Here is a 115,343-nt window from a genome sequence, read left to right on the forward strand (position 1 = left end):
CTCCACAAGGGCCGATCCCTCAAAAGAAGGAGAGGATACAAATACGACTTCCGGTGTTTTCTGATTTTGAAGCTTTTCTTCAAACCCTTTTTCCACCCGGATATATCCCGTTATTTCCTGATTGTCGAACTTCTCGATAACCGACTTGGCATCTGCCATTTTGAAACTGAAGGCGTCGGTCGTTTTCATTTCATTGATCAATGCCTGTGACAGGCCGGTTTGGTCCCCATCGATCACTGAAATTTCCGGTTTGTAGTCCCCATCACCGGTTAATACTCCACCAAAAATGAATGTGAATAAGAGGGGCATTCCAAACAGAAGCAGGAAGGTTTGTCGCTTTTGAAAGATTCGTTTGATTTCAAAGCGCGCGATGGTTATGATTTTTCTCATGCTATTTCTCTCCTTATCTATGCTTTAATTTCAGTGAGCCAATCCCCAGTGCAACGATTCCGCTCAGTACGAGTACCGCGACGGGCAAGGTAAGTGTATCCCATGACGTTCCATTCATGATGTCGAGTAAGCTATTGAGCGCCCATTTATTCGGGGCGATGATTGAAAATTGCTGTAAAGCGTTGGGAAACGAAGCCTGTGGAATCATTGAACCGCCGAGGAGTGCGAGTATCTGCACGCCGATCCCTCCAATGGAATCTGCCGTTTTTTCTTCCGTTATAAAACCTGCGATCATCATCGCAAGTCCCGAAACGGAGATGGAGTATGCTACTCCGATTAGAATGAGCTGCCATCCATTGCTGCCCCAGTCCACTCCGAATAGATAGTGGGTGGCGATGACAAACACTGTGAACTGTAGGATGGTAAACGTGAGTGTGCTCAGGAACTTTCCTGCTATGATAGACGAATGACGGACCGGACTGGTCATAAGCCTCGCCAGTGTATAGGTATTCCGTTCCTGGATGATCGTTTTTGCACCGATTGTGGTGTTGAATAGAATGAACATGGCACCCATGGCGGCAGCGTAGTATTGCATGCCAGAAAGGGGCTCTTTTCCATCTTTTTCAGAGACGATTCCGCTTGCATCTGATTCTGCAATCGTTGAAAGTTCTTCTGAAAGATCATTCATCGCACTTGAGAGATCAATATTCTGGTTGGAAACTGGTACAGTCGATGTCAATTCTTCTGCCACTGTTTTAGAAACTGCCGATACTGTTGTCACCCGATTGGTGAAGGATTCGGTGACGGAGGAAAGAATGGAGGACTGAATTTCTTTTCCAGGATATTTTAACAATCTTACTTGCTTGGTTTCCCCCTCCAACATTCCCTCTCCCCATCCGTCAGGGAAAACGATACCGGCATCTACCTTTCCATTCTCCAGTGCCGATCGTAAGTCTGCTTCTGTATCAAATTCCTGTAGGGTGATGCTTTCCTTCAATTCCTTTCCCTGAAGAGTCTCGTTAAGGAACTGACTTGTCAGTTCATCTTCTGAAGTCACGACGACTCCCGCAGTCAGTTCTGGAAGAGAGCTGCTTTCACCGAACGTCCCACTTAAGGCTGAACCTAGGATGGCCGTCAAGACAATCGGCATGAACAAGAGCGTTATAAAGGACTTTCGATCCTTGAGTCTAATCTTCAAATCTTTCCATGCAATGGTGAACATGCTCATCTCTTTCTCCTCCTAATCCCGTAAAGTTCGTCCTGTCAGCTGCAGGAAAAGCGTCTCAAGATTCGCTTCATTGATTTCAACGGATTCTATTTTTAAGCCTAAATGAACGGCAGACGTGATGATGGAACCTATGACTTCCTGGGGATTCGGAGCGAAGACTTCTATAATGCCCTCTTCTTGTTGAAAAATTATTTGCGTATTTTCCCCGAACTTCTTCAACGCGAGCATCGCCTCATCCGATAAGCTTTCGACTTTCATTTGGATAAAGCTGCTTCCCGCAAGTCGGCTGCACAGTTCCGTCTTCGTCCCAAGGGCGATCACTTCTCCGTGGTCAATAATGCCGACCCGGTTACAAAGGAACTCGACTTCCTCCATGTAATGACTTGTATAGATGATGGTCATGCCTTTTTCATTCAGGGCTTTGACTGTTTCAAGGATATGATTCCGTGACTGGGGATCGATCCCCACCGTCGGTTCATCCATAATCAGCAGTTCCGGTTCATGCATCAATGCCGCTCCGATGTTGATTCTTCGTTTCATTCCGCCGGAGAAGGTTTCAATGCGGTCTTTCCCCCGGTCCTTCAGTCCGACGATCTCGAGTACTTCCTCTACCCGTTTCTTTGCCTCGGTACCGGTCAGTCCGTACATCTTTCCCCAGAACAATAGGTTATCTCTTGCTGACATTGTTGGATAAAGGGCGATTTCCTGAGGAACCACCCCTATTTTCTTTTTGATGAGTAATGGGAATTGTTTCACCGATTGACTCCCCACCAGCACTTCTCCGTGGTCATAGGACACGAGACCGCAAATCATCGAGATTGTCGTGGATTTTCCCGCTCCATTCGGTCCGAGCAGGCCGAACGACTCACCCTTTTCAATCGTAAAGGAAACATTCTTCACGACCTCTTTTTTTCCATAGCTTTTCTTCAATTCTTTCACTTCTAACATGTATCTCCACACCCTTCTTCATCACTTGGTATATCTAAAGTATAGCGGGAAGCCCTCGTTTCCAAATCCCTCCAGCGATAGAAATTAGCATAAAAAAAAATACAGCTGCGTTAGCTGTATTTCATAGGGGAAGTATGCCAAAAGTCATGTTTTAATAATGCGTGATGTGATAGCGGACGGCAAAAATCGCTGCCTGGGTCCGGTCCCTCAATTGGAGCTTGCTGATCAGATTGGATACATGATTCTTCACCGTGCCTTCGGAAATGTACAGTTCCCCAGCAATCTCTTTGTTGTTCAATCCGAGGCCGAGCTTATTCAGAACCTCCAGTTCCCGCTCCGTCAATTCCTTCACGATTTCAGGGACTGTGCCGGTTTGATCTGATGATTGATTCTTTCTCATTTCCCTCACGATATCGGCCGTCAGTTCTTTCGGAAGGACCATACCACCTGATTGAACCGTCATAATCGCCTGCACGATGGCGTCGGTCGGCATATCCTTCAATAAATATCCGCTCGCCCCTTCTTCTAGTGCTTCAAAGATCAATGCACTGTCATTAAAGGTCGTCAGCATCAGCACCTTGATATCCGGATAAGCAGATGTGATGAGCTTCGTTCCTTCCACTCCGCTCGCAACAGGCATGCGGATATCCATCAGCACCATATCCGGACGTAACTGACCTGCTTTCTCAAACGCTTCCTGCCCATTGGATGCAACCCCTGCCACTTCAATTTCCTGCCTGAGATCGAGAATCGTTGCAAGTCCGTCCCTCATTAATTCTTGATCATCGACTATTAATATTTTGACCATCTATGATCCCCCCATTTGCCATTTCATCTCTTGTAGCGGAACACTTGCTTTCACAAAGAATCCTTCTTTCGTGCTTTCAAACACGGTCGTCCCTCCATGTTCATGGATTCTGTCCCTCATATGTTTCAAGCCGAAACCGGGATTGATTTCACCTGTACCTTTACCGTCATCCTGGATCGTGATTTCTACCCTCGAATCGGAGACATCCAATCGGACGCTGCATATCTTCGCCTGACCATGACGCACTGCATTGGTAATCGACTCCTGTATGACCCGGGTCAGATCCAGTTGGATGGAAATCGGAATGTGTGCGACATCCCCTTTTACAGAGAAAGTGGACGCGAGCCCTGTCATCACCTGATAATCCTCCAGCAGCTTTCGCACCGTCGTGACGAAGGATTGTGGCTGATCATGGTCTTTCAGGGTCCTGACAGAGAGGCGGATTTCCTGGAGGGTCTCCCTCGCCAGGTCTTCACAGAGCTGGATCTTTTGTTTGCTCGTTTCCGGACGGGAATCCATGAGCTCTTTCGCGACCTGAAGCTGAACGAGGAGAGCCGTCATCTTATGACCCACCGTATCATGAATTTCCCCTGAAATCCGGTTGCGTTCTCGGACCTGGGTCAATTCCTCCACTTGCCGGGAGTAATGATGTAACTGCTCATGAGCCGAGGTTAACGCTGTATGGGTGTCCTGCAGCTCCCCGTACTGAGTTTCGATTTTCGCCCGGGCACGGAGCAATTTATGGATGAGCCGTCCGACGACCGCTTCAAATACAATAAAACTGAAATTAATCGTATTTTCCATGATAGAAATCGTTCCTGTAGCCCCATATATATAGTACATGCTTCCTCCCCATATGATGAAAAAGGCAATGGAGAATCCCCACAGAACCCTTTTGTCTTCCGCCACCAGGAAAAGGGTGACCGCATTCACGCCAAATAGAATCAAGTACAGCGCCGAGTCTGGATAAAAAAACACAAATCCAGTTATCAGAATGAAGTCCAGTGCAAGAGGAAGGGGATAATATGTATTTTCACGCGTTGATGTCAGTAATAAATGATTCAGGATGAACCCTATTCCGGCTATAGTCACAAAGATGAGTTGGGCGGTTGTGTGTGTACCGACAGAAGAATAATAGATGTAGCTGATCATCATGAACATAACCAGGCGGAGACTGCTTAAGAAAGTTAATTTCACGGAATCACCTCTAGCGTGTGGATTTTTCTTCATGCCTGATGTTTGTAAGTAGAAGATATTCCCATTATAATCGTTATTTGATGATTTGGTAAGGTGGGAAAGAACAACCTGGACCCGCCTACACAATGTAACGTTTTACCTTTTTGCCTTGGGGTAAATAAAGTGTATCTCACATTCAAAGGAGTGCAAGATAAATGGGTCAATACGTTGAAGTAGAGCCACACGTTAAATTATATATTGAAGATATCGGAAAAGGGCAGCCGATCGTGTTTATCCATGGATGGCCACTGAATCATAAAATGTTTGAATATCAAATGAACGAATTGCCTCAAAAAGGCTACCGCTTTATTGGAGTGGACTTAAGAGGGCACGGACAATCAGACAAACCTGTTCATGGATATGATTATACTACTCTTGCAAAGGATATCCACGCAGTCGTCAAAGAACTGAATTTGGAAAGCTTCTTTCTTGCAGGCTTCTCAATGGGTGGATCGATTGCGATCCGTTACGCAACGAAATTTGCTACCGACAGCTTAAAACAATTAATCTTAATGGGACCAGCTGCACCGATTTTCACCCAAAGGGACGATTTCCCATATGGAACAAAAAAAGAAGAAGTCGATGTGCTCATTAGAGCCATTGAAAATGACCGACCGGCTACATTAGCTAACTTCGGCAATAACGCCTTCTACTCTGACGTTTCTGATGAACTTTCAGCATGGTTTGATGGACTAGGCCTCGAAGCCTCTGCCCACGCAACCATCGCTTGTGCGAAATCCTTAAGGGATGAAGACCTGCGAAATGAACTGAATGACATTGGGGTCCCAACCCTTCTCATGCACGGCAAACATGATCAGATTTGTGAATTTGACTTCTCTGTAGAACTCCAGAAACACATAAAGAATTCTTCATTGGTTCCATTCGAAGAGAGCGGACACAGACTGGTTTATGATGAGAAAGAAAAGTGTAATGAAGAATTATTGAAGTTGATTAACTGACATATTTTTATGTTCACCAAGTGAGGTATTGCTGTAGCATCTTTCGAAGGTGCTGCAAGGTTCTCATTACGAAAAGTCATGTGATTGCGTGATTCCATCTCTATTTTTCCAAAGCAATAAAACGTATCCTTCTATTCTGGATACGCTTTGCCATCATATCTTCTTTCTTTCAAAAGTGCCTCTAATGCGGACCGTTTTAAACCCTAATCTCTCATACAACCTTATGGCTCCTGGATTGTTTTGATTGACGTGCATGTCAATTTTGCAGCAACTCCCTTCCCCCGCCACTCTGGTAAGGGGAAGAGATTTCCGTTTGGGGGATTTCGGTTAAAGGGTGTTCCATCACATACTCTTGGAAAACGAGCTCGAACCCCTTTTTTCGATAGTCTTGTATGATTTCCTCTGTTATGTTTTCACATTTCATACTCGTAACGTGATTCATTTATTTTGACCTCCCATTCAACTATAGCCGTCATTTTTTTGAGATATGTTGATGTGCATGCACTGTTACGATCATTGTTGTGCCCTTACCCATTACACTTTGAACCTGAATCTCTCCTTCATGCAAATCGATGATCTTTTTCACAATGGATAAGCCAAGGCCGCTTCCACCTGCATTACGATTTCTGGACTGATCCCCTTTATAAAAACGTTCAAATATATGCATCCTGGTATCGTCATCCATTCCGATCCCGGAGTCCTTTATCGTGATAATCAGCTCATTTTCAAAGGTTTTCGTAGCTCGGAAACTGATGGTACCTGCTTCTGGAGTGAACTTTATACTGTTATGGATGAGATTCGTCCATACCTGATCCATCAATTCAAGGTCGGCAAAGATGGTTATCTTTTCAAGGGAAATATCCATATGGATTTCTTTCTCTGCCCATTGTGGTTCATTAGCAAGAATAATGCGCCGAAGCTGATGGTCCAAGCGATAGTCCGTACGCTCAAAACTAAAGTGATCCGACTCCAGGGAGGTGAGTTTCAAGAGATTGTCACTCAATTTGGATAGCCTCACACTTTCCATCTCAATAATATGGAGATACCGCTCCCTCTCTTCAAGGCTTAAGTCATCATTCTTTAAAGCATGTGCAAAACCGCTGATCGAGGTAAGGGGAGACTGAATTTCATGGGAGACGTTTGATATAAATTCCTGCCGCATCCCCTCCATCTCTCCCAGCTTTTCTGCCATGTGCGTGATACTGTCAATGATCTTGTAATAAGGATGATCGCCCCGGTCGTTAAATTGATTCCGGTAATAAGACAGGTCAATGTTAAAATTCCCTTCTGCCATCATCTTCATGGCATGAATCATCGGCAGAATAAATTTATCCTGCCGTTCCTTCACCCACTTGATGTGTGTAATAACGTATATACAACACCCGAATAGGAAGAAACCCAGTATGGAGTTGATGAGTAGTCTTGCAAACTCATGAGGGCGGTAATGAATCGTGTCATAAACGGTTTCGGTGAGCCAGTAGGAGCAAGACCACATCACGATTAAAGACGCCGAAACGGCTAACATTCCGAGTATTCGTTTCAAGTATTCAGGCAGCTTCATCCCGAAACCTCCAACCGGTATCCAAGGCCGCGAATCGTGGTAATTTTAAATGGGCACTGAACCTGTACAAATCTCTGACGAAGACGTTTGATGTGTACGTCAACGGTCCGTTCATCCCCCTCATAATCGAATCCCCAGATATCTTCAATCAATTGCTCTCTTGAAAATGTTTTTCCCTGATTGAGGGCTAGTTTAAATAATAGTTCAAACTCTTTTAAAGGTAACGTGATATCTTGCTCAATCGTAAACACTTTATAGGATTCACGATCAATCACCATACCCCCTATTTCAATCCGGTTAGCAATTGATATCTGTGATCGTTTGAGGAGGGCTTTTACCCGGGCTATCAATTCGGCGGGGGCAAAAGGTTTGACCATATAATCATCTGTCCCGAGATCAAACCCTCTTACTTTCTGAGACGTTTCCCCTTTTGCTGTTAACATCAGGATGGGCAGTGTCTCAGAGTAATAGGTTCTGACCTCTTTGCAGAATGTCCAACCGTCCATATTCGGCATCATAATATCCAGGATAATTAAATCCACTTTTGTTGAATCCAGTATAGCAAGCGCAGCCTCTCCATCGGCTGCCTCTTCAATGGCTATTCCTTCCCTAGAAAGAATAACCCGAAGTAGTTCGCGGATATGGGAGTCGTCATCCACTAGTAATATTTTCGCCAAATGTCTCATTCCTTTTATAAATATCTTTAACGAAGCCCATTCTATGCTAGTTTAGATACTCACATCTTACTATATTTCTGCCTTACCTTCACGTCCGTTTCATATAGGCTTTTACCGTAATAGGAGCAAACACAACGACAATCAACGCAGCACCAAGGAGAGAAATGGTCAGGTCCCACCCAAATGTGCCCTCGTTTGTAAGACCCCTGACAGCTGTGACGAGATGGGAAATCGGGTTCAATTTGACAAACCATTGCAACCAGTTCGGAAGCGTCTCGGCAGGCACAAATGCATTCGAGAGAAATGTGAGTGGAAATAATACAATCATGGAAATCCCTTGAACACTCGATGCGGTTCTCGAGATGACTCCAAAGAAGGCAAAGATCCAACTGACAGCCCAGGAACAAACAATGACCAACAGTCCTGCCAAGATCACAAAGCCAAGACCTGCTTCAGGTCGATAGCCCATGATAAAGCCCATGGTAAATGTCAGGACCGTTGCAATCGTATACCGGATCGTATCGGCCAGCAGTGCCCCGGCGAGCGGAGCGATTCGGGCAATGGGAAGTGACTTAAATCGGTCGAAAACCCCTTTATCCATATCCTCCCTCAATTGAACCCCTGTGACAATGGAAGTTGTGATGACCGTTTGTACCAGAATACCTGGAATAATGACTGGCAAATAGCTTTGCACATCACCAGAGATCGCGCCGCCAAACATATACGTAAACATTAAGGTGAAAATGATGGGCTGCAGCGTCACATCAAACAATTGCTCAGGTGTTCGCCGTATCTTTAATAACCCTCTAAAAGCCATCGTTAATGAATTTTTCACGGTTTGAGTCAAGGTTGCTCGGTTGCTCAATCTAGACTGGGATGGTTGGGTAACAGCAGCTTCTTTCATCCTAATGCCTCCTTTTTATTTCCCCATTGATTGCTTGCCACAGCTTTATTCTCGGTATCGGTAATGGTCAGGAATACTTCGTCAAGAGATGGTTTTTGCACACTCATCTCAGCAAGCTCGATTCCAGAGTCTCTGAAGGCAATCAACAGGTCCGTTACAAGATTGATATTACCCAAAGGCGCTGTAATTTTGCCTCCTTCTGTTGAAACAGCAGACCGGACATTCAGGATCCGTTCAACTAATAGGCGTGCCTCTTGAATATGTGGTGCATGCTGTATGTTTACATGTAGCGATGAAGTACCGATCGAACCTTTCAATTCATCAACCGTCCCTTCTGCCACCACTTTCCCGTAATCAATTACGGCAATTCGGTCTGCCAGTTCATCGGCTTCTTGGAGATACTGAGTGGTCAACAATACGGTGGACCCGGATTTCACAAGCTTTCGAATCGTGTCCCACATCTGGTTTCGCGTACGCGGATCGAGTCCGGTTGTCGGTTCATCCAGAAAGATGAGTGGTGGGCGGGAAATCAAGCTCGCCGCAAGATCCAGACGGCGTCGCATACCGCCGGAGAAATGCTTCAATGGACGTTTCGCCGCTTCCGTTAAACCGAACTCTTCAAGTAAATCCGCTGACTTACGCTTTGCCTCACTTCTGCTCAACCCTAATAATCGAGAAAAGATCATCAAATTTTCTGTCGCACTCAGCGTTTCATCAACGGACGCATACTGACCGGTCACTCCAATCAATTGCCGTACAATATGAGCCTCCTTCACGACATCATGCCCGAAAATGCGGGCTGTTCCTGCGTCTGCTTTAAGAAGCGTCGCAATCAACCGAATCGTGGTCGTCTTTCCAGCACCATTCGGACCAAGGACTCCGTAAATCGTCCCCGGCTTCACATAAAGATCCACCCCATCAACCGCCCGATTATCACCAAAGGATTTCACCAGACCCTTGGCTTCTAATGCCCACTCACTATTTCCTATACCATTTTTCATTGATATCCCCCTATTCATTTGAGCCCCTGTCTTCAATTGGATACATTGTTGTTAATTTTAATCGAAGAGATCCAGTTCGAAAGGGACGTGTAAGTCTCTAATCGAAAGTATATATACTTTTTATGAACTGAATATGAACAGGGCATTTGGTCTGGAAGTATGGTGTTTTCTACAAAAATGGAGCCTGCAGGAATATCTTCCTGCAGGCTCACGGTTACAATCTACATACAGTAGGCATGGCAGCCGCCTGTATAATAATCCCTTATGATTCACAATAAAAAAACAAGCAAGATGGATATCCTGCTTGTACTGACAATAACTCATTTGTAGTCTTACCTACTCTTCATACTGTTCGTTTTCAACCGTTCCATACTGACCATTATCCGTATCGATGACACCGCTCGTATACGAATCCATAATCTGCTGACTTACCTGCTGATTCGCATTCTCATCATACGTGAACTGCTCTTTCGGATCCTTCTTCTTCATGACCTTTCCCCCCTAAAAATAATTTATCTATTCCCTTCTATTGTTCGAAATTCAGCTACAGATATAAGTGGGAAAATATAGTATGATAAGAGTAAGGAGGGGAAAACAATGAGTTTAAAATATCACAACATATTAGTAGCTGTTGATGGATCAAGAGAAGCAGAATGGGCCTTCAAAAAAGCAATTGCCATCGCAAAACGGAACGATGCCATCCTTTCATTGATTCATGTCATCGATACTCGTTCCTTTGCGGCAATCGAATCCTATGACCGCACCGTAGGAGAAAGAGCGATCAAGTATGCTGAAGAATTGTTAAACGAGTACAAAGCAGAAGCTGCAGAAGCTGGGTTAACCAAAGTCAAAACCTATGTCGAGTACGGTTCCCCGAAAGTCATCATCCCTAGAGAAGCAACCAAGAACGTCAAAGCAGACCTCGTCATATGCGGCGCAACCGGACTCAACGCTGTCGAACGCTTCCTAATCGGAAGTGTCTCCGAGCATATCACCAGAGCTGCTCATTGTGATGTACTGGTTGTTAGAACAGAAGAAGTAGACGAGTAATTTTCATTAATAACAAAAGAGCGGTTGAAGGTAGTATCAATCTACCTTCAACCGCTCTTTCTTTTTTCTCTTTTATTTAAAGTTTATGAAAGTAATACCCCATAAGTTGATTGAAGCGGAAGGTGCTCGACTCACGCCCCGCGGAAAGCGAGTACCTGCAGCGGAAATCAATCAGCACTCGCTAATCACAACAGAGTTTAAAGGCTCACTCTTCTACTAAACAGATTGAGCAGCAAATGCCCCCAATTGAGACTTACCCTTCTCAATCTGCACCTTCACCTGCGTGAAACCAGTACCATCATATGACTTTCTTCTCTCAACAGCCGAATAAGGAGTCAGAATCGAATAAATATCCTCCTCAATCAACGAAGAAAACTCACCATACTCATCCAAAGAAACATCCTTCAAATAGCAGCCTTTTTCAATACAATAAAGCACAAGCTTTCCTACGATCTCATGGGCTTGTCTAAACGGAATCCCTTTCGTCGCCAAATAATCCGCAAGCTCCGTCGCATTGGAAAAATCGTTTCCTACTGCTGTTTCCATCTGTTCCTTGTTCACCTTCATCGTGGAAATCATCCCTGTGAAGATTTTAAGCGAACCAACCACCGTTTTCACCGTATCAAACATGCCTTCCTTGTCTTCCTGCATGTCCTTGTTATAAGCAAGTGGCAATCCTTTTAAAACGGTAAGAAGGGAAATGAGATTCCCATTCACTCTTCCGGTCTTCCCTCTGACAAGCTCCGCCATATCCGGGTTCTTCTTCTGCGGCATGATGCTGCTTCCAGTCGTAAAGCTGTCATCAAGCTCAATGAAGCGAAATTCTTCCGTGGACCATAGAATCATCTCTTCTGCCAAACGGGAAAGATGCGTCATCATGATCGAGCTGTTACTCAAGAATTCCAGGATGAAATCACGGTCACTCACAGCATCAAGACTGTTTTCATAACATGATTCGAAGCCAAGGAGCTCAGCAGAATATTCCCGGTCGATCGGGAATGTCGTACCTGCCAGTGCTCCGGCACCCAATGGTGAAATGTCAATTCTCTTTAGGGAGTCAACAAGTCGCTCCTTATCCCGATTAACCATCCAGAAATAACACATCAGATGATGAGCGAAGGAAATTGGTTGCGCACGTTGAAGGTGAGTATACCCTGGAATAATCGTTTCAACATTTTCTTCTGCCTGTGTGATGATAGCCTCCTGAAGATCTTCAACCAGTGTTACGATCTCTTTCACTCGTCTCTTTAGAAACAGATGCATGTCGGTTGCTATCTGGTCGTTACGGCTTCTTCCAGTATGGAGTTTCCCTCCGACTTCACCGATTAAATCAATTAGCTGCTTCTCCAAATTCAAATGAATGTCTTCGTACTCAACGGAAAACAGAAGTTCATTCTTTTCAGCCTTCCCGTACAGTACTTGAAGGCCTTCAAGGATTTGATCCCCTTCGCTTACCGTCAGAACCCCGCATTTTTTTAACATTTTTACATGAGCGATGCTGCCCTCAATGTCTTCTAGAACGAGTTCTTGGTCGAATGAGATGGATGCGTTGAATTCATCCACCCATTCCTCCGGCTTCTTGGTGAAACGTCCTCCCCAGAGCTTGCTCATAGTGTCACTTTGTCTTTCTTTTCAGCGTTGACCATAGCTGAAACCTTTGTCGGCAGACCCCATAATTGAATAAATCCAACGGCAGCATCGTGATCGAATTCATCGGCTTTCGTGTAGGTTGCCAGTTTCTCATCATATAAGGAGTTAGGCGATTTTCTTCCTTCCACAATCGCATGCCCCTTGAATAATTTCACACGTGCGACACCATTCACATACACCTGCGTTTGATCAAGGAATGCTTTTAATGCTTTATTTAATGGTGAGAACCATAAGCCTTCATAAATCAATTCGGTCATTTTTTTCTCAATCACTGGCTTAAAATGCGCGAGTTCTTTTACCAGTGTCAGGTCTTCCAGTTCTTTATGTGCTTTTAACAGCGTAACGGCAGCCGGGCATTCGTACACCTCACGTGACTTAATTCCAACAAGACGGTTTTCCACGTGGTCGATACGTCCGACTCCATGCTTACCAGCAACGACATTCAGTTTAGCAATGATTTCATCCAGCGGGTATGCCACGTGATTCAATTCAACGGGCACACCTTTTGAGAAGGTAATTTCAACGACTTCAGCTTCGTCCGGTGACTCTTCGATGCTCGACGTTAAATCATAAGCATCCTCTGGTGGAGCTGTCCAAGGATTTTCAAGCACGCCACATTCATTACTTCTTCCCCAAAGATTCTGGTCGATGCTGTACGGGGAATCGAGCTTAATCGGAATCGGAATACCCTTGTCCTTCGCATACTCAATCTCTTCCTCACGAGACCATTTCCATTCACGAACCGGCGCGATCACCTCTAATGAAGGATTCAGTGCTGCGATGGATACTTCGAATCTCACTTGGTCATTTCCTTTTCCCGTACAACCATGTGCCACCGCTGTTGCATTTTCCTGCTCCGCGATCTCGACAAGTTTCTTTGCAATCAAAGGTCTTGATAGAGCTGATACTAGTGGATATTTCCCTTCGTACAGAGCGTGACTTTGCAAGGCAAGAAGTGCATAATCATTTGCAAATTCTTCTTTTGCATCTATGACGTAGCTTTTTGTAGCCCCCACTGTCAGTGCCTTTTCTTGAACGAAATCTAGGTCCTTACCCTCTCCCACATCCAGGCAACATGCAATGACTTCATACCCTTTTTCCTTTAACCATTGAACTGCGACCGACGTATCTAATCCACCTGAGTAGGCTAATACCACTTTTTTATTCATCCGTATCTCCTCCAGTTGATTTTATATAAAATGAATATTTATTCTTTAAGATGAATTTATATTAGCAGTTAATAAGGAATACATCAATACTTATTCATAAATTTGTATAAATATTTTATCTGACGTTTTGGAGATTGGCTTTGCACTAGGCTTGTCGAACAATTTAATGTAGGATAAAAGGAGAACAAACAGAAGGAGCATTCATCGTGAAAACCACCGAATTTTTCTCATATAATTCAAGACTCGGAATTCATCTTCCCCGGTTCTCGAAAGATTGGCCGTCTTATTCTTCTGGGGAGCAAGAAATCGTGCTTCTGGAATGGGAACGGGTCAGAGGGACGATTCCTGATCGAATCCAGGAAATCGAAATGGAGATCGAGCGCCTCCAAGGGGAGTTGGCTCAGGAAGAGAGCTTCGAGAAGTCCTGCATGATTAATGGAGAGATATCCGAAAGGGCATCTGAGATCAATGATTTATGGCTCTGGTATCGAACCAATCCGGAGAAAACAGAAAGGGGAATGATGTGAGCACATCATTCCCCTTTCTATTTTAGTCGTTTTTCTTTTCACGCAAATAGCGATACTGATAGTACTTTTCCGCAAAATCAGTGATTTTTCTAGAAAGCTGATAATTCGATCCCGCCCCGATGGCGATGCTGACAAGAGGAAGACCGGACCACTTTTTCCCCTTGAACATGGTGATGGCCATTGCTTTGAGTGCCTGCTTCATGGAGCCTTCCAGCCACGTGTAGTCTGTCAGCTGCTCTGACCCATCATAGAAGTAATTGGAATCCTTCTTGTTTAAATCCTCCATCAGGTCTTCCCAGGCAAGGGCACGTAGCCTTGACGGTAAGGTTGCTGCATGGAACACCTTCAGTGACGTCATCATTTCGAATGGTGTCTGCACATCAAATCCATACGTGATGGCAATGAGCTGCACCGAACGAAGATTGATGACGAGCATGGCAGGAAGATCCGACCCTAATGCCACCATACCCCCGGTACCCGTCACCCCTCCTTGAAACAGAGAGTAGATCCGGTGACGTCCCGCATGCTGTTCCGCTATGTAATGAAGCTGATCAATCGTTAAATAATGAAGATCTTCGACCGTTTGAATGTCTTGATTAAAGGCTCGTGCCGTGACGAGGATTCGCTCCCGGGCATCATTTTGCATCTGTGAACCTTGAATCAGAGAGTGCATGTGAAACAACCAGCCATCCAGCCGCTGAAAAAATTGGTCCTGCACATCTTCAGGAATCGCTCCAAATGCATAATCCAGCCATTTTACATATGTATGTTCCAAATCGTTCGCTTCATAATCATACAACTCTAGTTTCCACGCCTTGATCGACTGCCATACCTGATTATCTCGTTCTGACCAGTTCACTTCTCTCCAACTCCTAACATTCCTTCAATTACGTATAGTATATCATATATGATGATCGGAATTCTTTGGTTAGGGGGGAAGTCTTTGGAATAGTCAATAAACTTAGTGGTGATTGAGGGGCATAACAGTTGAAAGTTGGGAGGAAGAATTTGATTGCACTATAAAAAAACGAATGCTCCCCATTGTTGGTGAACTTTTATACGGTGAATCTCCCTGATTCTAGCTGCCTTTCTACCAAAATAGTGGATTTCAACAATCAAAACGTGCTGTATGAGACTCGATCACCTAAATTTGCTGCCCCCATACCTATAGCGGGCAGTATCAAAGGAAATATATGAGCAGGTTTTCACAATATATGATCCACTTTTCTACACTTATGAGCCGGGATTTTCATATATGATCCGGAATTCTGATATATGAGCGAGCTTTCAATTTTATGAGCTCTTTGTCGAAAAATCTCTGTTGAAGAGAGGAACAAAAAAAACAGGATCACCACATAGGCAATCCCATTTTATCTATTAAATATTTCCCTGCTCTACTACATCACGAGCAATCATCACTTCTTCATTCGTCGGTATGACCATAACTTTTACCGGTGAATGAGGATAGTTTACGAATGCTTCTTTCCCGCGTACTTTATTACGTGCCGGATCCCAGTATACGCCCATGAATTCCAATCCTTGAAGGACTCTTTCACGAATAAGCGTACTGTTCTCACCGATACCTGCTGTAAACACAATCGCATCCACACCGTACATACGAGATGCATAAGAACCGATATATTTATGAATACGGTTGGCGAACACTTCAAGAGCCAGTTCCGCACGCTCATTTCCTTCTGAAGCCTGTTGCTCAATATCACGAAGGTCACTTGAGAACCCGGATACACCAAGCATACCTGATTTCTTGTTCAGGATATTTAATACTTCATCAGCCGTTGATCCTGTTTTCTCCATGATGAACGGGATAAGGGCCGGGTCAATATTACCTGAACGAGTTCCCATAGCAACACCAGCAAGTGGCGTGAAGCCCATTGATGTATCGATTGATTTACCGCCTTCGATTGCTGCGATACTAGCACCATTTCCTAAGTGACAAGAAATCAAGCGGACTTGCTCTTTCGGACGGCCAAGCATTTCAGCTGCACGCTCAGATACATACTTATGAGAAGTACCGTGGAAACCATATTTACGGATTCCGTAGTCTTTATAATAATCATAAGGAAGGCTGTATAAGAATGAGCTTTCCGGCATGGATTGGTGGAAAGCTGTATCAAAGACAGCAACCGCAGGTACATTTGGCAATACGTTATGGAATGCTTTGATCCCCGTTAAGTTTGCCGGGTTGTGAAGTGGGGCTAAATCCGAAAGTTCTTCGATTTTCGCCACTACTTCGTCTGTAATTAGAACGGATTCATTGAACACTTCTCCACCGTGTACGACACGATGTCCAATGCCATCGATTTCATCAAGTGACTTGATGATGCCATAGCCTGTCAGCTTTTCAAGCAGCATTTTAACCGCTACTTCATGGTTTGGGATATCCGTTACTTCTTCACGTTTTTCATCGTTCACTGTTATATTAAATACCGCATCGTTCAATCCGATACGTTCAATAAGACCTTTTGTAATAACTGTTTCTTCCGGCATATCAAATAGCTGAAACTTTAACGAAGAGCTTCCAGCATTAATTGCAATCACTTTTTTTGCCAAGTTATATCGCTCCTTTTGTTTTCGATCTATAGACTCTTATTTATTCTGTTCATTGAATCATATTTTATCTCTCAATTCCCCATTAAATCACTGACTCCCCTCCATTTCAAGAAAAAGCTTGAAATGACATCGTTTTCATGTTAAATTAAATGTTTTCGCAAAAATTAGAATTCGAAAAGCGGAGACGGCTTGGTCAGGCCCGACAAGCATAAGATGAGAATGTTTGGAACAACCAGCGCGAAATTCGTCGATTCTTGCGGAACGGTCGATATATTGAAAATAAGGTTGATAAAATGGAAAAGCGGTTGATATCTATTTTTAACGGTCGATATTCTTGGATAACGGTTGATAAATCGAAATAACGGTCGATATCCAACACATTTCACCCATACCCCGAAGCGAACGTCGATAAAACCCCAATAAAAAACAAGACCGCCCACAGGCGGTCTTGCATCATCACTTATTTATTCTGCTCGAGCCATTGATCGATTTTTGACAAGATGTCATGAAGCGCTCTTTGGTTTGATAAGCTTGGAAGCTCTGCAAGCAGGACTTCTTTCGGTGGCTTGATTCCTTCTTTTTTCTTCTGAAGAATCAGGATGCTCTTCGCTGAGTTTTTATTTTTGAATAATGAAAGAGGCAGTTGCAGGAATCCTTGGATGTCTGCTTTGTCTTTCAGATATCCTTGTAATTGTGAGCTGAATGGAGATTCGAACAGTCCATTCGGCACGATGAAGAAGAGATATCCTCCGTCTTTCGTGTGCTTCATGCTTTGCTCAATGAACAAGTGATGAGCATACGAATGACCTTCTTCTGCTTTTAATTCATAATCCTGTGCCCTTACATCGTTCGGATAATAGCCGATTGGCAGATCACATAGGACGAGGTCGACAGGATCGATGAACAGCGGCTCGAGTGAATCCTGGTTGAAAAGCTGTAACGGATGCTTCTGAAGGTCTGCTCCCACATACGCGAGCTTGATCAACACTTCATCGATTTCAACCCCGATGGATTGTGTCTCTTTGCCTGGTATTTGATTCAACACGGTCGTGAGGAGATTCCCGGTACCAATCGCAGGATCAAGGATCGTGAGCTTGTCCATGTCCCCAGTGAATTTATTTACCAGGTAGCTGATAAATAAACCAAGTGAGTCCGGTGTCATTTGATGGTTTGGCTGTACGTTTTCCTTCATTCCTTTTAATATAGCGAATTGAAAGGCTTTTCGGATATGCTCATTCTCAAGTTGAGACGTACTCACTTCATCGTACTGTTTGTTCAGGCGTTTCTTGGTCAGTTCACTTACTTCCTCTTGCAGGACGTCTCCCTGAAAAAGGTTTTCCCCCGTTTCAGCAACGGCTTCTAAATAACTACAGGCTAATTCCTCTTGAAGCAGGGTAGCCGTTTCGTCGATTATTCCAAATAATGATTCGACTGGCGAATTAATCATCGGCACTCATTCCTTTATCACAATTTCATTCATCTATTTTACCTCTGTCCCTTGCATTTGTAAAAAAAACAATGCTGACCTACCGAAAAGCAGGTCAGCATTCTAAATGTTTTTATAAATGTGAGACAGAATTATTTAGCGTTCTTCACTGCTTCAACGGCAGCATCATAATCCGGGTGATCCGTTGCTTCACTTACATATTCCACATATGTCACTTCATCGTTGCTGTCGATTACGAATACAGCACGTGCAAGCAGACGAAGTTCCTGGATGTGTACGCCATATGCTTCACCGAACGCTAGATCGCGGTGATCTGATAATGTTTGAACATTTTCAATTCCGTTAGCTCCACACCAGCGCTTTTGAGCGAATGGAAGATCCATTGAAATCGTCAATACTTCTACGTTATCAAACTTGGTTGCTTCTTCATTGAATTTTCTTGTTTGTGCATCACAAACTCCTGTATCGATGGAAGGAACGACACTCACCAAACGCACCTTGCCTTTGGAATCATTCAGTGTGACTTCCGATAAATCATTAGCTAATACGGTGAAGTTAGGAGCTTTATCCCCTACCTTTACTTCATTACCTAATAGAGTGACAGGGTTGTTCTTAAACGTAATATTTGCCATTATTTGTTCCTCCTCTTTATTGATATGTACATGTTCATAGTACAGAAAAACGATGGGGTAAAGCAAATCATAGGGGTTCGTTTCAAAAAAAAGATAGAGGCTGGGACAAAACCCTCCTCAGAAATGAAAAAGCCGGTGAAATTTTACGACAAGTAAAATTTCACCGGCTTTGATTATTTTTAAATTAAAATAAGGACCTCTTCTGATAAAATAAAGTTACCAGACAAAATCTCATCAGAAAGAAGGGTCCTTATGTTTAAAAATTATACCATGAATCAAATCGTTTTGCCTTTAGATTTAGAAGTGAAATTGCAAAAAAATGATATTGCCTTCCATGTCCATCATTTAGTTGAAAGTATCCCCCATGAAGTGTTCGAACCATTTCTTCGAAATGAAGGGTGTCCCGCCTATCATCCTCGCATGATGATTAAGATTATCTTATGTGCCTATACACAATCTGTCTTTTCAGGACGCAAAATTGAAGCACTCTTAAAAGACAGTATCCGTATGATGTGGCTAGCACAAGGATATGAACCTAGTTATCGAACCATTAACCGATTCCGTGTTCAACCAGAAGTGAAAGAAGTCATTCGCGAATGTTTCGTCCAATTCCGTTGCCAATTGGTTGATGAAAAACTGATTGATCAAGAAGCGATTTTTATTGATGGTACAAAGATTGAAGCGAACGCGAATAAATTCACTTTTGTTTGGAAAAAGTCTATTGAGAAATATCATGCAAGTTTAATTGAAAAATCAAATGAATTATACACTGAGCTGCTTAAGAGTGAAATCATACCTGAAATTGAACGTGAAACGTCTGAACAATTATCTGTGGAAGAACTCGCTCAATTGGTGCAAAAAGTAGACGAAGTCGTAACCGAATATGATAAACAAATTGAAGCCACCTCAGACATTTCAGAACGAAAAGCTTTAAGAAGTGAGCGCAAACATCCAAAACAAGTCCGTAAAAAACTGATTGATTTTCTCTTGCGCAAACAGAAATACCAACAAGACTTAGAGACCTTTGGAACACGTAATAGTTATTCTAAAACAGATACCGATGCGACGTTCATGCGAATGAAAGATGATTATATGAAGAACGGACAATTGAAAGCTGGATATAATGTACAAATCGCAACGGAAGGTCAATACACCTTAGCCTATAGTTTGTTTTCAAACCCAACATATACCCGTACCTTAATTCCATTTCTAGATAAAATTGAGCAAGATTATTTCGATTTGCCAAAACACATCGTCGCAGATGCGGGTTATGGAAGTGAACAAAATTATAACGACATCCTTTCAAATAGAAAACGAGAAGCACTTATTACGTATAACCTGTATCGAAAGGAACAAAAGAAAAAATATAAACAAAATTTATTTAACCCTGACAACTGGGAGTATGAAGAAGAAACGGATACCTATACATGCCCTAATCAAAAACCTCTTGGATTTCAGCATTATTCTACTCGCCATGACCGTACAGGCTTTGAACGGAAGTTCAAGATCTATGAGTGCGAAGACTGTTTTGGGTGCCCTTTTCGTTCATCCTGTACGAAAGCAAAAGAAGGCAATAATCGAAAACTGATGGTGAATGAAAAGTGGGAGCAGCAAAAAGAATATGTAAGATCGAAGCTTTCAGATGAGAAAACGGGAGCCATCTATCGAAAACGTAAAATCGATGTGGAGCCAGTTTTTGGATTCTTGAAGGCTAATTTGCGTTTCACTCGATTTTCCGTACGAGGAAAATCGAAGGTCGAAAATGAAATGGGCATCGCATTATTGGCAGTGAACTTGAGAAAATGCACTGCCAATAGCTAAGGTATAGAAGAATTTACTCGGTAAAATAGAAAAAGATGAATTTGAGCAAGCTCAAATTCATCTTTTTCAATTAGAAGCTAGTTATGTCCCAGCCTCCATCTTTTCTTACAGATCAAGTTTTTGACCATGGTCACCGTGATTATGGTTGTCCTGTTTATGATCATCTTTTTTCATCATGCCCTGAATCTTTTCGATGGCACCCGGTGCTAAATCTAGCAAGCGATCGATCAGGTGAGTACTTTCATCTAAATGAAGCATCTTGATTCCTCTGGAACTCACAATCAAGAATGCGATAGGGGTTATGGAAACACCGCCTCCGCTACCTCCACCAAACGGTTGTTGCTTCTGGGTCGATTGGCCGCTTCCACCACTACCGCCATCTCCGCCTTTTCCGCTATCATCCTTACTTTTCCCATCGATGATAAATTCACTTCCACCTGCAGCAAACCCAAATCCTACTTTGGATACTGTCAGGATCACACTTCCATCGGGTGTTTCAACGGGATCACCGATAATCGTATTCACATCGATCATTTCTTTTAAATTTTCCATCGCCGTGGTCATTAGACCTTCAATCGGATGTTCCGACATGTAAAGACCTCCTAGTTATACTGAATGTTTTTCTCCAGAAAGTGTGGAAAGGGGCTTCGTCTTGAACTTGGCCATACCGCCTCTCCAGTACCGAAGTATCTTGAAACCTACTAGGATAGCATTCCCTATCCGAAACTGGATAATACATGAAAATTGTGTTTGAACCACAGCATGCTGAAATGTCGGAGTCACCTCTATGAAAGGCATGGATTGAAGTCGCAAATAACCACTCAGGATACCGATGATGCTCCCTTTCATGCCCCAGATCATTCCGGTTAATGTCCCTGTAGAAGCTGCATCCCCAGTTCCAAACAGCGTCTTCCACTGAACTTGATCCAGTTTGACTTTTTTGAGAAAGCCTCTGATGATCCGGTGCATGGATTGTACGTGAATGACGATTTCTTTCGTATCATTTAAACTCGCAATGAAATCGTGAGGAGTGATTTTCTTTTTAGAAGCCTTTTCCTTGGAAGGATTGCTTTCATTCCCGGTTTTCTTTTCTTCCTCAAGGACCACATTCGGGCCATCATCATCGAGCTTCACTAACGGAATGTCGATGGTGTACTTGATCAACCCAAACCAGGCTCTCAGCTTCACCTTGAAATGATCATTGTCATTTCCATGGTATAAGGAGATGGTAACTGTTAGCTTCGTAATAATGAGAATGAATAATAGTAATAGTATAAGTGCCATAACAATGATTAACGCCCAAATCCACCAGCTCATAATTTCACACCCTTCAACCTCTTATTATGGCCTTCCTGGGGGAAAATAAACTCGGGTTGAACGATTTTGTGAGTTGACAGGGAGAAATAGTGTTGAAAAGAAGGGGGATTTTCGTGCCTGACGGGTTTATGCGTCGGTTTTAAGATTTATGCATCACTTTTGGATTTTTTGCGTCATTTTTTAAATTTATGCGTCAGTTTTCAACTTTTTGCGTCACTTTATACGATTTATGCGTCACCATCTCTATTCCAAAAAAAAAACAAACCCGCCTCAACAGGTTTGCTTATCTCTTACAACGCCGGAGTAAACTCCAACTTCTTCTTTTCTTGAACAACGGTCGTGTCCGCAAACAGATCGTGGATCCCTTGCTTTTTATTCGTAAAGGCTACGACCACGTAGAGTATAAAGATCGTAGTCGAGATGAAGCGGCCAACCAGTTCTCTGAAGAGGATAGTCCCCCATGACGGCTTCATTCCCTTTAAATCGATAACTCGAATGCCGAATACCATTTTTCCGATCGTCTGGCTGAAGTATTTCGTCATTAAGACAAAATAGCCGTAGAAAACGATGCTAGTCAGGATGGAAATCGGGGCGAAAATGGACCCATCCGACAATGAAATATCCAACAGTTTAAAGACAGGATTAACGATTAATCGTGTGATACTGCCGATGACGACTAAATCCAGTAGATATGCCCAAAATCTTATCCAAAATCCGGCTAAGTAATATCCATCGTGATGGATGGTTCTTGTTCGATCCGGAGAAGGCGAATGGACTTCGATATGCTCCCGGGTTTCATCATGTTGTACAGATCGATCTTGTGTGTCAGTCACTTCATTCACCTTCCTTATTCAGAGTATAGATACATTAATCGCGGAGAATTCGTGTGAGATAGCAGCTTCATTAAAGCGGCAGTCTCCATATCTTGACCCATCATTTTCTTTGCACCCATACTGAAGAATTCAGAGAACGGATCACCTGCTGTGTATTCAAATACTTGCGCACCTTTTAATTTATAATCTTTTTTCATTGCGGCAATGGTATCTTCAACATAGCCGAATTCATCAATCAGATTGACTTCCTTCGCCTGGATGCCATCATAGACTCTTCCATCAGCAATTTTCTTGACATCAGCTTCAGACATATTCCGTCCTTTGGCAATAACATCAACGAAGCCTTCATAGGAATTGTCGATCATCGATTGAATGATGTTTCTTTCTTCTTCCGTCATCTTACGGGTTGGACTCATGATGTCTTTATACGGTCCACTTTTAATCGTGACGAAATCGACTCCGTATTTCTTTGCCAATTCTGAGTAGTTGATGCCATGCATGATGACACCGAGTGATCCTGTCAACGTTTCTTTACTGGCAAAGATCTTCGTCGCAGGTGCCGATATGTAATATCCTCCGGAAGCCGCAGTTCCACCCATTGAAACGTAAATCGGCTTTTTCGTTTTATCCATGATTTCCACAAGCTTCGAATGGATTTGAGCACTTTCCACTACGCCGCCGCCTGGTGAATTCACTTTCAAAATGATCCCTTTGACCGATTTGTCTTTCTCAACCGCATCAAGCTTATCCATAAAGAGCTCATGGTTGTACCCCGGACTTTCAAAAAAGGAGCTCGCTCCGCCTGTATCCTGGATGACACCTTCAACCTCTAAGACAGCAATCCGTTTCTGAGCGCTTCCTTCATCAATCACTTCTTCTGAAAAAGGATTATCTGTTCCGCCAATCATGTCTTCAAATGCTTGATTAAAATCACCTGTCACAGCGCTTGTCGCAAAATTGACGAGAATTGAAACTAAGAATAATCCCACTGCAATTACTAATGCAGTCCATCTTTTTGCATTCATTTGTATATTCCTCCCTTGTTTACCCTATCTTATGTAAGGATATGAATATCATTCTCACGGAAAAACATGATAGAATATTCACTAAGTTAGATTCTAGCAAAATTTCATGTAAATGGGAAAAATTATCTTATTTTTTTATTTCAGGGAGGTACATACGATGAACAACCGCCGAAATATTTATTTCTATGCTCTACACCAAGATGGGATCCAGGCAAAGCTCGATCACTTATACGAACTTGCCAAGCGTTATCAATTCAACATTGTTGATTCTCCTGAGACCGCCAATATCATTGTCAGCATCGGAGGAGATGGCACGTTTCTTCAAGCCGTCCGTCAAACCGGATTCAGACAAGACTGCTTATATGCAGGTGTTTCAACAGGTGGTACGTTAAGTATGTATTGTGACTTCCATATCGACGACACGTCCAAGATGATCGAAGCCATGACAACGGAGCAAATCGAGGTCCGCAAATATCCGACCATCGAAATCACCGTCGACAATCAAACGTCCTTCCATTGCCTGAATGAATTCAGCATCCGCTCAGGCATTATCAAAACCTTCGTCATGGATGTCTTTATCGATGATAATCATTTCGAAACGTTCAGAGGGGATGGCATGATCTTCGCAACCCCGACTGGAAGTACCGCTTATAATAAATCGGTCAACGGAGCCGTCGTCGACCCGATGCTTCCTTGTATCCAGGTGAGTGAGATGGCTTCCTTGAATAATAACCGCTATCGTACCCTCGGGTCCTCCTTCATTCTGAGTGACAAACGCCGATTGGTGCTGAAGATCGTTCAGGACGGAAATGATTATCCGGCGATGGGAATGGACAATGAAGCACTAAGTATCCAACACGTCGAGAAAATCGAAGCGAAACTGAGTGATAAGGTCATCAAGACAGTTAAATTAAAAGATAATTCGTTCTGGGAAAAAGTGAAGCGTTCGTTCTTGTAAGTATTGAATGGGTCTATTTCTTGAATCATCCTCTATTGTGCCAAAACCAGGCTAGATTGGGCCACTTTTGACCATAATTGTGCCACTTTCAGGAAAAATCGGGCCACTTTTGACCATAATTGGGCCGCTTTCGCACTTTATTGGGCCAACTTGTGAACAAGCGCAAGATCCATACCAATTGTCTATAACAGAAAAACGCTCCAGGAATCCCTGGAGCGTTTTGTTATTCATCATGCCGACAATCTGGCTTCTCTTTTTCGCTTTCTTGCATATTGCACCCGTGATGCAGTAAAGATCGTCAATGCCACCCAGATGAACATGAACGAGATGAGGTGGGTGAATGAGAAAGCTTCGTGATAGACCCATATCCCGAGTATTAAGGTGATGGTCGGGGCAATGTATTGCAGGAATCCGACCATGTATAACGGGATCATCTGCGCACCCCTTGAGAAAAACAATAGCGGAATGGCTGTTACTGCTCCTGCTCCCATAAGCAAGAGATCCGTCCCGACCGAAACATGGAAAAGAGAAAGGGTTCCCTCTTTGAACATGTAGCCCAGGTAGATGAGGGATAATGGCGCGATCGTCATCGTTTCAAGTGTAAGCCCGATGGATGATTCCACCTTGATCATTTTTTTCGCTAATCCGTATAAGCCAAAGGAAAAGGCGAGGCCGATGGCAATCCAGGGGAATTCGCCATAGGAAATCGTTAATATCAGAACCCCGACCGCCGCTAACCCAAAGGAAACAATTTGAGCTTTCGATAGGCTTTCCTTCAGTATGAAAACGCCTAATAGCACGCTGACGAGTGGATTAATATAGTAGCCAAGACTTGCTTCCACCATTTGATTCGTATTCACGGCCCAAATATAAATAAACCAGTTCGTACTGATTAACAAAGACGCAAGTAATAATGCAAATAACTGCTTCTTTTTGGTGAGAGATGTTTTCAAATAAGTATAAAAGTCCTTCCACCGTTTGCTGACGAACAAAAAAAGTAACATAAACCAAAAGGACCAAAAAATCCGGTTGGCAAGAATTTCATCTGCCGACACATGATTTAACCATTTCCAATAGATCGGGAGAATCCCCCAAAGAAAATAAGAAAAGGCTGTGTACAGGATTCCAGCTTGATCGGTTTGTTTCATCAAAACACCCCCAAAACTATTTCTATTCCCGAAATAACTTCATTATATCGGGGAACTGTTTTGGGGGCAATGATTATTTGTTTTTCTTTTTAATCGGGTTGTTGCTGTCCGCTCCAATCATGGGTCATTCTATGCAGATTCATTTTTTTTATAAACGATGGTCTCGTCTACAATCGTCATATCTACCACTTTGTTTAACAATTGATCGGCTGCCTCTTTGAAGGGATCTATCTCTAAAACGGTGAAGTCTGCACTGTAGCCTTCACGTATTTGCCCTCTGTTATTCTCATGATGGCAGGCAAATGCGCTTCCTTTGGTAAACAAAGAGATCGCTTCATACATAGTCAGCTTCTCTTCCGGTCGATACGCTGTTTTATTTGGATCCAGTGGGTTGGTCCGTGTAACGGCCGCATGGATGCCCCATAATGGGTTGATCGGCTCAATCGGGGCATCCGATCCGCCTGCACATGGGATCCCTTCTTCAAGAAGTGTTTTCCATGCATAGTTGTACTTCATGTTTTCATTTCCTAATCTCTCAAGCACCCACGGGAAATCAGACGCCACAAAGCGCGGTTGAATATCAAGAATGAGAGGCAGTCCTTTTATTCTCTCAATCAGCTCTTTTCGCAGAATTTGAGCATGAATGAGACGGTCACGTCGTCCATGGGGAGAAGGCTCTTTCGTGATGGCATCCAGGACATTTTCGAAAGCCTGATCCCCGATCGTATGAACGGCAATCGGTAATTCATACTTCCTTGCCTTCTTCACAAGTTCCTGAAGCCGTTTACTTGTGTGGATGCTGACTCCCTTTGTACTTGGATCATCGGCATACGGGTAGCTTAGCAGGGCTGTCCTTCCACCCAAGGCGCCATCAGCAAAGATTTTCATGGCACCAAATTCAATGAATTCATTTCCGCTCAAGAAATGATGACCATCTTCCTTCCAATCTTCAATCACTTCATGGTGGACGAGAAGGTGAGCTCTGAATTTCTTCTTGTCTTCGTTAATCGTTTTTCGGAAAGCATCATACGTTTTCTTGAAGTTCCCATAATAGCTCAAATCCTCCGTATGACCACCGACCAGACCGTGCTCCCAGCAGCTTTCAATCCCTTTTGTCAGGGCTTCTACCAGATACTCGGATGAAATTCCAGGTAATGCATCAATCATGAGATCCTGCGCCTTATCCTTCAGTAAACCATTCAGCTCACCCTGATCCCCTCTCTCAATTAATCCACCTGCAGGGTTCGGGGTGCTTTCATCGATGTCTGCATGAGTTAAAGCGAGTGAATTGACGACCATGGCATGACGGCAAATACGTTTCAGAAGAACAGGATGATTCGGTACTACATTGTCGATTTCCTGCTTCGTTATAACCTCTGCATCACTCCACAGGTTTTCATTCCAGCCTTCTCCAATGACCCATTGACCTTCCTCGAGTCCTCCCGCTTTTTCACTGATCGCTTTTAACACTTCCTGCTTTGTATTCATAGAGGAAAGATCCAGCCTCATTAACGTTTCCCCGTGGCCAATCAAATGCATGTGACTATCAACAAAACCAGGAAACATCACTTTTTGCTGAAGATCCACCACCGATTCAATCGTCCATTGATCCGTCTTTTCCAATTCCTCGGATGAGCCTAATCCCTTGATGACCCCATTCTCCGTGAAGACTGCTTCAACATGATGACCTTCGTTTTGCATTGTGTAGATGATTCCGTTTTTCCATAAAGTACCCATGATGTCTATCCTTTCTTCATAAAAAGTCTGTTTTTCAAATGTACCATATTATAGAAAGATTCTGAAAGAGAAAGGTGCAGGATACACCATAAAAAAAATAGAGAGCCTTTAAGGCTCCCTATCCCGGATCAGTTTTTAATTGAGCTCAATTCTTTTTGTCTTAATTCAATTCTTCTGATCTTGCCGGAAGTGGTTTTCGGCAATTCATGAACGAATTCAATCTTACGTGGATATTTGTAAGGTGCTGTCAGGTCTTTCACATGTTGCTGAAGGGCAGGAATCAAGTCTGGATCCTGTTGATCTACGTCTTCCCGTAACACGACGAAGGCCTTCACGATCAGTCCTCTCACTTCATCCGGACTGCCGACAACAGCACATTCCTGAACGGAAGGATGTTTCACAAGGGCATCTTCGACTTCGAATGGTCCAATCGTATAGCCGGAGCTGATGATAATATCATCACCGCGTCCTTCAAACCAGAAGTAACCATCTTCATCCTTCTTCGCTTTATCTCCCGTAATGTAATAATCTCCTCTAAATTGCATGGCAGTCCGTTCAGGATCTTTATAATAACTTTTGAATAAGGCAGGCGTTTCAACATGAACCGCGATGTCTCCCACTTCCCCGACCTCACATGGATATCCTTCCTCATTGATGATATCGACTCTGTTTCCTGGAGTCGGTTTCCCCATTGAACCTGGCTTCAGTTCCATGCCCTTCATTATTCCTACAAGGAGGGTATTTTCCGTTTGCCCGTAACCATCACGGACTTCGATTCCGAAGTGTCTCTTGAAAGCATCGATGACTTCTCTGTTCAAAGGCTCACCAGCCGAAACGGCACTATGTAATTGACCCAGTTTATAAGACCCCAGATTATCGACCTTTGCCATCAATCTGTATTCTGTCGGTGTACAGCAAAGAACGTTCACCCCATGATCTTCAAGCATTTGAAGATATGTATTCGGATCGAATTTCCCTTGATACACAAGACCTGTAGCTCCAGATCCCAATACCGATAAGAACGGACTCCAAATCCATTTTTGCCAGCCTGGACCTGCCGTTGCCCATACTGTGTCACCTTCTTCAATGCATAACCACTCACGGGCAGCTGTTTTCAAATGTGCGTATGCCCAGCCGTGGGTATGAACGACCCCTTTGGGATTCCCAGTAGTACCTGACGTATACGAAAGAAACGCCATATCGTCTCTCTTTGTTTCAGCGAAAGCCAGTTCTTCAGATGCTGTTTTCATCTCTTCTTCGAGAGCAATCCATCCATCCTGCTTTTCTCCGACTACGAATTTTTCGAGATTCTCCATTCCCCTTACCTCTTCAAATTGTTCAACGAATGGAGAGTAGGCGATGATTCCTTTTACATCTCCATGGTCAATTCTGTATTCAAGGTCCTTAGGACGCAGCATTTCAGAACTTGGAATAACAACGAGTCCAGACTTTAGAGCCGCAAGATACACAGCATAGGCTTCGATTAATCGAGGAACCATGACAAGCATGACGTCCCCTTTTTCAAGGCCTCTGCTAGAGAAAACGTTTCCAATTTTATTTACATCTTTCAATAATTGTGAGTATGTAATTTCTTCCTTCAATCCCTCTTCATTTTCCCACTTGATCGCAAGCTTCTGTTCATCACTTGCAAACCTCTCTACCTCTTCCACCAAATTGTACATCTCCGGCGCGATTAGTTCTTCCCTCTTCATTATGACTCCCCCTTGTTTGTCGATTCTTTTCTATTATACAAAATAATTCAAATTTTTTAAATTATTCGATAGTAAAAAGGGGGATTTTATTTTAGAAAAGATGTTTTCTATAGCTCTCAACTGTAAAAAAACACAAGAAAAAGGAGCGAGGAAACTCGCTCCTTTGTAGCCATTGTATTTAATTATTTTGAATATCCGCCACCGATTTGTTGTTCAGCCATTTGGACTAAACGTTTAGTGATTTCACCACCTACAGAACCGTTAGCACGTGCTGTTGCATCTGCACCAAGTTGAACTCCGAATTCTGAAGCGATTTCGTATTTCATTTGGTCGATTGCTTGTTGAGCTCCTGGAGCTACTAATTGATTTGAACTTGTGTTTGCCATGTGTTTTCACCTCCTTGTGAGTATAGATTGTGTAAAAACACATGGCTTCATACAAAAAAAATCGTTGGTAAATAATCCTATTTTTTTAAAGCAGTCCGTCGAAGTTATTCTCTTCATCAGAGCCTGTTGATCCATCAATCGTAATGGTTTCCGTTTCATTCACTGCCTCATTCAACAGGACATCGAAATCAACAAAGCTTTCATAGTATTCCACTTTCTCTCTTTTAGGTCTCGTTTTAGGTGCTGGTGGTGTGAAGATTGTACAGCAATCCTCATACGGGAGAATGGAAATATCATGAGTGTCGATCTTCTGGGCAATATCAATAATCTCAAGCTTGTCCATGGCGATAAGTGGTCTTAATACAGGCGTATTCGTGACAGCGTTGATCGCCTGCATGCTTTCAAGGGTCTGACTTGCCACTTGTCCTAGACTTTCTCCTGTCACCAGCGCCAATCCCTCATTCTTTTCACGGATCGCATCTGCTATACGGAGCATCATTCGTCTTGTTGAAGTCATCGTATAGTTTTCAGGGACCTGATCTTGGATCGTCTGCTGGACCTTTGTAAACGGTACGATATGCACTTTCACTTTCCCGCTGAAGGCAGAAAGCTTCTTCGAAAGATCAATAACCTTTTGCTTTGCACGTTCACTCGTAAATGGTGGGCTATGGAAATGGATCGCTTCGATTTCCACTCCTCTCTTCATGGTGAGATAACCGGCAACCGGACTATCGATCCCGCCTGATAGCATCAGCATCGCTTTTCCACTCGCACCTACAGGCATACCCGTGGAACCTTGATAAATTTCAGAAGAGAGATATACTCCTTCTTTTCTAACTTCTACATTCAGGTTAATATCCGGCTTCTTCACATCCACTTTTAACCCGTCCATGTTTTGAAGGATGTATGATCCTACCTCGTAATTCAATTCATTTGTATCCATTGAAAACTTTTTATCCGCTCTTCGTGCAGATACCTTAAAGGTTTTCCCCGGTGTAAAACTCTTTTCGACGAGAGACAATCCCGCCTTGCAGATTTCTTCAATATTCTGAGCCACTTTCACGACGGGACTGAACGATTGGATACCGAAGATTTTCTCCAATCTTGGAATGATGTCTTCCCCGTTTTCTTCGCCTAATTGGATATGGAGGCGGTCACGGCTTGCTGAAACGGTAATCGTCGGAAAATCTTTTAACGCTTCCAATATATTTTCTCTTAACTTGGCCGTGAACATCTTGCGGTTTCTTCCTTTAGTCGATATTTCACCGTATCTTACTAGTATGCGATTATATTTCATCGTGATCTCCTCATTGTGTGTTGTAATAAATCTATTTCACTTTTCAATACCTGTATAAATTGCCTGCACTCTTCCATTGTATTATGGAAAGACAAGCTTATTCGAATCGAACTATTGGCCAGGTCCTCAGAAACACCCATAGAAAGAAGAGTTCGGCTTGGCTTATTTTGTTTAGAAGAACAAGCGCTGGTTGTCGACACAAACACCTCTCGGCGGTCTAATGCATGGACAAGCACTTCTCCTTTAAAGTTCTGTATGGAGAAGTTAAGGATATGCGGAGCCTGATGAACAGGTGGTGTATGAACCGTAACCCCTTCAATTCTTTCCAACTCTCTCCTTAGAAATTGCTGGTTTTCTTCCATTATAGCCAACTTCTGTCCACTTTCTGCCAGATGCATTCTCATTGCTTTCGCAAATGATACGATTCCACCAGTGTTTTCCGTGCCGCTTCTAAGATTTCCTTCTTGCTCCCCGCCTGAAAGAATAGGCGAAAGTTCAAGTCCGTCCCTCACAAACAACATTCCCGTTCCTTTTATGCCATGAATTTTATGAGCAGATATGCTGCATAAATCGATAAGCTTTTCGTCGAGAATAAGAGGGACCTTCCCAATAGCCTGAACCGCATCCACATGGAAAAGAATTCTCGGATAGTCTTTCAGGATCAGTCCCATCTCCCTAATGGGTTGGATGCTCCCTATCTCGTTGTTAACCTGCATGACTGACACAAGGATGGTATCGTCCTGAATGGCAGCTTTCAGATCTTGTGGTCTTACCCTGCCTTGATCATCCGCATCTAGATACGTGACGGAATATCCGAGAGTCTCTAATTGTTTAACGGCGTTGATGACAGAAGGATGCTCAATATTCGTCGTAATCATATGTTTCCCTCTGTGACCATATTGCAAGGCAGTTCCTTTTATCGCGAGATTATTTGATTCTGTTCCACCAGAGGTAAAGAATACCTCTTTCTTCTTTATACCTAATAAGGAGGCTACTTGCTCCCTGGATTGTTGAATCAACTTCTCGACCTGCCCACCAAATGAATGGATGGAAGATGGATTGGCATAGTAGCTTTCATTTACTTTAAGAAATGTATCCAGTACTTCCTTGTAAGGCTTAGTAGTTGCACTATTATCTAAATAGATCAAGATCTACACCTTCTTTTCATGACCTTTAGGAATCCTATTACCTATTTATTCAATCATTAATCTTACCATAAATCTTTCCTTTCCCAAATGATATTCATGTAAGTCGAAGAATTAATTATTGTAGAAACACAATTTTAAATGTTTTTTATAAGGCTGTTTTCGTAACCTTTGTTGCTATTGAAGGTAGCGAGTGCTATTTGATTTCCGCTGCAGGTGCTCGCTTTCCGCGGGGCGTGAGTTGAGCCTCCTCGGGCTTTGCCCTGCGGGGTCTCAACTTTCCCGCTATTCCCGTCGGAGTCGAGCACCTTCCGCTACAATCAACTTACTAAGTATGAGGACTAACCTACTGCCATACACGTCTAAAAAACATCATTTTATCAACCTATACAGTGGTCAATTTTACCTGGAATAGTAAGATACTAGTTCATTCGTTTTTTTCACTAGTAAGCTCTGTCACGATATCTCATTTAGATGGTGAGGGGAACGGCGTAGACTCCTGCGGAAAAACGGGCGTGCCGAGACCCCGGAAGCGTGAGCTGAGGAGGCTTGGCCGTTCGTCCGCCGGAAAGCGAAGCCGTTCCCCTCACCATCTATCGCACTCACTCATAGACAGAGCCTTGGCAGCTCTATTCTAGAAAACAACAATCTTTTATAAAAACTTTCATTTTCCAAAATTAATCATTGAAAAATGACAGAATTTTTGCGAGAATCTATAAGGAAATAGTAACCAAAGTTATTTAAATATACTAAATTGTTAGACTATTTAGTATTTCGACATTTTTCAACAATCTTATGATAAGATGATTTCTGCTTATGATAACGATTACAAACGGAGGGGTATCTATGAATGAGAAAGCGCTATCATTCAGCCAAATCTTAACGATAGGATTAATGCTTTTTGCTCTATTCCTTGGAGCAGGAAATATGATTTTCCCGCCATTCTTAGGACAGCAGGCTGGGGAACATGTATGGATGGGTATCATTGGCTTCCTTATTACCGGGGTTGGTCTTCCCTTATTAGGTGTTATCGCCATTGCTAAATCTGGCGGTGACCTTCAAACACTTGCGAGCCGTGTTCATCCATTGTTTGGACTCATATTTACGATTGTCATGTACTTGGCGATCGGTCCTTTCTTCGGAATTCCGAGAACTGGAACAGTCGCTTATGAAATCGGGGTCATCCCTTTTTTGCCGGAAGAATCGGCTAAATATGGAACTCCCCTACTCATTTATACCATCATCTTCTTTGGGATCACCGCATGGCTTGCGATGAACCCTTCAAAGCTCGTGGATAGAATCGGAAAGGTCTTAACACCTTCCCTCATTCTGATCCTGACAATCTTGGTGGTTAAAAGTATTGTAAGTCCTATGGGGGATTTCGGAGCCCCGAACCCTGCATATCAGGATGGCCCCTTATTTAAGGGATTCATTGATGGCTATCTAACTATGGATACCATCGCTGCATTAGTGTTCGGAATCGTCGTCATCAACTCCATTAAAGATCGCGGCATCACAAGTAAATCAAGTCTGACCCGCATCACGATTATTGCAGGATTTATCGCGGCTATCGGCCTTGCACTTGTCTATCTATCTCTAAGCTACATCGGTGCGAGCAGTACGGATTCCATCGGTGAACAAGCAAACGGCGGTGCGATACTGTCCGCTGCAGCGAGTCATTTATTCGGCTCATTAGGAACGATCATCTTGGGACTTGCGATTACATTTGCATGTATTACGACTTCAGTTGGACTCGTTTCTGCATGCTCACAGTATTTCGCAAAAATTCTTCCTGTGTCCTATCCGAAGCTTGTCATCATCATGTCTCTATTCAGTATGGTCATCGCGAATATTGGATTGACCCAGCTGATCGCTGTCTCTTTACCAGTGCTGATCTTCATCTATCCACTGGCAATCGTTTTGATTCTTCTATCTTTCATGCACAACGGATTTAATGGTTACTCTCTCGTTTATGTGGGAGCACTCATTCCGACCGGTGTGATTAGTTTAATCGATGGAATTAAAACTGCCGGAGTTGATGTAACAGCCATTACTCAATCACTTGAATTCCTTCCATTCTATACACAAGGAATTGGCTGGTTGATCCCAGCAATGATTGGAGCCATCGTCGGATTCGTCATTGCGGCATTTGCAGGACAAACCAAGAAAATAATTGAAGCGAACTAGAACGTGAAAAAGGACTGATTTAGAATGTATCTTCTAAATCAGTCCTTTTTTTGATTATAAGTCAGACAAGCAAACCCTCGACTTTACCGTTCTTCTAGATTCATCGTTTTCTCGATTTTCTTCAGTGCGCCTGGTTCTACCTTCTCGATGGTAGTCGCGGCTTCTTCTAGCGCTCTACGATAATCATATTGTCGGAAAGCTTCTTCAGCCGATTGGAGACCATCACGAACCGTATTATATTTACTTCGATAGCGATTACCATACTGGATAATCTTCTCTGATAATAGGACGTTCTCGATCAGATCTCCCGTTTTCGTATAGAAATGGTCGACCGTATCTTCTGCACCAAGTAGCGTCTCTTGGATGAACTTCATGTTTAAAGGCTTTTCAGTCAAGCTTGCGTTTACTTGCTCAATCTTTCGATGAACTTCATCGAGAAGATCTTTGTAATCAGCAGGCAGTCCCGGGACATTGCTCTTCGAAAGCATGCGGCTCGCTTCAGCAACCTTTTTCTTGAGTTCATGAATCTTTTCCCGGGTAGCTATTTCATCTTTACGCAGATTCTGTAAGTGAATTGAGAACTCACTCTGCTCCCGGTTCAATTCTTCCAGCCCATTCCGGATTTCCTTGAGCTCGTCACTCAAATTGGAATAAGCTGTTGCATTCGTTTCTTCTTTATTCATGACCATTTCATGACGCTTTGAAAGCTGAATGATTTTCTTTTCGATTTCGCTTGGTGTACTAAGGTCTTCATCAACAAGATGGTACCCCTGTTTCACGATACTTATCTCCGATTGAATGTCTTCATTCTCTTCCTTAGCCTTTATCAATCCTTCAGTCGTTTGGTCTCTATACTGTTGAACGAAATGCTTAGCATGCACTTCTTTTTCCAGTAAGTCGTAAAGGCTCTCTACCTTCACTTTGATTTCCTGTATTCCTTCTTCTACTTCCACTACCTGAAGCTCTTCAATATTCTTATTGAATTGAAGTAAGGTTTCCTTTAAAGATTCAACCTCTTTATCCACTTCAATATGTTCAAGTATATAACCCTGTTCCTTCATTTCGCCATAGCCAGATTCGAGCTCTGACAACTGGGAAGGCAAAAGATTTTCACAATCGGTTATCAGCTTCGGTACCGTCTCCATTTTGTAAGAAACATCTTTCATTTCCTGTGCCAGGCTAAGTACGATCTCTCTTGCATCCAGATAGTTCCCCTGCTCAGTTAATTCGTTAAATTGATTGATTTGTTCAGCGAGCTTGTCCAGAATATTTTCGATTTGCTTAGCGGTTTGACCATATGTATGACGATAAGCGAGCAATTGTTTCTTATTGTTACGATACTCTTCCTGAAGAGCAAGGATTTCTTCACGATTCTTCTCTTCACTACCAACTAACTCATTCAGTTCTTTAAGAATCTTGTCGATCTTTTCTTCAATTCCGGAAAGAATCTGATCGATTTTGGATAGGATTTCCTTCGTTTTTTTGTAACGAAACTTATCTGTGTATTCTTCTGCATCGAATAGTAGTTCTTCAACATCAGGAAGCTGCACAGCAACAATCTCATCCCATCCCTGTCTCCAGCCGTCAAACAATTCCTCTGTCTGACCCGTCATATTCAATTGCTTTACTCGGGAGAGCTCATCAGAAACCGGTTTGTTCATAATATCTATTTTCCAAGCTTCATAACGATCAATTTCAGTGTAATATTTTTTTCTAGAGATAAATCCGATTAGGAATATGATTAAGATAAGTATTATTCCAGCGATGACGTATTGCATCTTAAGCCCCCTGTTCAACTATTCAGTAGACATCTATATGAATGTAAATATTTCATTAATAAATTCTCATTGCTATAATGATACCATGTTAACGACAATTTTTGACTATTAATTTCTAATTTTTCATTGATAAAAAGGCAATTTCAGCAAATTCAAGGGAAAATAGACAATTTTATTGGGTTTAGTGCCGAATGTACTTGTTTATCAGTACCGTTTCTATCGAGTGGGTAGTAGTTGATTTCTGTTCCAGGTGCCCGCTTTCCGTGGGGCTGGCGGTTAGCCTCCGGGGTCTCACCTGTCCAGCTTTTCCCGCAGAAGCCCTGCCCCCTCCACTCCAATCAACTTATAAATTATCAATTTTTATTTTATCTCTGTTCATTTTACTTTTATAAGAGTAGATTATTATCAAACTACAAGGAAGTGAAAATTCATGGTGAAGGTTGACGGACATATTCATACACCTTTTTGCCCACATGGAAGTACAGATCCCTTTGAACTGTATATAGAAAGAGCGATTTCCTTAGGCTATAGTGCCATAACATTTACAGAACACGCACCGCTCCCCCGAGGTTTTGTCGATACAACACCTGATCAGGATAGCGGCATGGACCCAAAGTATCTTCCAGATTACTTGGATATGCTTGAAACCCTTAAGGAAACCTATAAGGGTAAAATGATTATCCGCACTGGATTAGAGATCGATTACATTGAAGGGTTTGAAAAAGAAACGATTGAATTTCTCTCCACATATGGACATCGACTCGATGATAGTATCCTTTCGGTTCATTTTTTACAATTTCAAGAGAAATGGGATTGCCTTGATTTCAGCCCTGATGTGTTTCGATCGATGATTGATTATTATGGATCTGTTGATGGAATCTATCAACGGTATTATGAAACGGTCCTTCAATCGATTCGAGCAGACTTAGGAGTTTATAAACCGAAGAGAATCGGTCACATGACCCTCGTGAAGAAATTCCAGCAGTTGTATCCTGCTTCCCATATGTTCAATGAGGAGATCTCGACCATCTTACATGAAGTCGCTGGGAGGAACCTCGAGCTGGACTATAACGGGGCAGGCTTTGTTAAACCTTATTGCGGAGATTCTTATCCACCAAGGGAAGTCATTAAACAAGCCCACTCTTTAGGCATTCATACCGTTTATGGTTCAGATGCCCATACCGCTAACGGTTTAAATCAGGGAAGGGCGGATATGGACGTTTAAAAGATTAGGCTGTTTTTCGTAAACTTTGTTGCTTTTCAATAAGCGAGTGGTGGTTGATTTCCGCTGCAGGTGCTCGCTTTCCGCGGGGCGTGAGTTGAGCCTCCTCGGGCTTGCCCTGCGGGGTCTCAACTTTCCCGCTATTCCCGCAGGAGTCAAGCACCTGCAGCGTAGATCAACTTTCTAAGCATGAGGACGAATCAACTACCATACACGACTAGTAACATCATTTTTCAACGTGTGTAGTGGTCAATTTTAGCTAGAATAGTTAGATACTATTTCATTCGTTTTTTTTCACTAGTAAGCTCTGTCACGACATCTCATTTAGATGGTGAGGGGAACGGCGGAGACTCCTGCGGAAAAACGGGCGTGCCGAGACCCCGTTCGGCTAAGCTGAGGAGGCTTGGCCGTTCGTCCGCCGGAAAGCGAAGCCGTTCACCTCACCATCTATCGCACACACTCATTGACAGAGCCTTGGCAGCTCCTATGTTAGAAAACAACAATCTTTGTGAAAAGAACCAAAGATAAAGAACTCTGCTCATATCGAGCAAGAGTTCTTTATCTTTTTCTAGCAGCATCACAGCCAACTCTATCTTCAAATAATAAGTTCTGTCTTCATGACCTCTTTTGCTTCTGAAACGAGAAGCAGATCAATCCATTGGTCGATGTTTTTATAGTATTGATCAATAAAATAATATTCCTGTGGAAACATTTGCCACACTTCCCTTAACTGCTGACTATTCAGAAATGGCATGGTCATCATGGACTTCAGCTGTATGACCAAAAAGCTGACAGGCTGCTTCTTAAAAGCATGATCCTTCATCCCTTGTTCAAATAGCCGCTTCATATAATGCCTTTCTTTCATTAAATAGGAGGAAATGATTTCACGGACAACCTGTGAATCGATGGAAACCTCTCTCCAAATGAAGCGTGACAGTTGATGGTTGTCACTTTGAAATTTCAATATTTTGTAAACAGCCCGCTTCAAGCATAAATCAGCACTGACATAATTCAGTGCTTCGTTCTCTTCTTGAAGAAAGCGTAAGTACTGTTCAAAGAAATGAGTGAAGCAAGCTTCTAATACCCCTTGCTTCCCCTTAAAATAATAGGATATCGTGGCCGGATTCACTTTCGCTCTTTTCGCTATATCCCTGACGGATGTCCCATCAAAACCATGGTCATAAAACAGATACACCGCTGCTTGAAAAATGGCTTCTTTCGTCGGAATGGAAGTATTTGATTTTTTCATATTTCCCCTTCTTTCAAGTATAATAGGCGTATGAAAAAAACAGTAACGAAGATCAATTGATTTATTCGGATAAAACCTAAATCTTGAAGGTAATGAAGAAGTATGCTAAAAATGGTTCAATAGACATTTCTATTATAGTTTGTTTACAAGAATAATTCGTGTTTCCATGTTGATTTCCTTTAAGTAATTCTCGACAGAATCTGTTGTGTAAAAAGAATTGGAGAGCAAATGGACATGAAATAACGCATATTATGTAGAATTGGGGGAGATATTGATGTTTCAAGTAGAAAAATATCAAGGTACAAAGGAACAGGGCTTTAGCCTTGTCACAAAGCAATTAAACGCTTTATTAGAAGGTGAGCCAAATCAAATTGCGAATTTGAGCAATGCTTCCGCCCTACTAGGTCAATTTATGGATCGCATCAATTGGGTAGGCTTTTATTTATACGAAGAAGAAAGCAACCAGCTCGTCTTGGGACCGTTCCAGGGACTGCCTGCATGTGTAAGGATCCCACTGGGAAGAGGGGTTTGTGGCACTGCTGCCAGTGAACAAAAAACGGTTATGATCGATGATGTCCATCAATTCCCTGGACACATCGCATGCGATGCAGCCTCTCAGTCCGAAATTGTCATCCCTCTTGTAAAAGAAGGAAAGCTGATTGGAGTACTCGATATCGACAGCCCGGAAAAAGCGAGATTTGACAAAGATGATCAGAAATATTTGGAAGTTTATGTAAATGAGCTTTTAAAGCACCTTTAATCTTTGAACCAATGACTGGGCCTGCCGGGGAGATTTATATCCGGCACGGTCTTTTTTATGGTGGTAATTTCGGCCAGACACCCGGTGTGATGATTGTTAGGGTAGCACCCGTCTTGCAAAAAAAATCCTCAGATATATTCCTCCTTAATAGCCACCATTTCACATTCAGCTGAATAGCCTATGAGTATAGGATACTATGAAATCCTTCGTTTCATTTTCTAAAGAACAAATACTCTTGATATATTGAAAGACGGAAACCGAAATGGGTACGTATGGACTTGAGTTGGAAGTTGTCAGAACCCTAGACTGATGAAACGTTAACGTTTTTTCATCGTGTTTAAGGGGAAGAGAATGGAAGAGAGATTATTGCAAAATAAGATGAATTTAAACTGATGATGATATTTCCCATATACATTTCAGTTGAGAGGGGATGTAATATGAGCAACAAGATGAAAGACTTACCATATTTATTATTTTTTCTTGTGATGCCAGCATTAGGGTTGATATATAAACTATTAAATACAAATTCTCGTGAAGCGGTCATCCTTTCTACAGATATCGATGGATTAATTCCATTCATACCGGTATTCATTGTGCCATATATCCTTTGGTATGCTTTTATTTTAGGATACCTGTTTTATTTTTGGTATAAAGATATCCCCATTTTTCTTAAAACCCTGAGCATCATTGCCATTGGGGAGTTGGTTTGCTTCGTTATTTACTTTTACTTTCAGACAACCGTACCTCGTCCCACTCTTGAGGGGGATGGACTGTTTGTCAATCTTGTTCGAATGATCTATAGCCATGATCAGCCGTATAATGCGTTTCCAAGCATCCATGTTTTAACGACATTTGCCATCATGCTTGGCAATATCAACATTAAGGATAAACATTCATTTCACTCCATTTTTGTCCCGATCATGGGTTCACTGATCATCATTTCAACTCTGTTTATAAAACAACATTTTATTCTCGATATGGTAAGCTCGATTTTTTTAACCGTGTTCATTTATGGCATTATTTTTGAGCTTTATGGATTCGGTGAAAAGAAGTCAAAGCAAACATATATAGAAGAATGATATAAAAAAACAGGAAGGACCCGCTAATAATATCGGGTTCCTTCCTGTTTTTTATGCCTTATCCAGCGCCTGCAATAGATCATTCCAGATATCTTCCGGTGCTTCCAATCCGACAGAAAGTCTTAATAGTGTGTCACTAATCCCCATGCTCTTTCTCGAATCCTCAGGCACGACGGCGTGAGTCATGGTGGCAGGATGCTGGATCAGCGTTTCAGCATCTCCTAGACTGACGGCAATTTTGATCATTGATAGATCATCCATCAGCTTCTGGGCTTCTTCTTTCGACCCTTTGATCGTAAATGAAATCATGCCACCCGGTTTTTTCATCTGTTTCTTCATCACCTCATGTTGAGGATGATTCGAATGTCCCGGGTAAATGACGGTTTCGACGACAGGATGTTCGGCTAGAAGATCGGCAATCTTCTCTGCACTTTCGCAATGACGGTCCATTCTCACCGCCAGCGTTTTTAATCCTCGTAATAATAACCAGGCATCAAATGGGGAAATGATTCCCCCAATATCTTTTTGGGTTGTCATCCGGATTTCTGCCATCTTTTCCTGTGACCCGACGACAAGACCCGCTACCACATCACCATGTCCTCCGATATACTTCGTTGCGCTATGGATGACAATATCGCACCCTAGCTCCAATGGACGTTGTAAATACGGAGAACAGAATGTATTATCCACCACAACCGGTATTCCTTTTTCCTTAGCGACCTTCACAACCAGCTGTAAATCAATTAATTGCATGGTTGGATTTATTGGTGTTTCCACGTAAATACAAGTGGTGTTCTCAGTGATTTTCTCTCGGATCTCTTCTTCTGTACTCATGGAAGAAAAATCATGCCCAATCGCAAACTTCTCTTCAAGGAGCTGCAGCAAACCAAATGTACATCCATAAACCCCTTGTGAGCAGAGAATATGATCCCCCGATTTCGTTAACGATAATAATACTGCAGAAACCGCTGCCATACCGGAACCGAAAGCAAGGGCAGCCTCGCCCCCCTCTAAGGATGCCATCCTGTCTTCGAGAATCGATACGGTCGGATTTCCCAGTCTTGAATATATATATCCTTCTTCTTCACCTGCGAATCGATTTTCCCCTTGTTTCGCATTGGCGAAAGTGTAAGTAGAAGTTTGGTATAACGGGGGTGCTAAACTATCAAAATGCTGAGACGATTGATACCCCTCATGAATGACCCTTGTTTCAAAACGCTTCTCTTCTTTCATCTAGTATTCCTCCCAGTATGCCCTTTAAGTCTAATTAACTACTAATCTAGAATATGATAATCACAAAGAAAAAGAAAGCGGTTACACTAAAGTGATAAAGGGAAACCGCTTGGTAGTCCACCGTTATCTCTCATAAAAAACAGGAAGGACTTAATTGGCCCCTTCCTGTTTCTCTTCACAGACTTATTCTATATTCTCTCCGTCACAGTCTTTCGCAACTTGATTTTTCCCATTATTTTTCGCATGATAGAGTGCTTCATCTGCTTTTTTTACTAGTTCCTTCACGGATTTTGGACACTTGTCATCGCTCACTCTCCACGTCGATAAACCACATGACAGCGTGACGGTTGGATTTGTTTTCACAGGAATCTCTTCAATGATGCGTTCAGCGATCCTCATGCCGTCTTCAAGAGCAAGAGAAGGTAAGTAGACTGCCAATTCTTCTCCTCCCCACCTTGCCACAAACCCATGATGGCTGACGATTCCTTTAATCAGATTTGAAACAGCGATAATAACCTCATCACCAATCTGATGGCCGTAGTTATCATTAATCAATTTAAAGTCATCAATATCAATCAGCAGCAATGAACCTGAATCATCCTTATTCATGGAAGATTCCATTTCGTCATCCAAATAATTTCGTGCGAATAGTTTAGTCATATGATCGGTAATGACCATATGCTCCAGTTTTTCACGGAGGGTTGCATTGGTGATCGCTAAGGTTGAATGATGAATGAATGACTGTAAGAGTTTATACATATCGAATGAAAACATATATGGTTCCTTATGAAGTACAATACAAAATCCAATCAGGGCTTCATTTTGAACCATCGGTACAGCCATGATTGAAGGAAAGACCGCTCCCTCGTCAAACCTGTCGCTCACATCGCCCAGGAAGATGGCATCCTTTTCCTTCTCGATCCGCCGCTTTACATAGGAGATATACCCTTTCCCAACTTTATCAAAAAAGACGGACGAGCTTTCTTCCAAGATGCTATATTCTCCCTTATGAAGGAGAACAAACCCAATGGCGGATGCTTGAAAGGAACGCTCGATTTGCTTCTTTAGAAACATCACCGTTTCCGATAATCGCAAATTCAAATTTAATTGATGGGAAGTTTCATTGATTAGCTGGAGGTCGGTAATAAGCCTCCTGGATTGTTCATACAACTTGGCATTTTCCAGGGCACTTCCTCCCGTATAGGCAAGCAGACGAATGAACTCAATCTTCTGATCCGTAAAGGTCGAATGGGACATGGATTTCACTTCGAGCACACCGTAGATCCCTTGCTTTCCCTTCAAGGGTGCATACAGGACATTCTGTTCTCCCACTTCGATACTTCCGTTGACAAACGCCTGCATGGCAGACTCGTTGGCGTGATCAAAGTCAAAGCTTTTAATAGGAAGTGTTCCAAAATCGTATCGATCATTCGACAATAACAAGTGAAACTCATCAATAGGAAATACCCGCTTCAACGTCTCGATGATCTGGACGAGAAGTGTATGAACATCTCTTGTAGAATGGAAAATCTCCGTGACTTTAAATAATTCCCGGTATCGTCTCTCATCTTCAAGTATCGTTTGGATTCCGCCTATATGCTGTAAAAATTGATTGCTCGCTTCCCTGAAAGAATGGAACCAGCTCTCATCGGCTATCCCTTGTCCATCCTCCCATTCCACTACAAGAATCGCTAAAGGACTTCCATCTTGATTCGTAAAGTGAAACTTAATCGATCCTTGATCATCCTTCTCCATCGTGATGGGATCAAGGAGGTATTCCTGGCTCGATTCTGCAAGAGTGAGAGGTGCATCCACATTCTGGCGGGGATGATATAAGAAATATGCAGAATCGCTATATAAATATAAAAATGCCCTCTCGATTTCAAGACAATCTTTAATAACCGCCAGCCACTTCTGTAATTGGACCGGATGATCCGTCTCAGCTGACATTTCTTCATATATTAAATCGAATAGCTTGGATTTGTATTCGTGCAATGAATGTTGAATAACGTACATTTTTCTCACCCACACCTAAAAGGTTTGTGAAACTATTTACCTCACCGACTCTGAATCAGCACTACATCATCCTGTAAAACAACCAGCCATAATGAGTGATCCTCGTATAGAGAATGACATTCAACTAGTTTTCTTTTTGATTGGATCAGTTCAGTTGAATCGGTTCGTCTTGTTTTCCGTTGAATAGGAGGATCAATCGTGAATCCTTCTGAATGTGAAAGGAATAAAAGGGGGAATATAAGAACCCTCCTAAAGTCAAAAGAACGCACAATTCGATCAAAACGAAGCGAAGGGACTTGTCTCCCCTTAATTTTTCCAAATTATTCACCTAATTAACATATTTTCCAATTTAATTATATCACAATTAATGACTTTTGGACTATTTTGTTTACTTCATGAGAGAAGAAATTGAACTAAAACTTCTCAACTTTAATAGATTCTCTGATCAGAAAGGTAATCCTTCTATTCAATATCCGAAGTATTGTCCATCAATTCAGTTCGAACACATTTATGATATGTGTGAAACTCAAAATATGCCCTTGACTTCTATACTCTCCCGTCATATAATATTCTTTGTGTAAAATAATGCAGCTTCAGTGAAATCCTTTATGATCGTATTTTGTTCCTCTACTACTTGAGGTGTATCTTGTAACCCTCTGCTGCTAGGGCGAAGGTACATGAAAACAAAATGCACATAATTGTTATTCACAGGTGTTTTTATTTTACAACAAAATAAAAACAATAAAGGAGGAGTCATTCATGGCTCGATATACTGGCCCAAGCTGGAAATTATCTCGTCGTCTTGGAATCTCTCTAAGCGGAACGGGTAAAGAATTAGAAAAGCGTCCTTACGCTCCTGGACAACATGGTCCTAACCAACGTAAAAAAATCTCTGAATATGGTTTACAACTTCAAGAGAAGCAAAAACTTCGTCACATGTACGGAGTAACTGAGCGTCAATTCCGTAACCTATTTGACCAAGCTGGCAAATTACAAGGTAAACACGGTGAAAACTTCATGGCGCTACTTGAGTGCCGCCTGGATAACGTTGTTTATCGTTTAGGTTTAGCTCGTACTCGTCGTCAAGCACGTCAACTTGTTAACCACGGTCACGTTACAGTGAACGGATCTCGTGTAGATATCCCTTCATTCCGCGTACTACCTGGTCAAACAATCTCAGTTCGTGAAAAATCAAACAACCTTGACATCATCAAAGAAGCGATGGAAGTGAACAGCTTTGTTCCTGAATTCCTAACTTTCGATGCTGACAAATTAGAAGGTACATTCACACGCGTTCCTGAACGTTCTGAATTACCAGCTGAAATTAACGAAGCTCTTATCGTTGAGTTCTACTCTCGTTAATCTTTGTAAGAGAAACACTGTCCATTTTATGGGCAGTGTTTTTTTATGTATTTTTGCCCGTACTGAAGCGATTTTGCCTGATATATAGTTTCTTTGAAAGGATTTTCTGTCCAATGATGGATTGGGTCTTGGCTTGGGAGCAGTCACTCTAATGGTTTTACTAGTATATGAGCAGGTTTTCTACATTTATGAGCAGGTTCTCGAAAATATGAGCCGGAATATTATTTTATGAGCCGAATTCCAGAAATATAAGCCAAAATGAAAATTTTATCAAAATATCTTTATTCCCCTTCCTATTCGTCTCCCTGTATACCGATTTCGTCCTACCCTTACAATCCTACAAAAAAAAAAGCACGGTACCAGTTCCACAAAAAGAGAAACGGGTACCGCACTACTTCTATTATACGTACTGAATTCTAAAGTATTTCTTCTTACCGCGACGAATAATCGTGAATTGTCCATCAATCATGTCCTTCTCGTCAATGACATGTTGAAGATCCGTTACACGTTCCCCATTAATGTATATGGCACCATTTCCGACATCTTCCCGGGCCTGACGTTTAGATGGCGAGATTTTCGCATTGACAATCAGGTCGACTAATCCGATCGCATCTCCTTTAGGTTGTTCAAAGGATGGGACATCTTTAAATCCTTCTAAAATTTCAGAAGCGGATAACGTCTTGATTTCACCGCTGAATAAGGCTTGTGAAATGCGGATCGCTTGATCAAGCGCTTCTTCACCGTGAATGAGTTTCGTCATTTCTTCTGCTAATGTCTTTTGCGCTTTACGAAGATGAGGTTCAGTTTCAACCGATTGAGAATTAGCCTCGATCTCTTCATGAGAAAGGAATGTAAAGTATTTTAAGTATTTAACAACATCGGCATCAGCGGCGTTGATCCAGAACTGATAGAATTCGTAAGGTGACGTTTTCTTCGGATCCAGCCAAACAGCTCCACTTTCTGTTTTCCCAAATTTAGTTCCGTCCGCTTTTGTTACTAGTGGAATCGTAAACCCGAAAGCCTTCGTTTCTTCTTCATGGGTACGTCTGATCAGTTCAAGTCCTGTCGTGATATTCCCCCACTGATCACTTCCACCGATTTGAAGTTTACAATTGTAGTTGTCATACAAATGATTGAAATCCAGTGCCTGAAGGATCGTATACGTAAATTCAGTAAATGAAATGCCTGATTCAAGTCGTGTTGCGATTGTATCTTTCGCAAGCATGTAGTTCACCCCTACGTGCTTACCGAAGTCACGAAGGAAGGTGACGACATCCATTGCACCGATCCAGTCATAGTTATTCACCATCACTGCACCGTTGTTACCTTCGAAATCAAAGATGCTTTCCAACTGAGTTTTGATACAGGCTACATTATCCTGAATCGCTTCAATCGTTTGCAATTTACGTTCTTCATTTTTACCACTTGGGTCTCCGATCAAACCGGTTGCCCCTCCAACTAACACAAGGGGACGGTGTCCTTCGTTCTGGAAACGTCTTAACGTTAGAAATGGAAGCAGATGTCCGATATGCATACTGTCCGCTGTGGGGTCGATCCCACAGTAAATCGAAATGCTCTCTTTATTCAATACGTCCTTCAAGCCTTCCGCATCCGTTTGCTGATACGTGATTCCACGCCATTCCAAGTCTTTTAGTAAATCCATCTTTTTTTCCTCCTCTTTGGTAAAACGTGCAATGGTGAATACCTTAAAAGACAACAAAAAAGTCCCTGCAAATATGCAGGGACGCTCTTCGCGCGGTACCACCCAAATTAAGGAATAACATCCTTCACTCTTTGAAGATAACGGCTTCCACCGTTTGCTGCTACTAAAGGTTCACAGCAAAAGCTCCAGGATGTAATTCATCTGCCATTTGTGTCAGTTTTCAGCAACCACTGACTCTCTTGTAAACAGGGAAGGCAGACTACTCGTTCCTCTCATTGCGATCACACATTTATTTATTAAAGTAATTAAATCCGACAGAATTAGCGGATTATCATTCATTTCACTATATAAGGGTTTTACCATATTCCAAAATAATAGTCAACTAAACTCCATATAAAACTTCCTTTTGTTTGACTTTTTACGACAGCCTTCTTGTAAATATGCTATAATGGGAATGTTCTGGGGGGAATGATATATGAAGGAAAAATGGACAAAATTACTCGAAAAACTAGATCCTGCAATCAGGTTCTTTTCCAATACTAGATTTCAAAAACGAGCAAGAATTACATATGGTGTATTTTGGAACCTGTCTTTGATCCTGGTCGTAATATTCGTATTGGGATTTGCATTTGCAGGAGGAGTAGGAGCGGGATATTTCGCTTCTCTCGTTAAGGAAGAACCAATTCGTCCTTATGACCAAATGAAAAAGGACATATACAACTACGAAGAAACCTCACGTCTTTACTTCTCCGATGATGTTTATCTCGGAAAACTTCGAACAGACCTTGAACGGGAAGAAGTGAAGCTTGAAGATATCTCGAAAGATCTGCGGAATGCAGTTATTGCCACGGAAGATGAATACTTCAACGAACATAACGGCGTCGTGCCGAAAGCCATCATGCGTGCCGTACTTCAGGAATTTACGAATTCATCAACACAATCAGGTGGAAGTACACTCACTCAACAACTGATTAAAAATCAGATCCTTACGAATGAAGTTTCATTTGAGAGAAAAGCAAAGGAAATTCTCCTAGCCCTTCGCTTAGAACGTTTTTTTGATAAGGATGAAATATTGGAAGCCTATCTTAATGTCGCGACCTTAGGACGAAATTCATCAGGTCAGAACATTGCAGGTGTTCAATCTGCTGCACGGGGCATATTCGGGGTAGATGCCAAAGACCTGTCCTTACCTCAATCCGCTTTCATTGCAGGACTTCCGCAAGCTCCCTTCTCATACACACCTTTCAAGAACAATGGTGAAGTGAAGGAGAACCTGGAAGCGGGGATGAGCCGTAAAAATACGGTCCTCTACCGGATGCACCGGGAAGGATATATAACGAAGAAGCAATATGACGATGCCGTCGCTTATGACATTTCAAAGGATTTTGTCAAACCTAAGCCATCACCTCAGGAACAATATCCATGGCTGACTGCTGAACTTGAAAGCAGAGCAGTGGATATCCTTAAGAATGTACTGGCTAAGAAAGATGGATACTCAGAACAGGATCTAAAAAATAATGATGAGCTTGAAGACAAGTATCGAACTCTGGCTGACCGTAATGTTCGCCAAAGCGGCTACGAAATTCACTCTACCATTAATAAAAAGATTTATGATCAAATGCAAAAGACCAAAGATGCCTATGAAATGTACGGTCCTACGAAAACAAATACGGTAACGGACCCGGATACAGGTGAAGAAGTTGAAGTTCCGCAGCCTGTCCAGGTAGGTGCCATCATGATCGAAAATAAAACAGGTCGCATCATCAGCTTCATCGGCGGCCGTGATTTCAAAACTGAACAGATTAACCATGCCACTCAGTCACTAAGGTCAAACGGTTCGACCATGAAGCCATTGCTTGCATATGCGCCTGCACTGGAATACGGCTATATTTCACCAGGATCACCTATTCCTGATGTCGCTGTGAACATCAATGGTTGGACACCGGAAAACTATTCGTTACGTGAACGTGGGCTATTCCCTGCAAGATTTGCCCTTGCAGAGTCATTGAACATTCCTGCTGTTCGAACATATGCGAATATCTATAACAAGAATCCATTTAAAGAGTTTCTGTTGAAAATGGGCTTCACCTCCCTTTCAAGCAGATATGACAATAACCTGTCCCTTACACTTGGAGCAACGACGACGGGTGTGACAGTTGAAGAAAATGTCAATGCTTACACTACCTTTGCAAATGGAGGTAAGTTCATCGATGCTTTCATGATCGATAAGATTGTTGAAAAGGATGGAACCGTCGTCTATGAGCATAAAGTAGATCCAGTGGATGTATTCAGTCCGCAAACGGCATACTTAACGATCGATATGATGAGGGATACCCTCGATCATTCGTTAGGGACTGGACGCTACGCGAAGACCTTCTTGAATTTCAGTTCGGACTGGGCCGGAAAATCCGGAACGAGTCAGGACTATAAAGATCACTGGTTTGTTGCAACTAATCCGAGCATAACATTCGGAACATGGTTCGGTTACGACACCCCTTCTTCATTGAATACTGCTGCATCCCGTGCTCAGTATGGACATTATGGATTACGTAACATCCGTTTATGGTCTTATCTACTGAATGACACGAGAGATCTGGCGCCGGAATTGATCGACCCTGATGCACAATTCCAACAGCCCGAAGGAATTGTAAGAAGATCCTTCTGTTCCATATCCGGATTGCTTCCATCAGAAGCCTGCAGTCAGGCCGGCTTAGTGAAGAGCGATTTATTCAACGCGAAATATGTCCCAACCAAAACGGACGACAGCTTACTGATGAGCCGGTACGTAATGGTTAACGGCAAGAAATATTTAGCTTTACCTAATACACCGCAAGAATTTTCACAACCGGGTGTCATCTTAAATCCCGATTTTGTGAAAAATATCTTCGGTGCAGTTCCTGGAAATCCAGACAAACTCATTCCAGAAGGCGATGAACGATTTAAAAATGTTCTCATCGCAGAAAACAAGATTTCCGATGACGGAGCTGCTCCTGGAACCGTCAATGCTAGCGGAAATGGCAACAAGATCACTTGGACACCTTCTGCAAGCAGTGATGTAGTCGGCTACCGCGTGTACAAAACGTCAGGAGGCAAAGTCGGTAGCGTGAAGTCAGGCGCAAATTATACAGTATCGGTCGGAAATGGCGATTTCTACGTGGTTGCAGTTGATGTAGCCGGTAAAGAGTCTGCCCGTTCCAATACTGTGCAAATTGGAAAGCCTGAACCGAAACCGGAACCACCAAAGCCAAAACCTGAAAAACCAGAACCAAAACCACCAGGGGATAAACCGACTGATCCTCCACCAAAGCCAGACAAACCAGAACCGCCACCACCTGCAGACAATGGTGGTGGTGACGGCGGCGGTGACGGAGGAACTGAACCACCTACTGAACCGGATCCACCTGCTGAGCAGAACTAAATAGTGATTTTGAACGAGGGAGAGTGTTTACTTTCCCTCGTTTTTTATTTGTGGATGTGGTTATGTGATAGTGATTGGGGCGAACGGGTACGGATTTGCGGGCGGAGTGATTACATACCGATTCTGGGATTTATCTGCCAAATTTTTGATTTATCTGCCATAAATTTAGTTTATCTTCCCTTTTTTATTTTTATCTGCCATTCTACCTAAATCGACAATTTTCGCCACAACCATTCAACCCACACAACAACACCACACCCCTCCCTCAAACGAAAAAAAAACCCCCGCCAAGCGGAGGTTCTTCCATCTATTAATCTTCCATTGTGCTTAAGTCACCTGTCGGCAAGTCTAACTCCCACGCCTTCAGTACCCGTCGCATGATTTTTCCACTGCGGGTTTTTGGCAGCTTGTCGCGGAATTCGATTTCCCTAGGGGCAGCATGGGCAGCCAGCCCTTTTTTCACGAATTGGCGAATTTCTTCCTTAAGTTCATCTGTTACTTCGTATCCATCACGAAGGGAGATGAACGCTTTGATGATTTCACCACGAACAGGATCTGGCTTCCCGATCACTCCTGCCTCTGCAACGGCAGGGTGCTCTACAAGCTTACTCTCCACTTCGAAAGGTCCTACCCTTTCTCCTGATGTCATGATGACATCATCGATACGCCCCTGGAACCAGAAGTATCCATCTTCATCCATGTAGGCAGAGTCTCCGGATACATACCAATCACCCGGCATAAAGTATGAATCATACTTCTCGGGGTTATTCCAGATTTGGTTCATCATCGATGGCCAGCCTTTTTTAATGGCTAAGTTCCCCATTCGGTACGGCGGCACTTCATTCCCTTGATCATCGACGATCGCTGCCTGCACTCCAGGGAAAGGTTTCCCCATGGAGCCTGGTTTAATTTCCAAGCTTGGATAGTTACAGATTAATTGTCCACCAGTCTCGGTCATCCACCATGTATCATGGATGCGGAGGTTAAATACCTTCATTCCCCATCGTACGACTTCCGGATTCAACGGTTCACCTACGCTTAGTATATGGCGCAGTGAGCTTAAGTCAAACCGTTTCACTACTTCGTCTCCGGCACCCATTAACATCCTGAACGCCGTTGGTGCACTATACCAAACCGTTACACCGTAGTCTTCAATCGTTTTGTACCAGTTTTCCGGTTTAAAGCGTCCCCCCACAATGACATTGGAGGCACCTGTCAGCCACGGACCGAAGATTCCATAGGAAGTCCCTGTCACCCAGCCTGGATCCGCTGTACACCAATATACATCCTCTTCCTGGAGGTCGAGTACCCACTTAGACGTTTGATAATGTTGAATCATCGCATTATGGACGTGTAGTACCCCTTTAGGCTTTCCAGTCGAGCCTGAAGTATAATGAAGAATCAACCCATCATTTCGGTCCACCCATTCGACAGCCAGCTTATCACTTGCTTCCGCAAATTTAGACATAAAGTCCACATGTACATCGTCTTCTTGAATCTCTTCTCCTATTAAGAACACATGCTTTAGATTTGGAAGTTCACTGACTGGAACTCTCTTCAACAATTCTGGAGTCGTGATCAGCACCTTTGCTTCACTATCCTCTAACCGGTCACGAACCGCTCCCTCCATGAATGCTTCAAATAAAGGACCCACGATGGCTCCAAGCTTAATCGCGCCTAAGACGGAGAAATATAATTCCGGTGATCTTGGCATGAAGATAAACACACGGTCACCTTTTTCCACATCTCCAAAACGCTTTAATACATTTCCTGCTTTGTTCGACATCTTCTTCATATCAGAGTACGTATATTTTTCATCACGTTCTGCATCTCGGTAATAAAGAGCGACTTTATTTTTCCTGAAAGATACTGCGTGTCGATCAATCGCTTCGTGTGCCAGATTGACGCGACCTGTTTCCGCCCATGAAAATTCTTTTTCAGCATCCTTCCAATCGAATGACGCATAGGTCTTTTCATAGCTTTCAAGATTATAGTTTCCCTTGGTTACTGGTAACGCTTCCACTTTCATATACCGCATCCCCCTTATGTAAGAAATTACAATCTTATTATAGTATAAATTAAATATTTTCTCAATTTTTTAAAAAATCTGCCATAATGTCCGCTCTAGTGATTTTGCCTCAAACCCCTCAAGAATGCTACTCCCCATCGATATTTCAAAATAATATTCACCTCCTAAACGTCTGAAAATTTCGTGAAAGCGCTCTACATTTTTCGATTTCATGTATAATGGACTAGAGGAATATCTTTAGGTGGTGTCCAGATGAAATTGAAAAAAACCTATAATGCAACAGAATTAAAAACAGCAAAAGGCAACATCATTATTGAAGGTCCCATTTCGGCAGAGGAACTAGCGCGCCATGATTTTCATGAGGATTTGGTTGCTTTCAGACCTCCTGCCCAGCAGCATAAAGCGCTGGTTGAAATCGCTCGTTTACCAGAAGGACGTATCCTGATTGCTAGAGACAATCATACAATTGTCGGATACGTTACATACTTATATCCCGATCCTCTCGAACGGTGGTCCAAAGGGAAAATGGAGAATCTCATCGAGCTTGGGGCAATCGAGGTCATTCCTAAATTCCGCGGGGCGGCAGTCGGGAAAAATCTATTAAAAGTATCCATGATGGATGATCATATGGAAGACTTCATTGTCATTACGACCGAATATTATTGGCACTGGGATCTAAAGGGAACCGGGCTGAACGTATGGGAATATCGGAAAGTGATGGAGAAAATGATGAACGCCGGCGGGTTAGAATATTATGCTACGGATGACCCTGAAATCAGTTCCCATCCAGCCAATTGTTTAATGGCAAGAATAGGGAAACGAGTGGATGCAGATTCCATTCAACGATTCGATCAACTTCGATTTATGAATCGTTTCATGTATTAACGGATTTCTGACAGTTTTCTAAAGGGGTGGAGAACATGATTGTGGAAGAGATAATGAAAACGAAAATCGAAACACTGAAAGCAGACGATTCAATTGAATCAGCGATAAAGCTAATGAGGGAAAAAAAGATCAAGCATATACCGATTACCAATGATGAGATGGAGGTTGTTGGCATCGTGAGTGACCGGGATGTGAAGGACGGTACGCCTTCGATTTTCCATGAGGGGACAAATCCTTCCGAGTTACAAAATCCTCTGAAATTCATTATGAAGACGGAAGTGATTACCGGTCATCCACTTGATTTCGTTGAAGAAGTCGCAGCTCTCTTTTACGAGCATCATATCAGCTGCCTTCCAATCCTGAAGGAAAAGAAGCTGGTTGGCATCATCACGGAAACAGACCTTTTGTATACACTCATTCAATTAACCGGAGCACACCAGCCCGGTTCACAGATTGAAGTGAAAGTTCCCCATAAGGCAGGAATCCTCTATGAGGTAGCAGGAATCATTAGACGGAATAACTCGAATATCCAAAGTGTCCTCGTCTATCCCGATAAAAAGGATGAAATGTATAAAATCCTCGTTTTCCGTGTCAGGACGATGAACCCGATGAATGTTATCGATGACCTGAAGAAAGAAGGATATGACGTGTTATGGCCAAACATGCCAGGAATTTCATCATGACCAAAGACGCGGTCTTTATTTATTCAGACGAACTGCTAGGGTACCGGTTCTCTGATGACCATCCCTTCAATCAAACACGAATCACCCTGACGATGGACTTACTGAAAGAAGTGAATGCTCTGCAATCGGATGTAATCGTTCCACCTCGGATGGCTACAGACGAAGAGCTGTTTCTAAATCATGACCCTGCCTATGTAAACGCTGTCAAGCAAGCGAGTGTCGGCCAACTCGCTCCAGATCGGGCTGAAGGGTTTGGAATCGGGACCGAAGATACCCCTATGTTTCAAGGGATGCATGACGCCAGCGCTTATTTAGTAGGTGGTACGTTAACGGCTGTGGACTACGTTATGACGGGAAAGGCGAAGCATGCCCTCCATTTGGGAGGTGGATTACATCACGGATTCAAAGGAAAAGCATCGGGCTTCTGTATATACAATGATAGTTCAGTCGCCATTCGCTATTTACAGGAAAAGTATAATGCAAGGGTTCTTTATGTAGACACAGATGCCCATCACGGAGATGGGGTCCAGTGGTCCTTTTACGATGATCCCACTGTTTGTACCCTGTCCATTCATGAAACGGGAAGATATCTATTCCCTGGAACAGGTAATATCAATGAGCGCGGCCACGGGAAGGGCTATGGCTACTCATTTAATATCCCTCTTGATGCCTTTACAGAAGATGAATCCTGGCTCGAGGCGTATGAAACTTCCTTCAGGGAGGTCATTGAGTTCTTCAAGCCAGATGTCATTCTGACTCAAAATGGGGCGGATGCTCACTATTACGATCCACTTACCCACCTTTCTGCCACCATGAATATCTATCAGGAAATCCCCCGCATCGCTCACGAACTGGCTCATGAGTATTGCGATGGAAGATGGATTGCCGTTGGAGGTGGCGGATATGACATATGGAGAGTTGTCCCAAGGGCTTGGAGCATGATTTGGATGCAGATGACAGGACAGGGCCACCTCGCCTCCATTTTCCCAGCAAATTGGACGAACCGTTGGCAGAGCAAAGCGGGTATCACCCTGCCAACAGAATGGATGGATGCACCGGACATCTACAAGCCTATTCCGAGAAAAGGGGAAATCACGGAAAAGAACAAGCAAACCGTTGAGAAAGCCCTTTATTCCATACGTCAGCAATTGAGACAAAAGCCGTCAAGCTAATGCAAGACTTACAAATTTACAGTAGAAAAGAAAGAATGATAGAATGAGTGAGTGACAAGCCCATGGCATCTACATGTCATGGGCTTGTCACTTACTTTTTGATTAAATTTACCTTTCAATTTGTTTACATAGCTTTCTATTAAAGGAAAATGTGCTAAACTCCTCCATAATCTTCTAAGAAAAAGGATGTGTGAGGCAATGAAGAAATATTTGCCGATTTTTATAACTGTATTACTTATACTTGGAGCCTGTGCAGACAAGACTTTGACAAATGAAAAAGAAGCAACGTCTTCAGATCAGGACAAATCAACAACGGAAACGAAACAAGAAAAGGACAAGGAAACAGAAAGCAAAGAACAGCGTAAACAGCCTTATAAACCGCTCGAACCATCTGAAGATGCCGTATCACTAAAGGAAACCTTGACTAAAGAAGATCAGCCTGATAAAGATGGTCAGGACGGGGAACCTCAACGGACGGTACCTCTGGGTGAGACGCTGGCAAACGGGATGGACGACCCTTCCGATGGGCCATTAAAGGATCATCGTCTGGTGACCTACTATGGTACGCCCGTGTCTGAACATATGGGGATTCTTGGAAAGCTTGAACCTGAGGAGTACATAAAGAAGTTGAAAGAGCAAACACAGGTCTATTCCGACCTTGACCCGGAAAGGCCCGCGGTACCTACAATTGAATTGATTACGACCATGGCTCAGAATGCGCCTGGCAAGGATGGAGATTATGTGCGGATGACGGCTGAGGAGAATATTGAAACGTATGTGGAGCTTGCGGAGAAGCATGACGCCCTAGTATTGCTTGATATTCAACTCGGAACGGATACGGTCATGAACCAGGTGCAAATGATTGAAAAATGGCTGAAACACCCGAATGTTAACTTGGCAATCGATACGGAATTCCACGTAGCAGAAGGTGAAAAGCCAGGAGAAGATCTCGGGCAAGTGGATGGCAGGGACATTCAGGAGGCAGTCGAGTATCTATCAGAGCTTACGGAAAAAAATAACCTCCCGGATAAATTGGTGCTTGTTCACCAATTCACCGGCCCCGTACTGACGCATAAAGATGCGATTGAACCGACTGACAACGTTGAAGTCGCCATAAACTTTGACGGCTGGGGAGCAGCTGCGGACAAGCAGGCACTGTACCGGAAGTATATACGGGATGAACCGCATCAATATGGTGCCTTCAAAATCTTCTATGATAAAGATGAGCCAGTCATGAAACCGGAAGACGTGTTGAAAATGGACCCGAGTCCTGCCGTCATCAACTATCAATGATATGAAAGACCCTCAGGCGGTTGTCTGGAGGGTCTTTCTTATGTAAAAAGATAAAACCACAGAATTCAACATGCAATTATTGTCCAGGTTCCCACATTCATAGGAGAACCCCGCGCGCACAAAAAAAGCAAGGACCCTTTCAATCAAGAAGTCCTTGCTTTTTATTGTTCTTCATACGCAGGATCCGTTATAATCACTTCAACCCGCCTGTTTCTTTGAAGATTTTCCCCCGTGTCATTCGGGGCAATGGGGCGTGTGTCTCCATATCCGACGGCAATGAACCGCTTCGGATCTAAGTTCTCGGTTTTTATCAAGTACCGAATAACACTGCTTGCCCTCGCAGAGGAGAGCTCCCAGTTGGACGGAAACTGATATGTATTGATCGGACGATTGTCTGTATGTCCTTCTACCTTCACAAAGTTCGGGATCCTAGATAGTAGGTCACCTACTTTATTCAAAAACGGATAGGCGTCCTGTAGGACTGTTGCTTCTCCAGATGCAAAAAGCGCCTGTTCCTGAAGTACGAGAACGACACCCCGTTCGGTTCTCGTTGCCACGACCACTTCATTTAATTTATTTTCATTCAAATAGCTCTGTATATCTGCTAATAACTGGCTTAAATTCTGATTCTTCCCTTGAGGACTTGCATCATTCGTTTCCAATTCGGGTTCCGCGGACGGATTCTCAAGCGGAATCACAGATGGATAAAATTCAAGGATTTGCCGTTGCTGAAAGGAATCTGCAATGGTTCTGAATTTCACGATATCGATTTGAGACATAGAGAATAATAGGATAAAGAATACGAGAATCAGTGTGATAAGATCAGAAAATGTAACCATCCATTTAGGAGCACCTGAAGGTTGAGATTCTTTTCTTGGTCTACGCTTCATCTAGGGTTGCCCCCTCTTGCTCCTTAACCGAATACATCTGTAATTCCTCATTGGATAAGAAAACCCTTAGCTTCTCTTCTAATATCCTCGGATTTTGACCCGATTGCACCCCCACAACACCTTCGATCACGATTTGTTTCATAAACACTTCTTTCTCTGTTTTCATCGCAAGTTTGGATGCCATTGGCAAGAATACAAGATTTGCAAGCAAGACCCCATAAAGGGTCGTTAATAACGCAATGGCCATATTAGGACCTAATGATGCGGGATCATTTAAGTTTTTCAACATCAGAACAAGACCGATCAGGGTCCCGATCATCCCCCATGCAGGTGCATACTCCCCTGCCTTGTCCAATAAGCTCTTATTTTTACGGTGTCGCTCTTCTAAAGCGATGATTTCAGCATTCATAATATCGACAATCACGTCTTGCTCAATTCCGTCCACAGCCAGAAAGACGCCTTTTCGGATAAATGGATCCTCGACTGCTTCCACTTCTGCCTCGAGTGAGAGAAGGCCTTCACGCCTTGCTTTTTCTGATAAGGTGACAAATGTCCGGATTAGACCGTGAAGATCATATTCTTCATCACGAAAGGATTCTTTCATCACTTTACCCAACTGCTTTAATTCTTTGATAGAGAAGCTGACCAACATGGCCCCAAATAATCCTCCGATTACGACGAAGATCGATGGTAAATCGATGAAGGAACTGAAGCCCGTGATGCCAGCATTCGTAATAATAGCGAAGGATACGAATAGAACCCCTACTAAAACCCCAATTGGTGTAAGAACATCAAGCTTTTTCATTTTGACTCTCCCTACAAAAATAAGTTCTGTTTGTCTTTATCTTTAGTATCGACAAATTCCTTACTTTGTTGAGTTCCTGTGTTCCAATCTATGCGGAAGAACAACAGTGGATTCTTCAACCGTTTCTTTGTTCATATATTTCGTCAATAATCTCATGGCCACTGCTCCGATATCATATAAAGGCTGAACAACAGAAGTCAGCTGAGGTCTAACCATCAATGCCAGTCTTGTGTTGTCGAAGCTGATGACTTCAACATCATCAGGGATGGATACATTTTGGTCCTGAGCACCATGAACGACACCAAGGGCCGTTTCATCGTTTCCAACAAATATAGCTGTCGGTTTGTCATCAAGCTCAGTAAACTTCTGCCATGCTTCCAGTCCTGAATCATATGTGTAGTCGCCTTCAATGACTAAATCGTCACTATATTCCACACCTGCTTTAGCAAGCGCTTCTCGATATCCTTCAAGTTTAAACTTCATATTAATCGTATCGTGGAACGGACCACTTACAAAACCTATGCGCTTATGCCCTTTTTCCAGTAGCTCGGAAACCGCATCAAATGAAGCCGCCTTGTAATCGATGTTAACAGAAGGAACTTTATTCGTTTCTTCCACAGCACCGGCAAGTACGATTGGGACAGGAGAACGTTCAAACTCCTGGACATGCTCTTCGGAAATATGGCCACCAAGGAACAGGATTCCATCCACTTGTTTCCCAAGCATTGTATTCAGAAGATGAAGCTCTTTCTCAGCATTTTGATCCGAGTTGCTAAGAATGATATTGTATTTATACATTGTGGCGATATCTTCAATTCCTCGTGCCAGCTCCGCATAGAAGATATTTGAGATATCAGGGATGATAACCCCTACCGTCGTTGTTTTCTTACTAGCCAATCCTCTGGCTACAGCATTAGGACGATACCCAAGACGTTCAATGACCTCAAGTACCTTCTTTCTTGTTGCTGGCTTCACATTCGGGTTACCGTTGACTACACGGGAGACTGTTGCCATGGAAACATTGGCTTCTCTGGCTACATCATATATTGTTATGTTCATTGCTTACACTCCTTTACTCTTCTACTCATTTATCTTATTTTACACCAAATTAACCTAAAGAAAAAAGCGATTACAATAGTTTGTTAAAAAATGCACATATTTATGTTCTACTCAGTGTTTTTTCAATGTATATAGGTTATTTATCTGCAATTACGTAGATAATCATACGATAGTCTTTATTTTCGTGCAATGACAGGGTATTCATATCAACAAAAAGATTATTATAGCACACAATGACGTGGTTGATGGGAAAGAATACGGGATGGGTGTGGAACATTTATGGAAAGAGGACTGGCGGAGGAGACGTTTCGCCGTTATTTTTGAAATTCCGCCGATAAAATCAGGATATCGCCGTTATAATTGAATTTTCGCCGTTAAATCCAGAATTTCGCCGTTATAATGGTTTTCCCGCAATTATCCCCGATAGTTGCACTCAGTTCTCCTACCCGGGCGGTTGCATCTTTTCTTAGAAATACTCCTTCATTTGACCCAAAAAAAGCTGAATCCTCATTATAAGGATTCAGCCCTTCTCTTATATCATACCATTACACTTCAATCGTTCTGCCTTTTAATACTTCCTTGTAGAAATGATCAAATTGATCTAAATCCATTTGCTGAGCGGAATCGGATAAGGCAACGGCTGGATCAGGATGAACCTCGGCCATTACTCCATCTGCCCCGATGGCTAATGCTGCTTTTGCAGCTGGAAGCAGTAGATCTCTACGTCCTGTAGAGTGTGTAACATCCACGAATACCGGTAGATGCGTCTCTTGCTTAAGGATAGGGACAGCTGAAATGTCCAATGTGTTTCTTGTCGCTTTTTCGTACGTACGAATTCCTCGTTCACAAAGGATGATGTCTCCATTCCCTTGCGAAATGATGTATTCGGCAGCATTGATGAACTCATCAATCGTTGCAGCTAAGCCACGTTTAAGTAAAACGGGTTTCTTCACTGCTCCTGCTGCTTTTAATAGTTCAAAGTTTTGCATATTTCTTGCACCGATTTGGATGACATCAATGTATTCCACTGCATGTTCGATGTCGGCAGGATTCACGATTTCACTCACGACGGCTAAATCATATTCATCCGCCACTTTTTTAAGAATCTTTAATCCTTCAATTCCTAAGCCTTGGAAGTCATAAGGTGACGTTCTTGGTTTGAATGCTCCGCCACGAAGTAACTTAAGTCCTTTCGCTTTAACAGCTTTCGCCACTTCCGCTACTTGCTCATATGATTCAACGGCACATGGGCCGAAGATGAAATGAGGTTTACCGTCTCCGATTGAATCTCCGTTAATATTTACAATCGTATCATCCGGCTTCTTTTTACGGGAAACGAGTAATGCTTTACGGTGATCGTCTTTTTGTAACTCCAAGCCTGCTTTAAAGATCTCTTTAAAAATATGTTCAATGGTTGAGTGTTCAAATGGACCATTGTTATTTTCTTTAATTAGATCGAGCATTCCTCTTTCGCGAACAGGATCATAGCGGTATACCCCTTGAGTTTCCTTGACACGCCCGATTTCTTGAACTAGTTTAGCACGTTCATTAATGGTGTCTAATAGTTTTAAGTTCATTTCGTCTACTTGTTTTCGTAATTGATCGAGCTCTTGATTACTCACGATACAGCACCCTTTCTTTTTTTCCTGTTCATACGTAAAAACTGTTATAGTTTTAAGAAAGTATGATACATTTTTGATATTGAAACTCATTATAATAGAACATATCTAAAATGTCACGAAAAACTTCTTTATTAGTTAAACGCTTTTAAGCGCTAAAGTATTTTGTATAGTATGAGAATAGGCTAAAGTGGGTGTACAGTAATTGAAAAATAATCATAAAATCTTTGCATTAGACATCGGAACTCGGTCGGTCGTTGGAATTATTTTAGAAGAAATAGACGGAACATTTCAAGTTTCAGACATTTTAATAGAAGAGCATAAGAAGAGAGCCATGTTAGATGGCCAAATCCATGATGTACCTGCTGTATCCCAGGTGATATCCTCCATTAAAGGACAATTGGAAAGAAGACATGGTCCCCTTCACAAGGTATGTGTCGCCGCTGCAGGGAGAGCCCTTAAGACCGAAACGTCCCTTTCTACGGTAAATATCAAAGGGAAACCCCTTCTTCAGAAAAACGATATCCTCCATTTAGAGTTAAGTGCTGTACAGCAGGCTCAAGCGCTTGCCGCAGAACAGGAGAATGACACGAAGAGTTATCATTATTACTGCGTCGGCTATTCTGTTCTCTATTATCGCTTGGATGGGGAAGAGATTGGGAGTCTGATCGATCAGCAGGGGGACGAAGCAAGTGTCGAGATCATCGCCACCTTTCTTCCAAGGGTCGTGGTGGAATCTTTGATTGCGGCTCTGACTCGTGCTGACCTTGAAATGGAGGCCCTTACTCTGGAACCTATCGCTGCCATCAACGTGTTGATTCCTGAGTCCATGAGACGCCTCAATGTAGCTCTCGTCGACATCGGGGCAGGGACCTCAGACATTGCCATCACCAATAAGGGGACTGTCATTGCCTACGGGATGGTCCCAACAGCAGGGGACGAGATAACAGAAGCCATCAGCAACGAATTATTACTAGACTTTCCATTAGCAGAACAAGCCAAGAGGGAACTTCAGACAGAAGGAGATATTACGGTTACCGATATCCTTGGATTTGAAACGATTATCCCTTCACATGAAGTGATTGAGAAAGTCATGCCAGCTGTCTCTCGGCTATCCGGCGAAATTTCAAAAGAGATTCTTCGCTTAAACAACGGAAAGCCTCCCCAAGCTGTCATGCTCGTAGGGGGTGGTAGTTTGACCCCTGAACTGCCTGGACAATTGGCCTCATCCTTACACCTTCCTCCTAATCGGGTGGCTGTAAGAGGCGTAGAGGCGATTCAGAATATCACCATATCCGATGAGATAACCAAGGGACCAGAGCTTGTTACACCGATCGGCATTGCAATCGCAGCGAAACAGACACCTGTCCAATACATCACGTCCTATGTTAACGGGCAGCCGGTCCGATTATTCGAAGTTAAGGATTTAACCGTTGGGGATTGCATCCTGGCTGCAGGATTAAAGGTAAGTAAATGGCATGGCATACCAGGGGTCGGATTGTTTGTTTCTGTCAATGGCCAGGACATTTCCTTACCCGGAGGCCATGGTCAGCCACCAATCATAGAAAAGAATGGATATCAGGCCGCACTGGACGAAGTGATTAAGAATAACGATCACATATCGGTACTGAAAGGAAATGACGGCGGTCCACCACAAGTAATAATCGGGGACTTAGTAGACAGCTCCTCTTCTAAGGAGATTGTGGTAGACGGAAAAACCTATACACTAACTCCACACGTCTACCGAAACAATATGCGAGTATCGTTGGATGAGATCATTCAAGATCGTGATTCCATTCGGATCGAATTCGTCGATACACTCCTGGACGGGTTAACCTATCTAGGATACGATAACTGGATTGAGAATACGAAGCCATACCGTATCTCCATCAATGGCAAGGATACCTTCTTTCCAAGCTTTAGTGGAAAGCTATTCCTAAACGGAGTAGAGGCGAAACTTTCTTCTAAGATTCAACAGGGTGATGCTGTTTCATTCAAATCGGCTCATACTCCAACCATAAATGAGATACTCATCAAGAAACAGCTCGTTCCTGGATCCAGCATTCATATCACGTTTAACGGCAAGGAGATCGAGCTGAAAAAAGACAGCACTCGGATCCTTCGAAATGGGATAAGACTCGAAATGGATGATCCCGTATTTCCAGGTGATTCTATTGAAATGGAAGAACAGCCGATGAGCGGGTTTATTTTTCAAGACTTATTTAACGCCGTGGAAATCAGCATGCCTTCCCATTCGAATGGTCATTTCGTTCTTTTGAAAAATGGCGTTGAAACGACCTTTTATGAAGAAGTCCAACAGGGAGATACTCTGGAAATCGTCTGGCCTCAGTCTTCTCACTAATTGATAGATGAGTAGGTAAAGGTGAAGAAGTATGAAGCTAACGATTCTTTAGAAAGGTAGATAGCTTCTTCTAGTTATTCGATGTGAATGAAAATTTCCATTTTATTACATGAAACAATAAAAGATGCCTGTGATTCCGAATGAGTCACAGGCATCTTTTTCATATTAATCATGATTCGCAACCAGCTGTTTGGCGATTGCCCTAGTTGGTTACATTATGATCCCACTTGACCTGGTATAGTGCTCGAACGGTCCGTAGGGTGAATGTTTTGCTCGTCTGATGAAGTAGAGCTTGTTGAAGGCTGTGACTGGGTTGAGCCATTCGTCACTTCTTCTCCGGCTTCGCGCACTTTCCCACCAATATCCTTCAATTCTTCTGCTGCTTCTTTCGTGGATGCAATCATATCAGAAGAGTCTTCCTTCACTTGATTCACTTGGCCCACTACATCATCATTTACTTTTTCATAAAGACTCTGTGCATCGTTTATGGCATCCTTTAATACGGTAGATGCCGTTTTAAGGCGATCCTGCCAGTCGTTCACAACACCAGATGGGTTCTCTTTCACTTTTGCAACCATTCCCATCGTAGAATCCTTCATGTCCGATGTTCTCGATGTTACATTTGTTCTCGTTGTTTTATCGAGCATTGCGAGGGCACCGCCTACGACTGCTCCCACCACCATGCCTTTAAGTAACTTTCCGTTCTTCCCTTCGTTAGTGGTATTTCTAGTTTGAGTTTTATAAGGTACAGGCTGTGTCATAAATCGTTCCTCCTACTATCCATTTAATGAATTTTTATTCTTATAGAATAGGTTCCCTGTTAGAGAGAAAATAAACGCATGGGAGGAAATTACCAATTTTTATAGAATTTTTTTGAAGCCATAAAAAAAGAACTCTGCTGGAACAGAGTTCGATTATCCTACAATTTATTTAATGCATTCTCCGTTATGTTCCAATGTGAAGCATTCCAGCCTGGTTTACCTTCAATAAATAAGAAGGCTTGTGGCGATTCATGTTTGATGCCGTATTTCTCGCCAATATGTTTGGATAGCTCCCTTGATTCTTGAACCGCTAAATAATAGCCATCCTCCTCACTCTTGTTTAAGAATGACTGATACTCATTAAATGCGTTAGAACTTACAGGACATGTGAGACTGTGCTTCATGAAGAAGAAGCGAGAATTCGTTTCGGAAAGCTGTTCAAATTCTTGAACGGTATCGATCTTTTGCATGTATTTCTTACACCCTTTCATTCGATGTTCTTTATAAGCGTATGAGAGACAATGTCTCGTAACTGGGTCCACTAAAAAAACGGTGAAGTCATCATATCACTTCACCGCCTTCGGAATCAATTATTATTGTTTGTATGTTTTTTCAGTTTCATCAAATGCCTTTTTTGTATCTTCGAGCTTTTGATTCACATCTTCTGTTTCTTCGATGGAAGTTGTGTCCCCTACAGAAACAGCTTGCAGCTCATCATTCGTATCTTCAAGCTCGTTAGTGTTAGAACGGTATGTTTTCAGCTTGCCAACCACATTGTTGGATTGCTCTTGGACAGATTTTGTAAGGGCAGAAGATTTTTCTTTCGCCACAGCTGCCAATTCATTGCTCTTTTCTACAGCTGAGTCTTTCCACTGACCTGTCTTTTCCTTAATAACGACAGCCTGTTCGTTAATATCATGACGAAGGTCCTTACCTGATTTAGGAGCGAGTAGAAGTGCTGATGCTGCTCCTACGATTCCTCCGATCAATGTTCCGATCATGAAATCCTTTGAGTTAATGTTGTTGCTGTCGTTTGCCTGGTTCTGGTTCTGGTTTTGGTTCTGATTGTACTGTTGAGTCATGTTAAAATTCCCCTCTCTAATTGTTATAAGATCTTGCTCTTTTAACTAATTTTTCTCGAGATCGAACTTCTTTAGGTGTATGGTTTTGAACAGCTACATCAGCAACATCAGGTTGAGTTGGCTGTTTTTCCTGTTTTTGTTTCCATTTGTCCTTTAACTCAATAAAGGCATTTCCCCACTGAACCACCTGGGAGATCTTCCCTTGGTTGCGTTCCAGTTCAGTTGAAATGGATGTACTTACCTTTTTCACTGAGTTATTAAGGTTTTGAATGGAACTACCCACATCTCTTACTGCATAAACAACAGTGTTCAGATCCTCAGACTTCTTCTGGATATCCTCAGCTAATAGATTTGTTTTATGTAGTAATTCTGTAGACTCTTTTGTTACTCCTTGCAGTTGACTCTCAAGGCCGGTTAATGTAGTTGAAACACTGTCTAACGTAGAGCCAAGAGATTTCAAGGTCTTCATCACACTTAAGACTAAAATAAAAAATGCAACTGCTATGACAGCTACGCTTAGATAAAGAATGATTTCCATATGCTACACCTCCATGTCATGTATAGAAATTCTTTACCCTTATGATTAACAAATAAACATTATACTAGTATTTCTTCCTTTCTAAACTATTCTCCTGCATGAAAAATAAATATTTTTCATGTTTTATCATTTCTCATTTTCTATCTCTCATCCATTTATGTTTTAGGGTACAATAAAATAGAACAACTAAAAGGGGGAAATTCAAATGAAAGATCCACGTATTGAAAAATTGGCGAAGAATTTAATTCAGTATTCTGTGCAATTACAGCCGGGGGAAAAAGTTCTAATCGAAAACTTCGGGCTGCAGCGGGAACTAGTGACAGCACTCGTTAAAGAAGCCTATGCAGCTGGCGGATATCCTTTCGTGTCCATTAAAGATCACGCCGTCGACCGTGCATTATTGATGGGGGCGCAGGATGAACAATACAATATGATCGCAGGCTTCGAGGCGAATGTCATGGAGCAGATGGATGCATATATCGGTTTACGCTCAGGTGATAATATTAGTGAGCAATCGGATGTACCAGATGACAAGATGAAGATCCACGGAAATACGATTGGTAAAAAAGTACATAGAGAAATACGCGTTCCTAAGAAAAAGTGGGTCGTGCTACGCTATCCTACTTCATCGATGGCACAGCTTGCCAATATGAGTACAGAAGGATTCGAAGACTTCTACTTCAATGTTTGCAACCTGGACTACAGTAAAATGGACAAAGCAATGGACAACCTGGTTGACCTCATGAACAACACAGATAAAGTCCGCTTGGTCGGTGAAGGGACGGACCTTTCCTTCTCCATCAAGGACATCCCTGCAGTGAAATGTGCTGGACGCTTAAACATTCCTGATGGCGAAGTGTATAGTGCACCTGTGAAGGATTCGGTAAATGGAATCATTTCTTACAATACACCGTCTCCATATAATGGATTTACATTTGAAAACGTGAAATTGACGTTCAAAGAAGGAAAAATCGTTGAAGCAACGGCCAATGATACCGATCGAATCAATAAGATCTTCGATACGGATGAAGGAGCAAGATACGTAGGGGAATTCGCAATTGGCGTGAACCCATACATTCAGCATCCGATGCAGGACATCCTCTTTGACGAGAAGATCGACGGCAGCTTCCACTTTACACCGGGTGAATGCTATGAAGAGGCGTATAACGGAAACCACTCGAACATTCACTGGGACATGGTGATGATCCAGCGCCCAGAGTATGGCGGCGGAGAAATCTATTTCGATGATGTACTGATTCGAAAAGACGGAAGATTTGTGGTTGAAGAGCTTGACGTGCTGAATCCTGAGAATCTGAAATAAATGTGTTGGAGCCACTGTCATGAGTTATGGCGGTGGTTTTTATGTGTATGAGTGGAGAATGTATGGTGGGTGCTTGTTGAACTTTCTCTGTTATGGCCGCTGAAATTTGACGATTATTTACCTGTATTTTTGACTGTTGAAATTATACGTTTATTCTCCTGTTGAATTATTTGCTTATTTTACCTGTTAAATTCCAACTCTTATTCTCCTGTTAAATCATCCCTCTATTTCACCTGCTGAATTCACCCCTTTTTTCAACAGGCAAACTACCACATAGAATATCCGAATGCCCGACCTGCTACCAATCTCAAAACATGAAAAAAACCGGCTCCCATCGGAACCGGTTTCTCACATTAATTCTCTTCTTTCACTTGTAGCTCCAAAGTATGTTCATACGCTTGTTGGAACTTTTGGACATCCCCTGCTCCCATGAAAATCAGCACGGCGTTTTCATGTTTGAGTAAGGTTGATGTATCTTGTTCATCTATAATTTCGCATCCTTCTATCTTACTTTGAAGATCGTGGATCGAAAGTTTGCCATGGTTTTCTCTTGCGGAACCGAAGATTTCACATAGGTACACTTTGTCTGAGAGACTTAAGGTTTCTGCAAACTCCGATAGGAAGGTTTGCGTTCGTGTAAATGTGTGTGGCTGGAAGACAGCGATGATCTCTTTTTCAGGATATTTCTGTCTTGCCGAGTCGACGGTTGCCCTGATTTCAGTCGGATGATGAGCGTAGTCATCGATAAGAATTTGAGTACCCACTTCTTTTTCAGAGAAACGGCGCTTGACACCTTTAAACGTGCTTAATCGTTCTTGAACGATGGCGGTATCGAGCTCTTCATAGTGACAAATGGCAATGACTGACAAGGCATTCATGATGTTGTGATCACCAAACGTTGGAATTTTGAATGCAGCATAAAATTCATTACGGACAAACACATCGAATGATGTACCAGTTCTGTCCCGTGATACGTTTCTCGCCTGGAAATCATTCTCCTCAGCGAAGCCATAAAATACTACCGGTACTTGAGCCTGGATCTTTTGTAACTGCTCATCATCCCCGCACGCAATGATTCCCTTTTTCACCTGCATGGCCATTTCCTGGAACGCAGAAAAGACGTCATCCACATTGGCAAAGTAATCTGGATGATCGAAATCAATGTTCGTCATGATGGCATAGTCTGGGAAATAAGACAGGAAGTGACGGCGATATTCACACGCTTCGAAAACAAAGTACTGTGCATCTCTTTCACCTTTACCGGTTCCATCCCCGATCAAGAAAGAAGTTGGCTTTGCGCCACTGATGACATGTGCCAATAAACCGGTTGTGGACGTTTTACCATGTGCTCCGGTTACGCCTACACTAGTGAATTCCTGCATGAAGTCACCAAGAAATGTATGGTATCTGGTAACGGGTAATCCCAATTCAACTGCGGCTTGGATTTCTTCATGTGTATCAGGAAATGCATTACCCGCGATTACATGCATATCCCCTTCAATGTTTTCTTTCTGGAAAGGCAGTATTGTTATATCTGATTCGTCCAGTGCTTTCTGCGTAAAGAAATATTTGTCTACGTCAGATCCTTGGACCTTGTAGCCCATATCGTGGAGTATTTGGGCTAATGCACTCATGCCCGACCCCTTAATTCCTACGAAATGATATATAGTCATAATAGAACCTCCAACAATCGTCTATCTAAAAGCATTATATGAAATGTATATTATTTTGCTATCGGTCTTAGCTTTTGATATCTGAGAATAGAAAAAAGCGAACTTTCTTCAACTTGAAACATTATATCATTTTTTAAAATCCCTGACCATGCACAAGCTACGAAAGACTGTGGAGAATGAAGTGTGGTGCCTCTTCTTTTAAAAAGGTTCTCCATAATACTCCAGTTTTTTGATTCATTTGACCATATTGATTTTTTACGTTTGATAAAACATCCTTTGATTTGACGGGGAAAACAGGACCTAAGATCCACTGATGAGTCACTAATGGGACTTTTCTAACAAAAAAGATCTGTTCTGTCTTCATTTCCATTTCTATACAATCGAGGCTTGTTTTAACAGAAATCTCATCACCTTGAATGGCATTCTTACAGGTAAGGATCAACTCTCCATGTGTTACTTTCCGTGTTCTCACAATGACTGGTTCCCAAGCTGCCGTCAGCATGATGGCCCCAAGCAGTTTGGTCGATTCATGCAAGGAGCGGGTCTGAAGAAATTGAAAAAACAATGTTTGTCCTTTGATCGTTTTATAATCAAAAAGAAACCATTCTTGAAACAATTTATCGACCTCTGTATCCACTTGAAACTCTTCATTGAGGAGAAAGCGTTTAGAGAACATCATCTTGGCCCTTACTTTTTCTCTAATATTGGTTTCTTTCAAAGCGTACTCAAACGCTTTTTGGTAGAGGTCCTGTATATGAACCTCTGCGATTCTTTGCTTTTTTTGCCTGAATTGATCCAGGTCTAAAAGACTGTCTGATTGTTGCATCGTCTCACCTATTCGAATTCTACTTTTTCCAGTCGGGGGTTGGGACGAAGTTTTCTTCCCGCCTTCGCTTCTGGGGAACCGTCGATTACGACATTATCACCTGTAAACCCGACATGGATTTTAAGAAGACTGCTTCCTACTCCATACATATCGACTGGAACAAGATTCTCCTCAAACTGGCGTATCCGGTCTTCATTGAAACCACCGGACACCACAATCTTGACGTGTTGGTACCCTTCTTCATCAAGGGCTTGTCTTAATGCTTTGATAAGCTGCATATTGACACCTCGTGGATCAAAGGTACCTAGAACTTGTTGATTACGAAGGAAATATTTATCGATCATCATTCTTGATGTATCTACCCTTACCCCTTTTAATTCGGGACCAAACTCCCTGGCTACCTTTAATGAGTCTGTAATGACGTCATTATTGTAGTCGACAAGAGCGATGAGCTCGTCTTCAGGAAAGGTTTCCTGGTACGCTTTCGTCGCTTCGACAATATCTCCGTTAAATAATTGGATGAGGGCATGAGGCATGGTTCCCATCCCTTTCTTCCCCCACCATTCATTCATGGCATGTGTGGCTTGGGCAGTGGATCCACCAATGAAAGCAGCATAGCCATCACCGGACTGCTGGGTAAAGTGATCATCCCGATCGCCCATAAATATGACTGGTTTCTGCTTACCCGAAATGGATGCCGCTTTCATGACATTATAGACGCTTGTCGCGACCGACGTTCTTCTTGCCAGTATACCGTCTATGATGCCTTCTAGATAACCAAAGTCCTGGTAACGTCCCTTGATTGTCAGAACGGTTTCAAATGGGGCAATCTGGTCTCCATCTTTTAAGGAATGAATCTCAAGATTTTGCGGGTCATCAGCGAAAGTATGTAGAAGTGCAATGACTTCATCTGTTCCGCAGATAACGGCATGGTTCTTTTGAAAGAATTGCATGGTGACCACCGCATCGGGTTTCTTCTTCTTTGCTATTTCCTTCGTTTTCAAAAAATAAACAGCTGAAAACCAGCCATCCTTAATTCTTTCATCAAACTTAAATGTATGATTGGTCAACCTGTTGAGTTTCCCTTGAAGTTTCAATTCTATTTCTTTCATCACTAAAGCTCCTTATGGCTCTTTCTTCACAAAATAATAGGTATTCTGTTTATTCGTCACTCAGGACAGATATAAACAGAATACCATGTATTAAATGTTTGTACTAGTCTATGCCAATGTCTCCAATTCACTTTCTGATATCAGGACATCTCTGGGTTTACTGCCTCTGGACTCGGATATGATTCCATTACTCTCCATCATTTCCATCAATCTTGCAGCCCGGTTATAACCGATTCTGAATCTGCGTTGTAAGCTCGATGCAGATGCCCCGCCCTGATCGACGACAAACTCACAAGCTTCTAAAAACAACTCATCTTCTTCCTCGGTCACCTGTGCTTTCTTAATCAATTCATCCTGTTGGAAGAGATAATCCGGTTCTCGTTGTTCTCTTACATGATTGATGATGTCATCGATTTCATCATCGGATACGAATGTACCTTGCAGGCGAACCGGCTTAGAAGATCCATTTTCCAAGAAGAGCATGTCTCCTTTACCAAGCAGACGCTCAGCTCCGCTTCCATCGATGATCGTTCTTGAATCGACACTTGAGGAAACAGAAAATGCGACCCTTGTCGGTACATTCGCCTTAATCAGCCCTGTAATGACATCCACTGAAGGACGCTGAGTGGCAATGATTAAGTGGATTCCGCAAGCCCGTGCCTTCTGGGCGATGCGGCATATTGCTTCTTCCACGTCAGCAGGGGACATCATCATTAAATCTGCAAGCTCATCGATGACAATTACCAGGTATGGAAGCATGTCGCTATACTGCTTATTCCGCTTAGCCAGTTCATTGAAACGTTTAATATCTCTTACGCCGGTGTGGGCGAATAGCTCGTAACGTCGTTCCATTTCTTCCACTGCCCATTTTAGAGCTGCAGTTGCTGCTTTCACATCGGTGATCACAGGACTTACAAGGTGCGGGATCCGGTTATAGGGTGCGAGCTCGACCATCTTCGGGTCAATAAGAAGCATCTTTAGTTCATCTGGTGACGCCTTGTACAACAGGCTGACCAGAATCGAATTGATACACACACTTTTCCCTGAACCGGTAGCTCCTGCGATGAGTCCATGGGGCATCTTGCTTAAGTCCGTTACGATGGGCTGACCGGAGATATCCAGGCCAAGAGCTGCCGTTAAAGGTGAAGTTGGCTCTTGAAATGCTGGACTTGCAATAACTTCACTAATGCATACCGGACGACTTTCCCTATTCGGCACCTCGATACCGATTGTGTGTTTACCCGGAATCGGTGCCTCCATCCGGATGTCTTTCGCAGCCAGGCTCAGCTTAATATCATCCGATAGATTCGTAATCTTATTAACCTTCACACCCGGTTCAGGCTGAACCTCGAACCGCGTAACCGATGGCCCCTGTGTAACATTCACCACTTTGGCCCTTACATTAAAATTATGAAGCGTTTCGTCCAGTAATATTCTTTGAGAATCGAGCCATTCTTCACTCATTTCCTTTGATACTGGCGGCATCAAGTAATCTACTTCAGGAAATACATAATCCCTCGTCCTTTTCGTTGATGAGCTTAATTCATCATAGCTCTTCGCCGCTTCTTCCCCTTGAACCGGACTTTGATGATCCTTCTTCTCGTCAGTAGGTTGAAGGGAAACTGTTTCTTCCACTGTATCCTGTTTTTCTTCCTGTACAGGAAGAACGGCAGACCTTGACTCAGTTTTTATCTCATCAACTTCTTGTTCCACGCTTTCCTTCGTAGCACGAACAGGTGGTTTAGAAGCATTCATTTGTCGCTTATCTTGCTTTAGCATCAACACATTAAAAGGAAGATGAGATCTCTTTCGTCTTGGTGGTTCTTCTTCTTTGTCTTGTTGTTGAGATACGGTCGTTTCCGGGTCTTCCTCTTTGACTTCTTGTCGAGATACGGTCGTTTCCGGTTCATCCCCTATGACTTCTTGTTGAGAGATGGTCGTTTCCGGGTCTTCCTCAACTGGACTCTCCTCAAGCAGTGGTGCTTCTTCAATTAAAGATTCTTCAATTGGCTCTTCCTGATGAGTAGTTTGGGTATCCTGAACTTGAGACTCCTGTACAGATTGGACAACTTCTTGAGTGGAATCACTTTCGACAGAACCCTCTGCTTCATGAGACTCTAAGTCTCGACCGGAATCATCCGTCTCTTCTACTGCTTGTGCTATTTCCGTAATAAGCGAAATACGTTCACTTGATCTACGGAGTGTTTCTTCAGCATCCATGTCAGTCTCATCCTTCTCCTCCATGAAGGTTGTCTCTTCCGTTGATTTTGTTTCCACTTCTGGAGTCAAAGGTTGTTGCATTTTTGGTGGCTCGATTGAAGCTTCCGTCTCGTCCTCTATTTTTGAAGCTGCATCTTTGATTTCTTCCATGTGAGACTCGTTAGATCGTTGAACAGCGGTTACATCCATTGAGAGTACTTCTTCATTCGAAGGAATGAGTTTCTCCTCTTTGGCCGGCTCTTGATGAACCACTCTTGGTTCAGCGTTTTCTTCATCTTTATGTAAAAACTTCTTCAGCTCGTATTCAACGCTTTCTTCTTTTTTAACAGGTCTTCCCTTAAACCCATATATAGGAGAAGGAATTTCCGTTGGTGTAAACGGTCTGCTGTTCCCCTTTTCGACTTTGGGCGTTTTCTTTGGTTTGACAGAAGGAGAAGGGTTATCTTCTTTCGTTTTTCGATTATTGGAATTGTAGTTCCGTTTTGGCACCTTTTGCTCCTTGACCGGTTCTTCCTTTTCTTCTGTTCTGCGATTTCTGCTTGCCCGTGGGCGTTCTCTGTTTTCCCCGTCCGATATAATGGGAAATCGGAAATTCCCTTTGGGATATTGGTACGTCATCCTCGCTTCTACATCACGGGAATGGGCGGGACCTGGTATATTTTTACGTTCAATCTTTTTCTTGTTGGTAGACTGAACATCATCTTGTTTTTCATCATAATACTCTTCAAATTGTTCATCATTATCTGATAATTTACCAAATATTTTTTTAATCCAGCTCACAAACATCACTCTTTCTTTCATACTTACTTTATATTTTATCAGTTAAAGAGAAAAATTCGAGTCATTTCGATAGAATAAGAGAATTGTTAAAGACTTGTGTCCAAACAAAAATAGGCGTAAAGAGATTGTAACACGAAATGCGCAGGCGGCTTGCCCAGAGGCGACAAGCATAAGATAAATGGAACTGGAAGGCGTTCTTTGCCTTCTTGGGCCATTTATCTTATGACCTCGAGCCTCTAGCCGCCGGAGCTAGACAACACGAAAAGCGCAGGCGGCTCGCCCAGAGGCGACAAGCATAAGATGAATGGAACAGGAAGGCGTTCTTTGCCTTCTTGGGCCATTTAGCTTATTACCTCGAGGCTCTAGCCGCCGGAGCTAGACAATACGAAAAGCGCAGGCGGCCTGTAGACAAAATCTAAGAGCATCCTTGAATTACACTCTTTCTAACCTTCATAAACAAAAATACCTGAGCCCACATGCTGGACCCAGGTATATGTTTATTAAGCGGTAAACGGTTGACCCACTTTGTACTCATCTTCGAGAACAAGGATTCCTTTTTCTTGTGGAGCGTCTGGTAGGGCCAATTCTTTGGCTGAACAAATCATGCCGGAAGATGCCACACCACGAAGTTCCGCATCTTTGATCACCATACCACTAGGCATGACAGCTCCAACTTTTGCGACAACAACTTTTTGTCCTTTATCTACGTTAGGCGCGCCACAAACGATCTGTAAAGTTTCATCTCCTACATCGACTGTACAAATATTCAACTTGTCTGCATTAGGATGCTTTTCTTTATCCGAAACGTATCCGACAACAAACTTTGGTGAAAAGTCTGCTTCCAATACTTCATCAAACCCGTTCTTCTGGATGGCTTCATTGATCGATTTAAGCTTCTCATCGTTCATCTCGACAGGACCCACTTCACTTAAATCCATATACTTTGATGCATGAAATAGATTATACCCAAGTGTTTCTCCTGTCTTTTCATCATACAGGCGGGCTGCATCTTCTTTTCTTTCGTGCTGCACATCTCCTTCATACCCTGGATCCAATGTCACGATCAGGGTATCACCAATGCCTTCTAAGTTATAAAATACGTTCATTATTTCTTCTCCCTTTCCTTTTTGCGATTTTTTGCCAGAATGAAGATTGGCTCAAGTCCTCCTTCTTCATACACAAAGGATAGTGCCGTAATCGGAACATTTCCTGTTGTAAAGAAGCTCATGGTTAATTGTGCAAGGACATCATAGCCTGTTTCATTGCGAATATCCCCGATGACCAATACATCCTGATGGGGTACTGATACTGTCATCTCGCCTTCAACGTCCTTACTTACCTGTTTCAAGAAAGCATCATTCAAAATACGACTTGCATCATATCCATCATTGTTGTTCAGGAAATAAAAGATGTTTCCTGCCACCTCATCCTTCTTCATCTCAGTTGGTAAGCTTCTGACATTGAATAAGGCCGTCTCCTTCATTTGCTCATGGGACCATCCTTCAGTCTTTAACATATCCTCGTCCAATAAACGGTACGTTTTCCCTAAATCAACCGCGTAATAAATTCGTGTCTCCGCTGTATGATCATCAGTCACGAGTGCAACGCCTTCATTGGATTCGGTTGTGAAAGAAGTGGAACGAATCACTGGAAATACTTTTTTCTCCTTGTTACCCATATCTGTTCCAGTTCCCATTACATTTAATGCCTCTTCCACGTAATAGACCACTTCATCAATAATGGATGTATTGTTTTCCTTCCATTTTGATACAATCGGTGTAAGAGCAACAGTGATTCCTTTTTTGGTATCCGTGTTCTCAATTCTCAGTGAATCCTTGTCTCGATCATATGTAAACGTACGATTCGATTTCTCTAATCGCTCCTGGAGTATGCCTTTTAGCATTTTAATATCCAAATCTGATCCTCCTTTGGTGTTGCTTTTATAATAGAAAGTATTGATTTAAACTTTCGCCGAAGATGCTTTCACTTATAACAGTTTACATCAAAATGGCGAGAATACAAAAGGAACCTGTTCGATTTCCGGCAAAAAGAAAAGGGACCCACATGTTGGTGATCCCTTTTCATCCTATTATGAAGATAATGTGTTCATAAAGTTCTCGATTTCTTCTTTGGTTTTCCGGTCTTTGCTGACAAAGCGACCAAGTTCACGGCCATTTTCGAATGCTAAGAAGCTTGGAATACCGAAAATATCATGCTCAATGCACACATCAATAAATTGATCCCGATCTACATATAGGAATGTGTACTCTGAAAATTGGCTCTCAATCTCTGGAAGGATCGGCTCGATGATTCGGCAATCCGGACACCAGTCAGCTGAGAACATAAATACATGCTTGCCATTTTCTTTTAGCCCGTGAAACTCTTCTATCGACTCAAGTTTACGCATTTTATTTGCCCCCTGTTTCAATCGTCATTTGGTCAGGTTTTATCCAACCTAGTTTTCGCATATATTCAGATAGTAACAGGCTTATGAATGCAGGTCCAACAAAATGCAACAGGAGGATTTTCATGGTTACTTCCCAACTGAATCCCATCGTTTTAAAGGTCATGATTTGACCAACGAATCCGCTTGTTCCCATCCCGGCTCCGGCTGCATTGTTTTCCATCAGCCATACGGTTGTTCCAATCGGTGCTAATATCATGCCTGCCACGGTAGGAGGGATGATGATCCGTGGGTTCCGAACGATATTCGGCACTTGAAGCATGGAAGTTCCTATACCCTGGGCAAATAACCCTCCAACCTTATTCTCTCTATAACTGATAACTGCAAATCCTACCATCTGCGCAGCACACCCAATGGTAGCAGCACCTGCTGCGACTCCACTCAGATCAAGCATTAGCGCAATCGCCGCACTTGAAATCGGTGCTGTCAGTGCAAGTCCCATAAGGGCTGCAACCAAAATCCCCATGATAATCGGTCGTTGTTCAGTGGCCCAGCTGATCCAGCCTCCAAACATGCTCATGAAATCTGCGATTCCCGGTCCGATGAAGTATGCTGTCGTAAACCCTGCCAAGATCGTTATAAATGGTGTGACAATAATATCTACTTTTGTCGTCTTACTTACAAGCTTTCCAATCTCAGTGGATAGGACTGCCGCTACATATGCTCCTGCCGGTCCACCTAAACTTGCGCCTGCTGCTCCGGTTACAACCGCAGCGAATAAGACTAGGGGCGGTGCTCCAAGCCCAAAGGCAATGGCCACTCCAATCGCTGGCCCCATCAAGCTGATGGAAAGCCCACCCATCTCTATAAAAAACTCACTTACTCCGTGGGGTAACGGAAGCTGTTCTCCCAACGTTTTAATAATCAATCCGATAATTAAAGAACTGAACAATCCTAATGCCATATAACTTAATGCATCTATAAAATACGTTTTCGCCGATAACGTAATCCCTTTTCGCTGTAAATAGTCTCTCATTCGTTTCTCTCCCCTAAAGTAAATATTCTACTTTTACTAGTGTAAAGACACATGTTTGATTTGTCCATGACTTTTACTCGTTTAAGGAAGCTTATCTTCTAGTCTCCATCTCTTCCTATTTCTTATCACAAAAAAAAGACCGATTTCCTCCTACTCATGGAGAAAATCGGTCTATATATGCAATCTACTTGTGTTTAACGGACGCTGCCATTTTCATCATCATTTCCGCATGATCTGCTAAATTGGCTACTTCTGATTGCGTTGTTACTTTCGTTCCGCCCACTCCTACAATAAGTTCGTATTCTTCCGTATCAGGCAATTTCTTAATGACATAGTATCCTAAGCGATCGTTTTCTTTAAAGGTCCCGTGTTTCACTAGACTCTCCTTGTCATTAACGGCCATTTTATATAGAAGTTCACTATCCTTATCTTCTTGAGGGTTTGTGAAAAGTATAAATGTATCAGAGCTTTTTGAAATAATGATATTATATGGCGATTCTTTTTTTATCTCCGCTCCAAAGGGGAGGTAAAAACGGATGTTCCCGGCTTCTTCATCGGGTTTTTCATTCGAGTTTAAGGCTTCCTTCACCACATTGGCTGTCTGGTCTTTCTCTTTATCTATGGTTGTATTGCAACCAGCTAAAATTAGAACAAGAATTAAGAAAAAGAATGATACGATGGTTTTCATCTTCTACTTTTCCTCCCTTTCCTGCCTAGGACCTACGCTTATGATACCCTCACAAAGACCCATTGACAACCCTTCCATTAAGAAAATCAGCCTTTTCAGTGGGAAATATGGTTATTTTTAACTTCAAGAGGGTATTTATGATAAGATGACTAAAAACAGGAAGGTGAATAGTATGGAATTTACAGTGTATTTAGCTGGGGAAATACATAGTTCCTGGAGAAATGAACTAAAGGAAAAAGCAAAATCGTTGCGGCTCCCACTTACGTTCGTCGGTCCCATGGAAAATCATGATCGTTCCGACTCAATCGGGGAAGAAATAATCGGTGAACAACCAAATAAGATCTTCCGGGATGAAGCTGCTTCAAGTATCAATAACTTCCGAACTGAACTGCTCATGACAAAGTCGGATGTAGTGATTGCTTTATTTGGCGAAGAATACAAGCAATGGAACACAGCAATGGATGCGAGCACGGCCATTGCACTTCAAAAGCCCCTTATCGTCATTCGTCCTGAAAAACTTCATCATCCATTGAAAGAGCTTACAAATAAGGCAAATGTCACCGTTACCTCCATTGAACAGGCACTAAAGACATTGTCCTATGTATTTGATACTGAATAAGCATTTCATTATAAAAAGCCTGCAGGAACTATTCCTGCAGGCTCTTTTTTGTATGTAAGCGTTTCCTCCAAAATACCCAAACTTTTTCATTATTTTAAAATAACTTAATATTAGCAATCTATAGACATTTTATGTTATTATTAACCATTTGCAAACTTTTTTTGACTTTATGAAAATATTAAAATATTATAGTAAAGGAATAAAGGAGGTAGTAACATGTCATCAATGAATAAACAGAAAATTGTGGATAGTGTTCCTCAAAAAGGTTTCTTTGGACATCCTAAGGGGTTATTCACTTTGTTCTTCACAGAATTTTGGGAGCGCTTTTCCTATTACGGAATGCGTGCCATCCTCGTATTCTACATGTACTATGAGGTTTCTGAAGGTGGACTAGGTCTTGAGCAAAATACAGCTTTAGCTATTATGTCTATTTATGGTTCACTAGTGTATATGTCAGGGGTAATTGGGGGCTGGCTGGCTGATAGAATATTCGGAACTTCGAAAGCCGTCTTCTACGGTGGTATATTCATCATGTTTGGTCATATCGCTTTATCATTTCCAGGGAGCTTATCTCTGTTCTTCGTTTCCATGGTATTGATTGTAGTCGGAACAGGTCTTTTGAAACCAAATGTTTCAACCGTCGTGGGTGAAATGTACAGTGAAAAAGATACTCGTCGTGATGCAGCATTCAGTATTTTCTACATGGGAATCAACTTAGGTGCTTTCATTGCTCCACTTATCGTTGGAAGCCTTATGGAATCGAAAGGTTTCCACTGGGGATTCGCAGTAGCAGCAATCGGGATGTTCTTAGGTCTTGTTGTATTCATGCTTACGAAGAAAACGAATCTTGGTCTTGCAGGTACATATGTACCTAATCCGCTTGCACCAACTGAAAAGAAGAAATACGGATTAATCGTAGGTGCAGTCGTAGTAGGTTTAGCCATATTATTAGGTATTACAATTCCTGCTGGCTTATTTACATTAGATGTATTCATTAATCTAGTTGGAATCTTTGGTATCGTTGTGCCAACTATTTACTTTGCCGTAATGTACTATAGTCCAAAAACAACGGCAACAGAACGTTCAAGAGTTATTGCATATATTCCATTATTTATTTCTGCCGTAATGTTCTGGTCAATCCAAGAACAAGGATCTACTATTCTTGCCGCTTATGCGGACAAGCGTACTCAACTTGATTTCATGGGGATGTCAATCTCTCCAGCTTGGTTCCAATCACTGAACCCGTTATTCATTATTCTATTAGCACCAGTCTTTGCATGGATGTGGGTTAAGCTTGGTGACCGTCAGCCATCTATTCCAAAGAAGTTTTCATTTGGTCTATTGTTTGCCGGATTATCATTCTTAGTTATTCTATTACCTGCACAATTAGGTGGAGAAGATTCTCTAGTAAGTCCATTATGGCTTGTGCTTAGCTATTTCATCGTTGTACTTGGTGAACTATGCTTATCACCAGTTGGACTATCTGCAACAACGAAGCTTGCTCCAGATGCCTTCTCAGCTCAAACCATGAGTCTTTGGTTCTTGGCTTCTGCAGGTGCACAGGCTTTAAACGCCCAACTTGTACGTTTCTATTCACCAGAATCAGAAACTCTTTACTTCGGTTCAATCGGTGGTATGGCAATCGTCTTAGCGATTATCCTATTCCTGATTTCACCTATGATCCAAAGAGCTATGAAAGGTGTTAAATAATTGATCTATTCTCCCCCTGATTTTTTCAGGGGGATTTTATTTTGCGCAATATATTCGATATCTTATTTAATTCATCGAGTATACCTTATAGACACCCGGTTGCAAATAGTGAATTCTTCCTTAAAAAAAGAACCCCGCTTTAACGGAGTTCTGATTGCAACCTACCAGAAAAGATTACAGAAACAATTTCTATGTCTTCTTTTACAACCACATCTTCTGCGATTGTCTTCCGCACCTAGTACGTTGTCGCCTCTTCTTCCGCGGCATCCTCGACGGTTGTCTTCTGCACCAAGAACATTATCTCGGTTACAACGACATCTATTTCGATTATCTTCTCCGCCTCTTCTTCTGTCACCAAAGAGCAACTTATCCCAATCACAACATTTTCTGTGATCACGTCTGTCGCCACGGTCATTACAATAATGGCATCCCATAAATTCCAACCTCCTTAGAAAGAATTTATCAGATAAAATAAAGTCTGATATACTCCATCGTATGAAGGACTAGTTGGTTTGGTATGGGCCAAGTACCCTCAAAGGGTAAAAGTACTATGGATATTTAGTCTTGAACATTCGTTTTGCGCTGCCATTGTCCGATTAAAAGCTGAACGACGTGCGAGAACATCTCCTCTCGGGTAATAAGACCGTTCGTATAAACTCCGATTGCCCCTTCTTTTTGTCTGATTCCCGTTCTTTGAGTGTACTCATCCATCAAGGGACCGAGTTCTTTCCCGGCCTTTAATTCATAGCTGATGTCTATTGGAAGGGGAATTCTTGCCCCTCCACCGATGATTTCATTTCCTCTGGAATCAACTAGCGCCCCCCAGTTACAGAGAAACATGCCATACAGGGAGTCTGATACTCCTCCCTCCAGTCCTATTCCCACGTCACTATCCGTTGCCCTCAGCACACCCTTCGCACGGTTTAGAGCGCCTTCAATCGTCTCCTGATCCGAAAGCGGCTGATCACTCACATATGATTCTGTCTTTATTTGCTGGAATTGCACGTCTTCATAGTGTGCAAGAAAGGCTTTTTGAATAGCCTGTACTTTTGCCGGGTTCGTTGTTCCAATTGCTATTTTCATCAAAAAAATGACCTCTTTTCCTAAAGGAAGTCTGCAAGCGGGCTTCCTTTTTTATCATTTGAAAAAAGCTGTCTCAAAAAATGCATGAGACAGCTCTTCTGTATAGAGTTTAAATGTGATTATCCATTGGCTTTAATAGTTTCGATCGTGGAGCGATCACATTGTTTCACTAACTTGACGATCAGCTCTTTAGCAGCCGCATAATCGTCTACATGTATCATGGAAGCATGGGTATGAATATATCTTGAACAGATTCCCACTACTGCACTCGGGACTCCTTCATTGGACATATGCACTCTTCCGGCGTCTGTCCCACCTTGTGAGACAAAGTATTGATAAGGAATGTCATTTGATTCGGCTGTATCTAATATGAATTCTCTTATTCCTCTATGTGTCACCATAGAACGGTCAAGAATCCGCAGGAGAGCCCCTTTACCTAATTGACCAAATTCATTTTTGTCACCTGACATATCATTGGCTGGACTTGCATCAAGAGCAAAGAAGATGTCCGGATTGATCATATTGGCTGCTGTTTGGGCCCCGCGCAACCCTACTTCTTCCTGGACCGTTGCCCCAGAATAAAGTGTGCTAGGAAGAGTTTCACCTTGAAGTTCCTTTAATAATTCAATGGATAATCCACAGCCATAACGGTTATCCCATGCTTTCGCCAGGATTTTCTTCTCATTGGACATAGGTGTGAACGGGCAAATCGGTACAATTTGCTGACCTGGTTTAATCCCGATTTCACGTGCATTATCCTTGTCATCCGCACCGATATCAATGAGCATGTTCTTCATATCCATCGGCTTTCTTCGCTGCTCTTCTCCAAGCAAGTGAGGAGGGATGCTGCCTATCACACCCGTTACCGGGCCATTGTCCGTTATTATTTGAACACGCTGAGCAAGTAGGACCTGACTCCACCAACCTCCAAGGGTTTGGAATCGAATCATTCCATTATCCGTAATCGATGTGACCATGAAGCCTACTTCATCCATGTGTCCTGCAACCATGACAACCGGATCTTGAGCATTGCCTTTTCTCACACCAAACACTCCGCCTAACTTGTCCTGTACAATCTCATCTGAGTACTTCGAAAGTTGTTCCTTCATGAATGTACGAACCGCGTGCTCATTACCAGGTGCTCCCGGCAATTCTGTCAAAGTTTTAAATAAATCCAACGTATCTCGTTTCATGTCAACTGCCCCTTTTATATGAAATCTACTTTATGTATAGTTTTATTTTACAGAACTTTCTCACGGCTTACCACCAATTGAGATGAAAAGCAGTTCTCTTTTTAATGAATTCTTTGTTAGAATGTACCTATAGATAAAAAATTATCGCTATTTGCCGCTCGGTTCTTAGGAACTTCCCGGCTACTAACACACAAAATACTCAATGCTCGTGGAGGGAATAAAAGATGAATTGGAAATCATTCGTGTTCGGAATCGGAATCGGAGCAGTTGGCGGATATTTTCTCAAAGAAAAATTCGACGATTCAAGCTTCATTTCTGCCGAGAAAGTATTAAAAGATATCAAACTTTCATTCAAAAAAGAAGGCACTATCGATGGCTCTTGGATTGGAATGAAGCCTGAAGAGTACCAAAAGCACTCCGTCTCAACTAAAGTTTATAAAGGTGGCGTCTCCAGACGAAAAGACGGGGATTTAGAACAATATGAATTTTTAGCTGATGCCTATACGGGTACAGTGATCGATGTATATCCAATCGCTTAGAATAGCGATACTTGCTCATTAAAAGAGGGATGGTCCGCTGACTTATCTAAGTCTTCCGGATCATCCCCTTTTCATTTTATTTTTCCCTCATAACCTTATCAACGATTTCTCCATCCCGATTCCATTTTATCCCTCTATAAACCGCATCGTGATAGAAGAGGAACCAATATTCTTTGTCAATCGCTTGACCGATCCACTTTTCTTTGGCACCAATTGACGTCATAGGATAGTCATCATAAGCAAGCACCCAAAGAGGGTTCTTATGTGCGTGTGTAGGCATGATGTCCGCCATATGAATGAACTTCTCTCCGTCAGACTCCAGAAGAATAATCGAGTGACCATCACTGTGACCACCGGTATGGACCATGGTGATTCCAGGAAGGACTTCCTTTTCTTCTTTGAACGTTACTACTTGAGATTCAATACTCTCCCAGTTTTCTTTCCAATATGTATTCTGTGAACGTACATTAGGGTTTTTCATTTCTTCCCATTCCACTTGTGACGTGTGGATGGTTGCATTCGGAAATACAGAAACGAGCTCCCCGTCCTTGTATTCGGTTAATCCGCATGCGTGATCGAAATGCATGTGCGTCATTAAGATCACATCAATATCACGCGGTGTCAGTCCAAGAGATGAAAGAGATGCTTCAATATCAGATTCTTCATGAACCCCATAATTTCGCTTTTGTTTCTCATTCAACTTGCCTTTACCGATACCTGACTCGATTAATACATTTTTCCCTTCCCACTGAAAAAAGAGAGGATCTGTACGTAATTCGATTTGATTCAGATCATTCACGGCATATTTTTTTGACCAAAGAGGCTTTGGAACCACTCCAAACATCGCTCCGCCGTCCATGTGAGTCACGCCACCATTTAGCCAGTGAATCGTCGTATCTCCAACTTTCAACGTCTCCATCTTTACTCCTCCTTTGTTCATACTCTTTCATTTTATCAGAATGTGCTGACAACTTGTAGGAGTATGCCTGTTTCGATATTTATTGATGAGTCTCCTAAAGCTTTGTCAATCAGTGTGTGCTTAATGGTGAGGGGACCCCGCTTAGTTTTCCAGGGACAACATCCTTCCAGGAACAGAAAGCAGCTACCACTTTCTAATCAATAGTGTAGCTAAAATGTCAATCAAAAAAACAGCCTTGCGTATTCGCAAAGCTGTTTAGTCGTTCATTTATTGATTTTGAAACTGTGCTTCGACGCGGTATATCCTCTGCCCTTTGGCTGAGAATTTCTCTTCGTACTCTGTCATGATATTTCCTTCGAACTCACTCTTATGAAGATCGAGACTTAAGAATTGCAAGTGGAGACCGTACCACGAAAAGCTCTTTAATGAGTATTCGAATAAATGTTGATTGTCGGTCTTGAAGTGGATTTCCCCACCTTTAATCAGGATTTCTTCATACATTGTCAAAAAGTCTTTATAGGTTAGTCGTCGTTTTTCATGACGGTTCTTCGGCCAAGGATCAGAGAAGTTCAGGTATACTCTGCTTACTTCTTCTGAATCGAAGTATTCCGTCAGATTCTTGGCGTCAACATTCAACAGCTTAACGTTCGGAAGCTCAGCTTCGATCAGGCGATCAAGAGCGGTTACAATGACGCTTTCGTATAGCTCGATTCCAATATAATTAACGTCTGGATTGGCTCTCGCCATATCCGTGACGAATTGACCTTTTCCTGTTCCTACTTCAATGTGAATAGGATTTCCATTGCCAAATTCTTTATTCCATTGACCTTTTATCTCCTGGGGTTCTGCCACAACATACTGTGGATGATCACTAATTCTCTCAGAAGCCCATGGTTTATTACGTAAACGCATGTAGACACCTCTTTTTTTATTATCGAAAAAAACATACCATGACTATCCATCCAGTGCAAGAGCTAAAATGGACCCGGGCGTTGATATGCCTGAAATCATTTAAGCGGGTGCACAGATTGGAGGTCCGTCCCTCTAAAAAAGGGCGCATAATTGAAAAAGGAATTCACACACTAGTAGTGAATTCCTTTTTCAGGTCTGATCATTTTGATGGCCGGGAAAAGTATATGTTTCTTTCACTCTCAATAGACGAAAATGAAAGGGTGTACCTTATGCCTTTAAATTCACAGAATCAAATGCAGTTATTATCAGATATTCTAAGCAATCACTCGACGGATTGCTGTGGTTCGGTTTCTGAATGTGAGCAGGTTGAAAGGTTAGTGAAGTCATTGATGGTAAATGCTGATATCCATGAAAACGTTAAACCGGTTTTACAGGAAATTTATCAGTATAGTCACAGCGGGATTTCCTCGCCTGACTTAACGAACCATATTACCACGAACAAACAAAACCTGTCACAATGGGTAACGGATATGAACAGCTACTCTTAAGTTCAGATTACCTTGTGTAAATATTGAATCCAGTGATTCATCTCGTGGAAACGGGCTTTTCCTTTATGCCACTGGATGGATAGAATCGTTTGGGCCACGACATACCATTTCATACGCAGCTTTAGGTTATCAGTCAGTTGGGCGCCATATTGAGTCAACCAGCTTTCCCACTGATCTTCAGGGATATACCAGTATAATAACAAGCCGACATCAAAGGCAGGATCCGCGATCATCGCTCCATCCCAATCGATTAAATACAACTGGTTGTAATCAGACAGCAGCCAGTTGTTATGATTGACATCACCGTGACAGACTACATATTCTTCCTGTTGAACTTCCAAGAGCTCTTTTTGAAGAAATGCAAGGGACTCTCTAATGACCGGTAATGAAAGAAGATCGAATTCCAAGCCTGTTTCCACTTCCGTAAGCATATGCTCCGGTTGAAACGGCTCCTTCCCCAAGCGCTCAAGCATCGTTGAAAGCGGCTTTGAGGAATGAATTTTATTCAGGAGTCTTGCCACCTGCTCGTCTTTCATTTCTTCCGGCTTTAATTCTCTCCCATTTAACCAGTGCTGTGCCGTTATGACATCCCCGTTTTCCATTCGTTTTGTCCAAACTAGCTTTGGTACAATTCCTTCTGCTGATAATACAGCTACAAAAGGGGAGGAATTACGCTTCAGAAATAACCTTTGCTCCTGATACTGAGCAAAGAACGCTTCTCCAGTAGCACCGCCTGCGGGGACTATTTCCCAATCTTGGTCAAATAAGTGTTCCAATATATTCACCTTCTATTGGTCCTTTGTCATGTTTATATCTTCATTTAAATTATTTTTAGGTTTATGAAAATTACAGTAAATGCTCAAAAAAGTCTTGTAAAATAAAAAAGACAGCTATTGGGCAATACAATCAATAGCCATCTCTTTAGATTTTATCGTCATCTTGCATTTTCGTCAAGCACTGGAATGATCTGTTACCTTACAAACACATACGAAGAGACGGGTTCAAGGGTGACGATTTGGGTCTTTACAACGTAAAGTCCGCTTACATCGGCCCGATTTCCATCTGATAAACAATTCCACTCTTTTCCTTCAGGAAGGGTATACTCACACGACTTCATATCCGAATGAAACACCATGATGATTTCATTCCAAGGCCCGTATGGGTGGACGTTTTGATACGAAACGACTACCAGATTTTCAATACTGTGAGACACGTTGACGTGCTCCTTGATCAGTTCACTCTTATGAAAACGGAAGGCTCCGTGACTTTTACGGATTTGGATCAAGGCTTTCACATACTGAACGACCTCATCATATTTTTCCCTTCTGGTCCAATCCAACTGATTGATCTCAATCGGGGAATCATAGCTATTCTCTATTCCATTTTTTGTTCTGTAAAATTCCTGTCCTGCATGCAGAAATGGAATTCCTTGAGATAACAGGACCATCGTAGTTGCCAATTTATGACGGTTCTTTAGAGTCTCTTCATCTTCGGTCATACACGCCTTCATCTTATCCCACAACGTATGATTATCATGAGACTCCACATAATTGACGGATTGGGTCGGCTCCTTGAATAACCCGCGTTCCCCATCCTGCGTCCCGATGCTTCCGGTCAGGACGAGTTCAACTTTCTGTTCCAACTGCCCGTGCCCGAGAGCGAATCCTTTATCATATAAGTTAAACGTACTTCCCTTAATGGTGTCCCTGAACCAATCATTAAATTGACCGATTCCATGAAGTTGATGTGCATTTCTCAGGTTGGCTTTTTGATGAGGGGGCAGTGGTGTATTCAAGTCCCATCCTTCCCCTATTAAAATGGCTCCTGGCAAGACCTTATCCACCTCTTCGCGGATAAGGGTCATCGTCTCGATATCCAGAATACCCATTAAATCGAAACGGAAGCCGTCCACCCCATATTCTTTCATCCAATAAAGAATTGAATCCACGATGAATTTTCTGGCCATCAAACGTTCTGACGCAAAATCATTTCCAACCCCCGTCCCGTTAGATGGTAAGCCATTTTCATCGTGACGGAAGAAATATCCCGGTACAAGCTTTTCAAAAGAAGAATCCTCCCGTATGAACACGTGGTTATACACCACGTCCTGTATGACGCGAATATTCTCTTCGTGAAGACTTTCGATCACGGCTTTTAATTCCTTGATCCGTTCAGAAGGATCTTCAGGCTTTAAACTGTAACTGCCTTCAGGCGCATTGAAGAATAATGGGTTGTATCCCCAATTATAGCTTGTATCTGAAGGCGTATCGGTCACCCCATCGAAATCATTCACGGGCAATAGTTCAACATGGGTTACCCCGAGTTCCTTTAAATAGTCAATTCCACTACTAAATCCATTAGGTGTAGAAGACTCACGCTCGGTAAAAGCGAGGTATTTACCTCTGAATTTCATTCCGCCCTCTTTCTGAGCAGAGAAGTCACGGATATTCAGTTCGTATATCACAGCGTCTGTAGGAGAAATTAAAGGGGCTAGGGGAGTAATTCGATCACCGGGGTTCACGATACATCCCCATTCACTATTAAGGGATACGGCCTTCGCGTAGGGATCGACTAGTTCATCCCAAATCAAATTAATACAAGGAAGAATCGTATAATAATATCCCTCCAAGTCTGTGTTTACTCTGCATTCCCAAACGCCGTTTTCGATTCTTGTTAAAGGATATTGGATTTCTTCATCCGGTGATTTGAGCTTTAAGCGGACCTCTGTCGCCGTCGGTGCCCACACTTTGAATACCGTACATCCCTCCTGGTATGTAACACCAAGATCATCTCCATCATAATAATAGCGTTGATCGAACTCCTCGGTTCTGATAACCGCCCCAATCTGAAGGTCTGTTTTTGTATTATGTTCATCTACAATTTCATATTTCTCCCCTAGTATAATCTTCTCACTCTGTATGGTCGTGACATATTTCATTGCATCATTCAGAGGAATCCTCTCTTCAATATGAAGAGCGATCGTTTCATTTCCCTTAATAAGAGAGAAGTGACTGGAATTCCCCTCATGATATTCGTATGGAAGAATCATTGTAATCGAATTAAACGTATCCAAGAATGCATCGTAATGTCTGCTAATGACTAACACTTCTGCCACCCACTTCTGTTTAACATTTTCCAACTTAATGGAAGAACACGAACCTTCAGTTCCTGGTCTTTTTCGAGTGCATCAACTGTGTCTCCATCCACATGAACAGGTACTGACTGATTTGGATGAAGGGAAATCATTCTCCCTCTGACCGTATGGACTTCTTTGAGTGCCGTATGTTTCCCAATGAATACAGAGAGAAAGACGAAGAGTAATTTCCAGCGGGATAACCCATGGACGACGGTCATATCCAGCTGACCATCCATGGGGCAAGCGCTGGGGGCAATTTTCATCCCTCCACCGAAGAATGGCTGATTCGAAATCGTCACAAACCATACTTTGGAAAACACTTGCTCTTCCTCGTCCACATTGACCGAAAGAGAAAAGGGTTTAAACGTAAACGCTTCCTTACAAAGGAGAATCGGGTAGATCAGCTGCCCGAGCGACCATTTATTCAAACATTTTTTAAAAGTAGAAAGGTTGGCTTTGTGGGCAATTTCCGCATCAAATCCTATTCCTATATTATTCACAAAATGCCCGTTTGCTCCGTTTTTCACACTAAAGGCACCTGAATCCAGAACGTCCATTTCTTCTTTTATTAATTGTTGTTTTAATAAGGTATATGCTCTTTTCTTGTTGTTAGGCCAATTATATCCCCTTGCAAAATCATTACCGCTTCCTGATGGGATATACCCTATAACCACCTTATCAAAACCGATCACACCACTGATTACAGAGTTCATCGTACCGTCTCCACCGACACCGATCACGAGGATCCAGTCATCAGGTGATTGATCTACGAGACGTGTAAGAATGGTTTTCACATCTCTTGGATGCTCTGTGACAAATACTTCATGAGGAATATCAATGCCACGGCGAAAGTGTTCCCAAGAAGAAAATGAATGGTGGTTCTTTGCTTTTGGGTTCACGATAAAGATTGTCTTCATGTAAGGTTCTCATCTGATACAGGGGAAGATTCATCCCACTGCAGCCTTTTGAATGAGGTGGTCTGACAATACTCCAAGACAGCTTGAGCTGCTTTCAGTTGCACACTTTTGATTGGAGACGTGCCTGAACGCTGCTTCTGGAACCAGTCCTTATGAAGGCGCTTGTCAAGAAACTGTACCCCAACAGGGGCTTGTGGATAATCTATGTAACCGTTTCTGCATATGACCCCCTGATGAATGGGAAGCTCCACTCCGGCATATTGCATAATCTGCTGGATGATGCGCTCCATTCTCTTCAATCCAATCAAAGGATTTAATACTTTCTTCTCCATATCCCCCCATTTTTTCAACCAGAACCGCTCTCCTGAACCAAGATAAGCCGTTCCATCTTCAAATTCCAGAAACGTCAAACACCATATTCCCGTCGGAGTGATCAGGATGGTTTCAAGTTCAACTGGTGCGTTTTTAATTTTTAGAATCGGGTTGTACATGACGAATATATTATCGGGAAACCGTTGAAGTAAATAGCGTAATCTTTCATCATAATGATAGCTGTTATCCACGTAGGATTTCTCTGAAATCGTCGAACTTGCCCATCTCAACTGAAACTCGAATACAAGATTCAAGAAGGAAACCTTTAATTCCTCCTCTGAGTGAATCTCTTGATTTGAATCAATTTCAAACTCGATATCTTCATCGCTTTGTTGGAGGGAGCGTTCCACTTCTCCCTCTTCCTCTGATTCTTTCTTTTTAAATAAAGAAAAAATCTTCTCTTTCATCGTGTTTTTCTCGTCCTGAAGAGCTTCTTGCTCTTCAACAGATATGGAGGAAGGGAGCTCTCCGTTTTCCCAATGCTGTTTCATTTTTTCCCATTGTTGCTTTTTTAATCGAACAAACTGGGAAGGATATCTATATAAATCCGTTTCATATCTAGAAACGTAATCTTGAAGTTTAATCAGCTGTGCCATATGAATCGATCCTTTCATGACGGTCAATTTGCTTGTAATTGTATAGTGTGAATGGCTTCGTACTTAGGAATCCGGTCTACATGTGTTTGATATAGTACAATTTCATTTGCCTTAAACGTATAGGTTTCAGTTGGCTGAAATCGTTTCATCCATTCCGAAGTAAAGGGTGATGGTTCGTTCCATTTCCTCCCCACCGTAATATGAGGGGAAAAAGGTCTTGTATCTAATGAATATCCTGCATCTTCACACGCACCATAGACTAAGTCCCGGACCCGAAGTAACGAATGAGAAGGCTCTACTCCTAACCAGAAGATTCGCGGAGAATCAGGATTTCCAAATGTCCCGAAATCACCCAGAGTCAAGGAAAAAGAAGAACACGTCAATTTCTCCACTTTATCGATTACTGGGTTAAGATCATCGGCACTTCCTAAAAAGGCCAAAGTAAGGTGATAATCATGGGTGTGCACCCATCTCTTGAATGATGCTTCTTCTTGTAATGGCTGCACCCATTCTTTTATCATCCGTTTTGTATCCTGAGGCAGTGAGAGAGCAAAGAAATAGTGTGATTTCAACATATCACTCGTCCTTTCAATTGTACTACCATTTTAGCAAAATGTGTCATAAGAGAGAATGTCTACAAAGAAATGCAATAAAAATGAAATACAAAGCTAATTTATTTGATATGATTTGTCTGAATTAGTACGATAGAAGAAGAAACTTTTTCTGAAGGGAAGTTGACTATGAAAGTAGTACAAAATATTGCTGAACTGATTGGGGACACTCCCCTTGTAAAATTGAATCGATTAAATCCTTCTAATGGAGCAGATGTGTATGTGAAATTAGAATTCTACAACCCAAGTAAGAGTGTAAAGGACCGTGCAGCCTATCAAATGATTGTGGAAGCGGAAAAAGAAGGCTACTTAAAGGAAGGCTCTACCATCATCGAACCGACAAGCGGGAACACCGGGATCGGACTTGCCATGAATGCAGCAGCCAGAGGCTATCGTTCCATTCTCGTCATGCCTGATACGATGACCCAAGAGCGCATTAATCTCCTGAAAGCGTATGGAGCAGAAGTTGTGTTAACGCCTGGAGATGAAAAAATGCCGGGTGCCATTGAAAAAGCAAAAGTATTGACACAAGAAATTCCAAACAGCTTTATGCCGATGCAATTCGAAAATGATGCGAATCCGGATGCACATCGAAAAACAACGGCATTAGAGATTGTGGAAGCCATGAAAGAAATCGGGAAACCACTGTCTGCCTTCGTCGCAACAGCTGGAACGGGCGGAACGATCACAGGGACAGGTGAAGTATTAAGAGAGCACTACCCTGACTTGTCCGTTCATGTTGTAGAACCAGCAGGATCTCCCGTCCTTTCTGGTGGAAAACCGGGAAAACATAAATTGGTCGGTACGAGTCCCGGATTTGTTCCCGACATCCTAAACACGGATGTCTACGATGAAATCCATAAAATCGAAGACGAACAAGCCTACGATATTGCCCGGAGAATGGCACGTGAAGAAGGTATATTGGTCGGTCCTTCATCTGGAGCTGCTTGCTATGCCGCCATTGAAGTCGCGAAAACATTATCACCTGATGATGTGGTCGTTTGCATCGCCTGCGATACAGGAGAAAGATACCTGTCTAGTGATTTGTTCCGGTTCTAACCGGTTGAATAGAATCGATCCATGAAAAGAGGCTGTGTCCATTGTCGGCACAGCCTCTTTCTATTCTTTCATTTAACATTATGATAGTGGGAGATGAATTGTTCAGGAGAGGACTTAACAACAAATGTCCAAACTCCTTCAATTGTGTGAAGATACAAAAATGTATAGTAAGCTGACAATGGCTTGCTCGTCACGTCCATCACATCTTTAATGATGAAGCTTTTCGTGGGAGTTACGATTCGGTCCTTGTATAAATAAAGGTACTCCTCTGTCTCCACCGTGAACTGCTGGTTGTCTTCTATTCTTCGTTCTGTCTTCATAAATGGTTGTGAACAAATCAACATGTATTGCCTCCAACTAATTTAACGATCTGCCATCCTTTTTCTTTCACTGAATAACGCCTGCAGCCTTTTCGTGACAGCGCCGGGTTTCCCGTCACCAATCACCTGTTGATCGATTTTAATGACCGGCATCACTTCCGACGTAGTGCTTGCAATGAAGACCTCATCGGCTTCTAGAAGCTCAGAAACGACAAACGCCTCTTCCTGAAAAGGGAGATCGTTTTCCCTGCATAAATCATCAATGACTCTTCTCGTAATTCCATTGAGTATAAGGTTGGTGACAGGGTGCGTATAAATAATCCCATCTTTTACAATAAAGGCATTAGAAGAAGATCCCTCCGTCACCGTATCACCACGGTGTAAAACGGCTTCGAAGTGCCCGTCTGAAGCCGCCTCCTCTTTGGCAAGAAGGTTTCCAAGCAGGTTCAGGCTCTTAATATCACAACGGAGCCATCTGATATCCTCTACTAGCTTCGCTGTGACCCCTTGTTCCATTTGCTTGAGGGGAACCGGGTAGTCTTTCGTATACGCAACGACACTTCCTTTCACATCACGTGCAGGGAAGTGATGTTGACGTGGAGCCACGCCACGGGTCACTTGTAAATAAACGATTCCGTCTTTCACCCCATTGGTTTCGATCAGCTGAAGTAGGATGGATGTGAATTCTCCTATCGGATAGGGAATGGAAAGCTTCATCTTATCCGCACTTTGATAAAGCCTTTCCATATGCTCCTTCATCGTAAACGTGTTTCCGTTGTACACTCTGATCACTTCATAGATGCCATCCCCGAATTGATAGCCCCGATCCTCGATATCGATCTTTGCTTTATCGCGATGAATCAGTTCGCCATTGACAAATAGTGTGTTCATCCTGTTCTCCCCCTTGTATCTCTCAAGATTCACATGCTAATTCGTAAATCGCCTGGGCATATATTGCCGTAGCTTTGAGGAGATCCTCTATATGCATATACTCATCCTTTTGGTGAGCAATGTCTTCACGGCCAGGGAATAGCGCCCCGAAGGCTACGCCAGCTTCTAGGCTTCTCGCGTATGTTCCTCCGCCGATACTTAATAACTCTCCTCTTTCACCGGTTTGATCTTCATATACTTTTTTCAACGTCTGGACGAGTTCATCATCCTTGGAAACGTGATGTGGTTTGCTGTCTGTGAAATTCTCGATTGAATAGCCTTCGATGTTATCAATGATGGCTTTGCCTTTTTTCATATCAAACGTCACTGGATAACGCATGTTCAAGCCCAATCGTCCGCCTTCAGCTTCTGAATAACGCAGCTTTCCAACATTGATGGTCAAGTCCCCCGTTATATCATCAGTATAACTAACACCAAGCTGAACCCCTCTCGAGTCTTTGAAGAAATGCTTCTTCGTAAACTCAAAGAACTGCTTACCTTGTGACGACAGTGGCAGATTCGACAAGAAAGCTGCGAGATATAGACCTGCATTCTTTCCATTGTCTGGCTCCATCCCGTGTGAAGATACGCCTTCAACCTCAAGGATAAGTTCACCGTTTTCGATATAATAGTTTCCTTTGATGCCTTCTTCTTTCGTGAAGATTTCAAAGTTTTGCACCCATTTTGTATGATCTTCATCGACGAAAAGGATCGCCTTTGCATAATCCGGGACCATGTTGTAGCGACGACCAGACTCAAAGGAAAGGACTTTAATTCCTGATTCTAAAACCTCTAAAGCCTTTACTTGCACCAAATCATAATCTGCGATCCCTTTTTCCGCATGGATGATCGGGAAATCGGCATCAGGAGCAAATCCCATCGTTGGCATTTCCTCTTTTTTGAAATAATGCTCCACGCATCTCCAGTCGCTTTCTTCATCTGTTCCAATGATCATCCGAATCCGTTTAGTAAAAGCAGGATCAAGATCCTTTACGATTTTCATAGCGTAATAAGCAGCCATTGTAGGGCCCTTGTCATCGATCGCTCCACGTGCGTAAATCTTTCCGTCCTTTATTTCTCCGCCATAAGGATCAACACTCCATCCATCACCTTCTGGAACAACATCCACATGGCAAAGGATGCCGAGGAGATCCTTGCCATCCCCAAACTCTAAATGGCCGGCAAGGTGATCGACATTTTTAGGAGTGAAGCCGTCTTTTTCCCCTAAAGTCAAAAGGTAATCCAGTGCTTCCTTCACACCCTTGCCAAGCGGTGCACCCTCTGTTACATTTTCTTCGTCCAGCACGCTTTTAATTTGAAGGAACCCCTGTAAGTCATTTAGCAAATCGTCTTTCCGCTTTTCCACTTCATTCGTCCAATTAATACTCATTTGCTTCCACCTGCTTTATATGTATTTCATTCCCTTATCATTTTATACTGTTTAGCGTGGAAATCCAAACAGGGAGAATTCCGCTATTTTAATAAAGAGCTCTTGTTCGATTTCATAAGCCTACAGCTTAACTGGATGGAAATAGGGGAATAGATGCATAATTAAAGACAAGAAAACCATATAAAAACATATTCATTACATAATTTTAGTATTTTCATCATATTATAGGAATACAACCATCAACTTACTACGTAAATTGTTTGTAAATTTGGACAATATCCTAGAAATTTTGTCGGTTTAGGGTTACAATGTAATTGTCTGACATCTTATGAGATAACTTATATGTAGAAAAGGGGTTGTCTAAAGCGCATAGTACATATGGTAGCACGTGAGGTGCACAAGTGACGCATGTAGTCTTGCCTTTCGGAAAAATGATGAGGGAGTGGTTTTTTGAAACCTTCAACCAATCGTATGCTAACTAGAATCAAAGCTGTATACATGTACATTAATCAGAAAGGTACTGTAACAACTCAAGATCTTGTAGACGAATTTGGCATTACTCCTCGCACCATACAAAGAGACCTCAACGTGTTAGAGTACAATGACTTGGTTCAAAGCCCAAGTCGGGGTCAATGGACAACCACAAAGAAGAAAGTAAAGATGACATCATAATAGAAAAGCGGAAGGGCTTTGCCCAGAGGCGACAAGCATATGACGAACCTGCCAAAAAGGCGGGTTTTTGCCTTTTTGGCAGGTTTGGCTTATGACCTCGAGCCTCTAAGCCCTGGAGCTGGACAATAGAAAAGCGGAGGCGGCTCGTACAGAGGCGACAAGCATAAGTCGAACCTGCCGGAAAGGCGCACTTTGCCTTTTTGGCAGGTTTGACTTATGACCTCGAGCCTCTAGCCGCCGGAGCTGGACATATTGAAAAGCGGAAGGGCTTTGCCCAGAGGCGACCGATAATCAAAAAGACGGGAGAACACCTTTAGTTAAAGGTGTTCTCCCGTCTTTAGTCTTTACTCAGGTTTGTATTCCTTCAATTGCGTGACTTCCTCTTCGGTTAACTCACGGTACTCACCAAGTTCCAGATCTTCATCCAGCTCAAGGGGACCCATCGTCAAGCGTTTCAGATATACGACACGCTTCCCAACACTTTCAAACATTCTTTTCACTTGATGGAATTTCCCTTCAGTAATCGTCAATTCGATATCTGACGTTAAACCGGATTTTAAGATTGTCAATTCCCCAGGCTTTGTTTCATAGCCATCTTCCAATGTAACACCTTTTTTGAAAGCTTCCACATCTGCTTCAGTTACTTCCCCTTCAATGACGGCAAAGTACGTTTTTGGCACATGGCGTTTAGGAGATAGCAGCTGGTGGGATAACTGACCATCATTCGTGATCAATAGGAAGCCTTCTGTGTCTTTATCAAGTCTCCCTACTGGAAACGGACTAAATATTTGATCATCCATTTGAAGTAAGTCAATCACCGTTTCATCTTGACCATCTTCTGTAGCGGATATCACTCCCGGAGGCTTATTCATCAGGAGGTAGATGTACTCACGATACTCAACCTGCTCCCCGTACAACAGAACCGTATCTTTTTCTGTATTAATATGGACCTTACCGTCTTTTACGACCTCTCCATTTACTTGGAGACCTCCGTCCTTTAATAGCTTCTTAACTTCTTTCCTGCTGCCATGACCCATATTGGCAAGCATTTTATCTATTCTCATATGATTCACTCTCCGTTTATTGTGGATTGTTTTGGTGCATTTCTCTTACGATAAAAAAAGGGATGATCGGTATGTATCATCCCTTTTTTCACTTACCCTATCCGCAGTTTACTGCGAATCTTGGTGATTTTATCTCCAAATAATCGATCGGCCAATTTACTTCTTAAACTGAGATAGAAATAAACGAGTGCTCCTACTCCGCCGCAGATGGCTACTAGCAGGATGGACTGGAATCCTGTCTCTGGATTAAGGAATTTAACGAGAACAGTATATAACACTAACACAACGACGGCCATTATCGCATTCAGTGCCCCAATGAACATGGTTCTTCTGATGATCAACCCGAATTGGTATCTAGCATACTTCTTGATGACATACAGATTGATTAGAATCGCCGCTACATAGCCAAGTGTGGTCGCAAGGACAGCTCCTTGCGTTTCAAACAGGCGAATCAATGGAATGTTCAAGACTAGCTTGAGAAGCAAGCCGACCAGTAAGCTGAAAATCGTAAACTTCTGTTCATCAATTCCTTGAAGGATCGCTGCTGTAACCGCAAATAAGGCAAATAGGATCGCTACAGGTGCATATGACCGCAATATCGATGTCCCTAATGCATCGCTATGATAGAACATCGTATACATCGGCTCAGCTAAAAGGGCAAGTCCTAATGCTGCCGGTACTGTTAAGAACAACAGGATTTGGAACGTTTGGTCAATGTTTCTTCGCATGGTTTTCCGGTCGCCACTCGTATAAGAAGTCGTAATCAATGGAATTAAGGTCATCGAAAACGCGGTTGCTAAAGATACTGGAATAATCACAAGCTTATGGGTATAGAAGTTCAATACGGCAAAGGCATGATCGGATACCTTGGCATTTCCGATGTCATCCATCGCTGTATTAAAGGTAATCTGATCAACGAGTTGGAACAAAGGATTGGCAAGTCCAACAAAAATGAACGGAATCGAGTAGGCAATGATTTCTTTGTACATCGATTTCAACGAAACTTCTTCGTTTCCCCGGTCCTCTTCCAATAGCTCATCCAAATGGGGCTTGCGTTTATACCAGTACCATATCAACGCTCCAAGACTAGCAAGCCCGCCGACAAATGCAGCAAATGTCGCGACAGAGATGGCGGTTGTCACGGTACCACCCAATATGTTTAAGACGACATAGATTCCGCCCAGTAAGAAGACAATCCGGACAATCTGTTCAATCACCTGAGAAACCGCCGTCGGTCCCATCGATTGATGACCTTGGAAGAATCCCCGGATCAAACTCATAAACGGAATGATGATCAAGGCAAAACTTACGGCCCGAATGACAGTGGTTACCTGATCAACAGAAATGACCTGTTCATTACTTTTGATTGTCATTCCGGCAAAGATTGGCGCAAATGCATACATAATGAGGAACGATACGATTCCCGTTAATGTCATCAGAACCAAACCTGATTTAAATAACCTTCGCCCTACCGCATATTCTCCTATGGCATTATATTTTGACACAAATTTCGAAACCGCCAGCGGCACTCCTGCAGTTGCGACAGTCAGAAAGATGGTATAGGGTACATATCCATATTGATATAGGGACGCCCCTTCTTCATGACCTTTAAGCAAATCATCAAACGGTATAACATAAAAAAGACCCAAAAACTTCGAAATAAAGGTCCCTAACGTTAAGATAAACGTTCCTCTTATTAATTTAGATGACATAGTATCCCTCTCTATATATCTTGTTGCTCGTTAGACAAACAAAATAGTATCATGCTTGAAAATTTACACACTATCAGTAGTTTACTACTGTACGAATCGAATGACAATTTTTTTCGAATTGTTGTTTTTAATTCCCATCCCATTTAAAATAAGGAGAAACTTCTTTTGGAGAACCGAAAGAGCAAAACTAAAAGTTGGTGGAAAAATGGTAAAGAAATATGATGTCATCGTCATAGGCGGAGGGCCTTCCGGTTTAATGGCCAGTATCGCAGCCGGAGAGAACGGTGCGAAGGTCCTTCTTGTAGATAAAGGAACGAAGCTCGGAAGAAAACTCGCCATTTCCGGAGGCGGTCGCTGTAACGTGACCAACAGGCTCCCGGTAGAGGAAATCATCAAGCATATCCCAGGGAACGGACGTTTCTTATACAGTGCGTTTTCTGAATTTAATAATGAAGATATCATCTCTTTCTTCGAGAACCTGGGAATACAGTTGAAAGAGGAAGATCACGGACGTATGTTCCCTGTTTCCAACCGGGCATTGGACGTTGTGGAAGCTCTATTAAACCGAATGCAGGAATTGAAGATAGACACACGGTTGAGCACAAGTGTGGAAGATGTTCTATACGAAAATGGCCAAACGGTCGGCATCCTCTTGAAAGATGGGGGAACGATTGCTGCAGATGCTGTCGTGATTGCGGTTGGAGGAAGGTCCGTCCCTCACACTGGATCAACGGGAGATGGATACCCTTGGGCCACAAAAGCCGGGCATACAATCACGGATTTATTCCCGACTGAAGTTCCCCTTACATCGGACGAGCCTTTTATTAAGAAGAAAGAGCTTCAAGGCCTTTCTTTGCGCAGTGTTGACTTAAGTGTGATGAATCCGAAAGGAAAAAAAATCATCACCCATAAAATGGATATGATTTTTACACATTTGGGAATTTCCGGACCGGCCGTTCTTCGCTGCAGTCAATACGTGGTAAAGGCCATGAAGAAATGGAACTTGACTCATGTTGCCATGCAGATCGACTCCATGCCCGAGCAAAATGAAGAACAACTTTTCCAGTCCCTTCATAAGCAGGTGAAAGAAGATGGGAAGAAGGCCGCGAAGAACCTTTTCAAAGGATTAGTACCAGAGAGATACCTGTTATTTCTACTGGACCAGGCAAACATTGATCACGATGAAAAAGGAGATCATATCTCATCAGAAAAAATCCGTCATTTCACAAAGCTGTTAAAGCAATTCACCTTCAACGTGAACGGCACGTTATCGATCGATAAAGCCTTTGTGACCGGTGGCGGTGTATCTATCAAAGAAATCGAACCAAAAACCATGGCTTCGAAGAAAATGAACGGCCTCTTCTTCTGTGGAGAAGTACTCGACATCCACGGATATACAGGCGGATATAATATCACCTCAGCCCTCGTCACAGGCAGACTTGCCGGTTTTAATGCAGGGAAAGTTTAAGGTAATAAAAAGAAAGGTTGATCCTCATTCATTGAGCGATCAACCTTTTTATTTTCGATAAACGACCATAGCGGAGAAACAATAGATTTGATCCTCTATTTCTTCTGACATAGCAGCTACATGGTATTTAATATCGACGATCTTTTTATCTTCCAATTTACTGAGAAATTGGTTCATATCCTTTTCTAAATCTTTCTCATGCTCGTAGTCGAAGACTTTTACTTGGATCATAGGGCTCCCTCCCGGATTGTTTTTGCTACTAGTATCGTCAGAATAGTTAATTTTCAAACAATTCGATGCGCGTGATTTTTTATATGGGGTAGAAAGGTGTTGGGAGGGCAACATTTTCGATTTCGCCGTTAAATGTTGATTATCGCCGTTATATCACGTATTTCGCCGTTAAATTCAGAATTTCGCCGTTATAATGAAAATCTCGCCGTTAAATCAATTGTTGTCACTCCAAATTCACGCATCATCAGCCCTCACACACCCATTTCTACTCCAAATACCTCCAATTGAAAAAAGCACATCCCTTTTTATAAAAAGGATGTGCTTTTCCATCAAACTCACATTATTTCTTCTCAGCTGTTTCCCCTGACCAGTTCATCATGCCGCCTTCCATGTTTACCACTTTATAGCCTTGTTCCTGCATATAATGAGCAACATTTCCACTGCGATTTCCTGAACGGCAGATAAAGATATACTCTTTATCCTTTTCAAATTGATCCAGTGACTCAGGGATTTCACCCATCTTGATGTGCTTCGCTCCTGGGATCATTCCCTCTTCCACTTCTTCATCCTCACGAACATCCACTAAAAGCAAATCTTCACCATTACTCAACTTTTTCTCTAACTCATCCGTCGTAATCGTTTTAATTGTATCCATCATCATCTTCCTTTCAACATTATTCACCATGATTATACCAAACCAAGTCCCCTAAACAAAAAAATCAGATTGAGGGACGGACCTCAAAGAAAGGCTGATTTAAAGCGATTTACGCTTAAAATCATGTCCATTTCAAGGTCCGTCCCTCACATTTACTCACATTTATTATTAGTTCGCTACGATGTTGACTAGTTTGCCTGGTACGGCGATGACTTTGCGGATGGTTTTGCCTTCTATTTGGCTTTTGATTTCTTCGTTTTCCATCGCTGTTTTTTCAAGGTCTTCTTTGTTCATGTCACGAGGGACCATGACTTTGACTTTCACTTTTCCATTTACTTGAAGGACAATTTCGACTTCGTTGTCTACAAGCTTCGATTCATCGAATGTTGGCCATGGTTGGTAGGAAATCGTTCCTTCGTGACTAAGCTTGTTCCAAAGTTCTTCTGTCATATGTGGAGCGATTGGAGCCAGAAGCTTGATGAAACCTTCCACATAGGTTTTAGGGAGTGTATTAGCTTTGTACGCATCATTGATGAATACCATTAGCTGAGAAATCCCTGTATTGAAGCGAAGGCCTTCGTAGTCTTCTGTCACTTTCTTAACGGTCTGGTTATAGCTTTTGTCCAGATCAGAGTTCGGTGCATCCTTCACTTTAGAAGACAGCGTACCATCCTCTTCAACAAGCAGACGCCATACACGGTCAAGGAAACGACGGGCTCCGTCAAGGCCATTCGTGCTCCAGGCAATGGAAGCTTCCAATGGACCCATGAACATTTCATAAAGACGAAGGGTATCTGCTCCGTGAGATTCTACAACCTCATCCGGATTGACAACATTCCCTTTTGATTTACTCATTTTTTCATTGTTTTCCCCAAGGATCATACCTTGGTTGAATAGCTTTTGGAACGGCTCTTTCGTTGGAACTACACCGATATCATATAGGAACTTATGCCAGAAACGGGCATATAACAAGTGAAGTACCGCATGCTCTGCTCCGCCGATGTACGTATCTACCGGTAGCCAATCTTCCATTTTCTTCGCATCGGCAAGTGCTTCTTCGTTATGTGGGTCGATATAACGAAGGTAGTACCAGCAGCTGCCGGCCCATTGTGGCATCGTGTTTGTTTCACGACGGCCTTTTTTGCCGGTTTCAGGATCTTCCACATTCACCCATTCACTGATATTTGCAAGCGGTGATTCTCCCGTACCGGACGGCTTGATTTCAGTCGTCTTCGGAAGAACAAGAGGCAGCTCACTTACAGGAACCGGTGATGTTGTACCATCTTCCCAATGAATGACAGGAATCGGCTCTCCCCAATAACGTTGACGGCTGAATAGCCAATCACGAAGGCGATACGTCACTTTCTTCGTTCCGATGTTTTTCTCTTCCAACCAGGAAATCGCTTTGGTGATTGCCTCTTCTTTCCCAAGTCCGTCAAGGAAACCAGAGTTTACATGATCTCCATCGCCTGTGTACGCCTCTTTCTCAACGTCCCCTCCAGAAACGACTTCTATGATTGGAAGCTCGAACTCCTTCGCAAACTCATAGTCTCTTTCGTCATGGGCAGGAACTGCCATGATTGCACCAGAACCATAGCTCATTAGAACGTAATCGGCAATCCAGATCGGCATTTTCTCTCCATTTGCTGGATTAACTGCATAAGCACCAGTAAATACACCGGTTTTTTCTTTTGCCAGATCTGTGCGCTCAAGATCACTTTTCGATTTGATTTTGTCGATATATTCTTTTACTTTCGAGCGATTTTCATCCGTTGTGATTTTTTCTACAAACGGGTGCTCTGGAGCAAGAACCGCATACGTTGCACCAAAGATCGTATCAGGGCGAGTCGTGAAGACGTCGAACGATTCGTCATGACCTTCAATTGTAAAATTGATTTCGGCTCCTTCAGAGCGTCCGATCCAGTTGCGCTGCATATCCTTTATGCTTTCAGGCCAGTCGACATCTTCAAGGTCTTCAATCAGACGGTCAGCATAAGCGGTGATTTTCAGCATCCACTGCTTCATCGGACGGCGTTCTACTGGGTGTCCTCCCCGTTCACTCTTTCCATCGATGACTTCTTCATTGGCAAGGACCGTTCCAAGGGCCGGGCACCAGTTCACTGCCACCTCATCCACGTAAGCCAAACCTTTATTATAAAGTTGAATGAAGATCCATTGTGTCCATTTATAGTAGCCTGGATCTGTTGTATTCACTTCGCGATCCCAATCATAGGAGAAACCTAATGATTTAATTTGACGGCGGAACGTATTAATATTTTTCTCTGTGAATTCTGCCGGGTCATTCCCTGTATCAAGGGCATATTGCTCTGCCGGTAAACCGAATGCATCCCACCCCATCGGGTGAAGGACATTGTACCCTTGCATACGCTTCATACGTGAAAGGATATCTGTTGCAGTGAACCCTTCCGGATGCCCTACGTGAAGGCCTGCGCCTGATGGATAGGGGAACATATCCAGGGCATAGAAATTGGATTTCCCTTCATCTTCCGTCGCTTTGAACGTTTTGTTTTCTTCCCAATACTGCTGCCATTTTGTCTCAACACTCTTATGATTAAAACTCATATTGAGATCCTCCTTTAATTGTCATTCGAAAGGTCATTAATTGCCTTTCTTTTTTGAAAAAAAATAAAAAAACCCTCATCCCAAATAAATATTTGGGACGAGAGTTTGTCAATACATTCTCCCGCGGTACCACCCACATTAGTGTACGCGCACTCAGCTTCATTCATCCTTAACGCGGAAAACGGCAAGTCTTACTTATGGTTCACACTTGCAACTCAGCAGGCGAGTTCATGATGCTTCTGGTTGACTTCCACCACCCGTCAACTCTCTACAACAGAAAACCATCATTACTAATCCTGATCAACGTTTCAATATAAGTAAACATTATATGTATTCACTATTTTAGTGAAATTCATACAGAAGCGCAAGCCTATTGTTGATTTATGGTGAATTTTTATGATTTTGTTGGTGTAACTGTGAAATCGATGCTTGGTTATATAACGTACAAGTCAAAAAAATGAAACAACCTTAAAAGGCTGTTTCATTCCTTCATCTATTGTACCGTATATCCACCATCCAGCACGACCGCCTGCCCCGTAATGCCCTTGGCTGCTTCACTGCAAAGGAACATGGTGTAGTCTGCAATTTCTTTTACATCCAATAACCTTTTTTGAGGAACGAGTGGATAAATAACTTCTTCTATTACCTTATCAAGTGGGATGTTTCGCGTTTTTGCAAGATCCCCTAGTTGATTCCGGACTAACGGGGTATCGACATACCCCGGGCATACCGCATTCACTGTTATCCCGTGCTCAGCCGTTTCCAATGCCGCTACTTTCGTAAGTCCTATGACCCCGTGTTTGGCTGAATTGTAGGCAGCTTTACCAGAGAACCCGACTAAACCGTTAATCGAAGCCATATTAATGATCCGGCCGTTTCCTTGTTTCTTCATATGAGGCAAGGCATGCTTTATTGCCACAAAAGGTGCGGTCAGCATCACTTTTAATAGAAGCTCAAACTTTTCAGTAGGAAATCCTTCAATATGGGAGACGTACTGCAATCCAGCATTATTGATTAAGACATCCAGTTTCCCATAATAATCTACTGCCTTTTTGATCGCTTCCTTCAACTCGATTTCAGATGTCACGTCACATTTTATTCCAAGAGCTTCGAATCCTTCTTCATTAAGGCTCTCTGAAGCTTTGTGAACCGCATCTTCCTGTAAGTCTGTCAAGACGACTTTCGCTCCGGCTGCAGCAAATTCTTTGCCAATTTCATAGCCGATACCTTGCGCTGCCCCTGTTATGAATACTACTTTATCTTTAACCATGATAACTCCTTTCTTAAATCCCTACTCCAAAGGAGAATAATAGAATTGCCAATGCCAATCCTATAAGCGGTACAATTACCGTCAACGCTCCAACAGCACCATACGCTTCCCCATGAGTTTCATTACAGATCGAGCGAATCGTTGTGACCACATAACCATTATGCGGCAAGGAATCCAATGCTCCTGAAGAAATCGCTACAACCCGGTGAAGGGCTTCAGGGTTCACACCCATGTCCACATAGTGCGGTGCAAGGATTGGAAGTGCAATCGCCTGGCCACCTGATGCTGAACCAGTCATACCTGCAATCACACTGACGGCTATCGCTCCTCCTATTAAAGGGGATCCAGGTATATTCGTCATGACTTCAACTGCCTGACTGAAAGCAGGAACAGCTTTAGCCACACCTCCGAATCCAACAACAGCCGCCGTATTCCCGATAGCGATCAATGCACCGACCGTACCTTCGGAAACAGCACCCCAGAATCCTTTGAAGTATTGTCGATTCAACACATACGCAGAAATCACTCCACCAAGTAGAGCAATAATAAGTGCCGATTGTTTGAAGGAATCATGGAATGAAAACGCCAGAATTAACACAACTAATAATGGAATCAAGCCCATGAACGGGTTAGGTAAAGGTCTTCCTTCATCAATGACCGGGTCTTCTTCACGGGCATTGAATTTTTCTCCTTTTTTCACTGCTTTTGTAATCATACGTTTTAACCACCAGTAGCCAAAACTAGCCATAAATACGGCGACAATTAAGCTGACTTCCCAGCCGGCATAAGGTGTTGTTTCTAAAAATTCAATTGGGATCCAGTTCTGGATTTCCGGTGAACCTGCTGATGTCATCGTGAACGTCACCGAACCGAATGCTAGTGCAGCTGGAATGAAACGTCGAGGGAGATCGGCCTGTTTAAACAAGCTCACAGCCATCGGATACACCGAGAAAGCTACGACGAAGAGACTGACTCCGCCATAAGTTAGAACCGCACAGGCAAGCACAATGGCGAACACGGCGTATTTCATCCCTAATTTCTCTACGACAAAACGGGAAACACTATCGGCCGCCCCACTGTCTTCCATCACTTTCCCGAAAACGGCTCCCAGTAAGAACATGAGATACCAGGCAGCGATAAAGCTTGTAAATCCTGACATATAGTTCGTGACGAGATCGGCTTCCCCCTCACCCGCTAATTGCGGGAAGAGTGGCATACCACTTAACACAGCTACGAATAATGCCGATATGGGACCGACAATCAGGATGTTCATACCCCTCATCGTTAAAAAGATTAATAAAATAAGTCCTCCAATAAGTCCAACCATACTTAACATAATAGTTCCCCCTTCGTTCTATAAAGATAACCTCTTATATGAAATCGTTTACATTTTTCTTCAGAACACTCTCTCCTTTCAAAAAATACTTTCAATCATCATACATGCAATAATTGTGCCAACTTTCAGATTACTAAAGATCCTTACTCATGAAGGTTTAAAATAGAATAAATTCCGAATTTCCGGACTAGACCTCTATTCCTGACACAAAACCGTCATACTTACTGTAAAACAAAAGAGTCCGGAAATATGGACTCTTTTCCAAATTCCCGGACTCTAAACTTCATCAAAGAAGCTCATACTTATTTAATTTTTCATACATGCTCGACTTACTTATTCCTAAAGACTCAGCAACCTTCCGCTTATCGTGTTGATAAGATTGAAGACTTTGGGTCAAAACGGATTTCTCCGTTTCTTCAAGGATTTCTTTCAATGTTTTAGAACCTACATCATATAAATTGCCGACCTTCATATACGACGGGAGGGATTGAAGGGAAATCTTGCTTCCATTCGAAAGGTAGGTGGATGCGTTGATGACATTTTCCAACTCCCGGAGATTTCCGGGCCAGCTGTAAGAAAAGAATATTTGCATCACATCGTTTTCAAATCCTTGAATTCGTTTACCCGATGATTTTGTAGATTTCTCCAGGAAAAATGCAGCCAGCGTTTCAATATCTTCCTTCCGTTCACGTAGAGGAGGGATTTGAAAAGGAACGACGTTGATTCGGTAGTATAAATCACTACGAAATCGCTTTTCTTCCATCATTTTTTCCAATGGGCGATTCGTAGCGGCAACAATTCGGACATCCACATGTTGTACCCTTGTTGAACCGACTGCCTCTACTTCCCCTTCTTGTAGAACTCTGAGAAGCTTCGCCTGCATATTAAGGGGCATGTCGCCGATTTCATCGAGAAACAGAGTCCCTTTATGGGCAAGCTGAAACTTACCTTTTTTTCCACCCTTTTTGGCCCCGGTAAAAGCTCCTTCCTCATATCCGAATAGCTCGGATTCCAATAATTGCTCCGGAATCGCAGCACAATTCACTTTAATGAACGGTTGTCCGCTTCTTTCACTCAACTGATGAATACTGTGGGCAAACAGCTCCTTGCCGGTACCGCTCTCCCCTCTGATCAGGATCGAGATGTCGCTTGGGGCAATCATTTGGGCTTTATCCTTTAATTCATTCATCCCCTGTGATTCACCGATGATATCATTCAGTGAATATTTCACGCCGGTGTTGATATCCTGTATGTAACTTTGGATTTTCGACATCATGTTTTTCACATGGGAGCTCATTTGCATCCATTCACTTGTGTCCCGGAAAATAACTGAGCCAAACGCACCGATGACCAACCCATCTACCACAATCGGTATACGATTCGCAATCATATAATTTCCTTTTATGTATTGCAGGTCCGCCACCTCTTCTTTTCCATCGCAGGCTACTAGGTGCATTCTCGTATTTTCAATTACGTTTGTTACATGAGAGCCAATCGCCCTATCCCTCTCCACCTCAAGAAATCGGCAGTAATTATCATTTATATAGATAATGGTGCCTTCGTTATCAACGACGACCAACCATTCGAAAGCGTTCTCAAGAATGATTTCAATCATTTCTACAGACACTTGTTTTAATAAGCTGCTCATTTCCATTCGCCTCCTCTGTTTAACAAGGGCACATATACTTCTATAGTAGCACATTCACTTTCTTCCTTTTCGAAGAGGAATTGTATTGCCAATAATTTCAATTACCAGTGCAGATTCGGTTTAATGTCTAAAGTAATAGGGAAACTCCTTAACAATGAATGGAGGAATGAAAGGATGAAAATCGCAGAACTGAAAATATTTTATTTCGAAGACGATGGAATCATCCCAAATAACCCGGACCTTCCCGTACTCATTTACCGGAATGCTTTGGAGCATTCACATGATGCTGAAAATATATTCAACCGAAATCAATGGCTCAATAGTTGGACGAATGGCATTTATGATTACCACCATTATCATAGTGATGCCCATGAGGTATTAGGCGTGATGGAAGGCGATGCCACGGTTCAATTAGGTGGTAAAAATGGGGAAGAAGTGACAGTCCATAAAGGGGACGTGATCATCCTCCCTGCCGGCACAGGTCATAAGAAACTGAGCGCTAGTGCTGACTTTAAAGTGGCAGGTGCCTATCCGAACGGTGATGACTATAATGTAAAAAAGGGCTTATTACGAGAACGCCCCAGTGTGTTAATCGAAATCAAAAACGTTCCACTTCCATCATTGGACCCTGTGTTTGGTGACGCTGGCCCATTGTTAAAATATTGGCTCAAGCAATGATGTAGCACATGTTCTACTATTCATGCGATTTAATTCATTCCTATTTTTCTATAGTAATGCATCTTAGAAACGGCTATAAACAGCTTTTAAAACTTCGTATATTCGATGGATTTCATTTATATTCATAAAATAGTCTTGTTTTCTTTAAAGTCCTATGCTATTCTATTATAGCGATGAGCTGAATTGTGTAAGTCGAGGATCACGTCCTTGTGACAACAAACGATGTGGCGTTTGCTGATCTATCGCCTCAATTTTTTTGCAAGTGGGCTTCCGTAGGAAACGGGAGCCCTTTTTATGTGTAAAAATATCAATCCCCCAATGAATTTTCATTGGGGGATTTTATTCGTTAATGAACCGTTACAGTCACCGGGCTCTTCTTTTTTAACGGTCGGTCATATTGACTTGTGATCAATAATGAAACAACGAAGAAACCAATCAACGTCATAAACAACACCTGCATACTGAATACGTCCACCATTACTCCTCCGATAAATGGACCAATCATCCTGCCACCAGTGGCCGTACTGTTGACGATCCCTTGATAGAATCCCTCTCTCCCTTTTGGAGCCAGTGAGTTGGCTATCGTAGGAACTGCCGGCCAGATGAGCATTTCACCGATTGTCAGAATAACCATAGCTGCTGCAAACCACTTGAATTGATCAGCGGTAGACGCAACCCCGAACGAAACCATGAAGATAACCGTTCCTATCATGATTTGTCGTTTTAAGTTGTGTTCGAAGCGTTTGATGACTTTTGATAAAAGCGGCTGGGCAAGAACGATCAATGCACCGTTGATTGTCCACAGTAAGCTATATTGTTTCAGACTGATATTGATTTCCTGTGTGTAGGTCGCAATGGTTGATTGCCATTGGACATACCCTACCCAGCATAATAAGTAAGCCACACAAATGAAGAGTAATGCCTTCAGCTTCGATTTGTCCCTGATTTGCTTAGACTCATTCAAGACGGAGGTCTGATGACCGTTGACTGAAATGCTTCGATAACCGAATAAGGCAATGAAGAAAAAGACCACATACATACTAAGATTCGCTAAGAATATATAGTTAAAAGAAAACGAGGCGACTAGTCCACCCATGGCAGCTCCTACCGCAACCCCGATATTTTGCGCCACATAGACAGAGTTGAATGCCTTCCTGCCACCTTCAGGCCAAACGGAACCTGCCATGGCATACATAGAAGGAAATACGATTCCCGAACCGAATCCGACGATTGTCAAGAAGACAACATAATAATGCCAACCGTGCCATACATTCATTCCGATTAAAGCAATCAAGGTAATGGAAATACCTGTTAGAATGGAACGATAACCCCCAATCTTATCAAAGAGGCTTCCCCCGATCAGATTACCGATTACACTAGCACCTGCATTCAACATCAACACAATCCCCGCTACAGACAATGATTTCCCTAAATTCTCATGAAGGTAAATTGTATTAAGTGGCCACAAAAAAGAGGCTCCCGTCACATTCACCATCATCCCAATGACAAGCAACCATAATGATTTGGGCATAAGTCTGCCCCCTTTCCATTCATTTATTTCGAGTCCCAAAAGGATTTTACTCTTTTTTGGGAAAGGGAGCAAGAATTATTTTTTTGAGGTAACGTTGTCCTTTTTCGCCACCATAAAAAGCCAGGTGTCCTCATTGAGAACACCTGGTTTAGGAAACGATTATTTACCGTTATGATGATTGGATTTCACAGGTTGCCCCTGTTTCTCGTAGCGCTTTTTAGCTGTTTTCACAGGATTGTTTTCAGTACCGAATTCTGTGTCCAGTTTACGGAAATTACTGCGGGTCTTTTGTTCCGGGTTGTTTTGATCAGAGCGTGTCGTCAATGTAATTTACCTCCTACTACATTCGGATCATGATCTAACAGAATCATATCATTTTGCAGTGTCTGAACTTGCAGTCTCATGCGGTGCAATTGATCCCGCTGTTGAGCGTTTGCACTGTTGGCTAAGTGTGCTACATCATTCACCGCTTCTTCAAGCTGCTGCAACGCTTGAGTATACTCTACATCATGATAATGCTCTTGTTGTGTCCCTGATTTATATTGTTGCTGAGCGTAACGAATGGCATCTTCACACTTTTGCATGCATTCATCAATCGAATTTCTTGTTGCCATTTCGACTACCTCCCTGACATTGGAATAGAGAAGAGATAGATCCCATCCTTACTCTTCTCTACCTTAGTTTGAACTTGATTGCCCGTTTCAGAAGTGGTAATCTTCGCCTATTTCTCTTTGTAGGATACATTTGCCCCCATGTTCATGTTAAAATCTTTTTGAGCAATACGATTGCATACATACAAATTGTCATCTGGAAATGTAGGAGGTGTTTGACGAACTTACACGGGGGATAGCTGGCAGTGAAAATTTTATAAAGTGGATGTGAAAGCATGAAAATAGATCGAATCTTATCTTTTGCGAGAGAGCTCCTAGAGCGGGCTGTCAGACCAGGGGATATCACAATAGACGCAACACTTGGAAATGGACATGATACCTTATTTCTGGCACGATTAGTCGGAGAAAATGGAAGGGTATATGGGTTTGATGTTCAAGAAGAAGCGATAGAAACCACGAAGGAACAACTTACCACCCATGAGCTCGCCGATCGGGTGACACTCTTTCACCAAGGGCACGAAACCGTCATGAATGTCATTCCACCGGTTCATCATGGTAAAGTGACCGGCGCTGTCTTTAATCTGGGCTACTTGCCCGGAGGCGACAAAGAAATCGTCACACGTCCGAAAACAACGATTCTTGCCTTAAATCAAATACTGGACATGATGGCCCCTGAAGGGATTCTCGTCCTTGTCATATATCATGGACATCCAGAAGGGGCCGTGGAGCGTGACTACATCCTTCGCTACGTTGAAAAATTGGATCAAAACTACGTTCACGTTCTACGCTATCAATTCATGAACCAGCTTAACAATCCACCGTTCGTCGTGGCGTTGGAGAAAAGGTAAAAAATAGGGACGGACCTCTAATCGAGGTCCGTCCCTATTTTTTATGCTAATTCGTTCGCAATCAGTTCAAATGATTTCAGTTTATCCTGGAAATCATATGTGATGCTTACGAGCATGATTTCATCCGTTTGGTATTGTTCACTGAGAGCAATAAGTTTATCTTTCACCTTTTTAGGGTTTCCTACCACCATGCGTTTACGATTCTCCCGCACTCTCATTTCTTCAAATGGCGTGTACTGATAGGCTGCCGCTTTTTCAGGGCTTGGCGTTCCGTTCGAACGCATGCCTTGTTCGATCATCAAGATCGCTAAATCGATGCTTGACGCCACTCTTTCCGCTTCTTCATCCGTTTCTGCGCAAATGGCAAACACGGCTACGATATTTTTCGGTTCCTTCAGATATTCAGATGGAACAAAATTATTCCGGTACGCCTGGGTATATTGAGGTCCGCCTTCCCCATTAATAAACTGCGCAAACGTATAAGGCAGTCCTTTCTGTGCTGCCAGCATCGCACTGGAAGGGCTTGATCCGAGCATCCAAACTTCCGGCATGCCAGTAATCATCGGGGCAGCCGTTAACCCTTGGTACGGATGGGTATCAGGCAGTGAATCCGTCAGATAGCCTATAAGATCATCGATTTGTTCCGGATACCGATTCACGTCTCGCGGCTTGCCGTCATGAAGGGCCATCGTGGCCATTGGCATTCCCCCCGGCGCCCTACCCAATCCTAAATCGATCCGGTTTGGATTCAATCCTTCAAGCAAACGAAAGTTTTCTGCTACTTTGTAAGAAGAATAATGAGGGAGCATCACACCACCTGAGCCAACACGGATTCTTGACGTATTCTGTGCCAGGTGGGCGATCAACACTTCAGGTGATGAACCAGCAAGGCTAGTGGAGTCATGATGCTCTGATACCCAGAAGCGTTCAAACCCTAATTTTTCTGTATGCTGTGCTAATTTCACTGTATTATTTAAAGCCTCTTGTGGGCTCATTCCTTCTGCAATGGGGGACTGATCTAATACACTTAACTTCAATTTGGACATCTCCTTTAATTGATGTGAGTATTATTATCAATTTCTTGAAGAAAAATGTCCACTAACATGCTTAAAGGGTGGCTGCGGAGTACGCAGTCACCCTTATTAACGATTACTTCTTGCTAATTTCCACTCTTCCGACTGAACGATCCTTACTTTGACCAGTCACCTTGATTTTTAAGCCATATTCAGGAACATTGCGTCCTGCATCAGGCATCTTCTCATTTAAATAACTGCGCTTATCGTAAAATTGTTGGTTTTTATGAGTATCTTTGTCCACAAGCGTCAATCCTGTTAATTCCCGATAATCCAAGAACATTTTTTCTGTCTTATTCATGCTGAATGCTGCGTCATGAATTTGATAGCGGGTTGCTGCCATTGATTTATCGCTCCATTTAAGCTCACGCTGGTCTGCATCCACAACCCCAAGGAATCCTTCTCCAGGGTGAACGCCAGTCCAGTTGTCCCCATATTTTTCATCGGCATACCAGATGATAAGACCTGGGTCATACGTCATCAGGCTGTTTCCACGTCGGATGTGTGCTAACCCTTCATCTACTCCCTGGTGGTTTCTCCATTCTAACAGGTAATAATGCTTAGATGTTTTGACACCATTATCCTTTGTAAATCCTTCAAGTGAAACTTTGACTTCACCTTCTGCATCATCAGCGAATACTTCATTTCCATCCGCCACAACTTTAATATCATCTACATATAGCCCTGGATTAACCGCTGCACCATCCGTCAAATAGTTTACTTTCACTTGGACATCTTTTCCTGCATATTGACTTAAATCAAACGATGCGTCAACCCATCCATTGGATTTCCCTGTAATCCCATGACCTGGATTTTGATCATTTGGATTTGTATCAGTTGTCAGGTTCCCTGGAATACTCGTCCAATTTTCACCGTCTTCACTCACTTGAACGGAACCGTAATCCCAGTCCTGCTCAATGTCGTACCATGCTTTGAAAGTAAGCTCTGCATTATCAGCATTTGTTAAATCCACATCCAGGACTGCAGAATTATCTAAATCATTATCACTTCCGCTAAAGTACTCAAATTCTCCGCTAAATGGTGTGTTCACCTTTGTTTCTTTTTCAGGAAGGTTGATTTTGAGTGCATCTAAATTTGTTCCTTTAGTGTTTGCTTGATCAAGAAATACTTCCATACCTTTTTTATTGATTTCGTCTAAATCTACTTCATCATACTTCAGCCAATTCCCATCATGTGCGGCTTGTAAATATTCTTTGGACCAGGCACTGAATCCTGTTGGTTCAGTTCCAGGAACTTTCCCGGCCCAGCTTCCACTTGCCATAATTGACCAATAAGCTACCGCTTCACCAGTTCCGGAATATTGAGTATCATATTCATCCGGTAATCCTAAATCATGACCATACTCATGTGAAAATACTCCGGCTGCCCCGTCAGCAGGTTGGACCGTGTAATCGTAAGCGGCCATTTGACCATCCCAATACGGTACATCTGTTTCAGTCCCCTCAACAGGGAAAATATCACCAAGGTTCCAGCGGTGGGACCAGATAGCATCTTCTCCAAGACTACCTCCACCTGCTTCCTCACCTACTGCTGAATGAACAACCATTAAATGATCGACAAGTCCGTCCGGCTCACGTGTGACTCCATCTCCATCAAGATCATATCGATCTTCTTGGTCATAATCAGCCATATCGACATTCGGATCATTTGCGGCTGCCTGTAATGCTTCTTTAATCAATCCTCTTGCGTCAGTATCGCTATCCCCTCTGTCAGGATCATTTCCACCATAGGCTGCAGCCGGTTTAGAGGCCTGGTACCAACCAGCCACTTCTCCATCAACGGAATAAGCCCCGTTTGTTTGCTGCTCATAATATTGTTTCATGGAAATGAAATTCTCACCGTTTGGTCCAGTGTACCCATTCTCCCCAAACACCATATCCTGATAATGCTCTTTCACATAATCAGCGTAGTACATATCTGAATCTTCCGGCGTAATGGAATTATGAGGGAAGTCCGGGAATTCCATAAGCAGTACTAGAACTTTATCTGTTCGTACATCGCCTGTGTAATTCTCTTCCTCTACAGGATCTAGATTTCTCTTTTTCCCTTTATGTTTGTCTCCTTTTTTGTGTTTCTTAATATCTTTTTCAATTTTTTCTTTTTCTTCTTTAAATTCACCATCATCTTCTAATTCTTTCAATCCTTCAGATTTCTCTTTTAGAAACTTTTGGACTGCTTTTTCAGCTTGTCCCGCCGTGGCATTCTTAGATAATTTACCACTCTTTTGCAACATTTCAATTAACTTCTCTTCATTCGCAATCGCTAAGTCAAAAGGACCCTCAGCATGTGGATTTGCATTTTTCACCGTCGGCTTCGCCAACACATTTTCCGGCACTGCGGTTGCAGCCGCTGCAGGTACAGTAAACGCCCCTACACTTAATGCGGCAACCATGGCCATTGATAATACTTTACGAGATTTCAATCCAATTCCCCCTTAAATATGTACTAATTTTTTACACTAATAACAATATACTTTACTATTCTGAAAAGTAAATATTTTCAGATAACATTTGGTTATATAGTATTACGAAATAATTGCTTTTTAGATAAATAGTATGATATTTCGCTAGAATCCAATTGGGTATTTTGTCACAAAATAAATAATATTGCAATAATTTAATGTAATAATATGGTATCTATCGTCGATTCCAGAAGGTTTATGCCCTACTATAGTTTGACGAAATAGACAGAAAAAGGGACGGACCTTCGAAATAGATTTCGAAGGTCCGTCCCTTTTTTTACTCATTTTAGGATGTTTTTTTGCGGTTTCTCCATTTACGGTAGATTTTACCGTTCAGGTAGAAAAATTTGGTGATCCATCCTGCTTCTCCGATGAATTGCTTGGAGAATGATTGAACGTTTGCCTGTTTATTTGCTTTGTCGTCGGAAAGATATACACCTATGAGCCCTTTGTTTATCAGACGGTGAAAGTGAGCATGGGGAAGCTGATGGGTATGTTCGTCCGCTTTGCGTAGAAAATGGAGCAACCGTTCTTTTAAATGCTCATCATCTTCATAATAGAAACAGAAATTCAAATCGCCCTCTTCATGATCCTCACTCTGATCTATGAAATAATCGAGGAGAATATGTAATCCTTGAATGTACGGGAAATATCCTTGTTTGATTTTCTCTGTGTACGATTGCTGAAAATCGCTGCGACAAGCATATGACACTAAACAGAATATTCCCAGGGTCGAACCCGAACAAGCGGAAAACTCGTACCAATTCATTTCAGGTAGTTTGGATCGATGAGTTTCAAACCAATCCTGAAGTCTCCGCTCCCTCTCTTCTTTCTTTACGTGCTTATGTATTTGCAGATCACAATAGTATTCACACAGCTCAATCAGGTCACCCTTGATGCTGTCGTAGTGACTCAGTGTGCCGAGAACCGATTGACACGTAAGGACTAAATCCCTGAGATACCCTCCATCATCCTGATCCTGTCTTAATGCATAATAGTTAACAGGTTCAGCCCCCACCGTCAACGAGTCCTTCATGGACTGATGAAGAAGGGCAAAGTCATCCGGATCCAGGGAAACACTCCGGTCACATAGGTTATCCAAATAGTCGCTTATCGTCTGATAGGCGACTATGAATCGAATCGTGTCTTCTTTTTTATCAAGAGCCAACAGGGAGAGAATCGATCCCCCCTCACAGTGGAACGTTTTATGCTCAATACTTGAGAGTGCCTGGGTTCTTAGCTCATGATTAGGGATAGCTTCAGCTCTTTGCTTCCAAGCAGCTAA

The 115,343-nt window shown here is 42.6% G+C and carries 102 protein-coding genes, 1 pseudogene and 2 other annotated features (2 of these 105 cut by a window edge); of the genes and pseudogenes, 26 read left to right on the forward strand and 77 right to left on the reverse strand.

The annotated features are described in order from the left end of the window. The 5 genes from FGG79_RS11930 to FGG79_RS11950 all read right to left on the reverse strand — a co-directional run. Window positions 1-390, reverse strand: partial view of an ABC transporter permease gene (locus tag FGG79_RS11930; RefSeq protein WP_138778561.1) — the 5' end (the start) only. It extends 768 nt beyond the left edge of the window; 390 of the gene's 1,158 nt are visible here — the first part of the coding sequence; the start codon lies at window positions 388-390; its stop codon lies beyond the left edge, outside the window. Between the two features lie 13 nt (window positions 391-403). Further along, window positions 404-1,618 carry an ABC transporter permease gene (locus FGG79_RS11935; protein ID WP_138778563.1) on the reverse strand — a complete coding sequence of 405 codons (1,215 nt, stop codon included), beginning with the start codon at window positions 1,616-1,618 and terminating at the stop codon, window positions 404-406. Window positions 1,619-1,630: 12 nt separating this feature from the next. Beyond that, the gene (locus FGG79_RS11940) at window positions 1,631-2,566 is read right to left on the reverse strand and encodes an ABC transporter ATP-binding protein (protein ID WP_138778565.1); all 936 of its coding nucleotides are present in this window, start codon (window positions 2,564-2,566) and stop codon (window positions 1,631-1,633) included. A gap of 151 nt (window positions 2,567-2,717) precedes the next feature. Next, window positions 2,718-3,374 carry a response regulator gene (locus tag FGG79_RS11945; RefSeq protein ID WP_138778567.1) on the reverse strand — a complete coding sequence of 219 codons (657 nt, stop codon included), beginning with the start codon at window positions 3,372-3,374 and terminating at the stop codon, window positions 2,718-2,720. Next, entirely contained in the window at window positions 3,375-4,571 is a 1,197-nt protein-coding gene (locus FGG79_RS11950) for a sensor histidine kinase (protein WP_171050904.1), read from the reverse strand. It lies immediately after the preceding gene. A 194-nt stretch (window positions 4,572-4,765) separates the two neighbouring features. Between FGG79_RS11950 and FGG79_RS11955 the strand changes: the two genes are divergently transcribed. Further along, window positions 4,766-5,569, forward strand: coding sequence for an alpha/beta fold hydrolase (locus tag FGG79_RS11955; protein WP_138778571.1), 804 nt, complete (start codon window positions 4,766-4,768; stop codon window positions 5,567-5,569). Window positions 5,570-5,825: 256 nt separating this feature from the next. Here the strand turns inward: FGG79_RS11955 and FGG79_RS11960 are convergent, their stop codons facing one another. The 6 genes from FGG79_RS11960 to FGG79_RS21795 form a co-directional block, all read right to left on the reverse strand. Continuing rightward, complete coding sequence (locus FGG79_RS11960; protein WP_138778573.1) at window positions 5,826-6,011, reverse strand: hypothetical protein; 186 nt, start codon at window positions 6,009-6,011, stop codon at window positions 5,826-5,828. A 30-nt stretch (window positions 6,012-6,041) separates the two neighbouring features. Then, complete coding sequence (locus tag FGG79_RS11965) at window positions 6,042-7,130, reverse strand: sensor histidine kinase (RefSeq protein WP_138778575.1); 1,089 nt, start codon at window positions 7,128-7,130, stop codon at window positions 6,042-6,044. Continuing rightward, window positions 7,127-7,807 carry a response regulator transcription factor gene (locus FGG79_RS11970; protein ID WP_138778577.1) on the reverse strand — a complete coding sequence of 227 codons (681 nt, stop codon included), beginning with the start codon at window positions 7,805-7,807 and terminating at the stop codon, window positions 7,127-7,129. The genes FGG79_RS11965 and FGG79_RS11970 overlap by 4 nt, the downstream gene beginning before the upstream one ends. A gap of 88 nt (window positions 7,808-7,895) precedes the next feature. After that, window positions 7,896-8,711 (reverse strand): ABC transporter permease, encoded by an 816-nt coding sequence (locus tag FGG79_RS11975; protein WP_138778579.1) that lies wholly within the window; start codon window positions 8,709-8,711, stop codon window positions 7,896-7,898. Continuing rightward, on the reverse strand, window positions 8,708-9,712 hold the full coding sequence (locus FGG79_RS11980) for an ATP-binding cassette domain-containing protein (RefSeq protein ID WP_240794261.1): 1,005 nt from the start codon (window positions 9,710-9,712) through the stop codon (window positions 8,708-8,710). Before FGG79_RS11980 ends, FGG79_RS11975 begins: the two co-directional genes overlap by 4 nt. 336 nt (window positions 9,713-10,048) lie before the next feature. Continuing rightward, entirely contained in the window at window positions 10,049-10,201 is a 153-nt protein-coding gene (locus tag FGG79_RS21795) for a hypothetical protein (RefSeq protein ID WP_171050905.1), read from the reverse strand. Window positions 10,202-10,309: 108 nt separating this feature from the next. Between FGG79_RS21795 and FGG79_RS11985 the strand changes: the two genes are divergently transcribed. Further along, window positions 10,310-10,762: a universal stress protein gene (locus tag FGG79_RS11985; protein WP_138778583.1), complete on the forward strand. Its 453-nt coding sequence runs from the start codon at window positions 10,310-10,312 to the stop codon at window positions 10,760-10,762. 216 nt (window positions 10,763-10,978) lie between these two features. On the opposite strand, the gene argH is transcribed toward FGG79_RS11985, so the two are convergent. Both argH and FGG79_RS11995 read right to left on the reverse strand, forming a co-directional pair. Next, complete coding sequence (argH, locus tag FGG79_RS11990; protein WP_138778585.1) at window positions 10,979-12,373, reverse strand: argininosuccinate lyase; 1,395 nt, start codon at window positions 12,371-12,373, stop codon at window positions 10,979-10,981. Next, entirely contained in the window at window positions 12,370-13,587 is a 1,218-nt protein-coding gene (locus tag FGG79_RS11995) for an argininosuccinate synthase (protein WP_171050916.1), read from the reverse strand. Before FGG79_RS11995 ends, argH begins: the two co-directional genes overlap by 4 nt. A gap of 200 nt (window positions 13,588-13,787) precedes the next feature. Between FGG79_RS11995 and FGG79_RS12000 the strand changes: the two genes are divergently transcribed. Further along, entirely contained in the window at window positions 13,788-14,108 is a 321-nt protein-coding gene (locus tag FGG79_RS12000) for a hypothetical protein (RefSeq protein ID WP_138778589.1), read from the forward strand. Window positions 14,109-14,130: 22 nt separating this feature from the next. Here FGG79_RS12000 and FGG79_RS12005 read toward each other — a convergent pair whose 3' ends face one another. From FGG79_RS12005 to tpx, 4 genes are all read right to left on the reverse strand, one after another. Next, window positions 14,131-14,967: an EcsC family protein gene (locus tag FGG79_RS12005; RefSeq protein WP_138778591.1), complete on the reverse strand. Its 837-nt coding sequence runs from the start codon at window positions 14,965-14,967 to the stop codon at window positions 14,131-14,133. Between the two features lie 518 nt (window positions 14,968-15,485). Continuing rightward, entirely contained in the window at window positions 15,486-16,679 is a 1,194-nt protein-coding gene (locus FGG79_RS12010) for an acetate kinase (protein WP_138778592.1), read from the reverse strand. Window positions 16,680-17,139: 460 nt separating this feature from the next. Further along, complete coding sequence (locus FGG79_RS12015) at window positions 17,140-18,123, reverse strand: class I SAM-dependent methyltransferase (protein ID WP_138778878.1); 984 nt, start codon at window positions 18,121-18,123, stop codon at window positions 17,140-17,142. 134 nt (window positions 18,124-18,257) lie between these two features. Beyond that, window positions 18,258-18,758 carry a thiol peroxidase gene (tpx, locus tag FGG79_RS12020; RefSeq protein ID WP_138778594.1) on the reverse strand — a complete coding sequence of 167 codons (501 nt, stop codon included), beginning with the start codon at window positions 18,756-18,758 and terminating at the stop codon, window positions 18,258-18,260. Window positions 18,759-19,010: 252 nt separating this feature from the next. On the opposite strand from tpx, the gene FGG79_RS12025 reads away from it, so the two are divergent. Then, window positions 19,011-20,579 carry an IS1182 family transposase gene (locus FGG79_RS12025; protein ID WP_138778596.1) on the forward strand — a complete coding sequence of 523 codons (1,569 nt, stop codon included), beginning with the start codon at window positions 19,011-19,013 and terminating at the stop codon, window positions 20,577-20,579. A gap of 105 nt (window positions 20,580-20,684) precedes the next feature. Here FGG79_RS12025 and ytfJ read toward each other — a convergent pair whose 3' ends face one another. The 4 genes from ytfJ to sppA all read right to left on the reverse strand — a co-directional run bounded on the left by ytfJ (window position 20,685) and on the right by sppA (window position 23,754). Next, entirely contained in the window at window positions 20,685-21,170 is a 486-nt protein-coding gene (gene ytfJ, locus FGG79_RS12030; protein WP_138778598.1) for a GerW family sporulation protein, read from the reverse strand. 15 nt (window positions 21,171-21,185) lie between these two features. Next, on the reverse strand, window positions 21,186-21,896 hold the full coding sequence (locus FGG79_RS12035; protein ID WP_138778600.1) for a DUF2953 domain-containing protein: 711 nt from the start codon (window positions 21,894-21,896) through the stop codon (window positions 21,186-21,188). A 290-nt stretch (window positions 21,897-22,186) separates the two neighbouring features. Further along, complete coding sequence (locus FGG79_RS12040) at window positions 22,187-22,639, reverse strand: RDD family protein (RefSeq protein ID WP_240794270.1); 453 nt, start codon at window positions 22,637-22,639, stop codon at window positions 22,187-22,189. Between the two features lie 104 nt (window positions 22,640-22,743). Next, window positions 22,744-23,754: a signal peptide peptidase SppA gene (gene sppA, locus FGG79_RS12045; RefSeq protein WP_138778605.1), complete on the reverse strand. Its 1,011-nt coding sequence runs from the start codon at window positions 23,752-23,754 to the stop codon at window positions 22,744-22,746. A gap of 157 nt (window positions 23,755-23,911) precedes the next feature. On the opposite strand from sppA, the gene FGG79_RS12050 reads away from it, so the two are divergent. Then, window positions 23,912-24,712, forward strand: a complete 801-nt coding sequence (locus FGG79_RS12050; protein ID WP_138778607.1) for an NAD kinase — start codon at window positions 23,912-23,914, stop codon at window positions 24,710-24,712. 230 nt (window positions 24,713-24,942) lie between these two features. Here FGG79_RS12050 and rarD read toward each other — a convergent pair whose 3' ends face one another. From rarD to FGG79_RS12080, 6 genes are all read right to left on the reverse strand, one after another. Beyond that, entirely contained in the window at window positions 24,943-25,860 is a 918-nt protein-coding gene (gene rarD, locus FGG79_RS12055; RefSeq protein ID WP_138778609.1) for an EamA family transporter RarD, read from the reverse strand. A gap of 129 nt (window positions 25,861-25,989) precedes the next feature. After that, window positions 25,990-27,597, reverse strand: a complete 1,608-nt coding sequence (locus tag FGG79_RS12060; RefSeq protein WP_138778611.1) for an amidohydrolase — start codon at window positions 27,595-27,597, stop codon at window positions 25,990-25,992. Between the two features lie 128 nt (window positions 27,598-27,725). After that, a complete protein-coding gene (gene mbcS / locus FGG79_RS12065; RefSeq protein WP_138778613.1) occupies window positions 27,726-29,309 on the reverse strand; it encodes an acyl-CoA synthetase MbcS in 1,584 nt (527 codons plus the stop codon). Window positions 29,310-29,491: 182 nt separating this feature from the next. Continuing rightward, window positions 29,492-29,695 (reverse strand): alpha/beta-type small acid-soluble spore protein, encoded by a 204-nt coding sequence (locus tag FGG79_RS12070; RefSeq protein ID WP_138778615.1) that lies wholly within the window; start codon window positions 29,693-29,695, stop codon window positions 29,492-29,494. An 85-nt stretch (window positions 29,696-29,780) separates the two neighbouring features. Next, a complete protein-coding gene (gene thiI, locus FGG79_RS12075) occupies window positions 29,781-30,992 on the reverse strand; it encodes a tRNA uracil 4-sulfurtransferase ThiI (RefSeq protein ID WP_138778617.1) in 1,212 nt (403 codons plus the stop codon). Further along, window positions 30,989-32,140 (reverse strand): cysteine desulfurase family protein, encoded by a 1,152-nt coding sequence (locus tag FGG79_RS12080; protein ID WP_138778619.1) that lies wholly within the window; start codon window positions 32,138-32,140, stop codon window positions 30,989-30,991. The genes thiI and FGG79_RS12080 overlap by 4 nt, the downstream gene beginning before the upstream one ends. 843 nt (window positions 32,141-32,983) lie before the next feature. Here FGG79_RS12080 and brnQ point away from each other — a divergent pair. Continuing rightward, window positions 32,984-34,324 carry a branched-chain amino acid transport system II carrier protein gene (gene brnQ / locus FGG79_RS12085; protein ID WP_138778621.1) on the forward strand — a complete coding sequence of 447 codons (1,341 nt, stop codon included), beginning with the start codon at window positions 32,984-32,986 and terminating at the stop codon, window positions 34,322-34,324. A gap of 83 nt (window positions 34,325-34,407) precedes the next feature. Here the strand turns inward: brnQ and ezrA are convergent, their stop codons facing one another. After that, a complete protein-coding gene (gene ezrA / locus FGG79_RS12090; RefSeq protein ID WP_138778623.1) occupies window positions 34,408-36,102 on the reverse strand; it encodes a septation ring formation regulator EzrA in 1,695 nt (564 codons plus the stop codon). A 433-nt stretch (window positions 36,103-36,535) separates the two neighbouring features. Between ezrA and hisJ the strand changes: the two genes are divergently transcribed. After that, window positions 36,536-37,327 carry a histidinol-phosphatase HisJ gene (gene hisJ, locus FGG79_RS12095; RefSeq protein WP_481747278.1) on the forward strand — a complete coding sequence of 264 codons (792 nt, stop codon included), beginning with the start codon at window positions 36,536-36,538 and terminating at the stop codon, window positions 37,325-37,327. A gap of 592 nt (window positions 37,328-37,919) precedes the next feature. Here the strand turns inward: hisJ and refZ are convergent. Then, complete coding sequence (refZ, locus tag FGG79_RS12100; RefSeq protein WP_138778627.1) at window positions 37,920-38,573, reverse strand: forespore capture DNA-binding protein RefZ; 654 nt, start codon at window positions 38,571-38,573, stop codon at window positions 37,920-37,922. Between the two features lie 274 nt (window positions 38,574-38,847). Here refZ and FGG79_RS12105 point away from each other — a divergent pair, with 274 nt between their 5' ends. Both FGG79_RS12105 and FGG79_RS12110 read left to right on the forward strand, forming a co-directional pair. Then, window positions 38,848-39,333, forward strand: a complete 486-nt coding sequence (locus FGG79_RS12105; RefSeq protein ID WP_138778629.1) for a GAF domain-containing protein — start codon at window positions 38,848-38,850, stop codon at window positions 39,331-39,333. Between the two features lie 437 nt (window positions 39,334-39,770). Continuing rightward, complete coding sequence (locus FGG79_RS12110) at window positions 39,771-40,412, forward strand: phosphatase PAP2 family protein (RefSeq protein ID WP_138778631.1); 642 nt, start codon at window positions 39,771-39,773, stop codon at window positions 40,410-40,412. A gap of 51 nt (window positions 40,413-40,463) precedes the next feature. Here FGG79_RS12110 and megL read toward each other — a convergent pair whose 3' ends face one another. Together megL and FGG79_RS12120 are read right to left on the reverse strand one after the other, a co-directional pair. After that, entirely contained in the window at window positions 40,464-41,645 is a 1,182-nt protein-coding gene (megL, locus tag FGG79_RS12115) for a methionine gamma-lyase (protein ID WP_138778633.1), read from the reverse strand. A gap of 183 nt (window positions 41,646-41,828) precedes the next feature. Continuing rightward, window positions 41,829-43,661, reverse strand: coding sequence for a sensor domain-containing diguanylate cyclase (locus FGG79_RS12120; protein WP_138778635.1), 1,833 nt, complete (start codon window positions 43,659-43,661; stop codon window positions 41,829-41,831). Between the two features lie 759 nt (window positions 43,662-44,420). On the opposite strand from FGG79_RS12120, the gene rpsD reads away from it, so the two are divergent. Then, window positions 44,421-45,023, forward strand: coding sequence for a 30S ribosomal protein S4 (gene rpsD / locus FGG79_RS12130; protein WP_138778639.1), 603 nt, complete (start codon window positions 44,421-44,423; stop codon window positions 45,021-45,023). Window positions 45,024-45,423: 400 nt separating this feature from the next. On the opposite strand, the gene tyrS is transcribed toward rpsD, so the two are convergent. Continuing rightward, window positions 45,424-46,686: a tyrosine--tRNA ligase gene (gene tyrS / locus FGG79_RS12135; RefSeq protein ID WP_138778641.1), complete on the reverse strand. Its 1,263-nt coding sequence runs from the start codon at window positions 46,684-46,686 to the stop codon at window positions 45,424-45,426. Between the two features lie 74 nt (window positions 46,687-46,760). Beyond that, window positions 46,761-46,971: a binding site (T-box leader), on the reverse strand. A gap of 190 nt (window positions 46,972-47,161) precedes the next feature. Between tyrS and FGG79_RS12140 the strand changes: the two genes are divergently transcribed. Further along, complete coding sequence (locus FGG79_RS12140; RefSeq protein ID WP_138778643.1) at window positions 47,162-50,104, forward strand: transglycosylase domain-containing protein; 2,943 nt, start codon at window positions 47,162-47,164, stop codon at window positions 50,102-50,104. Between the two features lie 310 nt (window positions 50,105-50,414). On the opposite strand, the gene acsA is transcribed toward FGG79_RS12140, so the two are convergent. Continuing rightward, entirely contained in the window at window positions 50,415-52,133 is a 1,719-nt protein-coding gene (gene acsA, locus FGG79_RS12145; protein ID WP_138778645.1) for an acetate--CoA ligase, read from the reverse strand. Window positions 52,134-52,385: 252 nt separating this feature from the next. On the opposite strand from acsA, the gene FGG79_RS12150 reads away from it, so the two are divergent. The 4 genes from FGG79_RS12150 (at window position 52,386) to FGG79_RS12165 (ending at window position 56,166) form a co-directional block, all read left to right on the forward strand. Beyond that, window positions 52,386-53,018 carry a GNAT family N-acetyltransferase gene (locus FGG79_RS12150; protein WP_138778647.1) on the forward strand — a complete coding sequence of 211 codons (633 nt, stop codon included), beginning with the start codon at window positions 52,386-52,388 and terminating at the stop codon, window positions 53,016-53,018. A 35-nt stretch (window positions 53,019-53,053) separates the two neighbouring features. After that, window positions 53,054-53,701 (forward strand): acetoin utilization AcuB family protein, encoded by a 648-nt coding sequence (locus FGG79_RS12155; protein ID WP_138778649.1) that lies wholly within the window; start codon window positions 53,054-53,056, stop codon window positions 53,699-53,701. Beyond that, window positions 53,698-54,873, forward strand: a complete 1,176-nt coding sequence (locus FGG79_RS12160; protein WP_138778880.1) for an acetoin utilization protein AcuC — start codon at window positions 53,698-53,700, stop codon at window positions 54,871-54,873. Before FGG79_RS12155 ends, FGG79_RS12160 begins: the two co-directional genes overlap by 4 nt. Window positions 54,874-55,071: 198 nt before the next feature. Continuing rightward, the gene (locus FGG79_RS12165; RefSeq protein ID WP_138778651.1) at window positions 55,072-56,166 is read left to right on the forward strand and encodes a hypothetical protein; all 1,095 of its coding nucleotides are present in this window, start codon (window positions 55,072-55,074) and stop codon (window positions 56,164-56,166) included. A 161-nt stretch (window positions 56,167-56,327) separates the two neighbouring features. Here the strand turns inward: FGG79_RS12165 and motS are convergent, their stop codons facing one another. From motS to FGG79_RS12185, 4 genes are all read right to left on the reverse strand, one after another. Then, window positions 56,328-57,056, reverse strand: coding sequence for a flagellar motor protein MotS (gene motS, locus FGG79_RS12170; RefSeq protein ID WP_138778653.1), 729 nt, complete (start codon window positions 57,054-57,056; stop codon window positions 56,328-56,330). Further along, complete coding sequence (motP, locus tag FGG79_RS12175; protein WP_138778655.1) at window positions 57,046-57,861, reverse strand: flagellar motor protein MotP; 816 nt, start codon at window positions 57,859-57,861, stop codon at window positions 57,046-57,048. Before motP ends, motS begins: the two co-directional genes overlap by 11 nt. 60 nt (window positions 57,862-57,921) lie before the next feature. Beyond that, a complete protein-coding gene (ccpA, locus tag FGG79_RS12180) occupies window positions 57,922-58,920 on the reverse strand; it encodes a catabolite control protein A (protein WP_138778656.1) in 999 nt (332 codons plus the stop codon). Window positions 58,921-59,465: 545 nt separating this feature from the next. After that, entirely contained in the window at window positions 59,466-60,542 is a 1,077-nt protein-coding gene (locus FGG79_RS12185) for a bifunctional 3-deoxy-7-phosphoheptulonate synthase/chorismate mutase (protein ID WP_138778658.1), read from the reverse strand. 202 nt (window positions 60,543-60,744) lie between these two features. Between FGG79_RS12185 and FGG79_RS12190 the strand changes: the two genes are divergently transcribed. Then, window positions 60,745-62,901: a cell division protein FtsA gene (locus tag FGG79_RS12190; RefSeq protein WP_138778660.1), complete on the forward strand. Its 2,157-nt coding sequence runs from the start codon at window positions 60,745-60,747 to the stop codon at window positions 62,899-62,901. Between the two features lie 215 nt (window positions 62,902-63,116). On the opposite strand, the gene FGG79_RS12195 is transcribed toward FGG79_RS12190, so the two are convergent. The 4 genes from FGG79_RS12195 to FGG79_RS12210 all read right to left on the reverse strand — a co-directional run bounded on the left by FGG79_RS12195 (window position 63,117) and on the right by FGG79_RS12210 (window position 65,282). Continuing rightward, a complete protein-coding gene (locus FGG79_RS12195) occupies window positions 63,117-63,662 on the reverse strand; it encodes a YtxH domain-containing protein (protein WP_138778662.1) in 546 nt (181 codons plus the stop codon). A 158-nt stretch (window positions 63,663-63,820) separates the two neighbouring features. Continuing rightward, window positions 63,821-64,132 carry a bacillithiol system redox-active protein YtxJ gene (gene ytxJ, locus FGG79_RS12200; RefSeq protein WP_138778663.1) on the reverse strand — a complete coding sequence of 104 codons (312 nt, stop codon included), beginning with the start codon at window positions 64,130-64,132 and terminating at the stop codon, window positions 63,821-63,823. Window positions 64,133-64,255: 123 nt separating this feature from the next. After that, a complete protein-coding gene (locus FGG79_RS12205) occupies window positions 64,256-64,744 on the reverse strand; it encodes a YtxH domain-containing protein (protein ID WP_138778666.1) in 489 nt (162 codons plus the stop codon). Between the two features lie 16 nt (window positions 64,745-64,760). Further along, entirely contained in the window at window positions 64,761-65,282 is a 522-nt protein-coding gene (locus FGG79_RS12210; protein ID WP_138778668.1) for a DUF948 domain-containing protein, read from the reverse strand. Window positions 65,283-65,487: 205 nt separating this feature from the next. Here FGG79_RS12210 and FGG79_RS12215 point away from each other — a divergent pair, with 205 nt between their 5' ends. Next, window positions 65,488-66,603, forward strand: a complete 1,116-nt coding sequence (locus tag FGG79_RS12215; protein ID WP_138778670.1) for an aminopeptidase — start codon at window positions 65,488-65,490, stop codon at window positions 66,601-66,603. A 353-nt stretch (window positions 66,604-66,956) separates the two neighbouring features. Here the strand turns inward: FGG79_RS12215 and murC are convergent, their stop codons facing one another. The 9 genes and pseudogenes from murC to FGG79_RS12260 form a co-directional block, all read right to left on the reverse strand. Continuing rightward, window positions 66,957-68,276: a UDP-N-acetylmuramate--L-alanine ligase gene (gene murC, locus FGG79_RS12220; RefSeq protein ID WP_138778672.1), complete on the reverse strand. Its 1,320-nt coding sequence runs from the start codon at window positions 68,274-68,276 to the stop codon at window positions 66,957-66,959. Window positions 68,277-68,433: 157 nt separating this feature from the next. After that, window positions 68,434-69,102 carry a hypothetical protein gene (locus FGG79_RS12225; protein ID WP_138778674.1) on the reverse strand — a complete coding sequence of 223 codons (669 nt, stop codon included), beginning with the start codon at window positions 69,100-69,102 and terminating at the stop codon, window positions 68,434-68,436. Between the two features lie 8 nt (window positions 69,103-69,110). Next, window positions 69,111-70,214 carry a nicotinate phosphoribosyltransferase gene (locus FGG79_RS12230; protein ID WP_138778676.1) on the reverse strand — a complete coding sequence of 368 codons (1,104 nt, stop codon included), beginning with the start codon at window positions 70,212-70,214 and terminating at the stop codon, window positions 69,111-69,113. Between the two features lie 108 nt (window positions 70,215-70,322). After that, window positions 70,323-72,035: pseudogene (locus FGG79_RS22435) on the reverse strand (DNA translocase FtsK); the annotation flags it as partial. A gap of 1,679 nt (window positions 72,036-73,714) precedes the next feature. Continuing rightward, the gene (gene ytpR, locus FGG79_RS12240) at window positions 73,715-74,320 is read right to left on the reverse strand and encodes a YtpR family tRNA-binding protein (RefSeq protein ID WP_138778678.1); all 606 of its coding nucleotides are present in this window, start codon (window positions 74,318-74,320) and stop codon (window positions 73,715-73,717) included. Further along, window positions 74,320-75,129 carry a DUF1444 domain-containing protein gene (locus FGG79_RS12245; protein WP_240794262.1) on the reverse strand — a complete coding sequence of 270 codons (810 nt, stop codon included), beginning with the start codon at window positions 75,127-75,129 and terminating at the stop codon, window positions 74,320-74,322. The genes ytpR and FGG79_RS12245 overlap by 1 nt, the downstream gene beginning before the upstream one ends. Before the next feature lie 174 nt (window positions 75,130-75,303). After that, on the reverse strand, window positions 75,304-75,621 hold the full coding sequence (locus FGG79_RS12250) for a thioredoxin family protein (RefSeq protein ID WP_138778680.1): 318 nt from the start codon (window positions 75,619-75,621) through the stop codon (window positions 75,304-75,306). A gap of 1 nt (window position 75,622) precedes the next feature. Then, on the reverse strand, window positions 75,623-76,654 hold the full coding sequence (locus tag FGG79_RS12255; RefSeq protein ID WP_138778682.1) for a PTS sugar transporter subunit IIC: 1,032 nt from the start codon (window positions 76,652-76,654) through the stop codon (window positions 75,623-75,625). Window positions 76,655-76,838: 184 nt separating this feature from the next. Then, a complete protein-coding gene (locus FGG79_RS12260) occupies window positions 76,839-77,342 on the reverse strand; it encodes a hypothetical protein (protein WP_138778684.1) in 504 nt (167 codons plus the stop codon). Between the two features lie 172 nt (window positions 77,343-77,514). Between FGG79_RS12260 and FGG79_RS12265 the strand changes: the two genes are divergently transcribed. Continuing rightward, window positions 77,515-77,961, forward strand: coding sequence for a YtoQ family protein (locus FGG79_RS12265; protein ID WP_138778686.1), 447 nt, complete (start codon window positions 77,515-77,517; stop codon window positions 77,959-77,961). A 216-nt stretch (window positions 77,962-78,177) separates the two neighbouring features. Further along, on the forward strand, window positions 78,178-79,671 hold the full coding sequence (locus tag FGG79_RS12270) for a peptide MFS transporter (RefSeq protein WP_138778688.1): 1,494 nt from the start codon (window positions 78,178-78,180) through the stop codon (window positions 79,669-79,671). Between the two features lie 235 nt (window positions 79,672-79,906). Here FGG79_RS12270 and FGG79_RS12275 read toward each other — a convergent pair whose 3' ends face one another. From FGG79_RS12275 to FGG79_RS12285, 3 genes are all read right to left on the reverse strand, one after another. Further along, window positions 79,907-80,086, reverse strand: a complete 180-nt coding sequence (locus FGG79_RS12275) for a hypothetical protein (RefSeq protein ID WP_138778690.1) — start codon at window positions 80,084-80,086, stop codon at window positions 79,907-79,909. 143 nt (window positions 80,087-80,229) lie between these two features. Then, entirely contained in the window at window positions 80,230-80,754 is a 525-nt protein-coding gene (locus tag FGG79_RS12280; protein ID WP_138778886.1) for a DUF84 family protein, read from the reverse strand. A 119-nt stretch (window positions 80,755-80,873) separates the two neighbouring features. After that, window positions 80,874-81,947 carry a M42 family metallopeptidase gene (locus FGG79_RS12285; RefSeq protein WP_138778692.1) on the reverse strand — a complete coding sequence of 358 codons (1,074 nt, stop codon included), beginning with the start codon at window positions 81,945-81,947 and terminating at the stop codon, window positions 80,874-80,876. A 224-nt stretch (window positions 81,948-82,171) separates the two neighbouring features. Here FGG79_RS12285 and FGG79_RS12290 point away from each other — a divergent pair, with 224 nt between their 5' ends. Next, entirely contained in the window at window positions 82,172-82,486 is a 315-nt protein-coding gene (locus FGG79_RS12290; RefSeq protein WP_138778693.1) for a PepSY domain-containing protein, read from the forward strand. A gap of 76 nt (window positions 82,487-82,562) precedes the next feature. On the opposite strand, the gene FGG79_RS12295 is transcribed toward FGG79_RS12290, so the two are convergent. Next, complete coding sequence (locus FGG79_RS12295; protein ID WP_138778695.1) at window positions 82,563-83,405, reverse strand: YtnP family quorum-quenching lactonase; 843 nt, start codon at window positions 83,403-83,405, stop codon at window positions 82,563-82,565. A 267-nt stretch (window positions 83,406-83,672) separates the two neighbouring features. Then, entirely contained in the window at window positions 83,673-84,317 is a 645-nt protein-coding gene (trmB, locus tag FGG79_RS12300) for a tRNA (guanosine(46)-N7)-methyltransferase TrmB (protein ID WP_138778698.1), read from the reverse strand. A gap of 269 nt (window positions 84,318-84,586) precedes the next feature. Here trmB and FGG79_RS12305 point away from each other — a divergent pair, with 269 nt between their 5' ends. Then, a complete protein-coding gene (locus tag FGG79_RS12305; RefSeq protein WP_138778700.1) occupies window positions 84,587-84,865 on the forward strand; it encodes a YtzH-like family protein in 279 nt (92 codons plus the stop codon). Between the two features lie 2 nt (window positions 84,866-84,867). On the opposite strand, the gene FGG79_RS12310 is transcribed toward FGG79_RS12305, so the two are convergent. The 5 genes from FGG79_RS12310 to thpR all read right to left on the reverse strand — a co-directional run bounded on the left by FGG79_RS12310 (window position 84,868) and on the right by thpR (window position 90,461). Continuing rightward, the gene (locus FGG79_RS12310; protein ID WP_138778702.1) at window positions 84,868-85,641 is read right to left on the reverse strand and encodes a phosphotransferase family protein; all 774 of its coding nucleotides are present in this window, start codon (window positions 85,639-85,641) and stop codon (window positions 84,868-84,870) included. A 194-nt stretch (window positions 85,642-85,835) separates the two neighbouring features. Beyond that, window positions 85,836-87,971: a type I pullulanase gene (gene pulA / locus FGG79_RS12315; RefSeq protein ID WP_138778888.1), complete on the reverse strand. Its 2,136-nt coding sequence runs from the start codon at window positions 87,969-87,971 to the stop codon at window positions 85,836-85,838. After that, a complete protein-coding gene (locus FGG79_RS12320) occupies window positions 87,965-88,918 on the reverse strand; it encodes a diacylglycerol/lipid kinase family protein (RefSeq protein ID WP_138778704.1) in 954 nt (317 codons plus the stop codon). The genes pulA and FGG79_RS12320 overlap by 7 nt, the downstream gene beginning before the upstream one ends. Next, a complete protein-coding gene (locus FGG79_RS12325; RefSeq protein ID WP_138778706.1) occupies window positions 88,915-89,886 on the reverse strand; it encodes a nuclease-related domain-containing protein in 972 nt (323 codons plus the stop codon). Before FGG79_RS12325 ends, FGG79_RS12320 begins: the two co-directional genes overlap by 4 nt. Window positions 89,887-89,909: 23 nt before the next feature. Then, window positions 89,910-90,461: an RNA 2',3'-cyclic phosphodiesterase gene (gene thpR, locus FGG79_RS12330; protein ID WP_138778708.1), complete on the reverse strand. Its 552-nt coding sequence runs from the start codon at window positions 90,459-90,461 to the stop codon at window positions 89,910-89,912. A gap of 165 nt (window positions 90,462-90,626) precedes the next feature. Between thpR and cysK the strand changes: the two genes are divergently transcribed. Then, window positions 90,627-91,556: a cysteine synthase A gene (cysK, locus tag FGG79_RS12335; protein ID WP_138778710.1), complete on the forward strand. Its 930-nt coding sequence runs from the start codon at window positions 90,627-90,629 to the stop codon at window positions 91,554-91,556. Window positions 91,557-91,624: 68 nt separating this feature from the next. Here cysK and FGG79_RS12340 read toward each other — a convergent pair whose 3' ends face one another. From FGG79_RS12340 to pepV, 3 genes are read right to left on the reverse strand one after another with little or no spacing between them, the layout of a single operon-like run. Further along, on the reverse strand, window positions 91,625-91,900 hold the full coding sequence (locus FGG79_RS12340; RefSeq protein WP_171050906.1) for a hypothetical protein: 276 nt from the start codon (window positions 91,898-91,900) through the stop codon (window positions 91,625-91,627). 18 nt (window positions 91,901-91,918) lie between these two features. Next, a complete protein-coding gene (gene dat / locus FGG79_RS12345) occupies window positions 91,919-92,767 on the reverse strand; it encodes a D-amino-acid transaminase (protein ID WP_138778714.1) in 849 nt (282 codons plus the stop codon). A 22-nt stretch (window positions 92,768-92,789) separates the two neighbouring features. Next, window positions 92,790-94,196, reverse strand: coding sequence for a dipeptidase PepV (pepV, locus tag FGG79_RS12350; RefSeq protein WP_138778717.1), 1,407 nt, complete (start codon window positions 94,194-94,196; stop codon window positions 92,790-92,792). A 450-nt stretch (window positions 94,197-94,646) separates the two neighbouring features. Here pepV and FGG79_RS12355 point away from each other — a divergent pair, with 450 nt between their 5' ends. Beyond that, window positions 94,647-94,868, forward strand: coding sequence for a DeoR family transcriptional regulator (locus tag FGG79_RS12355; protein WP_138778719.1), 222 nt, complete (start codon window positions 94,647-94,649; stop codon window positions 94,866-94,868). 344 nt (window positions 94,869-95,212) lie between these two features. On the opposite strand, the gene FGG79_RS12360 is transcribed toward FGG79_RS12355, so the two are convergent. Further along, window positions 95,213-95,932 (reverse strand): pseudouridine synthase, encoded by a 720-nt coding sequence (locus FGG79_RS12360; protein ID WP_138778721.1) that lies wholly within the window; start codon window positions 95,930-95,932, stop codon window positions 95,213-95,215. A gap of 92 nt (window positions 95,933-96,024) precedes the next feature. After that, complete coding sequence (locus FGG79_RS12365; RefSeq protein WP_138778723.1) at window positions 96,025-97,644, reverse strand: putative polysaccharide biosynthesis protein; 1,620 nt, start codon at window positions 97,642-97,644, stop codon at window positions 96,025-96,027. A gap of 205 nt (window positions 97,645-97,849) precedes the next feature. Between FGG79_RS12365 and FGG79_RS12370 the strand changes: the two genes are divergently transcribed. Then, window positions 97,850-99,112 (forward strand): BaiN/RdsA family NAD(P)/FAD-dependent oxidoreductase, encoded by a 1,263-nt coding sequence (locus FGG79_RS12370; protein ID WP_138778725.1) that lies wholly within the window; start codon window positions 97,850-97,852, stop codon window positions 99,110-99,112. 48 nt (window positions 99,113-99,160) lie between these two features. On the opposite strand, the gene FGG79_RS12375 is transcribed toward FGG79_RS12370, so the two are convergent. The 6 genes from FGG79_RS12375 to FGG79_RS12400 form a co-directional block, all read right to left on the reverse strand. Further along, a complete protein-coding gene (locus FGG79_RS12375) occupies window positions 99,161-99,343 on the reverse strand; it encodes a sporulation protein Cse60 (RefSeq protein WP_138778727.1) in 183 nt (60 codons plus the stop codon). 340 nt (window positions 99,344-99,683) lie between these two features. Beyond that, the gene (locus FGG79_RS12380) at window positions 99,684-99,998 is read right to left on the reverse strand and encodes a rhodanese-like domain-containing protein (protein WP_138778729.1); all 315 of its coding nucleotides are present in this window, start codon (window positions 99,996-99,998) and stop codon (window positions 99,684-99,686) included. 168 nt (window positions 99,999-100,166) lie between these two features. Further along, window positions 100,167-102,581, reverse strand: coding sequence for a leucine--tRNA ligase (gene leuS, locus FGG79_RS12385; protein ID WP_138778731.1), 2,415 nt, complete (start codon window positions 102,579-102,581; stop codon window positions 100,167-100,169). Between the two features lie 90 nt (window positions 102,582-102,671). Further along, window positions 102,672-102,894: a binding site (T-box leader), on the reverse strand. A 180-nt stretch (window positions 102,895-103,074) separates the two neighbouring features. Continuing rightward, entirely contained in the window at window positions 103,075-103,851 is a 777-nt protein-coding gene (locus FGG79_RS12390) for a 3-hydroxybutyrate dehydrogenase (protein ID WP_138778733.1), read from the reverse strand. 13 nt (window positions 103,852-103,864) lie between these two features. After that, entirely contained in the window at window positions 103,865-105,187 is a 1,323-nt protein-coding gene (locus FGG79_RS12395) for a GntP family permease (RefSeq protein ID WP_138778735.1), read from the reverse strand. Window positions 105,188-105,473: 286 nt separating this feature from the next. After that, on the reverse strand, window positions 105,474-106,835 hold the full coding sequence (locus FGG79_RS12400) for a sigma-54 interaction domain-containing protein (RefSeq protein ID WP_138778737.1): 1,362 nt from the start codon (window positions 106,833-106,835) through the stop codon (window positions 105,474-105,476). A 174-nt stretch (window positions 106,836-107,009) separates the two neighbouring features. Here FGG79_RS12400 and FGG79_RS12405 point away from each other — a divergent pair, with 174 nt between their 5' ends. Continuing rightward, on the forward strand, window positions 107,010-107,513 hold the full coding sequence (locus FGG79_RS12405) for a cupin domain-containing protein (protein ID WP_138778739.1): 504 nt from the start codon (window positions 107,010-107,012) through the stop codon (window positions 107,511-107,513). Between the two features lie 346 nt (window positions 107,514-107,859). Here FGG79_RS12405 and FGG79_RS12410 read toward each other — a convergent pair whose 3' ends face one another. The 3 genes from FGG79_RS12410 to FGG79_RS12420 form a co-directional block, all read right to left on the reverse strand. Then, window positions 107,860-109,044, reverse strand: coding sequence for an MDR family MFS transporter (locus tag FGG79_RS12410; protein ID WP_138778742.1), 1,185 nt, complete (start codon window positions 109,042-109,044; stop codon window positions 107,860-107,862). Between the two features lie 159 nt (window positions 109,045-109,203). Then, on the reverse strand, window positions 109,204-109,368 hold the full coding sequence (locus FGG79_RS12415) for a glycogen biosynthesis protein GlgD (protein ID WP_138778743.1): 165 nt from the start codon (window positions 109,366-109,368) through the stop codon (window positions 109,204-109,206). Then, on the reverse strand, window positions 109,365-109,658 hold the full coding sequence (locus FGG79_RS12420; RefSeq protein WP_138778745.1) for a YtzC family protein: 294 nt from the start codon (window positions 109,656-109,658) through the stop codon (window positions 109,365-109,367). Before FGG79_RS12420 ends, FGG79_RS12415 begins: the two co-directional genes overlap by 4 nt. Before the next feature lie 272 nt (window positions 109,659-109,930). Here FGG79_RS12420 and mnmM point away from each other — a divergent pair, with 272 nt between their 5' ends. Then, window positions 109,931-110,503 carry a tRNA 5-(aminomethyl)-2-thiouridylate-methyltransferase MnmM gene (gene mnmM / locus FGG79_RS12425; RefSeq protein ID WP_138778747.1) on the forward strand — a complete coding sequence of 191 codons (573 nt, stop codon included), beginning with the start codon at window positions 109,931-109,933 and terminating at the stop codon, window positions 110,501-110,503. Between the two features lie 41 nt (window positions 110,504-110,544). Here mnmM and FGG79_RS12430 read toward each other — a convergent pair whose 3' ends face one another. The 3 genes from FGG79_RS12430 to FGG79_RS12440 form a co-directional block, all read right to left on the reverse strand. Further along, window positions 110,545-111,549 (reverse strand): LLM class flavin-dependent oxidoreductase, encoded by a 1,005-nt coding sequence (locus tag FGG79_RS12430; RefSeq protein WP_138778749.1) that lies wholly within the window; start codon window positions 111,547-111,549, stop codon window positions 110,545-110,547. A gap of 103 nt (window positions 111,550-111,652) precedes the next feature. Next, window positions 111,653-114,019, reverse strand: coding sequence for an immune inhibitor A domain-containing protein (locus tag FGG79_RS12435; protein WP_240794263.1), 2,367 nt, complete (start codon window positions 114,017-114,019; stop codon window positions 111,653-111,655). Window positions 114,020-114,344: 325 nt separating this feature from the next. After that, window positions 114,345-115,343: the 3' portion of a tetraprenyl-beta-curcumene synthase family protein gene (locus FGG79_RS12440; RefSeq protein WP_138778751.1), read on the reverse strand. 75 nt of this gene lie beyond the right edge of the window; the window shows 999 of its 1,074 coding nt (coding positions 76-1,074); its start codon lies off the right edge, out of view; it ends in the stop codon at window positions 114,345-114,347.

It is taken from the genome of Bacillus sp. BHET2, assembly GCF_005938125.1.
In the GTDB taxonomy this organism is placed as follows: domain Bacteria; phylum Bacillota; class Bacilli; order Bacillales; family Bacillaceae_B; genus Rossellomorea.

Excerpts from the sequence above, each read along its gene's own strand:
- FGG79_RS12110 (WP_138778631.1), top strand. The coding sequence starts at position 39,771 with ATGAGCAACAAGATGAAAGACTTACCATATTTATTATTTTTTCTTGTG.
- ccpA (WP_138778656.1), bottom strand. The coding sequence starts at position 58,920 with ATGAACATAACAATATATGATGTAGCCAGAGAAGCCAATGTTTCCATG.
- thpR (WP_138778708.1), bottom strand. The coding sequence starts at position 90,461 with ATGTTGAAATCACACTATTTCTTTGCTCTCTCACTGCCTCAGGATACA.
- FGG79_RS12150 (WP_138778647.1), top strand. The coding sequence starts at position 52,386 with ATGAAATTGAAAAAAACCTATAATGCAACAGAATTAAAAACAGCAAAA.
- rpsD (WP_138778639.1), top strand. The coding sequence starts at position 44,421 with ATGGCTCGATATACTGGCCCAAGCTGGAAATTATCTCGTCGTCTTGGA.
- murC (WP_138778672.1), bottom strand. The coding sequence starts at position 68,276 with ATGACTATATATCATTTCGTAGGAATTAAGGGGTCGGGCATGAGTGCA.
- mnmM (WP_138778747.1), top strand. The coding sequence starts at position 109,931 with ATGAAAATAGATCGAATCTTATCTTTTGCGAGAGAGCTCCTAGAGCGG.
- FGG79_RS12035 (WP_138778600.1), bottom strand. The coding sequence starts at position 21,896 with ATGAGCTGGTGGATTTGGGCGTTAATCATTGTTATGGCACTTATACTA.
- FGG79_RS12155 (WP_138778649.1), top strand. The coding sequence starts at position 53,054 with ATGATTGTGGAAGAGATAATGAAAACGAAAATCGAAACACTGAAAGCA.
- ytpR (WP_138778678.1), bottom strand. The coding sequence starts at position 74,320 with ATGAACGTATTTTATAACTTAGAAGGCATTGGTGATACCCTGATCGTG.
- FGG79_RS12405 (WP_138778739.1), top strand. The coding sequence starts at position 107,010 with ATGAAAATCGCAGAACTGAAAATATTTTATTTCGAAGACGATGGAATC.
- dat (WP_138778714.1), bottom strand. The coding sequence starts at position 92,767 with ATGAACACACTATTTGTCAATGGCGAACTGATTCATCGCGATAAAGCA.
- FGG79_RS11965 (WP_138778575.1), bottom strand. The coding sequence starts at position 7,130 with ATGAAGCTGCCTGAATACTTGAAACGAATACTCGGAATGTTAGCCGTT.
- FGG79_RS12050 (WP_138778607.1), top strand. The coding sequence starts at position 23,912 with ATGAACAACCGCCGAAATATTTATTTCTATGCTCTACACCAAGATGGG.
- FGG79_RS12250 (WP_138778680.1), bottom strand. The coding sequence starts at position 75,621 with ATGCGTAAACTTGAGTCGATAGAAGAGTTTCACGGGCTAAAAGAAAAT.
- FGG79_RS12295 (WP_138778695.1), bottom strand. The coding sequence starts at position 83,405 with ATGGAGACGTTGAAAGTTGGAGATACGACGATTCACTGGCTAAATGGT.
- FGG79_RS12375 (WP_138778727.1), bottom strand. The coding sequence starts at position 99,343 with ATGATCCAAGTAAAAGTCTTCGACTACGAGCATGAGAAAGATTTAGAA.
- FGG79_RS12060 (WP_138778611.1), bottom strand. The coding sequence starts at position 27,597 with ATGGGTACTTTATGGAAAAACGGAATCATCTACACAATGCAAAACGAA.
- FGG79_RS11955 (WP_138778571.1), top strand. The coding sequence starts at position 4,766 with ATGGGTCAATACGTTGAAGTAGAGCCACACGTTAAATTATATATTGAA.
- FGG79_RS12230 (WP_138778676.1), bottom strand. The coding sequence starts at position 70,214 with ATGAAAGAAATAGAATTGAAACTTCAAGGGAAACTCAACAGGTTGACC.
- FGG79_RS12210 (WP_138778668.1), bottom strand. The coding sequence starts at position 65,282 with ATGGAAATCATTCTTTATCTAAGCGTAGCTGTCATAGCAGTTGCATTT.
- FGG79_RS11960 (WP_138778573.1), bottom strand. The coding sequence starts at position 6,011 with ATGAATCACGTTACGAGTATGAAATGTGAAAACATAACAGAGGAAATC.
- FGG79_RS11935 (WP_138778563.1), bottom strand. The coding sequence starts at position 1,618 with ATGAGCATGTTCACCATTGCATGGAAAGATTTGAAGATTAGACTCAAG.
- FGG79_RS12255 (WP_138778682.1), bottom strand. The coding sequence starts at position 76,654 with ATGAGAGACTATTTACAGCGAAAAGGGATTACGTTATCGGCGAAAACG.
- FGG79_RS11975 (WP_138778579.1), bottom strand. The coding sequence starts at position 8,711 with ATGAAAGAAGCTGCTGTTACCCAACCATCCCAGTCTAGATTGAGCAAC.
- mbcS (WP_138778613.1), bottom strand. The coding sequence starts at position 29,309 with ATGAAGAGGGAAGAACTAATCGCGCCGGAGATGTACAATTTGGTGGAA.
- FGG79_RS12105 (WP_138778629.1), top strand. The coding sequence starts at position 38,848 with ATGTTTCAAGTAGAAAAATATCAAGGTACAAAGGAACAGGGCTTTAGC.
- FGG79_RS12290 (WP_138778693.1), top strand. The coding sequence starts at position 82,172 with ATGAATTGGAAATCATTCGTGTTCGGAATCGGAATCGGAGCAGTTGGC.
- FGG79_RS12260 (WP_138778684.1), bottom strand. The coding sequence starts at position 77,342 with ATGAAAACCATCGTATCATTCTTTTTCTTAATTCTTGTTCTAATTTTA.
- FGG79_RS12430 (WP_138778749.1), bottom strand. The coding sequence starts at position 111,549 with ATGTCCAAATTGAAGTTAAGTGTATTAGATCAGTCCCCCATTGCAGAA.
- megL (WP_138778633.1), bottom strand. The coding sequence starts at position 41,645 with ATGAAAGAAGAGAAGCGTTTTGAAACAAGGGTCATTCATGAGGGGTAT.
- FGG79_RS11945 (WP_138778567.1), bottom strand. The coding sequence starts at position 3,374 with ATGGTCAAAATATTAATAGTCGATGATCAAGAATTAATGAGGGACGGA.
- brnQ (WP_138778621.1), top strand. The coding sequence starts at position 32,984 with ATGAATGAGAAAGCGCTATCATTCAGCCAAATCTTAACGATAGGATTA.
- FGG79_RS12380 (WP_138778729.1), bottom strand. The coding sequence starts at position 99,998 with ATGGATACAATTAAAACGATTACGACGGATGAGTTAGAGAAAAAGTTG.
- FGG79_RS12225 (WP_138778674.1), bottom strand. The coding sequence starts at position 69,102 with ATGCAACAATCAGACAGTCTTTTAGACCTGGATCAATTCAGGCAAAAA.
- FGG79_RS12285 (WP_138778692.1), bottom strand. The coding sequence starts at position 81,947 with ATGAAACGAGATACGTTGGATTTATTTAAAACTTTGACAGAATTGCCG.
- ezrA (WP_138778623.1), bottom strand. The coding sequence starts at position 36,102 with ATGCAATACGTCATCGCTGGAATAATACTTATCTTAATCATATTCCTA.
- FGG79_RS12360 (WP_138778721.1), bottom strand. The coding sequence starts at position 95,932 with ATGAGAATAGATAAAATGCTTGCCAATATGGGTCATGGCAGCAGGAAA.
- FGG79_RS12390 (WP_138778733.1), bottom strand. The coding sequence starts at position 103,851 with ATGGTTAAAGATAAAGTAGTATTCATAACAGGGGCAGCGCAAGGTATC.
- FGG79_RS12270 (WP_138778688.1), top strand. The coding sequence starts at position 78,178 with ATGTCATCAATGAATAAACAGAAAATTGTGGATAGTGTTCCTCAAAAA.
- FGG79_RS12140 (WP_138778643.1), top strand. The coding sequence starts at position 47,162 with ATGAAGGAAAAATGGACAAAATTACTCGAAAAACTAGATCCTGCAATC.
- pepV (WP_138778717.1), bottom strand. The coding sequence starts at position 94,196 with ATGAGTATTAATTGGACGAATGAAGTGGAAAAGCGGAAAGACGATTTG.
- FGG79_RS12305 (WP_138778700.1), top strand. The coding sequence starts at position 84,587 with ATGCCTTTAAATTCACAGAATCAAATGCAGTTATTATCAGATATTCTA.
- ytxJ (WP_138778663.1), bottom strand. The coding sequence starts at position 64,132 with ATGCAAAAGATCGATACCGTTCAAGAATTTGAACAGCTTTCCGAAACG.
- thiI (WP_138778617.1), bottom strand. The coding sequence starts at position 30,992 with ATGAAATATAATCGCATACTAGTAAGATACGGTGAAATATCGACTAAA.
- FGG79_RS12325 (WP_138778706.1), bottom strand. The coding sequence starts at position 89,886 with ATGGCACAGCTGATTAAACTTCAAGATTACGTTTCTAGATATGAAACG.
- FGG79_RS12165 (WP_138778651.1), top strand. The coding sequence starts at position 55,072 with ATGAAGAAATATTTGCCGATTTTTATAACTGTATTACTTATACTTGGA.
- FGG79_RS12395 (WP_138778735.1), bottom strand. The coding sequence starts at position 105,187 with ATGTTAAGTATGGTTGGACTTATTGGAGGACTTATTTTATTAATCTTT.
- motP (WP_138778655.1), bottom strand. The coding sequence starts at position 57,861 with ATGAAAAAGCTTGATGTTCTTACACCAATTGGGGTTTTAGTAGGGGTT.
- FGG79_RS12120 (WP_138778635.1), bottom strand. The coding sequence starts at position 43,661 with ATGTACGTTATTCAACATTCATTGCACGAATACAAATCCAAGCTATTC.
- FGG79_RS12420 (WP_138778745.1), bottom strand. The coding sequence starts at position 109,658 with ATGGCAACAAGAAATTCGATTGATGAATGCATGCAAAAGTGTGAAGAT.
- FGG79_RS21795 (WP_171050905.1), bottom strand. The coding sequence starts at position 10,201 with ATGAAGAAGAAGGATCCGAAAGAGCAGTTCACGTATGATGAGAATGCG.
- rarD (WP_138778609.1), bottom strand. The coding sequence starts at position 25,860 with ATGAAACAAACCGATCAAGCTGGAATCCTGTACACAGCCTTTTCTTAT.
- FGG79_RS12160 (WP_138778880.1), top strand. The coding sequence starts at position 53,698 with ATGACCAAAGACGCGGTCTTTATTTATTCAGACGAACTGCTAGGGTAC.
- FGG79_RS12265 (WP_138778686.1), top strand. The coding sequence starts at position 77,515 with ATGGAATTTACAGTGTATTTAGCTGGGGAAATACATAGTTCCTGGAGA.
- FGG79_RS12195 (WP_138778662.1), bottom strand. The coding sequence starts at position 63,662 with ATGACACAGCCTGTACCTTATAAAACTCAAACTAGAAATACCACTAAC.
- acsA (WP_138778645.1), bottom strand. The coding sequence starts at position 52,133 with ATGAAAGTGGAAGCGTTACCAGTAACCAAGGGAAACTATAATCTTGAA.
- tyrS (WP_138778641.1), bottom strand. The coding sequence starts at position 46,686 with ATGGATTTACTAAAAGACTTGGAATGGCGTGGAATCACGTATCAGCAA.
- FGG79_RS12070 (WP_138778615.1), bottom strand. The coding sequence starts at position 29,695 with ATGGCAAACACAAGTTCAAATCAATTAGTAGCTCCAGGAGCTCAACAA.
- FGG79_RS12365 (WP_138778723.1), bottom strand. The coding sequence starts at position 97,644 with ATGTCATCTAAATTAATAAGAGGAACGTTTATCTTAACGTTAGGGACC.
- FGG79_RS12275 (WP_138778690.1), bottom strand. The coding sequence starts at position 80,086 with ATGACCGTGGCGACAGACGTGATCACAGAAAATGTTGTGATTGGGATA.
- FGG79_RS12215 (WP_138778670.1), top strand. The coding sequence starts at position 65,488 with ATGAAAGATCCACGTATTGAAAAATTGGCGAAGAATTTAATTCAGTAT.
- FGG79_RS12400 (WP_138778737.1), bottom strand. The coding sequence starts at position 106,835 with ATGAGCAGCTTATTAAAACAAGTGTCTGTAGAAATGATTGAAATCATT.
- tpx (WP_138778594.1), bottom strand. The coding sequence starts at position 18,758 with ATGGCAAATATTACGTTTAAGAACAACCCTGTCACTCTATTAGGTAAT.
- motS (WP_138778653.1), bottom strand. The coding sequence starts at position 57,056 with ATGAAGCGTAGACCAAGAAAAGAATCTCAACCTTCAGGTGCTCCTAAA.
- leuS (WP_138778731.1), bottom strand. The coding sequence starts at position 102,581 with ATGAGTTTTAATCATAAGAGTGTTGAGACAAAATGGCAGCAGTATTGG.
- FGG79_RS12205 (WP_138778666.1), bottom strand. The coding sequence starts at position 64,744 with ATGACTCAACAGTACAATCAGAACCAAAACCAGAACCAGAACCAGGCA.
- FGG79_RS12410 (WP_138778742.1), bottom strand. The coding sequence starts at position 109,044 with ATGCCCAAATCATTATGGTTGCTTGTCATTGGGATGATGGTGAATGTG.
- FGG79_RS12025 (WP_138778596.1), top strand. The coding sequence starts at position 19,011 with ATGTTTAAAAATTATACCATGAATCAAATCGTTTTGCCTTTAGATTTA.
- FGG79_RS11985 (WP_138778583.1), top strand. The coding sequence starts at position 10,310 with ATGAGTTTAAAATATCACAACATATTAGTAGCTGTTGATGGATCAAGA.
- sppA (WP_138778605.1), bottom strand. The coding sequence starts at position 23,754 with ATGAATGCAAAAAGATGGACTGCATTAGTAATTGCAGTGGGATTATTC.
- FGG79_RS11980 (WP_240794261.1), bottom strand. The coding sequence starts at position 9,712 with ATGAAAAATGGTATAGGAAATAGTGAGTGGGCATTAGAAGCCAAGGGT.
- FGG79_RS11940 (WP_138778565.1), bottom strand. The coding sequence starts at position 2,566 with ATGTTAGAAGTGAAAGAATTGAAGAAAAGCTATGGAAAAAAAGAGGTC.
- refZ (WP_138778627.1), bottom strand. The coding sequence starts at position 38,573 with ATGAAAAAATCAAATACTTCCATTCCGACGAAAGAAGCCATTTTTCAA.
- trmB (WP_138778698.1), bottom strand. The coding sequence starts at position 84,317 with ATGCGTTTACGTAATAAACCATGGGCTTCTGAGAGAATTAGTGATCAT.
- FGG79_RS12320 (WP_138778704.1), bottom strand. The coding sequence starts at position 88,918 with ATGAAGACAATCTTTATCGTGAACCCAAAAGCAAAGAACCACCATTCA.
- ytfJ (WP_138778598.1), bottom strand. The coding sequence starts at position 21,170 with ATGTCGGAACATCCGATTGAAGGTCTAATGACCACGGCGATGGAAAAT.
- cysK (WP_138778710.1), top strand. The coding sequence starts at position 90,627 with ATGAAAGTAGTACAAAATATTGCTGAACTGATTGGGGACACTCCCCTT.
- argH (WP_138778585.1), bottom strand. The coding sequence starts at position 12,373 with ATGAGCAAGCTCTGGGGAGGACGTTTCACCAAGAAGCCGGAGGAATGG.
- FGG79_RS12280 (WP_138778886.1), bottom strand. The coding sequence starts at position 80,754 with ATGAAAATAGCAATTGGAACAACGAACCCGGCAAAAGTACAGGCTATT.
- FGG79_RS12370 (WP_138778725.1), top strand. The coding sequence starts at position 97,850 with ATGGTAAAGAAATATGATGTCATCGTCATAGGCGGAGGGCCTTCCGGT.
- FGG79_RS12340 (WP_171050906.1), bottom strand. The coding sequence starts at position 91,900 with ATGTTGATTTGTTCACAACCATTTATGAAGACAGAACGAAGAATAGAA.